The 112,453-nt window shown below is 74.8% G+C and carries 111 protein-coding genes, 1 tRNA gene and 2 pseudogenes (1 of these 114 cut by a window edge); 53 read left to right on the forward strand and 61 right to left on the reverse strand.

The genetic code is table 11. The annotated features are described in order from the left end of the window. The 5 genes from ACFPK1_RS07425 to ACFPK1_RS07445 form a co-directional block, all read right to left on the reverse strand. A partial coding sequence (locus tag ACFPK1_RS07425; RefSeq protein ID WP_378020284.1) for an AAA family ATPase occupies positions 1–1,841 on the reverse strand: 1,841 nt, incomplete at its 3' end. Then, complete coding sequence (locus ACFPK1_RS07430) at positions 1,838–3,010, reverse strand: metallophosphoesterase family protein (protein ID WP_378020285.1); 1,173 nt, start codon at positions 3,008–3,010, stop codon at positions 1,838–1,840. The genes ACFPK1_RS07430 and ACFPK1_RS07425, both read right to left, overlap by 4 nt. A gap of 103 nt (positions 3,011–3,113) precedes the next feature. Continuing rightward, positions 3,114–4,742 (reverse strand): alkaline phosphatase D family protein, encoded by a 1,629-nt coding sequence (locus ACFPK1_RS07435; protein WP_378020286.1) that lies wholly within the window; start codon positions 4,740–4,742, stop codon positions 3,114–3,116. A gap of 50 nt (positions 4,743–4,792) precedes the next feature. Further along, entirely contained in the window at positions 4,793–5,497 is a 705-nt protein-coding gene (locus tag ACFPK1_RS07440; protein ID WP_378020287.1) for a hypothetical protein, read from the reverse strand. A gap of 250 nt (positions 5,498–5,747) precedes the next feature. Beyond that, the gene (locus ACFPK1_RS07445) at positions 5,748–5,936 is read right to left on the reverse strand and encodes a hypothetical protein (protein WP_378020288.1); all 189 of its coding nucleotides are present in this window, start codon (positions 5,934–5,936) and stop codon (positions 5,748–5,750) included. 424 nt (positions 5,937–6,360) lie between these two features. On the opposite strand from ACFPK1_RS07445, the gene ACFPK1_RS07450 reads away from it, so the two are divergent. Further along, a tRNA-Ile gene (locus ACFPK1_RS07450) sits at positions 6,361–6,438 on the forward strand. Positions 6,439–6,591: 153 nt separating this feature from the next. Here the strand turns inward: ACFPK1_RS07450 and ACFPK1_RS07455 are convergent. Beyond that, positions 6,592–7,014, reverse strand: a complete 423-nt coding sequence (locus tag ACFPK1_RS07455) for an MmpS family transport accessory protein (RefSeq protein ID WP_378020289.1) — start codon at positions 7,012–7,014, stop codon at positions 6,592–6,594. A gap of 494 nt (positions 7,015–7,508) precedes the next feature. Next, a complete protein-coding gene (locus ACFPK1_RS07460; RefSeq protein WP_378020290.1) occupies positions 7,509–8,087 on the reverse strand; it encodes a CGNR zinc finger domain-containing protein in 579 nt (192 codons plus the stop codon). Positions 8,088–8,126: 39 nt separating this feature from the next. On the opposite strand from ACFPK1_RS07460, the gene ACFPK1_RS07465 reads away from it, so the two are divergent. Beyond that, positions 8,127–8,765, forward strand: a complete 639-nt coding sequence (locus tag ACFPK1_RS07465) for a haloacid dehalogenase type II (protein ID WP_378020291.1) — start codon at positions 8,127–8,129, stop codon at positions 8,763–8,765. Between the two features lie 7 nt (positions 8,766–8,772). Here the strand turns inward: ACFPK1_RS07465 and ACFPK1_RS07470 are convergent, their stop codons facing one another. The 4 genes from ACFPK1_RS07470 to ACFPK1_RS07485 form a co-directional block, all read right to left on the reverse strand. Next, on the reverse strand, positions 8,773–9,228 hold the full coding sequence (locus ACFPK1_RS07470) for a DUF7144 family membrane protein (RefSeq protein ID WP_378020292.1): 456 nt from the start codon (positions 9,226–9,228) through the stop codon (positions 8,773–8,775). 119 nt (positions 9,229–9,347) lie between these two features. Continuing rightward, positions 9,348–10,196, reverse strand: a complete 849-nt coding sequence (locus ACFPK1_RS07475; protein ID WP_378020293.1) for a M48 family metallopeptidase — start codon at positions 10,194–10,196, stop codon at positions 9,348–9,350. Further along, positions 10,193–10,456, reverse strand: a complete 264-nt coding sequence (locus ACFPK1_RS07480; RefSeq protein WP_378020294.1) for a DUF3040 domain-containing protein — start codon at positions 10,454–10,456, stop codon at positions 10,193–10,195. Before ACFPK1_RS07480 ends, ACFPK1_RS07475 begins: the two co-directional genes overlap by 4 nt. A 73-nt stretch (positions 10,457–10,529) precedes the next feature. Further along, complete coding sequence (locus ACFPK1_RS07485) at positions 10,530–11,363, reverse strand: DedA family protein (RefSeq protein ID WP_378020295.1); 834 nt, start codon at positions 11,361–11,363, stop codon at positions 10,530–10,532. A 293-nt stretch (positions 11,364–11,656) separates the two neighbouring features. Here ACFPK1_RS07485 and ACFPK1_RS07490 point away from each other — a divergent pair, with 293 nt between their 5' ends. The 3 genes from ACFPK1_RS07490 (at position 11,657) to ACFPK1_RS07500 (ending at position 13,978) form a co-directional block, all read left to right on the forward strand. Further along, on the forward strand, positions 11,657–12,676 hold the full coding sequence (locus tag ACFPK1_RS07490; protein ID WP_378020296.1) for a beta-ketoacyl-ACP synthase 3: 1,020 nt from the start codon (positions 11,657–11,659) through the stop codon (positions 12,674–12,676). Positions 12,677–12,707: 31 nt separating this feature from the next. Next, on the forward strand, positions 12,708–13,367 hold the full coding sequence (locus tag ACFPK1_RS07495; protein ID WP_378020297.1) for a SanA/YdcF family protein: 660 nt from the start codon (positions 12,708–12,710) through the stop codon (positions 13,365–13,367). 110 nt (positions 13,368–13,477) lie between these two features. Next, positions 13,478–13,978, forward strand: a complete 501-nt coding sequence (locus ACFPK1_RS07500) for a nuclear transport factor 2 family protein (protein WP_378020298.1) — start codon at positions 13,478–13,480, stop codon at positions 13,976–13,978. 3 nt (positions 13,979–13,981) lie between these two features. On the opposite strand, the gene ACFPK1_RS07505 is transcribed toward ACFPK1_RS07500, so the two are convergent. Together ACFPK1_RS07505 and ACFPK1_RS07510 are read right to left on the reverse strand one after the other, a co-directional pair. Continuing rightward, entirely contained in the window at positions 13,982–14,308 is a 327-nt protein-coding gene (locus ACFPK1_RS07505) for a branched-chain amino acid transporter permease (protein ID WP_378020299.1), read from the reverse strand. Then, entirely contained in the window at positions 14,295–14,990 is a 696-nt protein-coding gene (locus ACFPK1_RS07510) for an AzlC family ABC transporter permease (protein WP_378020300.1), read from the reverse strand. The genes ACFPK1_RS07505 and ACFPK1_RS07510 overlap by 14 nt, the downstream gene beginning before the upstream one ends. A 79-nt stretch (positions 14,991–15,069) precedes the next feature. Between ACFPK1_RS07510 and ACFPK1_RS07515 the strand changes: the two genes are divergently transcribed. Together ACFPK1_RS07515 and ACFPK1_RS07520 are read left to right on the forward strand one after the other, a co-directional pair. Further along, positions 15,070–15,501 carry an Lrp/AsnC family transcriptional regulator gene (locus ACFPK1_RS07515; protein WP_378020301.1) on the forward strand — a complete coding sequence of 144 codons (432 nt, stop codon included), beginning with the start codon at positions 15,070–15,072 and terminating at the stop codon, positions 15,499–15,501. Between the two features lie 11 nt (positions 15,502–15,512). Continuing rightward, positions 15,513–16,676 carry an acyl-CoA dehydrogenase family protein gene (locus ACFPK1_RS07520; RefSeq protein WP_378020302.1) on the forward strand — a complete coding sequence of 388 codons (1,164 nt, stop codon included), beginning with the start codon at positions 15,513–15,515 and terminating at the stop codon, positions 16,674–16,676. Here the strand turns inward: ACFPK1_RS07520 and ACFPK1_RS07525 are convergent, their stop codons facing one another. Both ACFPK1_RS07525 and ACFPK1_RS07530 read right to left on the reverse strand, forming a co-directional pair. After that, positions 16,677–17,990 (reverse strand): MFS transporter, encoded by a 1,314-nt coding sequence (locus tag ACFPK1_RS07525; protein WP_378020303.1) that lies wholly within the window; start codon positions 17,988–17,990, stop codon positions 16,677–16,679. 117 nt (positions 17,991–18,107) lie between these two features. After that, a complete protein-coding gene (locus ACFPK1_RS07530; protein ID WP_378020304.1) occupies positions 18,108–18,509 on the reverse strand; it encodes a hypothetical protein in 402 nt (133 codons plus the stop codon). A 65-nt stretch (positions 18,510–18,574) separates the two neighbouring features. Between ACFPK1_RS07530 and ACFPK1_RS07535 the strand changes: the two genes are divergently transcribed. Together ACFPK1_RS07535 and ACFPK1_RS07540 are read left to right on the forward strand one after the other, a co-directional pair. Continuing rightward, on the forward strand, positions 18,575–19,942 hold the full coding sequence (locus tag ACFPK1_RS07535) for an MFS transporter (RefSeq protein WP_378020305.1): 1,368 nt from the start codon (positions 18,575–18,577) through the stop codon (positions 19,940–19,942). 59 nt (positions 19,943–20,001) lie between these two features. Beyond that, the gene (locus ACFPK1_RS07540; protein WP_378020306.1) at positions 20,002–20,424 is read left to right on the forward strand and encodes a hypothetical protein; all 423 of its coding nucleotides are present in this window, start codon (positions 20,002–20,004) and stop codon (positions 20,422–20,424) included. Between the two features lie 28 nt (positions 20,425–20,452). Here the strand turns inward: ACFPK1_RS07540 and ACFPK1_RS07545 are convergent, their stop codons facing one another. The 6 genes from ACFPK1_RS07545 to ACFPK1_RS07570 form a co-directional block, all read right to left on the reverse strand. Continuing rightward, complete coding sequence (locus ACFPK1_RS07545) at positions 20,453–21,340, reverse strand: LLM class flavin-dependent oxidoreductase (RefSeq protein WP_378020307.1); 888 nt, start codon at positions 21,338–21,340, stop codon at positions 20,453–20,455. After that, positions 21,337–22,182, reverse strand: coding sequence for an HpcH/HpaI aldolase/citrate lyase family protein (locus ACFPK1_RS07550; RefSeq protein WP_378020308.1), 846 nt, complete (start codon positions 22,180–22,182; stop codon positions 21,337–21,339). The genes ACFPK1_RS07545 and ACFPK1_RS07550 overlap by 4 nt, the downstream gene beginning before the upstream one ends. Further along, positions 22,179–22,631, reverse strand: coding sequence for a MaoC family dehydratase (locus ACFPK1_RS07555; protein WP_378020309.1), 453 nt, complete (start codon positions 22,629–22,631; stop codon positions 22,179–22,181). The genes ACFPK1_RS07550 and ACFPK1_RS07555 overlap by 4 nt, the downstream gene beginning before the upstream one ends. A 7-nt stretch (positions 22,632–22,638) precedes the next feature. Continuing rightward, positions 22,639–24,567 carry an AMP-binding protein gene (locus ACFPK1_RS07560; protein ID WP_378020310.1) on the reverse strand — a complete coding sequence of 643 codons (1,929 nt, stop codon included), beginning with the start codon at positions 24,565–24,567 and terminating at the stop codon, positions 22,639–22,641. A 25-nt stretch (positions 24,568–24,592) separates the two neighbouring features. After that, positions 24,593–26,086 carry an acyl-CoA carboxylase subunit beta gene (locus ACFPK1_RS07565; protein ID WP_378020311.1) on the reverse strand — a complete coding sequence of 498 codons (1,494 nt, stop codon included), beginning with the start codon at positions 26,084–26,086 and terminating at the stop codon, positions 24,593–24,595. An 86-nt stretch (positions 26,087–26,172) separates the two neighbouring features. After that, positions 26,173–27,324, reverse strand: coding sequence for an acyl-CoA dehydrogenase family protein (locus tag ACFPK1_RS07570; protein ID WP_378020312.1), 1,152 nt, complete (start codon positions 27,322–27,324; stop codon positions 26,173–26,175). A gap of 103 nt (positions 27,325–27,427) precedes the next feature. Between ACFPK1_RS07570 and ACFPK1_RS07575 the strand changes: the two genes are divergently transcribed. Further along, the gene (locus ACFPK1_RS07575; protein ID WP_378020313.1) at positions 27,428–28,009 is read left to right on the forward strand and encodes a TetR/AcrR family transcriptional regulator; all 582 of its coding nucleotides are present in this window, start codon (positions 27,428–27,430) and stop codon (positions 28,007–28,009) included. 4 nt (positions 28,010–28,013) lie between these two features. Here ACFPK1_RS07575 and ACFPK1_RS07580 read toward each other — a convergent pair whose 3' ends face one another. Then, positions 28,014–28,883 carry an EthD domain-containing protein gene (locus tag ACFPK1_RS07580; RefSeq protein WP_378020314.1) on the reverse strand — a complete coding sequence of 290 codons (870 nt, stop codon included), beginning with the start codon at positions 28,881–28,883 and terminating at the stop codon, positions 28,014–28,016. Positions 28,884–28,964: 81 nt separating this feature from the next. Then, positions 28,965–29,774, reverse strand: a complete 810-nt coding sequence (locus ACFPK1_RS07585) for a crotonase/enoyl-CoA hydratase family protein (RefSeq protein ID WP_378020315.1) — start codon at positions 29,772–29,774, stop codon at positions 28,965–28,967. Positions 29,775–29,914: 140 nt separating this feature from the next. On the opposite strand from ACFPK1_RS07585, the gene ACFPK1_RS07590 reads away from it, so the two are divergent. The 5 genes from ACFPK1_RS07590 to ACFPK1_RS07610 are packed head-to-tail and all read left to right on the forward strand — an operon-like array spanning position 29,915 to position 35,226. Then, positions 29,915–31,168 carry an acyl-CoA dehydrogenase family protein gene (locus ACFPK1_RS07590; protein ID WP_378020316.1) on the forward strand — a complete coding sequence of 418 codons (1,254 nt, stop codon included), beginning with the start codon at positions 29,915–29,917 and terminating at the stop codon, positions 31,166–31,168. Next, positions 31,165–32,514 (forward strand): phosphotransferase family protein, encoded by a 1,350-nt coding sequence (locus tag ACFPK1_RS07595; protein ID WP_378020317.1) that lies wholly within the window; start codon positions 31,165–31,167, stop codon positions 32,512–32,514. Before ACFPK1_RS07590 ends, ACFPK1_RS07595 begins: the two co-directional genes overlap by 4 nt. Further along, complete coding sequence (locus ACFPK1_RS07600; protein WP_378020318.1) at positions 32,511–33,410, forward strand: SMP-30/gluconolactonase/LRE family protein; 900 nt, start codon at positions 32,511–32,513, stop codon at positions 33,408–33,410. Before ACFPK1_RS07595 ends, ACFPK1_RS07600 begins: the two co-directional genes overlap by 4 nt. Positions 33,411–33,421: 11 nt before the next feature. After that, a complete protein-coding gene (locus tag ACFPK1_RS07605; protein ID WP_378020319.1) occupies positions 33,422–34,708 on the forward strand; it encodes an acyl-CoA dehydrogenase family protein in 1,287 nt (428 codons plus the stop codon). 35 nt (positions 34,709–34,743) lie between these two features. Next, positions 34,744–35,226: a peroxiredoxin gene (locus ACFPK1_RS07610; protein WP_378020320.1), complete on the forward strand. Its 483-nt coding sequence runs from the start codon at positions 34,744–34,746 to the stop codon at positions 35,224–35,226. Here ACFPK1_RS07610 and ACFPK1_RS07615 read toward each other — a convergent pair. Further along, positions 35,223–35,816, reverse strand: coding sequence for a TetR/AcrR family transcriptional regulator (locus tag ACFPK1_RS07615; RefSeq protein WP_378020321.1), 594 nt, complete (start codon positions 35,814–35,816; stop codon positions 35,223–35,225). The two genes, ACFPK1_RS07610 and ACFPK1_RS07615, sit on opposite strands and share 4 nt — an antisense overlap. Before the next feature lie 79 nt (positions 35,817–35,895). Here ACFPK1_RS07615 and ACFPK1_RS07620 point away from each other — a divergent pair, with 79 nt between their 5' ends. The 3 genes from ACFPK1_RS07620 to ACFPK1_RS07630 all read left to right on the forward strand — a co-directional run bounded on the left by ACFPK1_RS07620 (position 35,896) and on the right by ACFPK1_RS07630 (position 39,417). Further along, a complete protein-coding gene (locus tag ACFPK1_RS07620) occupies positions 35,896–36,690 on the forward strand; it encodes an enoyl-CoA hydratase/isomerase family protein (RefSeq protein ID WP_378020322.1) in 795 nt (264 codons plus the stop codon). After that, on the forward strand, positions 36,687–37,451 hold the full coding sequence (locus tag ACFPK1_RS07625; protein ID WP_378020323.1) for an SDR family NAD(P)-dependent oxidoreductase: 765 nt from the start codon (positions 36,687–36,689) through the stop codon (positions 37,449–37,451). The genes ACFPK1_RS07620 and ACFPK1_RS07625 overlap by 4 nt, the downstream gene beginning before the upstream one ends. A gap of 148 nt (positions 37,452–37,599) precedes the next feature. Next, positions 37,600–39,417 carry an NAD(P)-binding domain-containing protein gene (locus tag ACFPK1_RS07630; RefSeq protein WP_378020324.1) on the forward strand — a complete coding sequence of 606 codons (1,818 nt, stop codon included), beginning with the start codon at positions 37,600–37,602 and terminating at the stop codon, positions 39,415–39,417. A gap of 52 nt (positions 39,418–39,469) precedes the next feature. Here ACFPK1_RS07630 and ACFPK1_RS07635 read toward each other — a convergent pair whose 3' ends face one another. Beyond that, the gene (locus ACFPK1_RS07635) at positions 39,470–41,170 is read right to left on the reverse strand and encodes an MFS transporter (RefSeq protein ID WP_378020325.1); all 1,701 of its coding nucleotides are present in this window, start codon (positions 41,168–41,170) and stop codon (positions 39,470–39,472) included. A gap of 163 nt (positions 41,171–41,333) precedes the next feature. Here ACFPK1_RS07635 and ACFPK1_RS07640 point away from each other — a divergent pair, with 163 nt between their 5' ends. Together ACFPK1_RS07640 and ACFPK1_RS07645 are read left to right on the forward strand one after the other, a co-directional pair. Further along, positions 41,334–42,302, forward strand: a complete 969-nt coding sequence (locus ACFPK1_RS07640; RefSeq protein ID WP_378020326.1) for an aldo/keto reductase — start codon at positions 41,334–41,336, stop codon at positions 42,300–42,302. A gap of 94 nt (positions 42,303–42,396) precedes the next feature. Further along, a pseudogene (locus ACFPK1_RS07645) lies at positions 42,397–42,492 on the forward strand (hypothetical protein); the annotation flags it as partial. 6 nt (positions 42,493–42,498) lie between these two features. On the opposite strand, the gene ACFPK1_RS07650 reads toward ACFPK1_RS07645, so the two are convergent. Continuing rightward, a complete protein-coding gene (locus ACFPK1_RS07650; protein WP_378020327.1) occupies positions 42,499–42,939 on the reverse strand; it encodes a GNAT family N-acetyltransferase in 441 nt (146 codons plus the stop codon). Between the two features lie 85 nt (positions 42,940–43,024). Between ACFPK1_RS07650 and boxC the strand changes: the two genes are divergently transcribed. From boxC to ACFPK1_RS07670, 4 genes are read left to right on the forward strand one after another with little or no spacing between them, the layout of a single operon-like run. Further along, complete coding sequence (boxC, locus tag ACFPK1_RS07655; RefSeq protein ID WP_378020328.1) at positions 43,025–44,746, forward strand: 2,3-epoxybenzoyl-CoA dihydrolase; 1,722 nt, start codon at positions 43,025–43,027, stop codon at positions 44,744–44,746. A gap of 7 nt (positions 44,747–44,753) precedes the next feature. Further along, the gene (boxB, locus tag ACFPK1_RS07660) at positions 44,754–46,181 is read left to right on the forward strand and encodes a benzoyl-CoA 2,3-epoxidase subunit BoxB (RefSeq protein WP_378020329.1); all 1,428 of its coding nucleotides are present in this window, start codon (positions 44,754–44,756) and stop codon (positions 46,179–46,181) included. A gap of 18 nt (positions 46,182–46,199) precedes the next feature. Next, positions 46,200–47,870, forward strand: a complete 1,671-nt coding sequence (locus ACFPK1_RS07665; protein WP_378020330.1) for a benzoate-CoA ligase family protein — start codon at positions 46,200–46,202, stop codon at positions 47,868–47,870. Beyond that, positions 47,870–48,046, forward strand: a complete 177-nt coding sequence (locus tag ACFPK1_RS07670; RefSeq protein WP_378020331.1) for a hypothetical protein — start codon at positions 47,870–47,872, stop codon at positions 48,044–48,046. Before ACFPK1_RS07665 ends, ACFPK1_RS07670 begins: the two co-directional genes overlap by 1 nt. 22 nt (positions 48,047–48,068) lie before the next feature. On the opposite strand, the gene ACFPK1_RS07675 is transcribed toward ACFPK1_RS07670, so the two are convergent. From ACFPK1_RS07675 to ACFPK1_RS07685, 3 genes are read right to left on the reverse strand one after another with little or no spacing between them, the layout of a single operon-like run. Beyond that, a complete protein-coding gene (locus ACFPK1_RS07675) occupies positions 48,069–48,851 on the reverse strand; it encodes an N-formylglutamate amidohydrolase (protein ID WP_378020332.1) in 783 nt (260 codons plus the stop codon). Positions 48,852–48,872: 21 nt separating this feature from the next. Continuing rightward, the gene (locus ACFPK1_RS07680) at positions 48,873–49,790 is read right to left on the reverse strand and encodes an SCO6745 family protein (RefSeq protein ID WP_378020333.1); all 918 of its coding nucleotides are present in this window, start codon (positions 49,788–49,790) and stop codon (positions 48,873–48,875) included. Positions 49,791–49,804: 14 nt separating this feature from the next. Then, positions 49,805–50,245, reverse strand: coding sequence for a hypothetical protein (locus tag ACFPK1_RS07685; RefSeq protein WP_378020334.1), 441 nt, complete (start codon positions 50,243–50,245; stop codon positions 49,805–49,807). A gap of 114 nt (positions 50,246–50,359) precedes the next feature. Between ACFPK1_RS07685 and ACFPK1_RS07690 the strand changes: the two genes are divergently transcribed. Then, the gene (locus ACFPK1_RS07690) at positions 50,360–53,164 is read left to right on the forward strand and encodes an ATP-binding protein (protein ID WP_378020335.1); all 2,805 of its coding nucleotides are present in this window, start codon (positions 50,360–50,362) and stop codon (positions 53,162–53,164) included. Here the strand turns inward: ACFPK1_RS07690 and ACFPK1_RS07695 are convergent. From ACFPK1_RS07695 to ACFPK1_RS07705, 3 genes are all read right to left on the reverse strand, one after another. Then, on the reverse strand, positions 53,127–53,399 hold the full coding sequence (locus tag ACFPK1_RS07695) for a hypothetical protein (protein WP_378020336.1): 273 nt from the start codon (positions 53,397–53,399) through the stop codon (positions 53,127–53,129). The genes ACFPK1_RS07690 and ACFPK1_RS07695 overlap by 38 nt on opposite strands. 87 nt (positions 53,400–53,486) lie before the next feature. Further along, the gene (locus ACFPK1_RS07700) at positions 53,487–54,503 is read right to left on the reverse strand and encodes a phosphotransferase family protein (RefSeq protein WP_378020337.1); all 1,017 of its coding nucleotides are present in this window, start codon (positions 54,501–54,503) and stop codon (positions 53,487–53,489) included. Then, positions 54,500–55,498, reverse strand: coding sequence for a zinc-dependent alcohol dehydrogenase family protein (locus ACFPK1_RS07705; RefSeq protein WP_378020338.1), 999 nt, complete (start codon positions 55,496–55,498; stop codon positions 54,500–54,502). The genes ACFPK1_RS07700 and ACFPK1_RS07705 overlap by 4 nt, the downstream gene beginning before the upstream one ends. Before the next feature lie 119 nt (positions 55,499–55,617). On the opposite strand from ACFPK1_RS07705, the gene ACFPK1_RS07710 reads away from it, so the two are divergent. The 3 genes from ACFPK1_RS07710 (at position 55,618) to ACFPK1_RS07720 (ending at position 58,190) form a co-directional block, all read left to right on the forward strand. Beyond that, the gene (locus ACFPK1_RS07710) at positions 55,618–56,301 is read left to right on the forward strand and encodes a TetR/AcrR family transcriptional regulator (protein WP_378020339.1); all 684 of its coding nucleotides are present in this window, start codon (positions 55,618–55,620) and stop codon (positions 56,299–56,301) included. After that, entirely contained in the window at positions 56,298–57,479 is a 1,182-nt protein-coding gene (locus tag ACFPK1_RS07715; RefSeq protein WP_378020340.1) for a cytochrome P450, read from the forward strand. The genes ACFPK1_RS07710 and ACFPK1_RS07715 overlap by 4 nt, the downstream gene beginning before the upstream one ends. A 66-nt stretch (positions 57,480–57,545) precedes the next feature. Beyond that, complete coding sequence (locus ACFPK1_RS07720; protein ID WP_378020341.1) at positions 57,546–58,190, forward strand: thermonuclease family protein; 645 nt, start codon at positions 57,546–57,548, stop codon at positions 58,188–58,190. A 177-nt stretch (positions 58,191–58,367) separates the two neighbouring features. On the opposite strand, the gene ACFPK1_RS07725 is transcribed toward ACFPK1_RS07720, so the two are convergent. Beyond that, positions 58,368–59,759, reverse strand: coding sequence for an FAD-binding oxidoreductase (locus ACFPK1_RS07725; protein ID WP_378020342.1), 1,392 nt, complete (start codon positions 59,757–59,759; stop codon positions 58,368–58,370). 106 nt (positions 59,760–59,865) lie between these two features. Between ACFPK1_RS07725 and ACFPK1_RS07730 the strand changes: the two genes are divergently transcribed. From ACFPK1_RS07730 to ACFPK1_RS07740, 3 genes are read left to right on the forward strand one after another with little or no spacing between them, the layout of a single operon-like run. Next, a complete protein-coding gene (locus tag ACFPK1_RS07730) occupies positions 59,866–60,438 on the forward strand; it encodes a superoxide dismutase (protein ID WP_378020343.1) in 573 nt (190 codons plus the stop codon). Between the two features lie 25 nt (positions 60,439–60,463). Further along, positions 60,464–60,829, forward strand: coding sequence for a hypothetical protein (locus ACFPK1_RS07735; protein ID WP_378020344.1), 366 nt, complete (start codon positions 60,464–60,466; stop codon positions 60,827–60,829). 17 nt (positions 60,830–60,846) lie between these two features. After that, complete coding sequence (locus ACFPK1_RS07740) at positions 60,847–61,860, forward strand: NAD(P)-dependent alcohol dehydrogenase (RefSeq protein ID WP_378020345.1); 1,014 nt, start codon at positions 60,847–60,849, stop codon at positions 61,858–61,860. Positions 61,861–61,931: 71 nt separating this feature from the next. On the opposite strand, the gene ACFPK1_RS07745 is transcribed toward ACFPK1_RS07740, so the two are convergent. Together ACFPK1_RS07745 and ACFPK1_RS07750 are read right to left on the reverse strand one after the other, a co-directional pair. Then, positions 61,932–62,612 carry a hypothetical protein gene (locus ACFPK1_RS07745; RefSeq protein WP_378020346.1) on the reverse strand — a complete coding sequence of 227 codons (681 nt, stop codon included), beginning with the start codon at positions 62,610–62,612 and terminating at the stop codon, positions 61,932–61,934. 174 nt (positions 62,613–62,786) lie between these two features. Beyond that, positions 62,787–64,214, reverse strand: a pseudogene (locus ACFPK1_RS07750) (dihydrolipoyl dehydrogenase family protein). 42 nt (positions 64,215–64,256) lie between these two features. On the opposite strand from ACFPK1_RS07750, the gene ACFPK1_RS07755 reads away from it, so the two are divergent. Continuing rightward, positions 64,257–65,186: an SDR family NAD(P)-dependent oxidoreductase gene (locus ACFPK1_RS07755; RefSeq protein WP_378020347.1), complete on the forward strand. Its 930-nt coding sequence runs from the start codon at positions 64,257–64,259 to the stop codon at positions 65,184–65,186. Positions 65,187–65,248: 62 nt separating this feature from the next. Here ACFPK1_RS07755 and ACFPK1_RS07760 read toward each other — a convergent pair whose 3' ends face one another. Next, positions 65,249–65,476, reverse strand: coding sequence for an acyl carrier protein (locus ACFPK1_RS07760; RefSeq protein WP_378020348.1), 228 nt, complete (start codon positions 65,474–65,476; stop codon positions 65,249–65,251). Between the two features lie 94 nt (positions 65,477–65,570). Continuing rightward, entirely contained in the window at positions 65,571–65,921 is a 351-nt protein-coding gene (locus tag ACFPK1_RS07765) for a YrhK family protein (protein WP_378020349.1), read from the reverse strand. 202 nt (positions 65,922–66,123) lie between these two features. Between ACFPK1_RS07765 and fdh the strand changes: the two genes are divergently transcribed. After that, the gene (gene fdh, locus ACFPK1_RS07770; RefSeq protein ID WP_378020640.1) at positions 66,124–69,387 is read left to right on the forward strand and encodes a formate dehydrogenase; all 3,264 of its coding nucleotides are present in this window, start codon (positions 66,124–66,126) and stop codon (positions 69,385–69,387) included. Here the strand turns inward: fdh and ACFPK1_RS07775 are convergent. Continuing rightward, positions 69,384–70,052 (reverse strand): OmpA family protein, encoded by a 669-nt coding sequence (locus ACFPK1_RS07775; RefSeq protein ID WP_378020350.1) that lies wholly within the window; start codon positions 70,050–70,052, stop codon positions 69,384–69,386. The genes fdh and ACFPK1_RS07775 overlap by 4 nt on opposite strands. Positions 70,053–70,230: 178 nt before the next feature. Between ACFPK1_RS07775 and ACFPK1_RS07780 the strand changes: the two genes are divergently transcribed. Then, a complete protein-coding gene (locus tag ACFPK1_RS07780; protein WP_378020351.1) occupies positions 70,231–71,244 on the forward strand; it encodes an ornithine cyclodeaminase in 1,014 nt (337 codons plus the stop codon). Positions 71,245–71,292: 48 nt separating this feature from the next. Here the strand turns inward: ACFPK1_RS07780 and ACFPK1_RS07785 are convergent, their stop codons facing one another. Continuing rightward, on the reverse strand, positions 71,293–71,727 hold the full coding sequence (locus ACFPK1_RS07785) for a GlcG/HbpS family heme-binding protein (RefSeq protein WP_378020352.1): 435 nt from the start codon (positions 71,725–71,727) through the stop codon (positions 71,293–71,295). Positions 71,728–71,919: 192 nt separating this feature from the next. Here ACFPK1_RS07785 and ACFPK1_RS07790 point away from each other — a divergent pair, with 192 nt between their 5' ends. From ACFPK1_RS07790 to ACFPK1_RS07800, 3 genes are read left to right on the forward strand one after another with little or no spacing between them, the layout of a single operon-like run. Next, the gene (locus tag ACFPK1_RS07790; protein WP_378020353.1) at positions 71,920–73,599 is read left to right on the forward strand and encodes a SpoIIE family protein phosphatase; all 1,680 of its coding nucleotides are present in this window, start codon (positions 71,920–71,922) and stop codon (positions 73,597–73,599) included. Between the two features lie 23 nt (positions 73,600–73,622). Further along, a complete protein-coding gene (locus ACFPK1_RS07795) occupies positions 73,623–74,690 on the forward strand; it encodes a cobalamin B12-binding domain-containing protein (RefSeq protein ID WP_378020354.1) in 1,068 nt (355 codons plus the stop codon). Between the two features lie 11 nt (positions 74,691–74,701). Beyond that, complete coding sequence (locus ACFPK1_RS07800) at positions 74,702–75,007, forward strand: STAS domain-containing protein (protein ID WP_378020355.1); 306 nt, start codon at positions 74,702–74,704, stop codon at positions 75,005–75,007. An 8-nt stretch (positions 75,008–75,015) separates the two neighbouring features. Here the strand turns inward: ACFPK1_RS07800 and ACFPK1_RS07805 are convergent, their stop codons facing one another. Beyond that, positions 75,016–75,732, reverse strand: coding sequence for a DUF998 domain-containing protein (locus tag ACFPK1_RS07805; protein ID WP_378020356.1), 717 nt, complete (start codon positions 75,730–75,732; stop codon positions 75,016–75,018). 89 nt (positions 75,733–75,821) lie between these two features. Between ACFPK1_RS07805 and ACFPK1_RS07810 the strand changes: the two genes are divergently transcribed. Continuing rightward, the gene (locus ACFPK1_RS07810) at positions 75,822–76,475 is read left to right on the forward strand and encodes a TetR/AcrR family transcriptional regulator (RefSeq protein ID WP_378020357.1); all 654 of its coding nucleotides are present in this window, start codon (positions 75,822–75,824) and stop codon (positions 76,473–76,475) included. A 43-nt stretch (positions 76,476–76,518) separates the two neighbouring features. Here ACFPK1_RS07810 and ACFPK1_RS07815 read toward each other — a convergent pair whose 3' ends face one another. From ACFPK1_RS07815 to ACFPK1_RS07830, 4 genes are read right to left on the reverse strand one after another with little or no spacing between them, the layout of a single operon-like run. After that, positions 76,519–77,574: an alpha/beta fold hydrolase gene (locus tag ACFPK1_RS07815; protein WP_378020358.1), complete on the reverse strand. Its 1,056-nt coding sequence runs from the start codon at positions 77,572–77,574 to the stop codon at positions 76,519–76,521. After that, complete coding sequence (locus ACFPK1_RS07820; RefSeq protein WP_378020359.1) at positions 77,574–79,193, reverse strand: acyl-CoA dehydrogenase family protein; 1,620 nt, start codon at positions 79,191–79,193, stop codon at positions 77,574–77,576. The genes ACFPK1_RS07815 and ACFPK1_RS07820 overlap by 1 nt, the downstream gene beginning before the upstream one ends. Then, positions 79,177–79,923: a Crp/Fnr family transcriptional regulator gene (locus tag ACFPK1_RS07825; protein ID WP_378020360.1), complete on the reverse strand. Its 747-nt coding sequence runs from the start codon at positions 79,921–79,923 to the stop codon at positions 79,177–79,179. The genes ACFPK1_RS07820 and ACFPK1_RS07825 overlap by 17 nt, the downstream gene beginning before the upstream one ends. Positions 79,924–79,938: 15 nt before the next feature. Beyond that, positions 79,939–81,447 (reverse strand): class I SAM-dependent methyltransferase, encoded by a 1,509-nt coding sequence (locus ACFPK1_RS07830; RefSeq protein ID WP_378020361.1) that lies wholly within the window; start codon positions 81,445–81,447, stop codon positions 79,939–79,941. Between the two features lie 200 nt (positions 81,448–81,647). On the opposite strand from ACFPK1_RS07830, the gene ACFPK1_RS07835 reads away from it, so the two are divergent. From ACFPK1_RS07835 to ACFPK1_RS07850, 4 genes are read left to right on the forward strand one after another with little or no spacing between them, the layout of a single operon-like run. Then, positions 81,648–82,610 carry a cyclase family protein gene (locus ACFPK1_RS07835; protein WP_378020362.1) on the forward strand — a complete coding sequence of 321 codons (963 nt, stop codon included), beginning with the start codon at positions 81,648–81,650 and terminating at the stop codon, positions 82,608–82,610. Further along, positions 82,610–84,271, forward strand: coding sequence for a class I adenylate-forming enzyme family protein (locus ACFPK1_RS07840; protein WP_378020363.1), 1,662 nt, complete (start codon positions 82,610–82,612; stop codon positions 84,269–84,271). The genes ACFPK1_RS07835 and ACFPK1_RS07840 overlap by 1 nt, the downstream gene beginning before the upstream one ends. Before the next feature lie 50 nt (positions 84,272–84,321). After that, positions 84,322–84,849: a DUF305 domain-containing protein gene (locus ACFPK1_RS07845; RefSeq protein ID WP_378020364.1), complete on the forward strand. Its 528-nt coding sequence runs from the start codon at positions 84,322–84,324 to the stop codon at positions 84,847–84,849. Between the two features lie 12 nt (positions 84,850–84,861). Further along, complete coding sequence (locus ACFPK1_RS07850; protein ID WP_378020365.1) at positions 84,862–85,383, forward strand: HAD family hydrolase; 522 nt, start codon at positions 84,862–84,864, stop codon at positions 85,381–85,383. 1 nt (position 85,384) lies between these two features. Here ACFPK1_RS07850 and ACFPK1_RS07855 read toward each other — a convergent pair whose 3' ends face one another. Next, positions 85,385–86,275 carry an isocitrate lyase/PEP mutase family protein gene (locus tag ACFPK1_RS07855; protein WP_378020366.1) on the reverse strand — a complete coding sequence of 297 codons (891 nt, stop codon included), beginning with the start codon at positions 86,273–86,275 and terminating at the stop codon, positions 85,385–85,387. A 99-nt stretch (positions 86,276–86,374) separates the two neighbouring features. On the opposite strand from ACFPK1_RS07855, the gene ACFPK1_RS07860 reads away from it, so the two are divergent. From ACFPK1_RS07860 to ACFPK1_RS07875, 4 genes are all read left to right on the forward strand, one after another. Continuing rightward, on the forward strand, positions 86,375–87,034 hold the full coding sequence (locus ACFPK1_RS07860; RefSeq protein WP_378020367.1) for a GntR family transcriptional regulator: 660 nt from the start codon (positions 86,375–86,377) through the stop codon (positions 87,032–87,034). Next, positions 87,031–87,642: an isochorismatase family protein gene (locus tag ACFPK1_RS07865; protein WP_378020368.1), complete on the forward strand. Its 612-nt coding sequence runs from the start codon at positions 87,031–87,033 to the stop codon at positions 87,640–87,642. Before ACFPK1_RS07860 ends, ACFPK1_RS07865 begins: the two co-directional genes overlap by 4 nt. 199 nt (positions 87,643–87,841) lie before the next feature. Then, positions 87,842–88,195 carry a hypothetical protein gene (locus ACFPK1_RS07870; protein ID WP_378020369.1) on the forward strand — a complete coding sequence of 118 codons (354 nt, stop codon included), beginning with the start codon at positions 87,842–87,844 and terminating at the stop codon, positions 88,193–88,195. 68 nt (positions 88,196–88,263) lie between these two features. Continuing rightward, positions 88,264–88,821: a TetR/AcrR family transcriptional regulator gene (locus tag ACFPK1_RS07875; protein WP_378020370.1), complete on the forward strand. Its 558-nt coding sequence runs from the start codon at positions 88,264–88,266 to the stop codon at positions 88,819–88,821. Positions 88,822–88,835: 14 nt separating this feature from the next. On the opposite strand, the gene ACFPK1_RS07880 is transcribed toward ACFPK1_RS07875, so the two are convergent. The 7 genes from ACFPK1_RS07880 to ACFPK1_RS07910 form a co-directional block, all read right to left on the reverse strand. Further along, positions 88,836–89,528 (reverse strand): glycoside hydrolase family 16 protein, encoded by a 693-nt coding sequence (locus tag ACFPK1_RS07880; RefSeq protein WP_378020371.1) that lies wholly within the window; start codon positions 89,526–89,528, stop codon positions 88,836–88,838. 4 nt (positions 89,529–89,532) lie between these two features. Then, positions 89,533–90,744 (reverse strand): sensor histidine kinase, encoded by a 1,212-nt coding sequence (locus ACFPK1_RS07885; RefSeq protein WP_378020372.1) that lies wholly within the window; start codon positions 90,742–90,744, stop codon positions 89,533–89,535. Next, positions 90,734–92,242 carry a glycosyltransferase family 2 protein gene (locus ACFPK1_RS07890; protein ID WP_378020373.1) on the reverse strand — a complete coding sequence of 503 codons (1,509 nt, stop codon included), beginning with the start codon at positions 92,240–92,242 and terminating at the stop codon, positions 90,734–90,736. The genes ACFPK1_RS07885 and ACFPK1_RS07890 overlap by 11 nt, the downstream gene beginning before the upstream one ends. Further along, on the reverse strand, positions 92,239–93,315 hold the full coding sequence (locus ACFPK1_RS07895; RefSeq protein WP_378020374.1) for a HEAT repeat domain-containing protein: 1,077 nt from the start codon (positions 93,313–93,315) through the stop codon (positions 92,239–92,241). The genes ACFPK1_RS07890 and ACFPK1_RS07895 overlap by 4 nt, the downstream gene beginning before the upstream one ends. 26 nt (positions 93,316–93,341) lie before the next feature. Continuing rightward, positions 93,342–93,716, reverse strand: coding sequence for a response regulator transcription factor (locus ACFPK1_RS07900; protein ID WP_378020375.1), 375 nt, complete (start codon positions 93,714–93,716; stop codon positions 93,342–93,344). A 70-nt stretch (positions 93,717–93,786) separates the two neighbouring features. After that, the gene (locus tag ACFPK1_RS07905; protein WP_378020376.1) at positions 93,787–94,266 is read right to left on the reverse strand and encodes a protein-tyrosine phosphatase family protein; all 480 of its coding nucleotides are present in this window, start codon (positions 94,264–94,266) and stop codon (positions 93,787–93,789) included. Positions 94,267–94,333: 67 nt separating this feature from the next. Then, on the reverse strand, positions 94,334–95,224 hold the full coding sequence (locus tag ACFPK1_RS07910; protein WP_378020377.1) for a LysR substrate-binding domain-containing protein: 891 nt from the start codon (positions 95,222–95,224) through the stop codon (positions 94,334–94,336). Here ACFPK1_RS07910 and ACFPK1_RS07915 point away from each other — a divergent pair. The 5 genes from ACFPK1_RS07915 (at position 95,223) to ACFPK1_RS07935 (ending at position 99,981) form a co-directional block, all read left to right on the forward strand. After that, complete coding sequence (locus tag ACFPK1_RS07915; protein ID WP_378020378.1) at positions 95,223–95,693, forward strand: Rieske (2Fe-2S) protein; 471 nt, start codon at positions 95,223–95,225, stop codon at positions 95,691–95,693. The genes ACFPK1_RS07910 and ACFPK1_RS07915 overlap by 2 nt on opposite strands. Beyond that, positions 95,680–95,964: a hypothetical protein gene (locus ACFPK1_RS07920; RefSeq protein ID WP_378020379.1), complete on the forward strand. Its 285-nt coding sequence runs from the start codon at positions 95,680–95,682 to the stop codon at positions 95,962–95,964. Before ACFPK1_RS07915 ends, ACFPK1_RS07920 begins: the two co-directional genes overlap by 14 nt. Continuing rightward, complete coding sequence (locus ACFPK1_RS07925; RefSeq protein WP_378020380.1) at positions 95,961–97,169, forward strand: amidohydrolase family protein; 1,209 nt, start codon at positions 95,961–95,963, stop codon at positions 97,167–97,169. The genes ACFPK1_RS07920 and ACFPK1_RS07925 overlap by 4 nt, the downstream gene beginning before the upstream one ends. A 224-nt stretch (positions 97,170–97,393) precedes the next feature. Further along, positions 97,394–98,248 carry a siderophore-interacting protein gene (locus ACFPK1_RS07930; protein ID WP_378020641.1) on the forward strand — a complete coding sequence of 285 codons (855 nt, stop codon included), beginning with the start codon at positions 97,394–97,396 and terminating at the stop codon, positions 98,246–98,248. A 77-nt stretch (positions 98,249–98,325) separates the two neighbouring features. Continuing rightward, positions 98,326–99,981, forward strand: a complete 1,656-nt coding sequence (locus tag ACFPK1_RS07935; RefSeq protein WP_378020381.1) for a serine/threonine-protein kinase — start codon at positions 98,326–98,328, stop codon at positions 99,979–99,981. Here ACFPK1_RS07935 and ACFPK1_RS07940 read toward each other — a convergent pair. Together ACFPK1_RS07940 and ACFPK1_RS07945 are read right to left on the reverse strand one after the other, a co-directional pair. Next, positions 99,978–101,882: an aldolase/citrate lyase family protein gene (locus tag ACFPK1_RS07940; protein ID WP_378020382.1), complete on the reverse strand. Its 1,905-nt coding sequence runs from the start codon at positions 101,880–101,882 to the stop codon at positions 99,978–99,980. The two genes, ACFPK1_RS07935 and ACFPK1_RS07940, sit on opposite strands and share 4 nt — an antisense overlap. A gap of 68 nt (positions 101,883–101,950) precedes the next feature. Further along, a complete protein-coding gene (locus ACFPK1_RS07945) occupies positions 101,951–103,078 on the reverse strand; it encodes a response regulator transcription factor (RefSeq protein WP_378020383.1) in 1,128 nt (375 codons plus the stop codon). Between the two features lie 113 nt (positions 103,079–103,191). Here ACFPK1_RS07945 and ACFPK1_RS07950 point away from each other — a divergent pair, with 113 nt between their 5' ends. After that, entirely contained in the window at positions 103,192–103,605 is a 414-nt protein-coding gene (locus ACFPK1_RS07950; protein WP_378020384.1) for a RidA family protein, read from the forward strand. A 28-nt stretch (positions 103,606–103,633) separates the two neighbouring features. Continuing rightward, positions 103,634–104,971, forward strand: a complete 1,338-nt coding sequence (locus ACFPK1_RS07955; protein WP_378020385.1) for an FAD-binding oxidoreductase — start codon at positions 103,634–103,636, stop codon at positions 104,969–104,971. 43 nt (positions 104,972–105,014) lie between these two features. On the opposite strand, the gene ACFPK1_RS07960 is transcribed toward ACFPK1_RS07955, so the two are convergent. The 7 genes from ACFPK1_RS07960 to ACFPK1_RS07990 all read right to left on the reverse strand — a co-directional run. After that, the gene (locus ACFPK1_RS07960) at positions 105,015–106,634 is read right to left on the reverse strand and encodes an IucA/IucC family protein (RefSeq protein WP_378020386.1); all 1,620 of its coding nucleotides are present in this window, start codon (positions 106,632–106,634) and stop codon (positions 105,015–105,017) included. Next, complete coding sequence (locus tag ACFPK1_RS07965) at positions 106,631–108,196, reverse strand: IucA/IucC family protein (RefSeq protein WP_378020387.1); 1,566 nt, start codon at positions 108,194–108,196, stop codon at positions 106,631–106,633. The genes ACFPK1_RS07960 and ACFPK1_RS07965 overlap by 4 nt, the downstream gene beginning before the upstream one ends. Before the next feature lie 38 nt (positions 108,197–108,234). Continuing rightward, entirely contained in the window at positions 108,235–109,275 is a 1,041-nt protein-coding gene (gene sbnA / locus ACFPK1_RS07970) for a 2,3-diaminopropionate biosynthesis protein SbnA (RefSeq protein WP_378020388.1), read from the reverse strand. A gap of 114 nt (positions 109,276–109,389) precedes the next feature. After that, complete coding sequence (locus tag ACFPK1_RS07975; protein ID WP_378020389.1) at positions 109,390–109,818, reverse strand: TIGR03618 family F420-dependent PPOX class oxidoreductase; 429 nt, start codon at positions 109,816–109,818, stop codon at positions 109,390–109,392. 68 nt (positions 109,819–109,886) lie between these two features. Beyond that, positions 109,887–111,110, reverse strand: a complete 1,224-nt coding sequence (locus ACFPK1_RS07980; protein WP_378020390.1) for an MFS transporter — start codon at positions 111,108–111,110, stop codon at positions 109,887–109,889. A gap of 29 nt (positions 111,111–111,139) precedes the next feature. Then, positions 111,140–112,330 (reverse strand): alkane 1-monooxygenase, encoded by a 1,191-nt coding sequence (locus ACFPK1_RS07985; protein WP_378020391.1) that lies wholly within the window; start codon positions 112,328–112,330, stop codon positions 111,140–111,142. A 79-nt stretch (positions 112,331–112,409) separates the two neighbouring features. Further along, positions 112,410–112,453, reverse strand: the 3' end of a protein-coding gene (locus ACFPK1_RS07990; protein ID WP_378020392.1) for a TetR/AcrR family transcriptional regulator. 550 nt of this gene lie beyond the right edge of the window; 44 of the gene's 594 nt are visible here — the last part of the coding sequence; its start codon lies off the right edge, out of view; it ends in the stop codon at positions 112,410–112,412.

Below are 112,453 nucleotides of genomic sequence, written 5' to 3' on the forward strand. Positions count from 1 at the left end.
GCGCGCTCGGCGAGCACCGCGGCCCGGGTGTCGGCGTCGCGCACCGCGTCCTCGGCGGCCCGGCACGCGGCGGCGGCCTCGTCGGCGCGGCGGGCGGCCCCGTCGGCGGCCTCGCGCGCGGTGTCGGCCGCGCGCCGCAGCGGAGCCACGTCGACCACGGGGCCGGCGGGCTCGCTGATCGAGAACAGGTCGGCGGGCCCGGTGTCGCCGAGCAGCTCGCGCACCGCGTCGTGGGCGGCGCGCAGGGCCGCGGCGTCGTCGGCGTCGGCCAGCTCGCGGGCCAGCGCGGCGCGGTCGTCGTCGGCCCGGCGCGCGGCGTCGTCGGCGCGCCGCCGGGCGGCGCGCGCCGCCTCCACGTCGGCGACGCCCAGCTCCTCGCAGCGTTCCGCGAGCTCGCGGGCCCGCTCGCGCACGGCGTCGTCGCGGCCGGCCTCGTCGAGCCCGGGGCGCACGCGGACGTCGAGCACGCCGGGCACCGACACCGCCCGCGACCCCGCCACCGGCAGGGCGCGGGTCTCGCCGGGCGCGAGCACCACGGCCTCGCCGTCGATCTCGACCGTGAGGGCCGCCGGCGCCGTCAGCTCCACCCGCGCCGCCGCGGCGTCGCGCGCGGCCTCGGCGCGCAGCAGGTCGCGGGCGAGGTCCTCGAGATCGGCGAGGTCGTCGGCGTCGACGGTGGCCGTGGCCAGCGCCCGCTGCGCCGTCGCCAGACCGGCCGAGGCCTCCTCGACCCGGCGCAGCCGCTCGGCGAGGTCGGCCAGCTCGGCACGGTCGCGCGCGGCGGACACGGCGCGGGCGGCGTCGTCGGCCCGGCGCCGCGCCGCGGTGGACTCCTCGCGGGCGGTGGCGTCGGCGGCCCGGCGGGCGTCGCGCTCGTCGCGCGCCGCGGCGTGCTCGCCCTCGTGGGCGGCGAGGGCCTCGGTCGCCCGGCCGGCCAGGTCGGCGTCGGCTCCGACCGCGGCGACCAGCGCGTCACGGGCGGCCCGGCGCTCCCGGGCGGTCTCCGCGCGCTCCCGGGCGAGCACGGCGCGCCCGCGCGCGGTCTCGACCTCGCGCAGCCGTGACTGCAGGCCCGCCCAGCGGTCCTCGAGCTCGGCCACCTCGGCGGCGTGCGCGCGCCGGCGGGTGCGGACCGCGGCGGCGTCGACGTCGAGGCGGTCGCGGGCGGCGACGTCGCGCTCGACCGCCTCCAGCGCGGCGCGGCACCGGTCCTCCTCGGCCTCGGCGGCGACCAGGCGCACCTCGGCGGCGCGCAGCTCGCCCGTGGCCCGGCCGCTCGGGGTGCGGTAGCGCCGCAGCTCCTCGACCGCCCGCTCGATCAGCCCGTCGTCGAGGCTCGGATCCGGCCGCGAGCCCCCGGAGGCCGCCCGGTCGAGCGCGCGCGTCAGGGCGTCCTGGCCGCCGAGGTCGGCCTGGCCGACGGCGGTGTGCTGCTCGACGCGCAGGCCGCGCCACAGCACGCGGTCCATGGTCTCGTCGAGGATCGCCGACACGCGGGCGTGCGCGTCGGCGCCCGTGAGCTGCTCGGGGGCGGGGGCGAGGACGTGCAGCTCGGTGCGCGGGCGGCGCAGCCAGCGCTTGCGGTAGACGAAGCGGTAGGGCCCGGTGGACACCTCCGCCTCCACCTCGGGCCCGGCGTCGACCCCGGCCGGCTGCGCGGCGCGGATCTCGGCGCGGCGCGAGGAGTCGGCGGCGTCGAAGAGCAGGTCGAGCGCGGCGACCGTGGAGGTCTTGCCGACCTCGTTGTCGCCCTGCAGCACGGTGACCCCGCGCTCGGCGAGGGTCACCTCGCGGTCGTGCACACCGCGGAAGTCGCGCAGCCGGATCCGGTGCAGCCTCATCGGTCGCTCGCCACCAGGCGGTGCAGCAGGCGCAGGGCGTCGCGCGCCTCGGCCTGGGTCTCTCCCGGCGCCTCGCCCGCGGCCGCGAACAGCTCCGACGCGGCGTCGGCGGCGAACCCGTGCAGGTCGAGGTCGGCGAGGTCGGCGTCGTCGGGGACGGTCGCGAGGTCGGAGTGCTGGGCGAGGACCTCCACCGCGGCGAAGGTGTGGTCGTGGGCGGCGAGCAGGTCGTCGAGCCGGCTGCGCTGGCGCAGCGACAGCGTCCCGACCAGCGCCAGGCGCACGGCGGCGCGCTCCTTGTCGGGGTGCGCGGCGAGCCAGGCGTCGAGCGCGTCGAGGTCGTCGTCGGTGTCGAGGCGCGCGTCGTGGCGCACGAAGCGCCAGCGCCCCACCCTCTCGGCGGCCACCTGCGCGGCCCGCTCGTCGAGGTCGACGACGAGGACGTTCCCCGGGTCGACCTCGTCGAAGTCGGTGACCTCCGGGGTGCCGGCGTGGCGGATGCGGTCGTCGACGGCGTCGACCCAGGTGGAGTGCCGGTCGCCCAGGGCCACGTAGTGCACGCGGCCGTCGGCCAGCGCGGCGAGCACGCCGTCGCGGCGGATGCGGGCGGGCTCGTCGTCGTCGGGGTCGAGCACGTCGAGCTCGCCGTGCCCGGCCAGCACGCGCAGCGTGCCGGGCGGGGCGGGCTCGAGGGCGGCGAGCTGCTCGCCGACGAGGTCGGTGAGCGGGTGCTTGGAGCGCCACGGGGCCGCGACGACCTCGACGCCGGGCGCCACCTCGTGCACCCCGGGGGTGTCGAGCACCGTGACGTGCGGCGGGCAGCGGCGCGCGAAGTCGGGACGGCGCAGCACGCAGGCGGCGTCGGCCGGGTCGTGGTTGCCGGGCAGCAGCAGGACGGGCGTGCGGAAGGAGGCGAGCGCCTCGCAGGCGCGGGCGACGACGTCGGGCCCCACGAGGTTGGACTCGAACACGTCGCCGCAGACCAGCACGAACGCCGCCCCGCGCTCGTCGGCGAGGCGCCCGAGCGCGGACACCGCGTCGAGCCGGGCCTGGGCGAAGCGGGCCTGGGCCTCGCCGGTCAGCCCGCCGGCGGCCTCCTTGGGCGGACGGGCGCCCAGGACCCGCCGCGTCATGCCGAGCTGCCAGTCGGCGGTGTGCACGAACCGCACGCGCGCCTCCCTCCACTGCTCGACCCCGGACCGTAGAACGACCTCGCCGCCCGCACGGGCAGCGACACGGGGTTCGACGCAGCGGACCCCCGATCGGTTCCCTCTACGTCAGGGGGAGTTGCGCGACCTCCTCGAGGCCCCCGCGGGCCCCGGACCGCTCGACCCGCAGGCGCGCGTCGCGGCCGGTGACCTCGAGCGTCGACACCGCGTTGCCGAACCACGGCCCGCCGATCGTCGACCAGTCCAGCGGCAGGTCACCGAGGCCCGCGGCGCGCGACACCCGGTTCAGCGCCCCGGTCAGGCGCCGCCACCACCCGAGCGCGAACACGTACTCCATGAACCACGGGACGCCGTTGCGCACCGGCGAGCAGGTCAGCTGGTAGACCCGCGAGCGGACGGGGGAGGGCCAGCGGGCCTCGGCGGCGTAGCTGTGGTGGACGTCGCCGGAGAGCACGCAGACCGTGGCGGGCGCCGACGGACCGGAGGCGACGCCGCGGATGAGGTCGGCGAGGCGGTCGAACGACGCGCGGAAGGCCGGCCAGTGCTCGAGGTCGACGGCCTGGCGGACGGTCTCGGCGAGCCTGCTGCCCCGCGCCGCGGCCCACTCGTCCAGCGACTGGACGTGGCTGACGGCCGGCGGCATGAGCCAGGGGATGGACGAGCCCAGCAGCAGGTGGTCGAGCGGCCCGTCGGCGGCGCTCTCCTCGATCCAGGCGAAGGAGTGGTCGTTGATCATCAGGCGGTCGTCGGCGTTCAGGACCCGCGCGCAGCGCGTGTCGACCATGAGCAGCCGCGTCCGCCCGAGGTCCCAGCGGTAGCTCCAGCGCACGCCGGTCGGCTGGCCGACCTCGGCGTCGGCCCGGGCGGCGAAGTCGGCGAGCAGCTCGTAGACGTCGCCGTCGGCCTCGCGGACCTTGCGGTAGAGCGGGTCGGCCCCGCGCGTCTCCGGGTCGAGATTGCCGAGGTGCTGGTAGACCCAGTACGACGCGAGCCCGGCCCGGATGCGCTGGGGCCACCAGGGCTTGGCCGCCATCTGGTCGCGCCAGACCTGCGAGGTGTTCCAGTCGTCCCGGACGTCGTGGTCGTCGAAGATCATCGCCGTCGGCACGGTCGAGAGCAGCCACCGCAGCTCGCGGTCGCTCCAGGACTCGCTGTAGAGGTGCGAGTACTCGCCGAAGTCCGCGATCTCGAGCCCCGGCCCCTCGGGGTCCTCGGGGTCGCGGTGGTCGCGGATCCACTGCTCGGTGCGCGGCGTGATCTCGTCGGCGTAGACCTGGTCGCCCAGCAGGCACAGCGCGTCGGGCAGCACGGTGGCCGGGTCCTCGGCGTCGGCGACCTCGTCCATCAGCCGGACGGCGAAGGCGTCCAGCGCGTCGATGCCGAGCGACGCCTCGAGCTCGGGGTCGTCGGTCGGGGGGTAGCGGCACGACCCGAACACGAAGCGCAGACGTCCCGTGCTGTCCTCGGCCCGTGTCCGCAGGTAGCTCGGCGGGGTCCCGGTGCCCTCGAGCGGCCAGACCAGCTCGCCGTCGAGGCGCACCTCGTAGGAACGACAGGTCCCCGGCTCGAGCCCGTCGACGACGACGAGCGCGTAGTGCTGGCCGCACACCTCGAAGGTCGGCGCGCTGGCGCCGAGCACCTCCACCGTGCACGACGCGCTCGTCTCGACCCAGATCGTCGCCGTGGTGGTGCCGACGTGGCGCAGCAGCGGCCCGAGCTCCAGGGAGGTCACGTGTCCTGCCTACCCCAACCGGGGCGGTGGGCCACGCGCCGGTACCCCCGTCAGTCCGAGCGGTGGGTCAACTGCTCCAAGCGGCTCTGCACCTGGTCGAGCCGCGCCTGCAGCAGGGCCACCTCGGCGCTCAGCAACGGCACCAGCGTGGCCTCGTCCAGCTCCGCACCGACGCCCGCGAGCGGGGCCAGGGCACCGTCGGGGGCGTCCTCGGCCCGCACCGGCACGTTGCCACACAGCACCCCGAACGCCTCGGGGGTGACGACGGGCCGCGGGCCGGCGCACAGCCCGCACACCGGGTGCAGGCGCCGCCAACCCACGACGCCCGGGCCGCCGTCGGCCAGCGCGGTGGCCGGACGCCCGCAGCCGCACCGCCCGAGGCGCACCGAGCGCACGGTCTGGCGGGCGTACCGCAGGCCGAGCTCGTAGCGGACGAACCGGCCCGACGCGGCGATCTCGAGCAGCACGCAGTGCTGGTACTGCGGGTCGCACGCGAGGTCGCGGGCGTCGGACAGGGCGTGGAAGCAGTAGAACCCGCAGTCGCACCACGCCGACGGGCACCGGTGGCGCGGGCTCTGGATGCACACCGCGTCGGCGACCGCCCCGTAGACCTGCGAGCGGCCGAGCGCGACGCCGTTGAACCCTCCGCGGCGCGAGTCCGCGGAGATCATCGGGTAGGCGATCTTGTACCCGGTGAGCGGCCCTTCCGGCCGCGGGCGCTGTCTACCGATCGACCAGCTGCTCGACCGGCTCACGGTGCTCCGTGGTGGTCTCCCGCTCGACCGTCTCCTCGCCCTGGGGCGTCTCGGGTGGCGCGGGCGGGTCCTCGGCGATACCGGCGGAGAGTCGACGTCCCAGGCGCATGGCGGCCTCCGAACTGAGCGGATGAGATCGGTGTGACGTACCTCCAGCGTCGTCCGCGAACCGCCCGATGTCCAGGCTCCCGATGCGCGAAGGGCCCGGGTCGTCGTCGACCCGGGCCCCTCGCGGAGGCGGCGGCGCCGCCTACTCGGCGGCGAGCCCCAGGTCGTCGACGACGGCGCCGACCTCGGCCTCGGTGGCCGCGACGTCCTTGTCCAGCTGGTGCGCGTACGGCGCGAGCTCGACCGCGCTGGCCGCCGGGGCGGCGAAGCCCGTGACGGCGGCGGGGACGGCGACGGCGGCGAAAGCGAGACGCATCGTGCTCTTCTTCATGGGGGTCCTTCCCGATCAGGACTGGGGAGCCGCCCGGGCCGTGATTGACCCGGACGGCCGAACCCTCGCGGCCCTTCGCCGCCCGATTCAAGTCGGAACGGCCGAATCCGGCACTCGGTAACGAGATCATCACGGCGGGACGTGGCGCTCGGTCGTGCGCGGGTGACGGACGCGCACGTCGAGGCCGCTTCCGGAGGCGCGCCGGCGGATCTCCGTGATGTCACGGCGCGGTCACGGGCCGTCACACGGACGTCATCATCGAGGCCGAGATCTTCTTTTCCGGAGCGGACGCTCCGCTCAGCGGAACATCCGCTCCACGCGTCCAGATCTTGCTCCGTCGCGGCGCGGGCGAGCCCCGGAGTCGACGCTCCCGTGTCGTACGCTGCGCCCGGTCGTGGACGCCCGCGGGAGTGCGCGGCACCGGGGGGCAGTAGCTCAGCTGGTCAGAGCAGCGGACTCATAATCCGTCAGGTCGTCGGTTCGAGCCCGACCTGCCCCACCATCGGCGCAGCTCGACGCGTCGGGGGCCCGCCAGTGGCGCGATCCCGAGTGTCCTGGCACCTGCCACCTCCTGTACGGAGTGAACCAGGGCGGTGCCGAACCCGACGGCCCGACGCTCCGCAGCGGAGCCGGGCCGTCGGGTTGGTCGAGAGGGCTACGAGCCGTTGCAGGTGACGACCGCGAACGCACCTTCCGACTCGCCCTCGCCGATCACCTCACCATCCTTGGTGATCTTGCACGTGATGGTGCCTCCGCCCTGGCCGTTCTGGGCCACCACCGAGTAGAAGCCGAAGAAGTCCTCGGCCGGGATCTCCTGTCGGAACGGAAGGCGGACGTTGGTCCGCTGAGACTGCCCACCGCTCCCGTTCGACGAGTACGTGACGTTGGTGGCCCTTCCGCTACCCGTCACCTCGTAGACCACCGTCCCACCGCCGGAGGACGCATCGGAGGACGGCGCTTCCGACGCATCCGAGGCCGCCGGTGCGGCGCTCGACGGTTGGCCCTGGCCAGCTGCCGGAGTCGTCGGCTGGCTGCTCCCGCCGCCCGACACGGCGATGATCACGAGGAGGAGCGCCACGGCGCCCACGATCCATGGCCACTTCTTGTGCTTCTTGCGCGCGGGAGGCTGAGGCGGCTGGTAGCCGCCCGCGAACTGGTACTGCGGGGGCGGGGCCTGGTTCGGGGGGCCGGACCCGTACTGGCCCGGTCCGGGCGGGGGGTGCTCCCCTTGCTGGCCGTACTGCCGTCCGACGCGCTGGTGGCGGCCCTGCTGCGGCGCCCGGCTCGACCCGTAGTAGGCCTGCTGTGTCGTCTCGTCGCTCGGATCCGGCTGACCGTGCCGACTCGACATAGTGCCCCCCTCGATGACTCGGCGGGGTCGCTACAGACATCCGCCTCCGCCAGGAGCAACGAGCAGGGTCACGAATCGGTAACGCCCTGAGGCCGACGGGTTACGCGCGGTCACCGGCGCCGCGGACGGTCCTCATCGACCGCCGGACCTCGGAGCCGGCGGGTTGGCGGCGTCCCGATGGTCTCCGGTGATCACACATCGGCGTCGCTGCCGGGGGCATGTCAGCCCCCGCCACGACGGCGGGCGCGGTAGGCCGCCGCCTTGACACGGTTGCCGCACTCCTCCATGCCGCACCAGGTCCGGCGCGCGCCGCGGGAGCGGTCGAGGTAGAGCCGGGTGCAGGCCTCGCGCCCGCACTCCTTGATCGGCGGCGCCGACGGGTCGGCCAGCAGCGTGATCAGGGCGCGCGCCACGTCGCCGAGGGCGGCGTCGGCGTCCCCGCGCCGCACCAGTCCGTGACGGGTCAGGGCGATCGCCATCGCCGGGCCGGCCGCCGCCGCGTTGACGATCGCCAAGCTGTCGCCGTCGAACGGGCGGCCCTCGAGCCGGTCCCACGCGAGGCGGTAGGCCGCCTCGCGCAGCGTTCGCGCCGTCGCCAGCTCGGCCGTGCCGACCTGCACCGACCCGGGCGCGACCCCTGCCACCACGAGCCACGACCGCAGCGCGTCCGGGTCGACGAGCAGGTCGACGGGCTCCGTGCGCCGCCACTGCACCGTCCCCGCGAGGTCCAGCGCGGGATGGCCGCTCACCAGCGCGAACTCCACGTCACCATCTTGACCGGTGACGCAGACGTCGTCCACCATCACCTCCTGAACCGGTGACGATCCTGGAGGCCCGCGATGACCGTCGACACCGTCGTCTTCGACGTCCTCGGCACGCTCGTGGACCAGGTGGGCGGGCTCCGGGAGGTCGTCGCCGGCCGGGTGCCCGACGTCGAGGTGGCCGTCGCGCGCTGGCAGGAGCACGTCGCCGCGGAGCACCGCCGCGTCGTCGCCGGCGAGCGCCCCTACGTCCCCGCCGACGTGCTCGACCGTGAGGCGGCCCGCGAGGTCCTGGGCGAGGATCCGCCCGCCGCCGCCGCCGTGACCGGACGCCTGCACGCCTGGCCGGACGCGGCGACGCTCCTCGACGAGCTCGCCGCCTCCCACGAGGTCGTCGCCCTCTCGAACGCCGATCACACGACCCTGCTGCGGCTCAGCGCCCACGCCGGCCTGCGCTGGCACGCCGCGATCTCCACCGAGGCCGTCCGCAGCTACAAGCCCGACCCGGCGGTCTACCGCCTCGCGATCGAGCGCGTGAGCCGCCCGCCCGGGCGCGTCCTCATGGTCGCCGCCCACGCCTGGGACCTGCGGGCGGCGCGGGCGGCGGGGATGCGCACCGCGTTCCTGGACCGTCCCGGCGCCGACGCGCCGGCGCCCGACGACCGCTTCGACCACCACCTCGCGGGCGCCGACGAGCTGGTGGCGCTGCTCGGGTGACCGTGGGTCAGCGCGCCCCGACGGCGACGTCGCCGGAGGTGACGATCAGCGCGTGGAGCACGAGCAGGCCGAAGCCGATCATGATGATCGACCAGATCGGCGCGGCGGGGAGCCAGGCCAGCTGCACGAGCATGCCGAGCCCGATCACGACCATCCCGGTCACGCGCGCCCCGTCCGACACCTCCCGGCGCAGCAGGCCGACACCGGCGACGACGATCAGCACTCCGAGCACGATGTGCACCCAGCCCCACACCGCGAGGTCCACGAGGAGGACCTGCCCGCGCGCGCCGGCGTAGGTGTCCGGGAGCAGCAGCGCGAGCACGCCCTCGACCACCTGGAAGGGGCCGACCAGGAGCATCAGCAGCCCGCCGAGGCGCACGAAGTTCATCGCGGTGCCCGTCTCCGGGTCGGGGGCGCGACCCCGGTGTCGCGCGACCGCGCCGGCGCCGTTCCGCTGCACCATGGCTGACCTCCGTGATCGCTCGGGTCCGACCCCACGATCCCCGGCGCAGCGCCCCGCGACCTCGCCCGCCGGAGATGAACCCGCCGGAGATGAACCCGCCGGAGATGAACCCCGGCCGATCAGCCCGCGGGACGGTCGCGCACGTCGAGCGGGACGGCGGCGGGACCGGGATGCAGCAGGCCCAGCGCGACGAGACGTTCGAGGCGCCGCACGGTGAACGGGTGCGAGCGGGGCAGCTGGGCGAGCCCGACCCAGAACCCGCGCAGCGCCCGGCCCTGGGCGAGGAGCTGGTCGACGTCGACCACCGTCTCGGTGTGGCGACCCGAGGTCAGCAGGACGAGCCCGGCCGCGCCGGTCGGGGCGAGGGCGGCGCCGTGCCGGTCGCACGAGTACTCCCGCAGCCGCGACAGGGTCGGGCCGAGGATCGGGATGCGCCCCGAGTAGGCCACCGCGATCTGGTAGCCGAGCGAGACGTGCCGGAGCCGGATGTGCCCCAGCTCGTGGCCCAGGACGAAGCGCAGACCGTCCCGGTTGTGGGCCTGCAGGTGCGCGAAGAGCTCGCTGTTGAGCACGACGTAGTCGTGGCCGGCCGCCTGCGCGGCGAAGGCGTTGAGCGTGCCGTTGCCGTTGGCCACGAACAGGTCGGGCCGCCGGGAGAGCCCCAGGGCGGCGGCGAACTGCTCGGCGGTGCGGTACAGCTCGGGGAACTGCTGCTCCGAGAGCTGCACCGCGGTGCCGCGCGTCGTGGCCCGCTGCACCTCGCGGATGACGATCAGCGCCGGCACGAGCAGCAGCAGCGCGACCAGCGCGGCCCGGATCGCGTCGGCCCCGACGGAGTCCTGCTGGGCCTCCGGCAGGAACGGCACGACCACCGCCGCGCGCAGGATCACCACGACGATGAGGACGTTCAGGATCGTCATGAAGACGAAGAACGGCAGCTCGGCGGGGTGGCGCAGTCCGCGCGTCATCGCCGGCCGTGACGTCGGCGCAGGGCCCGCCACGGCCACCAGGCGATCAGCGCGACGACGATCGCGTGGACCGGCAGCCCGAGCAGCAGGACCGTGACCGCCGCGACCACCAGGAACACGACGAGCGCCACCAGCACCGGCGTCGCGAGCCTCCCTCGCAGGCGCGCGCCCGGAGCCCGCAGCCGCCGCTGCAGCTCGGCGTCGGCGAGCAGCGCCCGTTCGATCTCCTCGAGCTCTCCACGTTCGCGATCGTCGAGCACGGCGGACACCTCCCCGGAGCGCGACCGAGCGTGCGCGGTCGGCGCACGGGCCGCCTCACCCGCGCGGCATGACTCAGGACCCGGAGGCGGCCTTCTTGGCTTTCTGCTCCTTCTGGGCCTTCATGCTCGCCCGGACCGACACCACGACGACGAGGCCCAGCGTGATCCACAGCGCGTACCTGTCGATCATGAGCACCACGTCGACCGCGTGCTGGCCGATGCCGTAGCCGAGCCCGGCCACGAGCCCGGCGATCAGTGCGGCGCCGATGGCGTCCAGGACCAGGAACGGGACCAGCCGCATGCGGCCCATCCCGGCCAGCGCGAACACCGCCGGCGCGGGGACGCCCGGCAGCGCCGAGAGGACGACGGCCAGGCCCAGCACCCAGCGCGGCGCGCCCCGGACCCACCCCACGAACCGCTGCGCGACGTCGCCGGGCGCCCACATCTCGACGATCTTCGCGCCCCAGCGCCGCCCGGCCAGCCAGAACAGCCAGTCGAACTTGATCATCCCGAAGACGCCCGCGGCGATCACGAGCCACAGCGGGCCCTGGCCGATCGCGGCGAACGCGGCCCCGGCCCCGACCGCCGAGAGGCTGCCGGTGACGGCGGCGAGGCCGATCGGGTGCGAGGCGAGCAGGAACGGCCGGAACGGCATGGACGCCAGGTTCAGCGCGATGATCGCCAGCGTCGCGACGACGATGAACTTGTCGCCCCGCGTCATCGGGCCGTCCCACGGCTTGACCTTGCGCCAGGCCTGCCTGGCCTCCTCGTGCTCCTCGGCCGTGAAGTCCTTGCTCCGCCAGCGGAAGCGCTTCCTCGGTGCGGGCGCGGGGGTCTCCCGTGGTGCCTGCTCGTCCGCCGGCTCGGTGACGTCGTCCCGGTCGGTCCCGGTGCCTGCGCCAGTCATCTCTCCTGCTCCACCCGTCGTCCGGCGACTGCTGCGATCGATGGGAGCAGTCGACACCGTGCCGCTGCGGCATGGTCAAGCCGTCCGCTCACCCGGTGACCACGGTCGCGCGCCGGCCGCGGCGGGGCGTCGGTCGGCGGGAGGATCCCGCGGGCCGGCCTCCGCCTCAGGGAGGAGGCCGGGGGTGCTGTGAGCGGAGCCACGTCCGTACCGATTGGTAGGACTTCCGAGTAACCGAGCGTCCGGGTCACCGTGGGAGGGACCCCCACGATGTCTCGGAGGAACACCCACCGATGATCTCCCGGAACACCGTGCGCGGTGCCCGCATGCTCGGGCTCGGCGCGTACCGGCCACGACGGGAGGTCGGCAACGCCGAGGTCTGCCGCCTGCTCGACGTGGACCCGGACTGGGTGCTCGCCCGCTCGGGCATCCGCACCCGCCGGTTCGCCGCGGAGGACGAGTCGCTGGTGGCGATGTCCACCGCCGCCGGGCGTGACGCCCTCGCCGCCGCGGACGTGGACGCGGGCGCCGTCGACGTGACGCTCGTGGCCACCATGTCCCACACGGCGACGTCGCCGCAGGTGGCGACCCAGGTCGCGCACGAGCTCGGGGCGGTGAACGGCCCCGCGATGGACATCGGCGCGGCGTGCGCCGGGTTCTGCTACTGCCTCGAGCTCGCCGCGTCGCTGATCGCGTCGGGCACCGCCGACCACGTCCTCGTCGTCGGCGCCGAGCGCATGAGCGACATCGTCGACCCGGCCGACCGCTCGACCGCCTTCATCTTCGGCGACGGTGCCGGGGCCGTGGTCGTGGGCCGCTCCGACGAGCCGGGCATCGGTCCCGTGGCGTGGGGCGCCGACGGGTCGCAGGCCGGCCTCATCGTCCAGCAGCCGACGTGGCGCGAGCGCGGGGCGGACGACGAGTTCCCCGGGCTGCGCATGCAGGGGCCGGCGGTGTTCAGGTGGGCGACCACCCGGATGGTCCCGCTCGCCCAGGAGGCGATGGAGCTCGCCGGGGTCAAGATCGAGCAGCTCGCCGCGTTCGTCCCGCACCAGGCCAACGCCCGGATCACCGACGCGCTGGCCCGCGCCCTGGCGCTGCCCGAGCACGTCACCGTCGCCGACAACGTCGTCGACACCGGCAACACCTCCGCCGCGTCGGTGCCGCTGGCCATGCACGGCCTGCTCGCCGCCGGCCGCGTCGAGCCGGGCGACGGTGCCCTGCTCATGGGGTTCGGGGCCGGGCTGACGTTCGCCGCGCAGGTCGTCCGGCTGCCCGCGGTGCTCGCGCCCCCGGCCGACGCCGTCGCGTAGGGGGAGTCCGGTCCGTCGGTAATGTCGGGTCGTGCGGCGGATCCTGGCGCTCGTCGTCGGCGTGTGTGTGGTGCTCGCGGTGGTCGTCGTGGTGGCGGCGAACGTGGTCGTGGTCGGCCGCACCGACCACCTGGTGACGCCGGCGGCCGCGGCGGTGCGCCCCGCGCAGGCGGCGATCGTGCCCGGCTCGCTGGTGCGCTCCGACGGCACGCTCGGCGCCGTGGTGCGCCAGCGCGTCGAGTCGGCCGTGGCGCTCTACCGGGGCGGGCAGGTGGAGAAGCTGCTGATGTCCGGCGACAACGCGCGCCCGGAGTACAACGAGCCGGACGCGATGCGCGACGCCGCGCTGGCCGCGGGCGTCGCCCCCGAGGACGTGTTCACCGACTACGCGGGCTTCGACACGTGGCACACGGTGCGCCGGGCCCGTGAGGTCTTCGCGGTGACGACGGCCGTGGTGGTCACGCAGGCGCCGGCCGCCGCGCGGGCGGTCGACCTCGCGCGCGCCGCCGGCCTCGACGCCCAGGGGCTCGTCGCCGGCGAGGGCGGCCGGGTCGGGCGCGAGGTGCTCGCCCGCGTGCGCGGGGTCGGGCAGGCGACGGTCCGCCCCGACGTCGTCGGCGGTCCCACGATCCCGATCACCGGTGACGGCCGGGCGTCCTGGGCCGCGCCACCGGCGCCCGGGCCTCGGTAGTCGCTGGTCCCGCTCACCGGGACCGGGGTGGGGGAGCGGCGCACGAACGGTGCCACCGTGGCGTGCCTCGGGACGTCGCCGACGGACGTCCTCGGCCGAAGGGAGACGCGATGGACCGACTCGAGGTGCAGCCGCCCGACCCGCGAGCTCTGGAGGTCGCGCAGGCCGCGTTCGCCGGCCTGCAGCGCGGCGCCGCGAGCGGCGAGTGGGGCGACTTCGTGGACCTCCTCGCCGACGACGTCCGGATCATGATCCCGGTGCCGTCGACGGAGCCGGGCGCGCCGGAGGGGGTGCTGCGCGGCAGGGCCACGGCCGAGGCGATGTTCGGCAGCCACCACGAGGAGCAGGTGCGCGGCGCACGCCTGGAGGGCCACCGGATCGCCGCGAACGGTCCGCTCGTCGTCGTCGAGGCGCGGGTGGAGGGGAACCTCGGCGGCGAGGACGTCGCGAACCACTTCGTGTTCGTCTTCGAGGTGCGCGGCGGGCTGATCGCCTCGATGTACGAGTACGCGGCCTGGACCGCGAAGAGCGCCGAGAGCGGCTGGGGCGATCCGGCGTTCGCTCGCGAGGCATTCGACGCGCCCGTGCTGCCGGGGCCGGTACCGGCGTAGGTGTCAGGGCACGACGGCGAGCGCCAGGGCGTACACGGCCGTGCCGGCGGCCATGCTGAGCAGGGCGTTGCGCCGCCACAGGTGCACGGCCGCCGTCGCCGCCACGGGCACGAGCTCGCGCAGCGCGAGCAGCGGGCGGTCGACGGGCAGGTCGCGCAGGAGGTAGACGACGAGCACGAGCATGACGCCGGCCGGGAGGTGGCGGCCCAGGTAGGCCATCAGCGGTGACCTGCGCAGCGTGCGCATCACCGCGAACGGCGCGGCCCGCAGCGCGACGGTGATGCCCGCGCCCACGGCGACGACGGCCACGAGGTAGCTAGTGCTGGGCACCTGCGGGCTCCCTCCGGTCCGACAGGCGGTGGCGGACGAGCAGCACGCCGACGAACAGCCCCAGGGCGACCAGCAGCATCTCGCCGGGCGCGACGAGCCGGGCGACGAGGGCGCACGCGACCGCGAGCAGCGGGCCGGTGGCCTCGCGCCCGGCGCGGACGGCCTCGGTGGCGAGCACGACGAACAGCGCCGTGAACACGAACTCCAGCGCGGGGACCTGCAGCGAGAACCGGTCGCCGGCCAGCGCCCCGGTGAGCCCGCCCGCGACCCAGGACACGTGCATGATCACCTGGCCGGCGACGATGCGGCGGCCGGTGAGGCCGTCCGAGGGGCGGGAGGTGGCGAGCGCGTAGGCCTCGTCGATGAGCGCGAACACCGCGTACCCCCGCGCGAACCGCCCGCGGACCCGGTGCAGCGGGAACGACAGCCCGTAGAACGCGTGCCGGCCGTTGACCAGCAGGGTGGTGACGGCGACGGTGGCCAGCGGGGTGCCGACGACCGCCACCAGCAGGAACTCCGCGGAGCCGGCGAAGACGATGCCGCTGAAGGCGGGCGCCCACCACCACGCCAGCCCCGACCCCACCACCAGCAGCCCGAAGCTGGTGCCGAGCAGGAACATCCCGGCGGCGACGGGACCGACGTCGCGGGCGGCGTGGCGGAGGTCGGCGCGGTCGTCGAGCACAGCGCAACCGTAGGCGGGCGAGCCCGCCACGCGATGGCGAATCGTCGCTACCGAGCGCCGAGTGGCGCATCATGAGTGCGTGGACAGCATCGACCGCGCAATCCTCGGCGTGCTGCGGGTCGACGCCCGCATCGCCAACGTCGACCTCGCCGAGCGGGTCGGGCTCACACCGGCGCCCTGCCTGCGCCGCGTCCGCCGCCTCGAGGACGAGGGCGTGATCACCGGCTACCGCGCGACGATCGACCCGGCGGTCGAGGGGCGCGCCTTCGAGGTGCTCGTCAACGTCGACCTCGTCAGCAAGCACCGTGACGTCTTCCTCGCCTTCGAGGAGCAGGTCTCGGCGTTCGAGGAGGTCGTCGAGCTGCGCCGCATGTTCGGGCTGCCCGACTACTTCATGCGGGTGGCGACACGCGATCTCGAGGCGTACGAGTCCTTCATGACGGAGCGGCTCGGCCGGGCGACCGGCCTGGCGAAGATCGACTCGCACCTGACGATGAAGACGATCAAGTGAGGAGCGGCCCCATGGCCACGCTGGACACCGAGGAACAGGCCGTCGTCGACACCGTCCGCGAGTTCGTCGACAAGGAGGTCAAGCCGCGGGTCAACGAGCTCGAGCACGCCGACACCTACCCCGAGGCGTTCATCGAGCAGATGAAGCAGATGGGGATCTACGGGCTGGCGATCCCCGAGCCGTGGGGCGAGGCGCCCGTGTCGATGCCCTGCTACGCGCTGGTCACCGCCGAGCTCGCGCGGGGGTGGATGAGCCTGGCCGGCGCGATGGGCGGGCACACGGTGGTCGCGAAGCTGCTCGTGGAGTTCGGCACCCGCGCCCAGCAGGACCGCTACCTGCCCCGCATGGCCACCGGCGAGCTGCGCGCCACCATGGCGCTCACCGAGCCCGGCGGCGGCTCCGACCTGCAGGCGATGACCACGGTGGCGCGTGGCTCCGACGACGGCGGCTACGTGGTCAACGGCGCCAAGACGTGGATCTCCAACGCGCGCCGGTCGGGGCTGATCGCGCTGCTGTGCAAGACCGACCCGAGTGCCGAGCCCAAGCACCGGGGGGTGTCGATCCTGCTGGTCGAGCACGGCCCGGGCCTGGAGGTCTCGAAGGACCTGTCGAAGCTGGGCTACAAGGGGGTGGAGACCTGCGAGCTGACCTTCACCGACATGGCGGTGCCCGCCGACGCGCTGCTCGGCGGGCAGGAGGGCCGCGGGTTCGCGCAGATGATGAAGGGGCTGGAGACCGGGCGCATCCAGGTCGCCGCCCGAGCGCTCGGGGTGGCGACCGCGGCGTTCGAGGACGCGCTGCGCTACGCCCAGGAGCGCGAGGCGTTCGGCAAGCCGATCTGGCAGCACCAGTCGGTCGGCAACCATCTCGCCGACATGGCCACCAAGACCACCGCCGCCCGCCAGCTGATCCTGCACGCCGCCGAGAAGTACGACGCCGGGGCGCGGGCCGACATGGAGGCCGGCATGGCCAAGCTGTTCGCCTCCGAGATCGCCATGGAGGTCGCGCTGGACGCGGTGCGGGTGCACGGCGGCTACGGCTACTCCACCGAGTACGACGTGGAGCGCTACTTCCGCGACGCCCCCCTGATGATCGTCGGCGAGGGCACCAACGAGATCCAGCGCAACGTCATCGCCTCCCAGCTGGTCAAGCGCGGCGGGCTCGACCGCTGGTGATCACGTCTGCGCCGCGACCCGCGGGGGCTCGCTCGACCCGTCGAGCCCGCGGGTCAGCGTCTCGGTCATGCCCCAGCTGCTGGCCAGCGAGATCAGCGCCAGCAGGACGGTGAACCCGGCGACGGCCATGAGGCTGCCCGTCCAGAGCACGAGCAGTCCGCAGATCGCGGGCGCGACCCCGCCGACGATCGACGCGAGCTGGTAGGAGAGCGAGGCGCCGCTGTAGCGCAGGTGGGTCGGGAAGAGCTCGGAGAAGTAGGCCGACTGGGGCCCGTACACCGCGCTGCGGCAGGCCTGCACGACGAGCCCGCCGAGGATGAAGAGCCCGACGACGCCGGTCTGCACCAGCAGGAAGTACGGCACCGAGAACAGCGCCAGCAGGCCCATCCCGGCGAGGAACAGCGGGCGGCGGCCGACCTTGTCCGACAGCAGGCCGAGCAGCAGGATCATCGGGATGTCCGAGGCCGAGAGCAGCGTGTTCGCCCCGAGGATCGTGGAGCGCTCGTAGTCGAGCTGGGTGGTCGCGTAGGACACGAGCCAGACCGAGCTGATGTAGAAGGTCGCGTTGGTGGCGACGAACGACCCTGCGGCCAGGAAGATCAGCTTCGGGTGCTCGCGGAGCACCTGCAGCACGGGCATCCGGCTCGCCTCGCGCTTCTCCTGGTCGCGCTGGAACACCGGGCTCTCGGCGACGGTCAAACGGATCCACATCCCGACGGCGATGAGCACCGCGCTCGCGAGGAACGGGATGCGCCAGCCCCAGGACATGAAGGCCGCCTCGGACACGGTCAGGTCGAGCACGAGGAACGACCCGGTGCCCAGGACCAGCCCGAGCGGGACGCCGACCTGGGGCCAGCTGCCGTAGAAGCCACGGCGGCCGTCGGGCGCGTTCTCGACGGCCATGAGCGCGGCGCCGCCCCACTCGCCGCCGACGCCGAAGCCCTGCGCGAAGCGCAGGAACACCAGCAGGACCGGCGCGAGGACACCGATCGTGGCGTAGCCCGGCAGCAGGCCGATCCCGACGGTCGCCGCCCCCATGAGCAGCAGCGAGTACACCAGCATCGGCTTGCGGCCGACCCGGTCGCCGAAGTGCGCGAACACCGCGCCGCCGATCGGGCGGGCGATGAAGCCGGTGGCGAACGTGCCCAGCGCGGCGATGGTGCCGACGGCCGGGTCGACCGACGGGAAGAAGACCTTGTTGAAGACCAGCGCCGCGGCGGTCCCGTAGATGAAGAAGTCGAACCACTCGATCGTCGTCCCCACCAGGCTCGCGGCGGCGACGCGACGGGGGACGCGCAGGGACGCGCTGGCCATGGCGGGCTCCTCTTCGTCGAGGCGGTCGACGATGGCGTCGTCGGGTGACCGTCATGAGACGGTGGGTGACCGACCAGGGTCAAGGGCTCGTCAAGGAACCGTCGAAGGAGTGGGCCGTCAGCACCACACCGACGGTGCGTCACCGGGCGGAGCGCACACCCAGCGGCGGGCCGCGTCGGCGGCGTCGGCGGCGCCGGCGTTGAACGCGATGGCGGCCTGCGGGGCGTGCCGGCGGACGAGGTTCACGACGCGCTCGAAGAACGCGAGGCGCGGCTCGTCGGTCCGCAGGCCGCCGCCGATCACCACGCAGGCGTACGGCTCCCGACGCAGGGCCTCGACGACCCGGCGTTCCTGCTCGGCGTCGTCCGCGTCGTAGGGGAGCAGCTCGTGGTGCTCGGTGAGGCCGAGCTCGGCGAACCGCCGCCTGCCCTCCTCGATCTTCGCGACCACCGGCTCGGGGTCGTACCCCGCCACCGTCCGCGGATCGAGCCCGAGGACGAGCACCTGCGTCGAGGCCACGAGTGCCGATGCTGCCACCCCCACGACCGGGTTTGACGCGATCGCCCCGCCGCCGAGCCCGCACCATGCCCCGCAGCGCGGCCGCGCGGGCCGTGGCCACGATGTCCACGGCCTCGTTCGTGACGGTCGCGGCGGCCCTCGCGGCGTTGAACCTCCTCGTCGTGTTCGACGGCCTCGTCGTCACCGTCGCCCTCCCGGCCCTCCAGCAGGCGCTCGGGACGCCGGGGTCGGCGGCGTCGTGGGTGATCACCGCCTTTGCGGTGCCCCTGGGCGGGACGCTGCTGCTCGGCGGGCGCCTCGGCGACCGCGTCGGGCCCCGGCCGTGCTTCGCCGACGGGATGGCGCTGTTCGCGCTCGGCCTGCTCGTCTCGGGGCTGGCGGGCGGATTCCCGGTGCTGGTCGCGGGTCGGGTGCTGCAGGGCCTGGGCGCGGGGCTGGCGCTGCCGAACACGTTCTCGCTGGCCAGCGCGATCCCGGTCCCCGGTCGGCGCGGCGCCGTGTTCGCCGCGAGCGCGGTGGCGGGCAGCAGCGGCAGCGCCGTCGCCGCGGTGATCGGCGGGTTGCTCGTCGACGGTCTGGGCTGGCGGTCGGTCTTCCTGGTCGCCGTGCCGGTCGCGCTCGCCACCGCGGGAGTGCTGTGGGTGATGCTGCCCGGCGAGGTCCGCGACCCCGGGGTGACGCTGCCGTGGACCTCGAGCGCCTGGTTCGTCCTCGCCGCGGCGTCGGTGGTGCTCGCGATCAGCGACGCCGGCTCGTGGTCCGCGGCCGGGGTCGCCGTGGTGGCCCTGGCCGGGTTCGTCGTCACCGAACGGCGCCGGGCGCAGCCGCTGATCCCGCGCGCGGTGCTGGCCCGGCGCAGCCTGCGCGGCGCGCTGCTCGGCATGCCCGGGCAGGTCGCCGCCTACAACGGGATCGTCTACGTGGGTCTGCTGTGGTTCCAGGTCGCCCGTGGCCTGTCGCCCTGGCAGGCGGGGCTGGCGTTCGCGCCCGTCGGGCTGGGGGCGATCGTGGGCAGCCGGCTCGCGATGGTGGTCCTGGCCCGCCACGGCTGGCGGAGCGGGGCCGTGGTCGGGCTGCTCGTCGCGGCGGCGGCACTCGGGGTGCTCGGCCTGGCGCCGGACGCGCCCTACCCGGCGGTGGTGCTGCCCGTGCTCACCGTCCTCGGCACCGCGCTCGCGGTGTCGGTGGTGACCCTCAACGTCGCCGCGGGTCTCGACAGCACCGACGGCGAGCGCGGCGCGGCCTACGGGGTCTTCGAGACCACGACCCACGTGTCGAGCGCACTCGCCGTCGCCGCGCTCGCCGTCGTGCTCGGCGCGGCGGCGACGTCCGCCGACTTCGCGCGGGCCTTCCTCGCCCAGAGCGCCGCGGCCGCCGTGTGCGGGGTCGCGGTGCTCGTCTTCGCGATCGTCGTGCCCCGCCGACGACACTGACGGCTCTCCCAGGAGATCGAACTGGAGAGCACGTCCGCGACGGTGCACGCTCGTCGGCCATGGCGGCGGGGGCGGACCGGTGGCGGCGCCAGGCGTTGCGGGCCGCCGCGGTGGCGCTGGCCGTCGACGGGATCGGGTTCGGTGTCGTCGTCCCGCCGGCCGTCCTGGCTGTCGCGCAGGGGCGCGGGGTGCCGGTCGTGCTCGGCTTCCCCGCCTACGGCGGCGGGCCGTTCGAGGGCTACGGCCTCCCGACGACGGTCCCGCTGCTCACGGCGTTCGGGGTGGTCTGCGCGCTGCAGGTGGCCGCGGCCGTGCTGCTGTGGCGACGGCGACCGGCCGGCGCGGTGCTCGCGCTCGTGTCGGTCGCCCTGGGCGGGGTGTTCTGGTGGGGGTTCGCGCTCCCGGTCGGGCCGGTGCTCGGGCTCCTGGCCGTGGTCCTGGTCCTCGCCGGGTGGCCGGCGCTCGCTCAGGGCCCGAGGTGAGCGCGCGGGAATCTTCGGTCCAGCGGTGTCAGCGCAGGCGGGGGAGCACGTCCCCGGCGAGGAGATCGAGCATGCGCTCGCGGTCGTCGGCGGCGACCGCCGGGGCGACGACGACCGACTCCGCGCCCGCGTCGCGGTACTCGGCGAGCCGCGCGGCGACCTGCTCCGGCGTGCCGTGCGGGACGCAGGCGTCGACGATGCGCTCCATGTCCTGGCCGTAGGTCGCGGCGAGCGCGTCGAGGGCGCGGCGCCGGGCGGCGGCGGGGTCGGTGTCGACGCAGCTCCAGGCGAAGTAGGCGCCGTTGACCCCGGCGGGGTCGCGGCCGTGGCGCTCGGCCTCCTCGCGGGCGGTGCGCAGGCCGCGGGCGACGCGGTCGGGGCTGCCGAGGTAGGGCATCCAGATGTCGCCGGCCCGCCCCGCCCGGCGCATCGAGGCCTCCGAGCGCCCGCCGACCCACACGGGCGGACGTGGCCGCTGCACGGGGAGCGGGTCGAGCGTCGCCGGGGTGCCCTCGACGTCGATCGGCTCGCCCGCGAACAGGCGCCCGAGCACGTCGAGCCCCTCGTCGGTGCGGCGCCCGCGCTCGCGCACCGGGACCCCGCAGGCCGCGAACTCCACGGGGTTCTCGCCGCCCACGCCGATCCCGAGCTCGAAGCGCCCGCCGGAGACGCGGTCGAGGGTCGTCGCCATCTTCGCGGCCAGCGGCGCCGGGTAGAGCGGCAGCAGCGTCACCGCGCTGAGCAGCCGCACCCGGCGCGTCACCGACGCCGCCGCGGCCAGGGTGACGAACGCGTTGGCGGTCGGGCTGCCGAAGAGCACGTGCTCGCCGGCGGCGACGATGTCGAAGCCCTGCTCCTCGGCCCGCGCGGCGTCGCCCGGCTCCATGGTGGGCGGCATCATCAGGCCGACCCTCACGCCTCCAGCCCCCTCGATGGGTCGAGCTCCGCTCCGCTTCGTCTCCCGGCCCGGGAGAGCACCGCCGCCGCCATCCGCAGGTGCACGTCGTCGACCATCTCGCCGTCGACGACCCCGACCCCGCTCTTCCCGGCCTCGATCACGAGCCGGGCGTGGGCGATCTCGTCGTCGGTCGGTGTGAACGCCTCGTGGGCGAGCGCGACCTGGGAGGGGTGGATGCAGATCTTGCCGTCGTAGCCGAGGTCGCGGCCGGCGGCGGCGTCGGCGCGGAACGCCTCGGCGTCGTGCGCGGCGACGACGGCCTGGTCGAGCAGCCCGACCCCGCCCAGTGCGCCCGCGAGCACCACCTCGCTGCGGGCGTGCAGCACCTCGAGCGAGCCCGCGGTGCGCCGCCCGCCGACCGAGGCGATGTAGTCCTCGGCGCCGAAGTAGGCGGCGAGCAGCTCGCCGCCGGCGAGGATCTCGCGGCACCGGGCGATGCCGCGCGCGCTCTCCAGCCCGCCGATCACGGGGAGGTCGAGGCGGGCGCGCAGGTCGGCGACCTGCTCGGGGGACTCGAGCTTGGGCAGCACGACGCCGTGCGCCGCGGACCCCGCGACCGCGGCGACGTCGTCGGCGTACCAGGGCGTCGTCGGGCCGTTGACGCGCACGAGCACGAGGGTGTCGCCGTCGGCCAGCTCGCCGACCGCCGTCACCGTCGCCTCGCGGGCGGCCTCCTTGTCGGCCGCGGCGACGGCGTCCTCGAGGTCGACGGCCACCGCGTCGGGCGACCAGCGCGGCACCTTGGCGACCATGTCGGGCCGCGTGCCGGGCACGAACAGCAGGCTCCGCGGCACCCTCACGCCGGCCGCCGGTGCATCAGGCCCGTGCGCCGGCAGGAGCACACCAGCTCGTCGCGCTGGTTGAGCGCCCGGTGGGCGAACACCACGATCCCGGCGTCCGGCCGCTTCCGCGACTCCCGCGCCGACACGACCTCCGTCTCCACCCGCACGGTGTCACCGTGGAACACCGGCGCCGGGAACGCCACCTCGTCGAGCCCGAGCTGCGCGACGATCGTGCCCAGCGTCAGCTCCGGCACCGACAGCCCGACCACCAGGGCCAGGGTGAACATGCTGTTGACCAGCGGCCGCCCGAACTCCGTGGTCGCCGCGTACGCGTGGTCGAGGTGCAGCGGCGCCGGGTTCATGGTCATCGTGGTGAACAGGACGTTGTCGGTCTCGGTGACCGTGCGCCGGGTGGCGTGCTCGACGACGAGGCCCTCGGTGAGGTCCTCGAACCAGAGTCCACTCATGTGCTGATCATGCCTTCACCGCCGCCGCCAGCGTGTCCAGACTGCCCGGGTCCTCCAGCGCGCTGGTGTCGCTGCGCGCCTCGCCGTGCAGGAGCACCTCGCGCATGAGCCGCCGCATGATCTTGCCGGTGCGGGTCTTGGGCATGGCCGCGGTGACGACGACGCGGTCCGGCCGGGCGATCCCGCCGATCGTGTCGCCGACCAGCGTGCGCACCTCGTCGGGCACCTCGTCGGCGCTCCCGTCGGTCACGGTCACGAAGGCGACCGGCACGGTGCCCTTGGTCGCGTCGGGGATCCCGACGACCGCGGCCTCGACCACGCGCGGGTGCGTGGTCACCACGGCCTCGATCTCCATCGTCGACAGCCGGTGCGCGGCGACGTTGATGACGTCGTCGGCGCGCCCGAGCACCCAGAGGTGCCCGTCGGTGTCGACCACCGCCTCGTCGTTGGTGGCGTAGCGGCCGGGGAAGCGACCGAAGTAGGTGGAGAGGTAGCGCTCGTGGTCGTCCCACACGGTGCGCGCGAGGGTCGGGAACGGGCGGGTCATGACGAGGTTGCCCTTGACGCCCGCCGGCACCTCGTGGCCCTCCTCGTCGACGACGGCGAAGGCGTGGCCGGGCACGGGCGTGCCCGCCGACCCGGCCTTGAGGTCGTCGACGCCGGTCACGGGGTAGGTCCACGTCGACCCGGTCTCGGTCTGCCCGTAGGCGTTGACGATCGGGACGCCGTAGGTCTCGGTCGCCCAGGTGAAGGTCTCGCCGTCGAGGGGCTCGCCCTGCACGGTGATCAGCGCGAGGCGCTCCAGCGGGTGGGAGGCGGCGAGGTCGTCACCGAACTTGCGCAGCATCCGCAGCACCGTCGGCGCGCACAGCACCTGGGTGACGCCGTGGCGGGTGCAGATGTCGTAGAACCGCGACGGGCCCGGGGTGTCCAGCGCGCCCTCGTAGCAGGCGATCGTCGAGCCGTGCGCCAGCCCGCCGATCACGGCCTGGATCGGGAAGGTCAGCCAGCCGACGTCGGCGGCCACCCAGTAGACGTCGCCCTCGACGGGCCCGGCCTGCCAGTGCACGTTCGCCCACGTCCCCAGCAGGAAGCCGCCGACCGAGTGCACGACGCCCTTGGGGCGGGACTCGGTGCCGCTGGTGAAGATCAGGAACGCGGGCTCGTTGGGGTCGAGGGCGACGGTCGCCGCGCCCTCGGGGTGGTCGGCGAGCAGCGCGGCGTAGGACACCTCGCCCGGCGCGAGCTCGACCCCGCGCCGCGTGCGGTCGACGACCACGACACTCTCGACGGTCGGCGCGTCCGGGAGCGCGGCGCGCAGGGTCTCGAGCAGCTCGACGGGCTTGCCGCGCCGGTAGATCGCGTCGGCGACGACCACGGCCGTCGCCCGGGCCGCCGCGAGCCGGGAGGCGACCGCGTCACGGCCGAACCCCGAGAACAGCACGGTGTAGATCGCGCCGATCTTGTTGCAGGCGTGGATCGCGGTGAACGCCTCCACGAGGTTGGGCATGTACACCGCGACGACGTCGCCGTGGGCGATCCCGAGGGAGCGCAGCCCGCCGGCGAGCCGGTTGACCTCGTCGGAGAGCTCCGCGTAGGTCAGCGTGCGCGTGTCGCCGGGCTCGCCCTCCCACACGACGGCCGGCTGGTCGGCGCTCGCCGGGTTCTCGGCCCAGCGGTCGACGCAGTTGTCGGCGACGTTGATGCGCCCGCCCTCGAAGTACCGGAAGTCGCCGAGCTCGCCCGCGCGCACGCTCGTCCACTTGGTGATCCACCGGTGCTTCTCGGCGACCCAGACCCAGTAGTCGTCGGGGTCGCGGTCGTGGAGCGCGCGGGCCTCGGCGAGCTCGGCGGCCCGCTCGGGGGAGCGCCACCGGTCGTCGAGCGGCTGCAGCGGCGCGGAGATCAGCGTGGCCAGGGTGTCGCGATCGTCCATGATCGTCTCTCCTGCGAAGGGGGATTCAGACGGGGCTGACGGGGTGGTGACGGCGCCCGCGGGAGCGGGTCCAGCCGTCGGCGTGCCGCAGGCGCGTGACCAGCTCGCCGCGCAGCTCCGCGCCGGGCACGACGGCGTCGACGACGAGCTCGTCGCCCATGCGCAGCAGGTTGACCTCCGCGCGGTGCTCCTCGACGCGGGCGGCGACGAAGGCGTCGCGCTCGTCCGCGTCCTCGATCTCCGCGATCTTGCCGGCGTAGACCGCGTTGACCGACGCCTCGGGACCCATCGCCCCGATGAACGCGCTGGGCAGGGCGAGGGTCGCGCGCGGCTCGAACCCGGGCGCGCACATCGCGTAGAACCCCGCGGCGTAGGCCTTGCGCAGCACGACCGTGAACTTCGGGACCTCGGCCGACGACATCGCCGTGATCATCTTGGCGCCGTGGCGGATGATGCCCTGGCGCTCGACCGCGACGCCGACCATGAAGCCGGGCACGTCCTGGAGGAACAGCAACGGCACGTTGAACGCGTCGCAGAGGCTGATGAACCGGGCGGCCTTGTCGGCGGAGTCGACGTGGATCGCCCCGCTGCGCACGCGCGGCTGGTTGGCGACCAACCCCACGACGCGCCCCTCGAGCCGGGCGAACCCGACAACGATCTCGGGGGCCCAGTCGGGCTTGACCTCGAAGAACGAGCCGCCGTCGACGAGCCGGTCGATCACCGTCGTGACGTCGTAGCCGACGGTGGGGTCCTCGGGGACGAGGCCGTCCCAGCCGGTGGCCTCGGGCTCGCGCGGTGCCGCGGCCGGCGGCGGGCCCTCGAAGCTGTCGGGGAGGTAGGAGAACAGCAGCCGGGCGGCCGCGATCGCCTGCCAGTCCTCGTCGAACACGGCGTCGCCGCACCCGGAGACCTCGGCGTGCATCCGCGCGCCGCCCATGTCCTCGGCGGTGGTGCGCTCGCCGGTCACCTTCTCGGCCACCCGGGGCGACGCGAGGTACATCGAGGCCTGCCCGTCGACCATGCCGACCCAGTCGGTGAACGCGGGCATGTACGCCCCGCCGGCGGCCGAGGGGCCGTGCAGGCAGCAGATCTGGGGGACGCGCCCGGACAGCGCGACCTGCAGGTGGAAGATCCTCGAGGCGCCCCGGCGGCCGGGGAAGAAGCCCATCTGCTCGGTGAGCCGCCCGCCCGCGGAGTCGACGAGGTAGAAGACGGGCAGCAGGTCGCGGTCGGCGCGCTCGAGGATGCGGATCTGCTTCTCGCACGTCCGCTCGCCCCACGAGCCGGCCTTGACCCCGAAGTCGTGGGCGATCACCGCGACCGGGCGCCCCTCGACGGTGCCGACGCCGGTGACGACGCCGTCGGCGGGCATGCCGGGGGTGCTCGCCGAGGCCAACACGCCGTCCTCCACGAAGCTGCCGGGGTCGAGCAGGACGTCGAGCCGGTCGCGCACCGGGAGCTTGGCCGGCCAGCGCCCGGTGTCCCCGCCCCGGCGGGCCCGGTCCGCGGCCGCGAGCACGTCCTCGCCCGAGGGAGGTGCCGGCGCCCCGGGGGGACAGGACGCCGGCACCTCCCACGCGGGAGGCGTGCCGTTGGCCGTCCCCGTCACGGCACGAGCCGTTTCGCGAGGATCTCGAGCTGGATCTCGTCGGTGCCGCCGCCGATGCGCAGGATGCGCACGTCGCGGTGGTGGCGCGCCACCGGGGTCTCCTCGAGGTAGCCGGCGCCGCCGAAGAGCTGCACGGCCTCGTCGACGATCCACGCCGCCGCCCTGGCCGCGAAGTACTTGGCCGCGGCGACGGAGCGGTCGGCCTCGGGGTGGCCGCGGTCGAGGCGGTCGGCAGCCTTGTAGGTCATGACCCGGGCGGCCTCGAGCTCGATCTCCATCGCGGCGAGGCGGTGGCGGATCGCCTGGCGCCCGGTCAGCGGCTCGCCCGCCACCTCGCGCCCGCGCACGTACTCGGTGACCGTGTCGAGCGCCTCGGCGGCGTGACCGATGCCCATGGCCGCGAGCGCGACCCGCTCCAGCTGGAACGCCGACATGATCTGGTGGAAGCCGCGGCCCTCGACGCCGAGCACGGCGTCCTCGCCGAGCGCCACGCCGTCGAGCACGACCTCGCGGGTGTCCGACGAGTGCCAGCCCATCTTCGCCAGCGGGGCGCCCATCGACAGCCCGGGCGTCCCGGCGGGCACCACGAAGGTCGTGATGCCGCGGTGGCCGCCCCCGGGGTCGGTCTTGGCGCCGACCACCAGCACGTCGGCCAGGCCGGCGTTGGTGATGTACATCTTCCGGCCGTCGAGCACCCAGCCCTCGTCGGTGCGGCGGGCCCGCGTGGTGATGCCCGCGACGTCGGACCCGGCGCCGGGCTCGGTGACGGCGATGGCGGCGATCGCCTCGCCGGCGGCGAGAGCGGCGACCCAGCGGTCGCGCTGCTCGGGGGTGCCGTGGCGGACGATGTGCGGAGCGGCCATGTAGGCGCTGACGAGCGCGCTGACCGCGATGCCGCCGCAGGCCCGGGAGAGCTCCTCGGACAGCACGGCGACCGCCGTCGCCTCGCCGCCCCCGCCCGCGGACCCGCCGAACTCCTCGGGGGTCAGCAGGCCGAGCAGGCCCGCGTCGCCGAGCTCCTTCCACAGGCGCTCGGGCGGGCGTCCCTCGCGCTCGGCCTCCGCGACGACGGGGCGGACGCGCTGGTCGGTGAACGCCCGGCACGTCGCCCGGAAGTCCTCGTGCACCTCGTCGAGGTCGTGGGACACGCTGCTCCTTGATTCGACCGACCGGTCGGGCGAAAGTACCCCACATCACACACGGTCGGTCAAGGCGTGCGAGGGGAACCGGGGTGGCGATGGGGACGCAGGAATGAGTCGGGCCGACGAGCAGCGCGAGCGCATCCTCGCGGGCGCGGTGGCCGTCTTCAGCCGCCGCGGCTACCGCGCGGCGTCGATGAACGAGGTCGCCGACCAGGTCGGGCTGCGCAAACCGACCCTCTACCACTACGTGCGGACCAAGCAGGACCTCCTCGTCGCGGTGTACGAGGAGGTCCTCGACGAGAGCCTGCGCAGCGCCCGCGCGATCGTCGCCGAGGCGCCGTCGTCGCGGGAGGCGGTGCGCCGGCTGATCGTCGAGCGCGTCCGCTACACGTGCGAGCACCGCGACCTGCTGACGATCTGCTTCCACGAGGAGTCGGCGCTGCCCGCCGAGCTCGCCGAGCCGATCCTGGAGCGCCGCCGCGAGTTCGAGCGCGTCGTGCGCGACGCCGTGGAGGCGCACCTGCGCGAGACCGGGCGGACCCTGCCGATGTCGGTCGGCACCTACGTCAGCACGTGCCTCGGCGCGGCGAACTGGACCTACAAGTGGTTCGACCGCTCAGGTCCGCGGACGGCGACCGAGCTCGGGGACGACGTCGCGACGGTCCTGCTGGGGATCCTCGACGGGGCCTGAGCGCTCACGCCGGCAGGAGCGCCGCGTCCTGCACGAAGATCCGCGAGACGGCCGGGTCGACCTGGTTCTCCGCGTGCAGCCGGGTGATCAGGTCGGCGACGGTGACGCCGCGCAGCCCGGCGAGGGTGATCCGCCCGTCGTACCGGCTGGTGATGCAGCGCTCGACCCGCGGCGCGTGCACCGCGGCGCAGTGCGCGCGCACCCCGTCGGCGAGGCCCGCGACGAGCTCGGCGAGCCCGTCCTCGCCGTCGAGGACCACCTCCACGCAGGCCTGGTACTGGCGGTCGAGCGGCTTCGACATCACGGTGCCGGGGTGGTCGAGGGCCACCTCGATCTCCTCGAGCAGGTGCCGGCGCACCTTGCGGGCGTGGCCGGCGAGCGCCGGGGCGAACGCGTCGGCCACCCAGGACCGGAAGGTCGCGACGTCGACGTCCGGGCGGCGGCGCAGGAACAGCAGGTGGCGCAGCAGCCCGTCGGTGCCGTCGGGGGCGGGCGCGGTCGTGTCGACGAGCGTCGCCGAGGCCGCCCCGAGGCTGGGGTAGGCGAGCATCTCGCTGAGGAAGTTGATCCCGTCGACCATCTGGAAGTGCGACGCGGCCTGGAACGCCGCCAGGTCCTCCATGCGCGCGAACGTCGCCTCGGGCACGCCGTGGAACTCGTCGGCCTCCGCCGGCGCGCCCGACACCCCGTCCACGCCGGGCCAGCGGGAGCCCGCGAACGACACGAGGTGCAGGAACACGCTGCGCAGGCCCGGGTAGCGGGCGGGGAGCGTGACGTGGACGTCCAGCCAGTACTGGCGGAACTCCGCGACCGTCATCCCCTCCTTCTTGCGCAGGGGCATGACGAGGGTCAGGGCATCGGGCTGGTTCGTCATCAGGACGCTCCACGGTGAGGGTGCTCACAGCGTGGCCAGCCTCGGGGCGTCCGGTCAGCGACGGGTCCCGCTGACCGGGACTCAGGTGTCGCGGAACTCCGGGGCGCGCTTCTCGAAGCCCGCGGTGACGGCCTCGACCTGGTTCGCGCTGCCGATGAGCGCGCCGATCTCGGTCTGCTCGGCGGCGAAGCCGGTGGCGAGGTCGACCCGCCCCGCGGCGTCGAGCAGGCGCTTCGCCGCGCGGACGGCGTGCGGGCTGCGGCCGGCGATCTCGCGGGCGAGGGCGAGCGCCGCGTCGCGCGGCGTGGGGTCGGTGCGCGTGCAGAGCCCCAGCGCGGCGGCCTCGGTGCCGCTGACGACGCGCGCGGTCAGGGTCAGCTCCTTGGCGACGTCGCGGCCGACGAGTTCGGGGAGCACCTGGGTGCCGGTCATGTCGGGGATCAGGCCCCACTTGACCTCCATGACCGAGAGCTTCGCGTCCGGGGCGACGATCCGGATGTCGGCGCCGAGCGCGATCTGCAGCCCGCCGCCCAGCGCGTTGCCCTGGATCGCGGCGATCACCGGCACCTCGAGCTCCGCCCACACCCATGCCGCCCGCTGACCGGTGGCGCGCGCCGGGCCGTCGGAGGGCGGGAGCTGCGCCGACGCCGAGAGCCGCTCGCCGTTCGCCATCGCGCGGAAGGAGCCGAAGTCCAGGCCGGCGCAGAAGTCGGGACCGTCGCCCGAGAGCACCACGACCCGCACCGACGGATCGCCGCGCAGCGCCTCCCCGGCGCCGACGATGCCCTCGAACATGGCCGGGTCCAGGGCGTTGCGCTTCTCGGGGCGCGACAGCCGCACGTCGGCGACCCCGTCGACGACCTCGACCCGCACGCGCTGCTCGTCGCTCATGCGCGCCAGTTTCGCAGCGAACGGGCGGCTCGCTGCTCCTACGCGTCCGAAGTCCCCGTTGATCACGGGCGCGACGCCCTTCCGTCCCCGAACCCGGCGCTGGCATGCTCCCTGAACGGTCGTTCAGGAAGGAGGTCGGTGTGGACTTCGCACTCCCGGCGGAGCTGACCCGGCGGCTCGCGGCGCTCGACGCGTTCATCGACGCCGAGATCCGCCCGCTCGAGGAGCAGGACGACAACCAGCGCTTCTTCGACCACCGCCGCGAGTACGCCCGCACCGACTTCGAGCACGGCGGCGTCCCGCGCGCCGACTGGGAGGAGCTGCTCGGCGAGATGTTCCGCCGCGCCGACGCCGCGGGCTGGCTGCGCTACGCGCTCCCGGCCGACGTGGGCGGGTCCGACGGCACGAACCTCGACATGGCCGTGATCCGCGAGCACCTCGCGCACCGCGGGCTCGGCCTGCACAACGACCTGCAGAACGAGTCGTCGGTGGTCGGCAACTTCCCGTTCGCGCACATGCTGCTCGAGTTCGGCAGCCCGGCGCAGCGCGAGGAGTTCCTCGAGCCGATGCTCACCCGCACCGCGCGGCTGGGCTTCGGCCTCTCCGAGCCCGACCACGGCAGCGACGCCACCTGGATGGAGACCCGCGCGGTCCGCGACGGCGGCGACTGGGTGATCAACGGCGCCAAGCGCTGGAACTCCGGGATGCACTCGGCGACCCACGACGTCGTCTTCGCGCGCACGTCCGGCGAGGACGGCGCCGCCCGCGGCATCACCGCCTTCTTCGTCCCCACCGACACGCCCGGCTTCTCGGTCGACTTCCACTGGTGGACGCTCAACATGCCCACCGACCACGCCGAGGTCAGCCTGCGCGACGTCCGGGTGCCCGACGAGGCGATCTTCGGTTCCGAAGGTGAAGGCTTGAGCGTCGCCCAGACGTTCGTCCACGAGAACCGCATCCGCCAGGCCGCCTCCGGCGTCGGCGCCGGCCAGTACTGCATCGACCGCAGCGTCGAGTTCGCCCGCGAGCGGCACACCTTCGGCGCCCCGCTGGCGACGCGCCAGGCGATCCAGTGGCCGCTGGTCGAGCTGGCGACCGAGGCCGAGATGCTGCGCGGCCTGGTCCGCAAGACCGCCTGGGAGCTCGACCGCCGCCCGCACGCCGAGATCAGCGACCGCGTGTCCATGTGCAACTACCGCGCCAACCGGTTCGTCTGCGACGCCGCCGACCGCGCCATGCAGGTGCACGGCGGGCTCGGCTACTCGCGGCACACCCCGTTCGAGCACATCTACCGCCACCACCGCCGCTACCGCATCACCGAGGGCGCCGAGGAGATCCAGATGCGCAAGGTCGCGGGGTACCTCTTCGGCTTCGCGGGCCCGACCAAGCGGTGACCGCCGACGACCTGCGCGGCCGTCTGGCGCGCCGCCTCACCGGGATCGCCGGCCGTGACGTCGCGGTGGAGGGCCTGCGCCGCCTCACCGCCGGCGCCAGCCGCGAGACGTGGTCGTTCACCGCGGCCGACGCCGACGCCCGCCGCGACCTCGTGCTGCGCCGCGACCCGCCGGGCGCCGACCGTCCCGACGGCATGGCCCTCGAGGCGGCGGCGATCGCGGCCGCCGCGGCGGCCGGCGTGGCGGTCCCGCCGCTGGTCGACAGCGGCAGCGACCCGGCCACGGTGGGCTCGCCCTACCTCGTCACCGCACACGTCGCCGGCGAGACGCTGGGCCCGCGCATCCTGCGCGAGGAGCGGTACGCGCAGGCCCGCGCCGGGCTCGCCGCGGAGCTGGGCCGCACGCTGGCCCGCATCCACGCCGTCCCGCTCGACGCCGTGCCGGGCCTCCCGCACGCCGACCCGGTCGAGGACCTGCGCACGACGTGCGACGCCCTCGGCGAGCCGCTGCCGACCGTGGAGATCGCGCTGCGGTGGCTCGACCGGCACCGTCCCGCCCCGGTGCCCGACGCGCTGGTCCACGGCGACTTCCGGCTCGGCAACCTCATCGTCGACGAGACCGGGCTGGCCGCGGTGCTCGACTGGGAGCTGGTGCACCGGGGCGACCCGCGCGAGGACCTCGGCTGGCTCTGCGTGAAGTGCTGGCGGTTCGGCTCGCCGCTGCCCGTCGCCGGCGTCGGCACGGTCGACGAGCTGCTCGACGGGTACGCCGAGGTCGCCGGCGAGCGACCCGACCCCGACGCCGTGCGCTGGTGGCAGGTGCACCGCACGACGTGGTGGGCGCTGGCCTGCCGGGAGATGGCCGGGCGGCACCTGTCCGGCGTCACCCCGTCGGTCGAGCTCGCCGCCATCGGACGCCGCGTCGCCGAGAACGAGCACGACCTGCTGCTCCTGCTGGGCGTCCCGGCCGAGGCGGCCCCCGCCGCCGAGGCCCCGCGCTCCGACCTCCACGGGCGCCCGAGCGCGGCCGACCTCGTCGACGCCGTGACCGCGTTCCTGCGCGAGGACGTCGTGGCCGCCGACGACGAGCGCCTGGCCTACCTCGCCCGCGTCGCGGCGAACGTCCTGGGCGGCGTGGGGCGCGAGCTGCGGCTGGGCCCGGAGCACGAGCGCCGCCACCGCGAGCGCCTCGCCGCGCTGGGCCACGCCGACCAGGCCGGGCTCGCCGCCGCCATCCGCGCCGGCGAGATCGACGACACCGACCCCGCGCTGCTCGCCGCCGTGCGGGCGGCGGTCACCGACAAGCTCGCCGTCGCCAACCCCCGCTACCTGGAGCAGCCGTCGTGAGCGCCGTGCGCACCGTGACCACCGGCCTGGCGTTCCCGGAGGGCCCGATCGCCCTGGCGAACGGCGACGTCCTCCTCGTGGAGATCCGCCGCGGAACGCTGACGCGCGTCGCGCCCGACGGGACGACCGGCGTCGTCGCCGAGCTCGGCGGCGGCCCGAACGGGGCGGCGATCGGCCCGGACGGCGCGGTCTACGTCTGCAACAACGGCGGCTTCACCTGGCACGACCGCGACGGGATCACCGCCCCGGGCCACCAGCCCGCCGACTACCGCGGGGGCAGCATCCAGCGGGTCGGGCCGGACGGGACCGTGACGGACCTCTACACCGCCTGCGCCGGCCGGCCGCTGCGCGGCCCCAACGACATCGTCTTCGACGCCGACGGCGGGTTCTGGTTCACCGACATCGGCAAGAGCCGCGAGCGCGACCGCGACACCGGCGCGCTGTACCACGCGCGCCCGGACGGGTCGTCGATCACCGAGGTCGTCCACCCGCTGACCCAGCCCAACGGGGTCGGCCTCTCGCCCGACGGGTCCCGCCTGTACGTCGCGGAGACCGTCACGGGCCGGGTGTGGAGCTGGCCCGTCCTCGGGCCCGGCCGCCTCGGCCCCGCCGCGCTGCTGCACGGCCTCGGCGGCTACCAGATGCTCGACTCGCTGGCGGTCGACGGCGACGGCAACGTCTGCGTGGCCACCCTGGTGACCGGGGCGATCAGCGTGATCGCGCCCGACGGCACGCTGCGGCGCCAGGTCCCGGTGCCCGAGCACGACCCGTACGTCACCAACATCTGCTTCGCCGGGTCCGGGAGCCGCACGGCCTGGGTCACCTCCTCCGGACGCGGCATCCTCTACTCGCTGGAGTGGGACACCGCGGGGCTCGACCTGGCGTTCACGGCATGAAGGGGTAGCGCATGGCCTGGGATTTCTCGACCGAGCCGGAGTTCGAGGAGCAGCTCGCGTGGATGCGGACCTTCGTCCGCGAGGAGATCGAGCCGCTCGAGACCCTCGATCTCGACGGGGCGACGCTGAAGCGGGCGACGGCGCCGCTGCAGGAGGAGGTCAAGGCGCGGGGACTGTGGGCCGCGCACCTGCCCCCGGAGCTGGGCGGGGGCGGGTTCGGCCAGGTCAAGCTGGGGCTGATGCACGAGATCCTCGGGCGCTGCGCCTACGCGCCGTCGGTGTTCGGCAACAACGCCCCCGACTCGGGCAACGCCGAGCTGCTCGCGCTGGGCGCGGACGACGACCAGAAGAAGCGCTGGATGGAGCCGCTGCTCGACGGGACGCTGCGCAGCGCGTTCTCGATGACCGAGCCGAACGCCGGCGCCGACCCGACGCTGCTGACCACCCGCGCCGAGCGCGTCGGCGACGAGTACGTGGTCAACGGGCACAAGTGGTTCACCTCGAACGGCTCGGTGGCCGACTTCCTCATCCTCATGGCGGTCACCGACCCGGACGCGGCGCCGCGGCGGCGGGCGTCGATGTTCGTCGTCCCGGCCGACACCCCCGGCGTGGAGGTGCTGCGCGACATCCCCACGATGGAGCACCCCGAGGAGCGCACCGGGCAGCCGGGCGGGCACGCCGAGGTGATCTACCGCGACGTGCGGGTGCCCGTCGAGAACCTCATCGGCGCCGAGGGCGACGGCTTCCTGCTGGCCCAGAAGCGGCTCGGCCCCGGGCGCATCCACCACTGCATGCGCTGGCTGGGCCAGTCGCAGCGCGCCTTCGACATGCTCTGCGAGCGGGCGGTCTCGCGGTACACGCACGGCTCGGTGCTCTCCGAGAAGCAGATGGTCCAGGACTGGATCGCGACCTCGACCGCCGAGATGACCGCGGCGCGGCTGATGACGCTGCAGGCGGCCTGGCGGATGGACCAGGGCGGCACGGAGGCGGCGCTCACCGACATCGCGATGATCAAGTTCTACGGCGCGACGGTGCTCTACAACGTGATCGACCGGGCGATCCAGGTGCACGGCTCGCTCGGCTTCACCACCGACCTGCCGCTCGAGGGCATGTACCGCCACGCCCGCGCCGCGCGCATCTACGACGGTCCCGACGAGGTCCACAAGGTCACCGTCGCCCGCCGCGTCCTGCGCGGGTACGAACCCCGCGACGTGCCGACCGAGCACGTCCCGACGCGCCGGGAGGAGGCGCGCCGGAAGTTCGCGCACCTGCTGGACGCGGCCGCCGTGGGGGGCTAGTAGTTGTCGACAACCGATCGAAGGAGAACCCGGCGATGATCGCTGTGGGAGAGAAGATCCCCGACGTGCCGCTGACGACGGTCGACGCGGAGGGGAACACCGAGTCCGTGCGCTCCGGCGAGCTCTTCGGGACGGGGCGGACCGTGCTGTTCGGCGTGCCCGCCGCCTTCAGCCCGACCTGCAGCGACAGCCACCTCCCGGGCTTCGTGGCCCGGGCCGGCGACATCTCGGCCAAGGGCGTCGACCGGATCGTGTGCGTCTCGGTCAACGACCCGTTCGTCATGGGCGCCTGGGCCAAGGACCAGCAGGTCCACGGTGTCGTGATGCTCGCCGACGGGTCGGCCCTGTTCGCCAAGGCGATGGGTACCGACATGGACGGCACGGACTTCGGGCTCGGGATCCGGTCGCAGCGCTACGCGGCGGTCATCGAGGACGGCACGCTGACCTGGATCGACGTCGAGGACGCGCCGCCGAACCACGAGAAGTCGACCGCCGAGGTGGTGCTGACCAAGCTCTAACGACAGTCGACGACCCGCAGGGCGATCGCCGTGTACCGGTCCACGAGATCGGGCACGGCGAGCCCGCGGTCGGCGTCGTACCACTGGGCGATCGCGTTGCAGGAGGCCACGACCGCGCGGCGGGCGTCGCCCGGGTGCTCGCACCCGAAGGCCCCGCGCGCGACGCCGTCCTCGATGAGGTCGGCCCACAGCCGGGTCGCGGCCGCCCGCAGGCCGTCGAGGCGCTCGCGGTCGGCGGGGTCGAGGTTGCGCCACTCGGACGCGGCGATCGTGCTCTCGACCTGCCGGCTGACCCGGTACTCGACGGTCGCGCGCACCAGCGCCCCGAGCCGGGCGGCGGGGTCGTCGCCGGCGTGGCGCAACGCCTCGTCGCAGCGCCGGAAGTACTCCTCGGTGCTCTCCTCGATGAGCGCCGTGAGCAGCTCCTGCTTGCTGGAGTGCCAGTGGTAGAGCGCCGAGAGCGACAGGCCGGCGCGCGCGGCGATGTCGCGGATCGAGCTCCCGTGATAGCCGCGCTCGGCGAAGCTCTCGCGCGCGGCCCGGGTGATCGCCTCCCGGCCGCTCCCGCGCGGCACGGCCGGGGTGCTCATCGCGACAGCGTAGTGGCCGGGTGAACGATCGATCGATAGGTTCCGGGCGTATCTGCTGTCCGGGGACGGAGCCGCATCCATGGACCCCACCGGTCCCGCCGAGGTCCTGCTCGCCCACCGCGACGCGGGCGTGCTGACCCTGACCCTGAACCGGCCGCAGCGTCGCAACGCGCTCGACATGGCCTCCTGGCAGGCGCTGCACGCGCAGCTGTCCGCGGCCCGCGACGACGACGCCGTGCGGGCGGTGGTGATCACCGGGGCCGGCGGGGCGTTCTGCGCCGGTGCCGACCTCTCCGGCCCCCGTGAGGGCCACCCGCTGGACCGGATGCGGTTCATCAACGAGATCGCCCTGCTGCTGCACGAGCTGCCCAAGCCGACGGTCGCGCAGGTCGACGGCGTCGCGGTCGGGGCGGGCTGGAACCTCGCGCTGGGCTGCGACCTCGTCGTCGCCACCCCGACCTCGCGCTTCTCGCAGATCTTCGCCAAGCGCGGGCTGTCGCTGGACTTCGGCGGGTCGTGGCTGCTGCCGCGTCTGGTCGGGATGCAGCAGGCCAAGCGGCTGGCGCTGCTCGCCGAGATGATCGACGCCGAGGAGGCGCTGCGGCTGGGCCTGGTGACGTGGCTCGTCGCCCCCGAGGAGATCGGGGCGTTCGTCGCCGACCTGACCGCCCGGCTCGTCGCGAACGCACCCGTCGCCGTCGCGCAGTCCAAGGCGCTGCTGCACGAGAACGCCGACCGGACGCTGCGCGACGCCCTCGCGTCCGAGGCCCGCACCCAGGCCGTCAACTTCGCCACCGCCGACGCGCCCGAGGCGTTCGCGGCCTTCCGCGACAAGCGGGAGCCGACGTTCACCGGGCAGTGGGCCGTGACGTGAGCCTCTTCGACCTCACCGGCCACGTCGCCCTGGTCACCGGCGGCAACTCGGGCATCGGCCTGGGCATGGCGCGCGGGCTCGCCCGGTCCGGCGCGGACGTCGCGATCTGGGGGACGAACGAGGAGCGCAACGCGGCCGCGGTCTCCGAACTCACCGAGCACGGCACACGGGTGCGGGCGTGGCGCTGCGACGTCGGCGACGAGGCGGCGGTCGACGCGGCGTTCGCCGGGGTGCTCGAGCACTTCGGCCGGGTCGACTCGTGCTTCGCCAACGCCGGCGTGGGCGGGTCGGGGGCACGGTTCGTCGACACGACGCTCGAGGACTGGCACCGGGTCACCCGGATCAACCTCGACGGCGCGTTCCTGACGCTGCGCGCCGCCGCGCGGCACATGGTCGAGCGCGGGGGAGGCGGGGTGCTCGTCGGCACCTCGAGCGTGTCCACCGTCCACGGCGCCCCGCGCAACCAGGCCTACGCGGCCAGCAAGGCCGGCCTGACCGCGATCATCAAGGGCTGCGCGGTGGAGCTCGCGCGGTACGGGATCAACGCGCACTCGCTGGTGGTCGGCTGGACCGAGACCCCGCTCGCGTCCCGCACGCTGCACGACGAGCGCTTCGAGAAGGCCGTGATGCCGCGGATGCCGCAGCGCCGCTGGGGCGAGCCCGACGACTTCGCCCGCCTCGCGGTGTACCTGGCGGGCGGCGCCGGGGGCTTCCAGACCGGCGACGAGATCGTGGTCGACGGCGCCTACTCGATCTTCTGAGGCGCCCGGGGCCGCACGCAACCTGCGTGCAACCCCTGCCCTCGGCGTCCGTGATCGGCTTCACTGTCTCCCACGCCACACGACCGTGGGCGGAAGCGGGCGACACCCACGGTCGGCACGGGACCTCGCCCGGCGAAGAGAGGCAGCAGTGACGCAGACGGCGGAGAGCGGGCGCACCGAGACCGACCGGCGGGTGAGCAGCTGGCTCACCGAGTTCGCCGACGCGCTCTCGGCCGGGGACGGTGACCGCACGGCGGCGCTGTTCGCGGACGAGTCCTACTGGCGCGACCTGGTGTCGTTCACCTGGAACCTGGTGACCGTGGAGGGCCCGGCCGGGGTCGCCGACCTGGTGGGGTCGGAGGCCGCGCGGCAGGCATCGCCGGTGAGCTTCTCGGTGGACGGGACGCCGACCGAGGCCGACGGCATCACCGAGGCGTGGCTCAAGTTCGAGACCGCGATCGGGCGGGGCAGCGGGCACCTGCGGCTGAACGCCGAGGGCAAGGCGTGGACGTTGCTGACCACGCTCGACGAGCTCAAGGGCCACGAGGAGCCGCGCGGCGAGCGTCGCCCGTTCGGCACCGAGCACGGCGCGAACCCGGACCGCGTGACCTGGCGCGAGCAGCGCGAGGCCGAGGCGGCGGAGCTGGGCTACACCCGCCAGCCCGAGGTCGTGATCATCGGTGGTGGGCAGGGCGGCATCGCGCTGGGCGCGCGGCTGCGGCAGCTGGGCGTCGACGCGATCATCGTCGAGTCCAACGAGCGCCCCGGCGACTCCTGGCGCAAGCGCTACAAGAGCCTCGCGCTGCACGACCCGGTCTGGTACGACCACCTGCCCTACCTGAAGTTCCCGGACAACTGGCCGGTGTTCGCGCCGAAGGACAAGATCGGCGACTGGCTGGAGATGTACACGAAGGTCATGGAGCTGAACTACTGGGGCTCCACGACCGCGAAGAGCGCGACGTTCGACGAGTCGTCGGGCGAGTGGTCGGTGGTGGTCGACCGGGCCGGCGAGGAGGTCACGCTGCGCCCGAAGCAGCTGGTGTTCGCGCTCGGGGTCTCGGGCAAGCCGAACATCCCCGACATCCCGGGCCGCGAGAAGTTCCAGGGCGAGGTGCAGCACTCGAGCCAGCACCCCGGCCCGGACGCCTACAAGGGCAAGAAGGTCGTGGTCATCGGGTCGAACAACTCGGCGTTCGACATCTGCGGGGCCCTGTGGGAGGTCGGCGCGGACGTCACGATGGTGCAGCGCAGCTCCACGCACATCATCAAGTCCGACACGCTCATGGAGTACGGGCTCGGTGACCTGTACTCCGAGCGCGCGGTGGCGGCGGGCGTCGACACCTACACCGCGGACATGATCTTTGCGTCGCTGCCGTACCGGATCATGCACACCTTCCAGAAGCCGACCTACGACAAGGCCCGCGAGGTGGACGCCGACTTCTACCGGCGCCTCGAGGAGGCCGGGTTCGACCTGGACTTCGGCGACGACGACTCGGGCCTGTTCATGAAGTACCTGCGCCGGGGCTCGGGCTACTACATCGACGTGGGCGCCGCCGAGCTCGTCGCCGACGGCAAGGTCAAGCTGGTCCGGGGCCAGATCACCGAGCTGACCGAGAAGGAGGTCGTGCTCGACGACGGCACCCGCCTCGAGGCCGACCTGGTCGTGCTGGCCACCGGCTACGGCTCGATGAACCAGCGCGCCGCCGACATCATCGGCCAGGAGATGGCCGACCGGGTCGGCAAAGTGTGGGGCCTGGGCTCGGACACCACCAAGGACCCCGGTCCCTGGGAGGGCGAGCAGCGCAACATGTGGAAGCCGACCCAGCAGGACAACCTGTTCTTCCACGGCGGCAACCTGCACCAGTCGCGCTTCTACTCGCTCTACCTCGCCCTGCAGCTCAAGGCCCGCTCGGTCGGCATCCCGACCCCGGTCCACCGCCGCCAGGAGGTGCACCACACGGCGTGATGTGCGCTCCGCGCAGGTGAGCACTGTGGAGTACCGGAGCACTCCACAGTGCTCACCTGCCGACAGGCACCTCGGCGCGGGTGGTGCGCCCGTCGGCGAGCACGATCCGCTGCGCGCTGGGGGCGAGCCCGGGCGCGCCGGTGACCAGGAGGTGGTCGCCGGGGCCGGTGGCGCGCAGGTCGAACTCGCCCGCCGCGTCGCTGACCGCCCGCCCCGGCTCGCGGCCGGTGGGGTCGACGAGCGTGAGGGTCGCGCCGGCGACCCCGGTGCCCCCGGCGTCGCGGACGGCGCCGGTGAGGCCCGTGCTGTCGATCGGGGCGGTCTCCGCCTGGTGCTGCGGACGACCGCCGCGCACCAGCAGCCCGCAGACCACCGCACCGACGGCGAAGAGGACCGCCGCCGCGGTGAACGCCGCCGAGTAGCCGCTGACCGTCGCGGCCCCCGGATCGCCGGGGGTGGTGACCAGCGCCGCCGCGGTCGCGGTGCCCGCGATGCTCGAGAGCAGCGCGGTGCCCACCGAACCCCCGACCTGCTGCATCGTGTTCACCGTCGCCGACGCCACCCCGGCGTCGGCAGGCTGCACGCCCAGCGTCGCGGTGTTGATGCCCGTCGACATCGCGGTGCCCATGCCCAGGCCCATGAGGACCAGGCCGGGCAGGACGCCGACGGCGTAGGTGCTGTCGACGGTGAGCTGCGAGAACCACAGCATCGCCCCCGTGCCGAGCACCAGGCCGGTGATCACCAGGGGCTTCGGCCCGAAGCGGGGGAGCAGCGCGTTGGGCACCGTCGTCGACGCCGTGACGATCGAGGCCACCATCGGCAGGAACGCCACGCCGGTGAGGACGGGGGAGAAGCCGAGGGTGCGCTGCAGGTAGAACGTCAGGAAGAGCGACACCCCGAACATCCCCGACGCGAGCACCAGCACGGTGAGGTAGGCGCCGCCGCGGGTGCGGTCGAGGACCACCCGCAGGGGCAGCAGCGGCGCGGCGACCCGGCGCTGGATCAGGACGAAGACGCCGAGGAGCGCCACGCCGGCAGCCAGGAAGGCCCACACGACCGGCGAGCCCCAGCCGTCGGTCTCCGCGCTGGCCAGGCCGAAGACCAGGCCGAACAGGCCGGCGGACGCGGCGAGCGTCCCGCCGACGTCGAGCCGGGGACGGCCCTGGCGCTGCAGGCTCGGCAGGAGGACCATCCCGCCGACGAGCGCGACGGCCGCGAAGACCGCGTTGACGTACATGCACCAGCGCCAGTCGACGTACTCGGTGAGCACGCCGCCGAGGAGCAGCCCGATCGCCGCGCCGGCGCCGACGATGGCGCTGAAGATGCCGAACGCCCGGGCGCGCTCGCGCCCGGACGGGAACGTGGTCGTCAGCAGCGAGAGCGCGGCCGGGGCGAGGAGGGCGCCGAAGACGCCCTGCGCCGCGCGGGCGGCCACCAGCATGACGAGGTCGGTGGCGGCGCCGCCGATCATGGACGCGACGGCGAAGCCGACGAGGCCGGTGACGAAGGCGCGCTTGCGGCCGAAGAGGTCGGACATGCGGCCGCCGAGCAGCAGGAGGCTGCCGAACGCCAGCGCGTAGGCGGTGATCACCCACTGGCGCTGGGCGTCGTCGAAGCCGAGGTCGACCTGCGCCGAGGGGAGCGCGATGTTCACGATCGTGTTGTCGAGCACGACCATGAGCTGCGCCACAGCGATCACCGCGAGGATCGCCCAGCGGCGGCCGCCGGGCGCGACGGGAGCGGTGCTGGTCACGATGGGCACACCCCTTCTGTCGGGATTGAGGGGAAACGTCGGCCGTCGAGCCCTCCTCGGCGCGGCCTTCTCGCGACGCTATGACCTCGAGCGCGGTCGACGTCCAGTCGATTCCCCGGCGGGATCGGGGATCGGCGGACGGTGGGTGGGGCACGCTGACGGCATGGAGTACACGAAGCTCGGGATGACGGGACTCGACGTCTCACGGATCTGCCTGGGCGCCATGAGCTACGGCGAGGCGAACGACCGTTGGCCGTGGGCGCTGCCCGCCGACCAGGCGGAGCCCTTCTTCCGCCAGGCCCTCGACGCAGGGATCAACTTCTTCGACACCGCCGACGTCTACTCCGCCGGCACGTCCGAGGAGATCACCGGACACTGGCTGAACAAGATGGCCGATCGCGACGAGATCGTCGTCGCCACCAAGATCTTCAACCGGATGCGGAAGGGGCCCAACGGGGCCGGCCTCTCGCGCAAGGCGATCATGACCGGCATCGACGCCTCGCTGCGCCGGCTCGGCATGGACTACGTGGACCTCTACCAGATCCACCGCTGGGACTACGAGACGCCGATCGAGGAGACGCTCGAGGCGCTGCACGACGTGGTCAAGGCGGGCAAGGCCCGCTATATCGGGGCGTCGTCGATGTGGGCGTGGCAGTTCTCGAAGGCGCTGCACCTGCAGGACGTCAACGGGTGGAGCCGGTTCATCACGATGCAGGACCACTACAACCTGCTCTACCGCGAGGAGGAGCGGGAGATGCTCCCGCTGTGCGCCGACGAGGGGGTCGGCGCGATCCCGTGGAGCCCGCTGGCCCGCGGCCGCCTCACCCGCGACTGGGACGAGTCGACCACCCGCGGCGACACCGACGAGTTCGGCAAGACGCTCTACCGCGACACCGACCGGCACATCGTCGAGAAGGTCGCCGAGGTCGCCGAGAAGCGCGGCGTCTCGCGGGCCCAGGTCGCGCTCGCGTGGGTGCTGGCCAACCCCGTCGTCGACTCGCCGATCGTCGGCGCGACGAAGGAGCACCACCTCGCCGACGCGATCGCGGCCGTCGACCTGCACCTCGACGACGACGAGATCGCCGGCCTCGAGGAGCGCTACGAGCCCCGCGGGGTGGCCGGGCACCGCTGAGGTCGGCGAGGTCCGGTTACTGGCTGGTATCCCTCGCCTGGCGAGGGATACCAGCCAGTAGGGCCGCGGTGGGTCTCAGGGTGCCGCCGGAGCGACGGTGAAGGTCGAGCCCGGCGACCCGGGCTGGGGCTACAGCAGCACCCTCGCCGACCCCGACGGGCACCTCTGGATGGTCCAGATCGAGGCGTAGGGGCGATCAGGCCCCGCCCGGCGCCGCCCCCGAGGCCACCTTCTTGCGCAGCTCGCCCACCTCGGTCGCCGTGAACCCGCGCGAGGTCAGCCAGGACCGCACGGACTCGCCGTACGGGTGGCGCGTCGGGACGACGTTGTAGACGTAGTTGAGCTGGCGCGCCGCGGCCTCGCGCTCCAGGTTCTCCAGCACGAACACCCCGACGCCCGATCCCCGGGCGGCGGGCGCGGCGATGATCAGGATCTCCGCGTCGCCCCACGTGTCGTCGAGCCGGCCGTAGCCGATCGGCGAGCCGCCGCCGTCCTCGACGCGCCACCACGCGTCGCCCAGCGGCCGCCCCACCTCGGGGTGGCCGAGGCCGAACAGCGTCGGCGGCAGGTCGCCCAGCGCCGCGGCCTTGTCCTGGTCCCAGCGCGGGTCCTGCTCGGCGATCCACTGCCACGTCATCGTGTCCTCCAAAGTTCTACAGCTCTATGCACCAGCGTCGGATTCTCGTAGAGTGTTGCCCGCACGACAAGGAGGGACCACCACCGTGACCGTTCTCGAGGATGCGCCCACCGCCGGGCAAGCCCCGGCGCCGGAAACCGTTCCACAGGTCGACTTCGACACCGACCCCGCGCAGTACCGCCACTGGCGGTTCGAGGTCGACGGGGAGACGGCCTGGGTCTACCTCGACGTCGCCGAGGACGGCGGGCTCGTCCCCGGGTACGAGCTCAAGCTCAACTCGTACGACCTGGGCGTCGACATCGAGCTCTACGACCTCACCCAGCGCCTGCGCTTCGAGCACCCCGAGGTGCGCAGCGTGGTGCTGACCAGTGGCAAGGAGTCCAACTTCTGCGCCGGAGCGAACATCCGGATGCTGGCCCAGTCCAGCCACCCGTGGAAGGTGAACTTCTGCAAGTTCACCAACGAGACGCGCAACGGCATCGAGGACATGACGGCCCACTCGGGCCAGACCTGGGTGGCGGCGCTCAACGGGACCGCCGCGGGCGGCGGCTACGAGATGGCTCTGGCCTGCGAGAAGATCCTGCTGGTCAACGACCGCTCCAGCGCGGTGGCGCTGCCCGAGGTCCCGCTGCTCGGCGTCCTGCCCGGCACCGGCGGGCTGACCCGCGTCACCGACAAGCGCCACGTCCGCAAGGACCGCGCCGACATCTTCGCCACCAAGTCCGAGGGCTTCCAGGGTCCGAAGGCCGTCGAGTGGAAGCTCGTCGACGAGACGGTCTCGCGCAAGCAGTGGGACGAGACGGTCCGGGCGCGCGCCGCCGAGGCCGCGCAGGGCTCGCACCGCCCCGCGGACGCGCAGGGCGTCGCCCTCCCGCCCCTGCGCCGCGAGATCACCGACGATGCCATCACGTACCCCAACGTCCGCTGCGAGCTCGACCGCGACGCGCGGACCGCGACGATCACGGTGCTCGGCCCGGAGCCCGGCACCGTGCCCGAGTCGCTCGACCGCATCCACGCCCTCGGCGCCGACTTCTGGCCGCTGGCGATGACCCGCGAGCTCGACGACCTCATCCTGCGGCTGCGCACCAACGAGCTCGAGATCGGCACGTGGCTGGTCCGCACCCAGGGGTCGATCGAGGGTGCGCTGGCCTTCGAGCGCGTGATCGCCGAGCACTCGGGCTCGGACTGGCTGGTCAACGAGATCCGCCACTACTTCAAGCGCACCCTCAAGCGCCTGGACGTCACGAGCCGCACGCTCATCGCCCTCATCGAGCCGGGCAGCTGCTTCGCCGGCGCGCTGTTCGAGCTGGCCCTGGCCTGCGACCGCCAGTACATGCTCGAGGGCATCTTCGAGGACGCCGACGAGGAGCAGGAGCCGGCGCAGATCGTGCTCACCGAGTCGAACTTCGGCGCGTTCCCCATGGGCAACGGGCTGACCCGGCTGCAGTCCCGCTTCTACGGCGACGACGACACCGTCACCGAGCTGCACGGGCGCACCCACGAGCGGATGACCGGCGCGCAGGCCGAGGAGGCCGGGCTGGTCACCGACGCGCCGGACGACATCGACTGGGAGGACGAGATCCGCATCCTCCTGGAGGAGCGCGCCTCCCTGAGCCCGGACGCGCTGACCGGCATGGAGGCGAACCACCGGTTCGTCGGCCCGGAGACCATGGAGACGCGGATCTTCGGGCGCCTGACCGCCTGGCAGAACTGGATCTTCATCCGCCCGAACGCCTCGGGGGCCGAGGGCGCGCTGCGCCGCTACGGCACCGGACGCAAGGCCGACTTCGACCAGAAGCGAGTGTGACGACGCCATGACCTCCGCCCGCCCCAAGATCGACTTCGACGCGAAGATCCCGAACAACGTCGACCTCGCGTCCGACCGCAAGCTCCAGCGCGCCCTCGAGCGCTGGCAGCCCAACTTCCTGGACTGGTGGGGCGACATGGGCCCCGCCGTCGACACCAAGGACGTCTACCTGCGCACGGCCGTCGACGTCGGCCGCGAGGGCTGGGCGCACTTCGACCACGTCCCGATGAACGAGTACCGCTGGGGCGTCTTCCTCTCCGAGCACGACCCGGACCGCAAGATCGCGTTCGGCGAGCACAAGGGCGAGCCGGTGTGGCAGGAGGTGCCCGGCGAGTACCGCGCCGACCTGCAGCGCCTCATCGTCATCCAGGGCGACACCGAGCCGGCGTCGGTCGAGCAGCAGCGCTTCCTGGGCGCCACGGCACCGTCGCTCTACGACATGCGCAACCTGTTCCAGGTCAACGTCGAGGAGGGCCGTCACCTCTGGGCGATGGTCTACCTGCTGCACGCCTACTTCGGGCGCGCGGGCCGCGAGGAGGCCGACCAGCTGCTGGCGCGCAACTCCGGCTCGGACGACTCGCCGCGCATCCTCGGGGCCTTCAACGAGGAGACCCCCGACTGGCTGTCGTTCTTCATGTTCACGTACTTCACCGACCGCGACGGCAAGTACCAGCTCGGGACGCTGAAGGAGTCGGGCTTCGACCCGCTGTCGCGGACCTGCGAGTTCATGCTCAAGGAGGAGGCCCACCACATGTTCGTGGGCACCACCGGCATCGACCGCGTCGTCACCCGTACCGCGCAGCTGATGAACGAGCACGACTCCGACGAGGTCGCCGGGGCCGGCGGGATCCCGCTGGACATGATCCAGAAGTACATCAACTTCCACTACACGGTCTCGCTGGACCTCTTCGGCAACGAGTCGTCCACCAACGCCGCCAACTACTTCACCGCCGGCCTCAAGGGCCGCTGGCAGGAGGAGCGGCGCAAGGACGACCACGTGCTCGCCGACGACGCGGGCGCGGTGGACGCCGTGCGCGACGGGCGCATCACGTCCACCGAGGTGCCGGCGCTGCTCGCGCTCAACCAGGACCTGCGCAGCGAGTACATCGGCGACTGCTCCAACGGGCTCAAGCGCTGGAACCGCATCCTCGAGAAGCACGGCATCGACGCGCGCCTCTCGCTGCCCCACGTCGGGTTCAACCGGCACGTGGGCGCGTTCGCGGGCCAGCACATCACCCCCGAGGGGAAGATGGTCTCCGCGGAGGAGTGGAAGGCGCAGGAGTCGCGCTGGCTGCCCACGGAGGTCGACAAGACCCACGTGCGCGGGCTCATGCACCCCGTCCTCGAGCCCGGGAAGATCGCCAGCTGGGTCGCCCCGCCGACCAACGGCATCAACGACAAGCCCGTCGACTTCGAGTACGTGCACTTCAACTGACGCCTCTTCCGTCCGGCCGTGGTGCGCGCCACGATCGGGCGAGCCGACCACCACCACGAGGACGGGCAGCGCATGGCGGAGTCGTTCAATGCCGCGGACTATCTCGTCGGACGCCGGCTGGCGGCGGGCGACGGCGACCGGGAGGCGGTGCGGGCCCCGTCCCGTTCGCTGACCTACGCGGAGCTCGACGCGGAGGTCGCGCGGGTCGCGGCGGGACTGGCGGCGCTGGGCGTGCAGCCCGAGCAGCGGGTCGTGCTGTGCATGGTCGACGAGATCGAGCTGTTCGCCGGCATCCTCGCCACGATGCGGCTCGGCGCGATCGCCGTGCCGGTCTCGACGATGCTGCGCGGGCAGGAGCTCGCGGTGCTGGTCGCCGACTCGCGCAGCCGCCTGCTGCTGTGCTCGGAGACGTTCGCCGACACCGCCCGCGCCGCGGTGCTCGCGGCGCGGGAGCGTGGCGGCGACGTCGCCGAGGTCGTCATCACCGGTGACGACGCGTCCGGCTTCGGTGCCGAGGTGGTCGCGCGGACGTGGGCCGAGATGCTCGCGGCCGGTGACGCGCTCGGGGCGGCACCCGCCTACGACACCTGGGACGAGTCGCAGGCCCTGTGGCTCTACACGTCGGGGACGACGGGCAAGCCCAAGGCGGCGATGCACCGGCACGCCGACATCCGCTTCGTGTGCGAGACCTACGGCCAGCAGGTGCTCGGCATCGAGCGCGACGACCTGTGCCTGTCTGTGGCCAAGCTCTTCTTCGCCTACGGCATCGGCAACTCGATGTTCTTCCCGCTGTCGGTGGGCGCCGCGGCGGTGCTCGAGCCGTCGCGGCCGACGCCGGCGCTGCTCGGGGAGCTCGCCGCCCGCCACCGCGTGACGATGTTCTTCGGGACCCCCAGCTCGTACGGCCCCCTGCTGGCCGCGGCCGAGTCGGGGCAGGTCGACCCGGCGTCGTTCGCGACCGTGCGCCGCGGCGCGTCGGCGGGCGAGGCGCTGCCGGCCCGGATGGTCCACGGGATGCGCGACGTCTACGGCGTCGAGGTGCTCGACGGCATCGGGTCCACCGAGGCGCTGCACATCTACCTGTCGAACAAGCCCGGCGAGGTCGTGCCGGGCACGTCGGGCGTCCCGGTGCCCGGCTACGACGTGGAGATCCGCGGCACCGACGGCCGCCCCGTGCCCGACGGCGAGACCGGCACGCTCTACGTGCGCGGCGACTCGATCTGCACCGGCTACTGGTGCCGCACGGCGACCAACCGCCTCGTGTTCGAGGGGGAGTGGCTGCGCACCGGCGACACCTACGTCCGCAACGCCGACGGCACCTACACCTGCCTGGGCCGCACGGACGACGTCCTCAAGGTCGGCGGCATCTGGGTGACGCCGGCCGAGGTCGAGGAGCGGCTCGTCGCGCACCCGTCGGTCGCCGAGGTCGTGGTGGTCGCGGTGCCCGACGACGACGGGCTCGACGTGCCCGTCGCGTGCGTCGTGCCGCGCGAGGGCCACACGGTCGACCCCGAGTCGCTGGTGGCGTGGTGCCGCGAGGGCCTGGCGTCGTTCAAGCGCCCGCGGCACGTGATCGCCATCGAGGAGGTGCCGCGCACGGCGACGGGCAAGGTGCAGCGCTTCCGGCTGCGCGAGCTCGCCGCCGGGATCGTCGCCGCCGGCTCCCCGACCCTGCAGGGCGCGCACTGATGGCGGGCGAGCGCAGCGACCGGACCGACCCGCTGGCGACCGCGGACCAGCCGCCGACCGAGGGCGAGCCGCCCTACGAGCCGCATGTCGAGCAGGGCGGCGATGTCCCCGGCGCCGTGCTCGGCTCGGAGCACGAGGAACCGATCGACGGTCCGGAGCCCGAGCCGGAGGGGTGAGCCCACGGCCGCTGTGCACTGCTCAGAAGGGCGCGTGCCGCCGCACGAAGTTGACGATCCCGTCGGCCAGATCCTCGATGAGGAAGTCGCGCCGCTCGCCATCGTCGCGAACGGGGCGCGCGACCTCGACCTGGACCGCGGCGAGACGTTGGCCGTAGTGGCGGACGGTGAAGCCGCCGTTGACCGCCGACGTCTCCGTATCGGCGGGCTTCGCCGGTGAGACCCGGAAGCCGTCGAAGCTCGCGCCGCTCGATGTCTGATGGCGGGCCCACGTCAGCAATCCGTGGAGTCCGTGCTGGTGGAACAGCGCGGTCCGGTCGAACCACGACGGGAGGGTCGCGCCGTTGGCGGTGCCGAGGTAGACGTCGGCCGGGTCCTCGGCGATGACCCCGGTGCCGTGGATGTCGAACATGAAGCCGCGGCCGTCGTTCTGCTCGAGGATCTGGTCGATGTACTCGTCGACGCGCCGGTGGTACTCGTCGTAGTACTTCTCGGCGTCGTCGTCCACGAACGCGCATCGCCGTGCTCGGTTCGCGTCGACGACTCCCCGGCTGAACTCGGCGATCACCACGTAGGGGGACAGCCCGGTGCGTTCGAGGATCCGTCTCGCGACGGCCTCGGTGATCTCGCGCGTCCGCACATCACGGGAGGTGTTGACGTCGCAGTCGTCGGGGCTCGTCTCGGCGGTTCGCTGGTCGACGCCGGGCGGGGTGGACCCCCCGTCGTGAGGAGACGTCAGGATCACCGGCAGGGTCCCGCGGTGGCGGAGCACCAGGTTGCGCCGGGCGAAGGTCATGAGCTGCATCGATGTCTCCGTCGGATCTCGTCAGCCGGCCAGCCGCTTGGCCGGGTCGGGCGGCGCGGCGTCGAGCTCGACCAGCGCGTCGGACCACTCGCCGAGCTGTTTGGTGACCGCCGGCAGCTCGTCGCCGATCGCGTCCACCACGGCCTGCTGCATCGCGTCCGTCCGCCCCTCGAGGTCGGCGCGGTGCCGCAGGCCGGCGTCGCTGAACCCGTCGCCGTCAAGGAGCCCCCGCTCCCGCAGCCCGGCCACCGCCGCGTCGATCTGCTCCGGGCTCCAGCCGCGCGACGGCGTGTAGGCGCCCAGCGGGTAGCCGCACCAGAGCTCGGTCAGCACGTTCATCTGCACCGGGTCGAGCCCGTCGACCGCGCACACCGCGAGGTGCGAGTCGCCCCGGTGCTCCCGCAGCACGTGGCAGGCGTGCACGAGGCCGGCGAGCGGGTCGGACGGCCAGGGCTCGGCCGTCAGCCCGGTGAACAGGGGCCGCGCGGTGCCGTCGGCCGCGTCGATGCCCCGGCGCAGGGCGCGGACCACGCCCGCGGCCTCCGCGTCGATGTCGCCGAGCAGGCGGCGCAGGGTCGCGCCCGGCGCGTCGATGCGGACCCGGACGACGTCGGCGAGCGACGCCGCGGCGACCCCGGCCTCGTACTGCGGGCCGACCAGGCCCGGCGCGAACACGCCGAGCGCCCGCACGGCGACCGCGGTCGGCGGCGTCCCCAGCGGCGCCGTGCGCTCGCGGACGTAGGCGGCGAAGTAGTCGTCGAGCCCGACGGCCGCGTAGCCCTCGGCCGCCTCGGGCGACCAGATCGACAGGCAGGCGACCGCCTCGATCGCGTCCCGCAGGGCCCGCGCCGGCGACGGGTCGCGGCGCGCGGGCGGGTCGGCCGGGCGAGGCCGGTCGGGCGGCGCGAAGAACAGGCCGCGCATCGTCGTGTAGTCCACTCGGTGCTCCTCGGTCAGTGGTCGGAGAGGGCGTGCCAGACGAGGGCGGCGGAGGCCGGGTCGGGCGCGGTGAGCACGCCCTGCACCCGGGCGACCTGGGCCACGAGCTCCTCCGGCTCGCACCCGTGCACCGCGGCCTCGCGCTCCAGCACGGTCGCGAGCACGTCGCGGGCACCGCCCGCCCGCCGGCGGCACAGCGAGCGCCCGAGCGTGCGTGCCGCCCAGCCGAGGAGGTCCAGGGCCTCCCAGTCGGCCGGCACCGGCCCCCGTGTGGCCGCCGTCCACGAGCGCAGCGTCATGCCGTGCGTGAGCGGCACGGGCAGCGGGACCCCGCCCTCGACCTCCTCCTCGCGCAGGGCGAGCAGCAGGCCCGACACCTGGCCCAGCGCGGTCGTCCACTCACGCTGCGTACCGACCGCCGCCGTTCCGGTATCCGGTACCTCCGTGTCGCCCATCTGCCGACCCCCCCAGGTCTTGTCCGGTACGTCCGGTCAGCACGACGCTAGGGAGAGGGCCGCCCCCGCAGCGTCGGGGACGACCCCCGAGGAACCCCCCGAGGAGAGGCGGCGATGACGGCGGTCCTGGAGCGCGAGGACGAGCTGGCGGCGGCCGGCGAGCTGGTGGACCGCGTGCTCCGGGGCGAGGGCGGACTGCTGCTCGTCGAGGGCGACGCGGGGATCGGCAAGACCACGCTCGTGCGCGCCGCCCGGGACCTCGCCCACGGTCGCGGCCTCCCCGTGGCCGCCGGTCGCGGTGCCGAGCTGGAGCGCGACCTCGCCTTCGGCGTCGCCCGCGAGCTGCTCGTCCCGGTGGTGGGGCCGACGGGGTCCGGGGCGGCCGCTGCCGTGCTGTCGCCGAGTGCGCCGCCGACGGCCGGCGCCGACCTGTTCGCCGTGCTCCACGCCCTCTACTGGGCGGTGGTCGACCGCGCCGCGCAGGGCCCGCTGCTGCTGATCGTCGACGACGTCCACTGGTGCGACGTGCCGTCGATGCGGTTCCTCGCCTACCTCGCCCGACGCCTCGAGGGGCTGCCCGTCGCGCTGCTCGTCGCGGGGCGCCCGCTCACCCTCGACCCCGCCCGCAGCGAGGTGCTCGACGCCGTGGCCCGGGAACCCGGCGTCCGGGTCCTGCGGCCGGCTCCGCTGTCCCCGGCCGGGACGCGCACCCTCATCACCGACGTCCTCGGGACGCCCGAGGGCGGGTTCGAGGACGCGTGCCGCCGCGCGACCGGCGGCAACCCCTTCCTGCTGGGGGAGCTGCTCGTCGACCTCCGCCGCGACGGCACGACACCGCGCGACACCGAGGTCGACCGCGTCACCGCGGCGGTCCCGCGGGAGGTGGAGCGGTCGGTGCGCGCCCGCCTGGCGGCGCTGGGGCCGGCGGCGGCGTCCCTGGCCCGTGCCGCGGCGGTGCTCGGCGACGGTGTCGACGCGCGCCGCGCCGCCGAGCTCGCCGGCACCCCGTCCGAGGACGCGGGCGCGGTCGTCGACGCCCTCGTCGAGGCGCGCGTCCTGGCGCCGCGCCGCGGGGCCGCGGGGCTGGCGTTCCTGCACCCGCTCGTGCGCTCGGCGGTGGAGGCGGGCGTCGGGCCCTCCGAGTGGGCCGAGGCCCACCGGCGCGCGGTCCAGGTCCTCACCGCGGCGGGGGTCGACGGCGACGGTCTCGTGCGGCACCTCCTCGCCGCCCGCCCGACCGGGGACCCCGCCGTGGTCGCCGCGCTGCGCGCCGCCGCCGGACGGGCCACGGCGCGCGGCGTGCCCGAGAGCGCGGCGGTGCTCCTGCGCCGGGCGCTGGACGAGCCACCCGCGGGCCCCGGCCGGTCGGCGCTGCTGCTCGAGCTCGGGTCCGCGGAGATGCGCGGCGGGGACCCGGCCGCGCTCGACCACCTCCTGGCGGCCGCGGACGAGGCCACCGACGTGGACGCGCGCGCGGTGGCCACGCTCGTCCTCGCCCGCGTCCTGCTGCACGCGGGGCGGGGCGTCGAGGCGGTGCGCCGGCTGGGCGCCGCGCTCGACGAGCTCGCGGCGGGGGAGCGCGCCCTCGAGCTGGAGGCCGAGCTGGTCACCGTCGCGACCCAGGACCCCGCCACGCGGCCGGTGGCGGAGGCGCGCCTCGCGCGGCGGACCCGTGATCCGGAGCCCGCCACCCGGGGCGGCTGTGTGCTGCTCGCCGCCCTGGCGGTCCAGGAGGTCATCGTCGAGGGGTCGAGCGCGCGTGCGCTGGCCCTCGCCGAGGCGGCCCTGACCGGCGGGCACCTGGTGCGGGAGCCCGTGATGGCCCGCCTGCCCGCGGTCGGGATCACGCTGACGACGGCGGGGCGCCCCGCGCGGGCGGTGGCGATGTGGGACGAGGTGATCGCCGTGCTCCGCCGGGGCGGCGACGTACGCGGCGTCGCGCTGGCGTCGGCGTTCCGGGGGTACGCGTGCACCTACACCGGTGACCTGGCCGCCGCGCTCGCCGACACGCGCCTCGCGGTCGAGCTGATGGAGCGCGACCCCTCGCAGGTGCTCGCCCGGGGGTTCGCCGTCTCCTGGCTGGTCGAGGCGCTCCTCGACACGGGCGAGCTCGACACCGCCGACGAGCTGATGGCGGCGCACGCGGGGCTGGTCGGCGGGCCCGCCTCGTCGGCCTCGTACGCCCTGCGCGCCCGTGCCCGCCTGCGCCTCGCCCAGGAACGCCCCGACGAGGCCGAGCGCGACCTGCGCGAGTGCGAGCGGCTCCAGGCGGCCACCGGTGCTCGCGGTGGTGCGGTGTCCCGGTGGCGTCCGCCCCTCGCGCTGGCCCTCTACGCCCAGGACCGGGCGCCGGCGGCGCGCGCGCTGGCCGCCGAGGCGGTCGCGGCGGCCGAGGCGTGGGGTGCGCCGCTCCCGCTGGCCGAGGCGTTGCGCGTCGCCGGAGAGGTGGCCCCGCGCGGCGAGGGGCTCGCCCTGCTGCGCCGGGCCGTGGACGTCGCGGCGGACGCGCCGCTGGAGCGGGCCCGGGACCTGCTCGCGCTCGGGCGGGCGCTGCACCGCGCGGGGAGCCGCACCGAGGCGCGGGACGTGCTGCGCCGGGCTCTGGACACCGCGTCCGAGCGCGGCGCGACCGCCATCGCGCGGGCGGCGCAGGACGAGCTCGTCGCCACCGGCGCGCGGCCCCGGCGGACCCGGACGTCGGGGGCGGAGGCGCTCACGCCGACCGAGCGCCGGGTGGCGAGCGCTGCCGCGGCCGGGGCGACGAACCGGGCGGTCGCGCAGGCGCTGTTCGTCTCGGAGAAGACGGTCGAGACGCACCTGGGGAGCGTCTACCGCAAGCTCGGCATCACGGCGCGCTCGCAGCTGGGCGACGCGCTGGGGGTCAGCGCGCCGTCGCCAGCTGCGGGTACCAGGCGCTGATCTCGAGGTCGAGGTCCGCGAGGTCGGGGTGGGCGAAGAGCGCGGCGTCGTCGGGGCTCAGGCGCTGCGGGCGTCGTCCGCCGGTGGGGCATCCGTCCTCGTGGCGCAGGGGGTAGAGCTTCCACACGCGCACGGACTCGCAGTAGTGGCACTCGCCGGTGATCATGGGGACCTCGGGCAGGTCGGCGCTGGGGGAGCGGTCCCCGCACGCCGACGCCGGCGCGGGACCCGCCACCAGTGTGGTGCCCGAACGTGCCCCCGCGATCCCGCTCCGTGACCGCCCCCACGGTGTGACGCGCACCCGGCCCCGAGATCGCCCGGGTCAGCGCTCCAGGTCCGCCAGCGCCGTCTCGGCCTGCAGGATGATCGCCTCCGGGCCGGTGACCTCGTCCGGGTCGGCGTCGGCGCCCATGTCGCCCGCGCGGTAGCGGGTCCACACGCCGGCGTGGATGCACGCCGCGCGCCAGCGGGCGAACGCCAGGTAGTAGGCGATGTCGACGTCGCCGGTGCCCGTCGCCTTCGTGTACCGCGCGATGAGCTCCTCGCGCGTCGGGTAGCCCCCCGCCGGCGTGGGGCTGGACAGTGCCTCGGGCACCGTGTCGCCCGGCTGGCTCCACGACACGAGCAGGTGCCCGAGGTCGCAGAGCGGGTCGCCGATGGTCGCGAGCTCCCAGTCGAAGACGGCCACCGCATGCCCGTCGGCGTCGTAGGAGATGTTCCCGGGCCGGAAGTCGCCGTGCACGATCCCGACCTCGCCCTCGGGGATCCGCGCGGCGAGGGCGTCGTGGGTGGCGTCGATGGCCGACAGGTCCTCCATCGCCGACGAGTGCGCCTGCCGGTGCCAGCGCTTGAGCTGGCGGGCCACGAAGTTGCCGGGGCGCGACAGGTCGTCGAGCCCGACCGCGGACGGCTCGACGTGGTGCAGCGCGGCGAGCACGTCGATCGTCGAGGTGCCGACGTTCGTGCGTGCTGCCTCGGGCACCTGCTCGCCGGACTCGCGGTCGTTGAGGACCTTCCCGGGCGCGAAGTCCATGACGTAGAGGTCGGCGCCCCACACGTCGTGGTCGTCGCAGAACGCGCGCGGCGTGGGGACCGGCACCTCGGTGGGGTTGAGCGCCGAGAGGAACCGCCACTCGCGGCCCATGTCGTGGGCGGTCTCGAGGACACCGCCCAGCGGCGGGCGGCGCAGCGCCCACGCGTGCCCGCCCTCGTCGGTGACCCGGAACGTCAGGTTGGAGCGCCCGCCCGCGATGCGCGTGAAGTCCAGGGCGCCCTCGACCTCGTCGACATTCGCCCGGAACCACCGGATGACGGCCTCGGGGATCTCCTCGCCGCTCACCGCGCACCCCCCGGGAGCAGGACGATCTTGCCGACCTGGGTGTTCGACTCGAGGTGACGGTGGGCGTCGACCACCTGGTCGAGGCCCTCGAACACCCGGTCCACCTGCGGGGTGAAGGCGCCGTCGCGCAGGCCCGCGCCCACGAAGGCGCCCGCGCGGCGCAGCCGCTGTGCGTCGTGTGTCATCGCGAACAACGTATAGGCCCGCATCCACAGATCGGGCAACGTCTCGGCCGGGAACGGCGTCGGCTGCCCCGAGAGCAGCCCGTGGATGGTCAGGATGCCTCCCGGCGCGGTGGCGCGGGCCAGGTCGGCGACGCCGGGCCCGGCGACGGCGTCGAAGACGTGCTCGCAGCCGCGCCCGTCGGTGATCTCCAGGACGCGCTCGACGAGGTCCTCCTCGCCGGTCGCGACGACGTGCGCGGCGCCCGCCTGCTCCAGCGCCGCGGCCTTGCTGCTCGACCGGCTGGTGGCGATCGGGACCGCGCCGACGCGCCGGGCGACGGCGAGCGAGGCCAGCCCGACGCTCGAGGTCGCCGCCGTGACGAGGACGTGGTCGCCGGCGCGCAGCCCGCCGGTCTCGACGAGCCCGCCGTAGGCGACGAGGAACGGCATCCACACCGCGGCGCCGTCCACCCAGCTCGTCGCGTCGGGCAGCGGCACGACCGCCCGGGCCGGGACGACGGCCCGATCGGCGTAGACGCCGTAGTCGTTCATCGAGAACGCCGGGACGACGCTGACGCGGTCGCCGACCGACCACTGCGTGACGCCCTCGCCGAGCGCGGCGACGGTGCCCGAGCACTCGTAGCCGAGCCGCGCCGGGAGCCGGGTCTCCTCGATGTAGGTGCCGCGGCGGAACATCGACTCCGCCCGGTTGAGCCCGATGGCCGCGACGTCCACCGCCACCTCGCCGGGCCCGGGCACCGGGTCGGGCTCGTCGGCGAGCTGCAGCACGTCGGGCTCGCCGAGCTCGGAGAACCGCACCGTCCTCGTCATGGGCGCAGAGCCTGCCCTCTCGACGATCACGGCGCGAGGGCTGTCGCCGCGCCGTCCGCGGGTCTAGCGTGACCCGTGACCGGAAGAGGAATCCGGTCACAGGTCGAGGGAGGACGTCGGTGGGCCGGGTGGCGCAGATGCTGGACGCGGCGGGGGACCTCCTGCTCGCCCACTCCTACCGGCGCGTCACCGTCGACGACGTCGCCCGCCGGGCCGGCGTCGGCAAGGGCACCGTGTACCTGCACTTCGCGAGCAAGCTCGAGCTCTTCGCCGGGGTGCTGGTGCGCGACTCGCTCGGGGTCACCGAGGACCTGCTCGCCGCCCTGCGGGCCGACCCCGCGCAGGCCGCGCTCGACGCGACGATGCGCACGTCGTTCCTCGCGGTGCAGCGCCGGCCGCTGACCCGGGCGCTCTTCGCTGGCGACGTCGAGCTGCTCGGCGCGATCGCGACCGACAGCAAGACCGGCCTCGAGATCGTCACCGACAAGACCGAGTTCGCCCGCGAGCACTTCGCGCTGCTCCACCGGCACGGCCTGCTCGCCGACGACCCGGCGACGACGCCCGACCTGCCGTACCGGCTGAGCGCCGCCTGCATCGGCTTCTTCCTCGACCACCTCGTCCCGGCCGGCGCCGGGATGGACGTGACGGCCCGGGCCGACGCCCTCGCCGCCGTCGTCCGGGCGGGCTTCACCCCGCCCGGCGCGCCCGACCCGGCCGCCCTCGCGGCGGCGGCCACCGAGCTCGCCGCGCTCTGCGAGCGCACCCTCCACCACCTCACCGCGGCCCTCCCGGAGGAGCCATGACGACCACCCTCGACCGCGACCTCCCGCCCGACATCGCCGACCTGCCCGCCGTCCTCGACTGGCTCGCCCGCCTGCGCACCGACGCGCCGGTGTGGCGCGACCGCTTCGGCATGCACCACGTGACCCGCGCCGCCGACGTCGAGCTCGTGCTGCGCGACACCGCCACGTTCAGCTCCGACTTCTCGGCGGTGATTCCGCAGGCCCAGCAGATGAGCAAGGGCATGCTCACCCGGCTCGACCCGCCGGAGCACGGGGCGCTGCGCCACCTCGTCAGCCGGTCGTTCACCCCGAAGCGGGTCGCCGGGCTCGAGCCGCGCATCCGGGAGCTGACCCGCGCGATGCTGCCCGACCCGCCGGCGGCGTTCGACCTCGTGGACACGCTCGCGTTCCCGCTGCCCGTCACCGTCATCGCCGAGATGCTCGGGCTGCCCGCCGCCGACCGCGGGCGCTTCCGGGCGTGGGCCGACGGCCTGTTCTCGATGCAGGTCGACGACCCGAAGGAGGCGGTCGACGACCCGGCGATCCGCGACGCGATCGGGGAGATCACCGGCTACCTCGGCGGCTGGTGCCGCGCCCGGCGCGCCGAGCCGGCCGACGACCTCATCTCGGCGCTGGTCACCACCGAGGTCGACGGGCGGGTGCTCGACGACGAGGAGGCCGCCAACTTCTCGATGCTGCTGCTGTTCGCCGGGCACATCACGACGACGCTGCTGCTGGGCAACGCGGTGCGGGTGCTCGACGCCCACCCCGGCGCGTGGGAGGCGCTGCGCGCCGACCCGGCGACGATCCCGGCGACCGTCGAGGAGGTGCTGCGGCTGCGCCCGCCGTTCCCGATGACCGCCCGCGCCACCACGCGCGACGTCGAGATCGCGGGCGTCACCGTGCCGGCGCGCTCGATCGTCATGCCCTGGCTGCTCTCGGCCACCCACGACCCCGACGCGCACCCCGACCCCGAGCGCTTCGACCCCACGCGCCCCGGCATCGGCGGCGGCGCCCAGACGGCGTTCGGCCACGGCATCCACTTCTGCCTCGGCGCCCCGCTGGCCCGCCTCGAGGCGCGCGTGGCACTCGAGGAGATGACCGCTCGCTACGCTGGGCTGTCCGTGGGCGAGGGGGAGCAACGGCCGTACACGGGTCGTGTGCTCGGCACCCGCCGTCTCCCGGTCGTCGCGACCTGATCGGGTGACCGCCGGTCCTGGTGACCGAGCGTCGACTACACATCACGATCAGTCACGATGTGGGGTGTGTCCCGCGTCGCGCTCGCCCGCCTCGTCCTCGGTGTCGCCGTCGCCGTCGCCGCGGCGGGCGCCGCGCTGACGATCGCGACGGGGAACGCTCCCACCACCGCTCCCGCGCCGGTCACGGCCCCCGACCCGGCCGCGGCGCTGGCCGGCCTGGACGCGCCGCCCGAGGGGGAGCGGGTCGTCGTCGAACGGGTTGTCGACGCGGTCACCCTCGACGTCCGCCTGCCCGACGGCGGCCCGATCGTGCGCGTGCGCGCGCTCGGCGTGCAGCCCCCCGGCGCCTGCTACGGCGAGCAGGCGACGTCCTTCGCCTCGCGCGTGCTCGACCGCCGCGCCGTGCGCCTCGTCGGCGCCACCGGCCCGGCCACCGACCGCTTCGACCGCCGCCTCGCCACGGTCACCCTCGACGGCGGTGCCGACTACGGCGTCCTCGCGGCGGAGGCCGGCATCGCCCGCGCCTACCCCGCCGACGCCGCCCCGGCCGCCATGCCCCCGATCCGCGCCGCCCAGGACCGTGCCCGGCTCGCCGAGCGCGGCGTCTGGGGCGCGCCGTGCCGGGGCGCCGAGACGCCGGACGCGCCGGCGAGCACCAGCACGACCACCAGCACGACCACCACGACGACCCCGACCGCCGGCAGCTCGTAGCGAGTCCCGGTGCCAGCAATGCGGCGTTGCTGGCGTCTCACGCCGGGATCGCCACATCGTCGTCGGCACGACACGCCGCGGGCCGCGCGCAGCGACCCCGGGGCCGGCGGGCGAGGGCGTCCCTCGCTGCCTGCCAGGCGCCCAGGGAGTCCCTCGCTCCCGACGGGGGAGCCGAGCTCAGACCACCTTGCCCGGGTTGAGGATCCCGTGCGGGTCGAGCGCCGCTTTGACCGCCCGCTGCATCGCCAGCACCTCGGGCGCCTGCTCGCGCTCGAGACCGTGGCGCTTGAGCAGCCCGACGCCGTGCTCGCCGGTGACCGTGCCGCCGAGCGCCAGGGCGTCGGTGAGGATCTCCTCGAACGCCTCCTGCGCGCGGCGCCGGGCCGGCTCGTCGCCGATCGGCGTGATCAGCAGCGGGTGCAGGTTGCCGTCCCCGGCGTGGGCGATGTTGGCGATCGTCGTCCCGTGGCGCCGGCCGATCTCCTGGATGCGCCCGAGCATCTCGGGCACCGCGGCCCGCGGCACGCACACGTCCTCGGTGAGCACCGGCCCGAGCCGCTCCAGCGCCGGGTAGGCCAGGCGGCGCGCGGCGAACAGCGCCTCGGCCTCCTCGGCGTCGGCGGCCTGCGCGGCGAAGCTCGCCCCCGCCGCCTCGAAGTGGCGCAGCATCTCGGCCGCCTCGGCGTCCCCGGCCGCCCCCGGCGCGTCGGAGCGCCCGAGCAGCACGACGTCGGCCTCCGCGGCGAGCCCCATGTTCTTCCAGGCGTCGACGGCCTCGAGGCACGTGCGGTCGACGAGCTCGAGCGCGGAGGGCGTGAGCCCGGCGGCCGTGATCGCGGCGACGGCGCGCCCCGCGTCGACGACGGAGTCGAAATACCCGGCCACCGTGTGCTCGGGCGCGCGGGCGGGCCGCAGCTTCACGGTCACCTCGGTGATCACGCCGAGCGTGCCCTCGGAGCCGACCATCAGCCCCGCCAGGTCGAGCCCGGCGACGCCCTTGGCGGTGCGCCGGCCGAGCCGCACCAGCTCGCCGAGCCCGTTGACGACCTGCATCCCGAGCACGTAGTCGCGGGTGACGCCGTACTTGACGCAGCACACCCCGCCGGCGTTGGTGGCGACGTTGCCGCCGATCGTCGACCAGGGCGAGCTCGCGGGGTCCGGCGGGTACCACAGGCCCTGCTCGGCACAGACCGCGCGCAGGTCGTCGTTGACCACCCCGGGCTGCACCACCGCGAGCCGCTCGGCGCCGTCGATCTCGAGCACCTCGGTCATGTGCTCGGTGGACAGGACGACGCTGCCCGGGGTCGCGTTCGCCCCGCCCGACAGGCCGGTGCCCGCCCCGCGCGGCACGACGGGGGTCCGGTGCTCGAGGCAGGCGCGCACCACGCCCTGGACCTCCGCCGCCGTGCGGGGGCGCACCACGGCCAGCGGCAGGGCGTGCGGCGCCCACTCGGCGTCGTCGTGGGCGTAGCTCGCCAGCACGTCCGGGTCGTCGATCACCCGCCCGGCGGGCAGGGCCGCGACCAGCTCGGTCACGACGGCGGTGGACGGTGCGGCGGCGGTGCTCATCGGTGCGCATCCCCCTCGGCTCGGCCGGTCCACGGTAACCCGAACGGGACGACACGCCGCGTCGTCGATCGACGACCGAACGTCCCCGGACTGCCAGGATTCGCCCGTGCCGCGCCCGTTCGTCCGTCTCGCGCTCCTCCTCGGCGGGGCCGCCCTCGCGGCCTCCTGCGCCGGTCCGCCCGCGGCCGCCGCCAGTCCGCTGGTCACCCAGGGCGTGCTCGCCCCGTCCGGCCCGGCGGTGACCTACGACCCGGCGGCCGCGCCCGAGGGCGCCCGGCTCGCGCTCGAGGTGACGGCCCACCGCGGCGCGACCACGGCGACGTTCCGCGTCGAGGGCATGGTCCCCGACCGCGGCTACGCCGTGCACGCGCACGTCCGCCCGTGCGGCGCGACCGGCGCCGACGCCGGCCCCCACTACCAGGACCGCATCGACCCGGCGGCGACGCCGGAGAAGCCCTCGTCCGACCCGGCCTACGCCAACCCGCGCAACGAGATCTGGCTCGACCTGCGCACCGACGCCATAGGCGCGGGGACGGCGACGACGACCGTGCCGTTCGGGTTCACCGACCGGGCGCCGGCGTCGGTGGTCGTGCACGAGAAGGAGATGACGGCGACGGCCCACGGCCAGGCGGGCACCGCCGGCGGGCGTCTCGCCTGTCTCACCTCGGTGTGGCGGTGATCGGCGCGGGATAGCGTCGGGGGCGATGAGCACCGCGGGGAAAGGACCCACCCTCACCGTCTGCCGCGACTGCTGCTGCGGCACCACCCGCAAGCACCCCGGCGTCGACCACGCCGCCCAGCTCGCTCGCTTCCGGGCGGCGGCGCCGGTGCGCGTCAGCGACTGCCTCGACGCGTGCGCCTACTCGAACGTCGTGGTCGTCTCGCCCTCGAGGGCCGGGCGGGCCGCCGGGGCGCGGCCGGTGTGGCTGTTCGGGGTGCTCGACGCCGACACCGAGGACGAGCTGACCGCCTGGATCGCGGCAGGCGGCCCCGGGATCGCCGACCCGCCGGGGATGCTCGACCTGCGCATCTTCACCCCGGCGCGGAGGATCCGGTCGGCAGTGACGTAGCGCGGAGGGAGGGCGCCGTGAGCGCCGAACAGCGGGTGGCCGTGCTCCGGGAGCCCGAGCACATGACCGTCGAGACGCGGCCGGTGCCGACGCCCGGACCCGGCGACGTGCAGGTCGCGGTGCGGGCGGTCAGCGTCTGCGGCTCCGACGTGCACTACTACGACCACGGGCGCATCGGCGGCTTCGTCATGCACGGCCCGCTGGTGCTCGGGCACGAGACGTCCGGGGTGGTCAGCGCGGTCGGCGAGGGCGTCGAGACCCCGGCGGTGGGTACGCGCGTCGCGGTCGAGCCGCAGCGCAACTGCGGGCGCTGCGACCAGTGCGTGCAGGGCCGCTACCACCTGTGCCCGTGGATCTCGTTCTTCGCGACGCCGCCGGTGGACGGGTCGTTCGCGCAGTACGTGACGGTGCCCGCCGGGCGCGCCCACCCCGTGCCGGACGCGCTCTCCGACGACGCCGCGGCGATGATCGAGCCGCTCGCGGTGGCGGTGCACGCGGCGGGCAAGGCCGACATCGGCCCGGGCACGCGCGTGTTCGTCAGCGGCGGCGGGCCGGTCGGGCTGCTGTGCCTGCAGGTCGCCCGGGCCCGGGGCGCGGCGCGGGTGACGCTGTCGGACCCGGTGGCCCGGCGCCGCGAGGTGGCGCTGCGCTTCGGGGCGGACGCGGTCGTGGACCCGGGGGCCGGCGACACGGAGATCGAGCCGGCCGACGTCGTCCTCGAGTGCACCGGCGTCCAGGCCGCGGTCGACCTGGCGATCGCCGCCACGGCGCCCGCCGCGACGGTCGTCCTCGTCGGCACCGGGGCGCAGGTGACGCTGCCGCTCGACGTCGTCCAGGGCCGCGAGCTCGTGGTGAAGGGGACGTTCCGCTACGCGCACGTCTACCCGGCCGCGATCGCGATGGCGGCGTCCGGGGCGGTGCGGCTCGACGAGATGGTCACCTCGCACCACGACCTCGACGGCGCGGTCGACGCGCTGCTCGCCGCGCGCCGCGACCCGGACGCCATCAAGGCGGTCGTGCGACCGGGCTGAGACACGCACCGCGGACACGCCATCGGCCGGCACCGCAGGAGCGGTACCGGCCGGTGGGGGCGCGGGGGAGGTCAGGCCGCGATGTTGCTGACGACCTCGCCGGCGCGGCGGGCGAAGCCGCGGAGCTGGTCGCCCGGGCGCTGCTGCTCGCTGGCCTGCGCCGAGAGCACGACGAGCGCACCGGTCAGCGCCGGGACCGCGTACTGGAGGGCGTGGAGCTGGCGGTTGGCGCGGGCCGCGTCCACCGGCAGCTGCTCGGCCGCGGCGCTGACGGTCTGCCCGACGCGCTTGTCGGCCTCGCGGACGGACTCGCCGAGGCTGCTGTCGCCACCCTGCTTGGCGGTGCCCGACGGCACCGGCGAGGTGGTCGACGACGAGACGCCGCCCGCCTGGTGGACCACCGCGTCCTCGACCTTCTTGCCGACGAGGCGGGTGTAGGCCGAGGCGGCGATCGCGGCGGCGGTCAGCGCGAGCTTGGCGTTGACGGTGCCGGCGTGGCCCTTCTGGGCCACGGCGCGCTTGCGGTTCTCGGCGAGCAGCCCGGCGCCACCGACGACGTGGGCGCCGATCGCGAGGGCGTTGACCGGGCTCCACTTGGCCCAGCCGATGCTCGACACGCGGTCGGCGGTGCGACGGTCACCGGCTTCCTCGGCCGCGGCGTTGAGGCCCGCGAGACCGAACAGGGAGCCGCCGAACCAGGCGGCGAGACCGACGTCGTGCATGGCGTGGAGAACGGTGTTGCGCGTGCTCAAAGGAGCTCCTCTGCTCGTGGGGGCTGTCTCACGCGGACGCGTCAGCGCGCCGCGGGGCGACCACGGCGGGCGTGAGGGGGAGGCGGGGCGGCCCCGCCGGGGAACTGGGCTGATCTGCTCAACCCGATACAGGGGCATAACCGCCGGGGGCCGCGCCCAACCGCGCGACGGGCATCACAGGCCGTACGACTCGAGGAGCCGCAGCCACACCTCGCTCATCGTCGGGAACGACGGGACGGCGTGCCACAGCCGCTCGAGGGTCACCTCGCCGACGACCATCACCGTCGCCGCGTGCAGCATGTCGGTGACGTCCTGGCCGACCAGCGTCGCGCCGACGACCACCCGCCGCTCCCGGTCGACGACGATCGTCGCGAGCCCCGAGTAGCCGTCGGCCTGCAGCGCCCCGCCGGCGGTGGCGCCGATGTCGTAGCTGACGACGTCGACGGTCAGGCCGGCGTCGCGCGCGGCCGCCTCGGTGAGCCCCACCGACGCGACCTGGGGGTCGGTGAACACGACCTGGGTGACCGCGGTGCGCTCGGCGGTGGTGGCGGTCTTCGCGTAGGGCCGGTCGAGCTCCTCGGTCTCGCCCTTGGAGCGCGCGACGAGGACGTCGGCGCAGGCCCGGGCCTGGTACTTGCCCATGTGCGTGAGCTTCGCGCGGTCGGTGCAGTCGCCGACGGCGTGCAGCCACTCGCCCTCGACGCCGGTGACCAGGGTGGTGTCGTCGACGGCGAGCACGTCGCCGTCGCCGAGCCCGACCGTCTCCAGCCCGAGGCCCGTGGTGCCCGGTCGCCGTCCGGCCGCGACCACGAACTCGTCGGCCTCGACGGCGGTGCCGTCGTCGAGGTCGGCGTGCACGGTCGACCCGTCGCGGCGCACGGCGCGCACCGAGGTGCCGAGCCGCACGTCGACGTGGTCGTCGCGCAGCGCGGCGAGGACCCGCTCGCCGGCGGCCGGCTCCATCGTGGGCAGCAGGCGCTCGCCGTGCTGCACGAGCGTCACCGCGGAGCCGAGGCGCTGCCACGCGGTCGCGAGCTCGCAGCCGACGGCGCCGCCGCCGAGGACGATCATCGAGCCCGGGACCCGCGGCGCGGAGGTCGCCTCGCGGTTGGTCCAGGCGCCGACGTCGCCGATGCCCTCCACCGGCGGCAGCGTCGGCGCGCTCCCGGTAGCCACGACGACCGCGCGGGTAGCCGCGAGCGCAGTGGTCGTGCCGTCGGTGTGGTCCACCTCCACGCGCCGTTCGCCGACGAGGCGTCCCCGGCCCCGCACCAGCAGGGCGCCGGTGCTGCCGATCCAGTCCGCCTGGGAGGAGTCGTCGAAGTGCTCGGTGAACGCATCACGGCGGTCGAGGACCGCGCCCGCGTCGACCGGTCCGTCGAGGGTCTACGCGACCCCCGGCATCCGCTCGGCCGCGGCCCGGACCTCGACCGGACGCAGCAGGGCCTTGCTGGGCATGCACGCCCAGTAGGAGCACTCGCCCCCGGCACGTTCCGCCTCGACGATGGCCACGGACAGCCCGGCGCGCGCGACGCGGTCGGCGACGTTCTCGCCGGCCGGTCCGGCACCGAGCACGATGACGTCGGTCTCCTGGGTAGTCACGGGCCGGGGGCTGCCACGGGCCCCGGCGACCGGAAACGTCCGGTGGCCCTCGTCCTGGGCGCGAGCCGGGGTCTCGGCTTCCTCGTCGCGCGGGAGCTCGGACGCCGCGGGCATGACCTCGCGGTCGTCGCGCGCTCGCCCGAGGGGCTCGAGGCGGCCCGCGGCGACCTGGAGGCGACCGGCGCGCGGGTGGTGACGCTGCCCGCGGACCTCGCGTCCCGGCCCGCCGCGGAGTCGGTGGTCGAGGCCGCGGACCGCTCGTTCGGCCGGCTCGACGTCGTGGTGGCCAACGCCGGGATCATCCAGGTCGCCCCGCTGCGGGCGCTGGACGCGCAGGATCTCGCCGACGCGCACGACGCGATCTTCTGGAGCGCGGTCTACCCGGTGCTGGCGGCGATACCGGTGCTGCGCCGCGGCGGGGGCGGGCACGTCGTGGTGATCACGTCGATCGGCGGCAAGGTCCCGACCCCGCGCCTGCTGCCCTACACCGCGGCGAAGTTCGCGACGGTCGGCTTCGCCGAGGCGCTGCGCACGGAGGCCGGGCGCGACGGGGTGACGGTGACGACGGTGGTGCCCGGGCTGATGCGCACCGGGTCGACGCGCAACGCGCTCGTCGGCGGCGACCGGGAGGCCGAGCTGCGGTGGTTCACCGCGCTGGCGTCCCTGCCGCTGCTGTCGATGGACGCCGGCGCCGCCGCCCGCCGGATCGTCGCGGGCGGGCTGGCCGGGCGCCCGGAGGTCGTGCTGACCCCGGCGGCGAAGGTCGGGCTGCGCGTGCACGGGCTCGCACCGGGGCTCACGCAGCGGGCGCTGACCCTGCTCGACCGGCTGCTCCCGGCGCCGGGCGACGACCCGCCGCAGCCCGGGCACACGCTGCCCGAGCAGCCGTGGTGGCAGCGCCTGCTCACCACGCTCGACCGCCGCGCGGCCGTCCGCCACCACGAGCTGGACGACGAGACGCCGCGCCGCTGAGCCGGCCGGGGGATGTGAGCGGAGTTCGGTGCTCTAGCACCGAACTCCGCTCACGTGGTGCGTCAGCTGCCGGACTTCGAGGTGAGCTGGGCCAGGTACTCGTGGCACCGGTGGGCGCGCTCCGAGTCCTGGCTCATCACGGTGCGGAAGAAGTCGGCGACCTCGTCCAGGCCGGCGTTCTCGGCGTCGCGGACGTACTGGCCGTAGTCGTGTCCGGCCTTGAGGGCGTGGTACTGCACGGAGACGAGGTCGAAGGTGACGTCGTCGAATCCGGTCTCTCCGGTGGCCATGGCTGCCTCCATGGATGGTCCTGCGTGTCCTCCGGGCTGCTCGCTCAACTCGGACACCGTGGCCTACCCGATGTGACCCGGGTCGCACCGGTCGTCAGAAGTCCCGTGCCACCTCGTGCGGCATGCCCTTGGTCAGGCTGCGGAGCTGGATGCGGCGGAAGAAGCGGATGAGCGGCCGGAAGCCCAGCTGCACACTGCCGATGACGAACAACGTCACCCCGACGTTGAACAGCTCGTGCCAGTAGAAGGCGATGCTGCCGATGGTGAAGAACAGGAAGATCCCGATGTCGTTGATGATGCTGAGCAGCTCGTAGCGCTGGCGCATCACGATCTCCTGGTTGCCCAGCGAAATGGTGATGGCGTCGCCCTCGTGCCCGGCGTCGGGGTCCTGCTGGTCCTCCTCGCTCCGGGTGTCCTCGGCCTCGTTGCTCGTGTCCTGACTCATCGATCCTCCTCGGGGTCGGGGCGATCGCCTGTCGGCATGACGTACGAGGTGGGTGAATCGGTGCCCGGACAAACCTCGATCTCACGCCGGCCGCGTTTGCGGGGGCCCCGGGTCGGTGACACCGTTCTCCTCGACCGGTTCACCTCGGGAGCCGGGCGCCCCACCACCACCCGGAATCCCGCCGGAGGCGCCCCCCGTGAGCCTGCCCCGTCGTGCCGCGGACCTCGTCCGCGCCTGGCCGCTGTTCCGCCAGCTCACCGGCCCCGACCCCCTGGGTCGCGGCGCCGCCGTCGAGTCGAACGACTCGCACGAGTTCCGCGCCCGGACCGCGGACGCCGACACGGTGACGAAGTCGGTCTGCCCGTTCTGCGCGGTCGGTTGCGGTCAGAAGATCTACAGCCGTGAGGGCCGGGTGACCCACATCGAGGGCGACCCCGACTCGCCGATCAGCCGCGGCCGGCTCTGCCCCCGCGGGTCGTCGAGCCTGTCGCTGGTCACGTCGCCCTCGCGCCTGACGCGCGTGCGCTACCGGCGCCCGCACGGCACCGAGTGGGAGGACCTCGAGCTCGGCACGGCGATGGACATGATCGCCGACCGGATCGTCGAGTCCCGCGCGCGGACCTGGGAGGACACCGACGACGAGGGGCGGGTGCTGCGGCGCACGCTGGGCTTCGCGCACCTCGGCGGGGCGACGCTGGACAACGAGGAGAACTACCTCCTCAAGAAGCTCTACACCGCGCTCGGCGCCGTCCAGGTGGAGAACCAGGCGCGCATTTGACACAGCTCCACCGTCCCCGGTCTGGGGACCAGCTTCGGGCGCGGCGGCGCCACCAACACCCAGCAGGACATCGCGCAGGCCGACTGCGTGGTCCTCGAGGGCTCGAACATGGCCGAGGCGCACCCGGTCGGCTTCCAGTGGGTCATGGAGGCGAAGGCCCGCGGCGCGCAGATCATCCACGTCGACCCGCGGTTCACCCGCACCAGCGCCGTCGCCGACGCGCACGTCCCGATCCGTCCCGGGACGGACATCGCCTTCCTCGGCGGACTGGTCAACTACGTGCTGGAGAACGAGCGCGACTTCCGCGAGTACGTCGTCGCCTACACCAACGCCCCGATGCTGGTCCGCGAGGACTTCGTCGACGCGGGTGACGACGACGGCCTGTTCTCCGGCTGGGACCCGGAGACGTGCTCCTACGACACCTCCACCTGGCAGTACGAGGGCACCGAGGTGGCGGCCGCGTCGGGCGACCGGGACGCCTGGGACGCGGACACCCACCAGCCCGAGGCGCGCCGCGAGTCGAACCGCATCACCCACCTGCTCGGCCAGTCCGAGGGGGCGGGCTCGGGCGGGGCGAACTTCGCCGGCGAGCCGGTGCGCGACGAGACGCTGCAGCACCCGCGCTGCGTCTACCAGGTGCTGCGCCGCCACTTCGCCCGCTACACCCCGGAGATGGTGTCGCGGGTCTGCGGGATGTCGCCCGACCAGTTCCGCATGGTCGCCGAGGCGATCTGCGCGAACTCCGGGCGCGAGCGCACCACGATGTGGGTCTACTCGGTGGGCTGGACCCAGCACACCGTCGGCGTCCAGTACATCCGCTGCGCCTCGATCCTGCAGGGACTGCTGGGCAACATCGGCCGTCCCGGCGGCGGGATCATGGCGCTGCGCGGGCACGCCACCATCCAGGGCTCCACGGACATCCCGACGCTCTACGACCTGCTGCCGGGCTACATCCCGATGCCGCACGCCCACAAGAAGATGACGCTGGCCGACTTCGTCGAGGCCGACTCCGCGTCCAAGGGCTTCTGGGGCAACATGCCCGCCTACATGGTCAGCCTGCTCAAGGCCTGGTTCGGCGACGCGGCCACCGCCGAGAACGACTGGTGCTTCGGCCTGATGCCGCGCATCACCGGCGACCACAGCACGTTCACGACCGTGCTGAACATGATCGACCGGAAGTGCGAGGGCTACCTCGTCCTCGGGGAGAACCCCGCGGTGGGCACGACCAACTCCAAGCAGCAGCGCCTCGGGCTCGCCGCGCTGCAGTGGCTCGTCGTGCGTGACCTGCAGGAGATCGAGACCGCGACGTTCTGGCGCGACGGCCCGGAGATCGAGACCGGGGAGATGCGCACCGAGGACATCGGCACCGAGGTCTTCCTGCTGCCCGCGGCCACGCATGTCGAGAAGGCCGGGTCGTTCACCAACACCCAGCGGCTGCTGCAGTGGCGCCACCAGGCGGTCGAGCCGCCCGGTGACGCGCGCAGCGACCTGTGGTTCGTCCACGAGCTGGGCAAGCGCATCCGGGCCCGGCTCGCGGGCTCCGGCCTCGAGCGCGACGCGGCGGTGCACGCCCTGACCTGGGACTACCCGACCGAGGGCGTCCACGGCGACCCGGACGCCCACGAGGTCCTCAAGGAGATCAGCGGCGTCGACGCCGACGGGAAGCCGGTGTCGGGCTACACGGCGCTGCGCGACGACGGCTCGACGTCCTGCGGCTGCTGGATCTACTCCGGGGTCTACGCCGACGGGGTCAACCAGGCCGCGCGGCGCGTCCCCGCCGGCGGCGAGAGCCCGGCGGCGCTGGAGTGGGGCTGGGCGTGGCCGATGAACCGGCGCGTGCTCTACAACCGGGCCTCCGCCGACCCCGAGGGCCGGCCGTGGAGCGAGCGCAAGGCCTACGTGTGGTGGGACGAGGAGTCGCAGCGCTGGACCGGCCACGACGTGCCCGACTTCGAGGCCGACAAGCCGCCGTCGTACCGGCCGCCGGAGGGGGCGGTCGCGCAGGACGCCATCGGCGGCGACGAGCCGTTCATCATGCAGGCCGACGGGCGGGTGTGGCTCTACGCGCCGACGGGGCTCGCCGACGGGCCGATGCCCGTGCACTACGAGCCCGAGGAGGCGCCGAGCCGCAACGCGCTGCACCCGCTGACGCGCGCCAACCCGGCGCGGGAGAGGTTCGTCCGCGACGACAACCCCTACAACCCGTCGGACCACCAGCCGGGTTCCGAGGTGTTCCCGTACGCGTTCACGACGTTCCGCATCGCCGAGCACCACACGGCGGGCGGGATGAGCCGGTGGACGCCCTACCTCGCCGAGCTCGCGCCGGAGATGTTCGTGGAGGTCTCGCCGGCGCTGGCCGCGGAGCGGGGCCTCGAGCACACGGGCTGGGCGACGATCGTGACCTCGCGCTCGGCGATCGAGGCGCGGGTCGTCGTCACCGAGCGGATGAAGCCGCTGCGGATCGCCGGCGAGACCGTGCACCAGGTGGGCCTGCCGTGGCACTGGGGCTCGAACGGGCTGGTCACCGGGGACGCCGCCAACGAGATCATCGGCATCTCGCTGGACCCGAACGTCCACATCATGGACACCAAGACCGGGACCTGCGACGTCGTCGCCGGGCGCCGGCCGCGGGGCCCGGAGCTGCTGACGTTCGTGGACGGCTACCGGCGCCGGGCGGGCCTGGTCTAGCCGACGCGGATCTCGACCCGCCGGCTCGCGTCGAGCGACGCGAGCGGGCGGGCGGGCCCGACGCCGACGGCGGTGAGGCTGCCGGCGGGCACCCCGGCCGCCTGCAGCCGGCGCACGACCTCCTCGGCGCGCTGCTGCGAGAGCACCTGGGCGCTGCCGGTGTCCTCGCCGGCGGGGGCGGTGTGGCCCTCGACGGTGACCGGCGGGCCGGGGGCGGCGCGCAGCGCGGCGGCGACGCGTGACACGGCGGCGGCCGACTCCGGGGTGAGCGTCGCGCTGTCGGCGGGGAAGCGCAGCGGGGCCGCGACGAGCACCTCGTCGACGGTGCCCTGCAGGACCGCGGTGTCGGGGCCGGTGCGCCCGGCCGGGCGGGGCGAGGCGCCGGACGGGTCCGCGCCGGACGGGTCCGCGCCGACGGGGGCGGCCGACGCCGCGGGGGCCGGCGGGGTCGGTGCGCCGCCCGGCGTGCCGCCCTGCGTGAGCGCGACCGCCACGACCGCGCCGCCCAGGAGCAGGACCGCGAGGGCGACGAGCAGGACCGGGGTGCGGCGGCGCCGACCGGACGCGGCGTGGGTGCCACCGCCCGCCGGGCCCCGGCCACCCCACCAGTGCGCCCCGCCGGGCACGCCGGTGACACGTCCGCGATGGTGTCCACCGCCTGTCACGCGCCACCTCCTCCCGGTCGTGACGCACTGTGCCCGTTCTGTGCCGCGACGCGCCCGGGATCGGGAAGAAAGCGCCCGGACGGCCGCGGGCACGTTGCGTCGTCCGGCCCATGTGAGCGAAGTTCGGGGCGATAGCACCGAACTTCGCTCACGAGGGTGGGTGGAAGGATCGCCCGCCGTGACGACCCCGAGTGCCGAGCCGGCACTGCGTGTACTGCGCCGGGAGGACGTGCTGGCCGCGGCCGCCGACGTCGACCCCGTGGCGACCGTGCGGGCCACGCTGCTCGCCCACGCGCGCGGCGCGACGACCCTGCCCGACGAGGCCTACCTGCCCTGGCACACGGCGTCCGGGGCCTTCGCGCGCAGCCTCGCGCTGCCCGGGGCGGTGTGGGGCGACCGGCCGGCGGTCGGCCTCAAGGTCATCAACTCGAGCCTCGACAACCCCGGCCGCGGCCTGCCGCGCGCGCAGGGCTGGACGTTCCTGTTCGACCCCGACACCGCGCGTCCTGTCGCCATGCTCGAGGCCGCCTGGATCTCGGCGACCCGGACCGCGGCCTACACCGTGCTGTCGGCGCGCCTGCTCGCCGCGCCGGGGCTCGACCGGATCGCGGTGCTCGGGTGCGGGGCCCTCGCGGCGTCGCACCTGGACCTGCTGGGCGCCGAGTACCCCGACGCCTCGGTCGTCCTCCACGACCTCGACCCCGCCCGCGCCCGCGCGCTGGCCGCCCTGCGCCGCGCCGACGTCGCCGACGACCCGCGCACCGCCGTCGACGGGGCCGGCCTGGTCGTCTGCACCACCACGACCACCACCGGCTACCTCGCGCTCGACTGGCTCGCCCCCGGCGCGCTGGTGGCGCACGTGTCGCTCGACGACGTGCTGCCCGAGGTCGTGGCGGGCACGGACCTGGTGGTCGTCGACGACTGGGACCTGGTCGCCGCCGACGACCGGCGCCTGCTGGGGCGGATGCTGCGCGAGGGCACGCTCGCGGCGCCGGGGGAGCGCCGGCCCGGGGCGCGCACGGTCGACGCGACGATGGCCGAGGTCGTGGCGGGGACGCACCCGGGGCGGGCGCGGGACACCGACGTCGTCCTGTCCAACCCCTTCGGTATGGGCGTGCTCGACGTGGCCCTGGCCGCCGACGTCCACGACGCCGCCCTCGCCCGCGACCTCGGCACGGTCATCGACCCCTGAGCACGTGAGCGAACTTCTGGGCTATAGCCCCGAAGTTCGCTCACATGGCTACTCCCCGCCCGTCCGCGGGGTGAGGCCGGCGGCGCGGATGCCGGCGACGACGGCCTCCTCGTCGGCCAGCGACGCGTCACCGCTGGCACCGGCCGCGCCGAGCAGCGTCCCCGCGTCGTCGTGGATGAACACCCCGCCGGGCACCGAGAACACCTTGCCGCCGGCCAGCGCCGAGACCGAGGTGAAGAACTCCGGCGAATCGGCGGCCCGCGCCGCGATGGCCCGGCTGTCCATCCCGAGGGCGAGCATGCCGTGCGCCTTGGCCGTGGCGACGTCGGGGCGCAGGAACCCCGACCCGTCCTCGCGGCCCAGCGCCACGAGCGCACCGCCGGGGTCGAGCACCGCGACGGTCAGCGGCTTGAACCCCTGCGCGCGGGCGTGCGCGAGGGCGGCGGACACGATGCTCTGGGCCTGCTCGAGGGTGATGCTCATGGCGGCCCGGTACCCGCTCGGGGGCGCCGCGTCACCCCCGCCCCGGGTCGGTGACGGCCACCGGCGACCCCGGCTCACCCACCGCTCGTCCGCGATCACCGACGGCTCACCGTGCGGGCGTGCCACGTCGACCTGGTGATGACGATGGTCGACTAGGGTGGTCGCCGACCGTCACGACGGGAGGGGACGGCCATGGAGGGACGCCACGGCGCCCCGACGCGTGACGCGACGCGTGTCCCCGGGACCTCGTCGGCGCCGGCCCCGGTCACACCCCCGCCCCCGGACGAGCCCGCGCTGCTCGAGGGGTTCGAGGAGGGCGTGGTCGTCTGCGACGGCGCCGGCGTCGTCCGCGCCGCCAACCCCGCCGCCCGCAGCCTGCTGCCCGGCCTGCGCGTCGGCGAGGTCGTCGACGTCGCGCGCTGCGACGTCCTCGCCCGCGCCGTGCGCGACGGTGCCCCGGACGGGTTCGAGGCGGTCGTCGTGCACCCCGCCGGCGAGCGCCACGTGCGCGGCCGCCGCGGACCCGGCCTCGGGACGACCCCGCCGCCGGCGCCCCGGGAGGGCGACACCACCTGGTACCTGCGCGACGTCACCGGCGAGCAGGCCCGCACCGACACCCTGCTCGCCGCCCAGGAGCGCGCCGCCTTCCTCGCCGAGGCCGGGCGCGCTCTGCACGGCGTCCTGCACCTCGACCGCACCGCGCGGCGCGTCGTCGCCCTCGCCGTGCCCCGCCTGGCCGCCGGCGCGACGCTCGTCGTGCGCCACGACGACACCGTCACCTGGGCCTGCGCGGAGCTCGGCGGCGGCCGCCCCCGGCTGGGTCGCCTCGCCGCCGCGGACCTCGCCCGCGTCCCCGCGCTCACCGCGGCCCTCGGCGGCGGCGACGCCGCGGGCCCGTGGCTCGCCGAGGAGCTCGCCCGCGTCACCGGCCTGGAGGCCGGCCCCGGTCCCCTGCGCGCCTGCCCGGTGCCGATCACCGGGGTCGTCGAGGCCGTCGTCGTGCTCGCCGACCCGCGCGCGGGCGACGAGGACTACCCGCTCGCCGCCGTCGAGGAGGACCTGCTCACCTCCTACGTCGCGCGCGCCGGCACCGCCCTGGCCGCGGCCGCCCTCCACGAGGAGCAGGCCCACCTCGGCGCCGTCCTGCAGGAGAGCCTCGCCGCGCCGCGCCTGCCGGTCACCCCGGGCGTCGTCTGGGGCGCCGCCTACCGCCCGGCCCGCGAGACCATGCGCGTCGGCGGCGACTTCTACGAGGTGGTCGGCGCCCCGCAGGAGGGCGGCCGTTCCGCGTTCCTGCTCGGCGACGTCTGCGGCAAGGGCATCGAGGCCGCCGTGCTCTCCGGGCGCGTGCGCCAGTCGTGGCACGCCCTGCGCCTGCTCGAGGACCGGCCGGGCCGGCTGCTGCCGCTGCTCAACACCGCGCTGCTCGACGCCGTCGCCACCCGGGACGAGAGCCCGCGGTTCGCGACGATGGTGCTCGGCGACGCCCGCCCGGCCGGCGACGGCGCGGTCGAGCTGCGCCTGGCCACGGGCGGGCACCCGCCGCCGCTGATCCTGCGCACCACGGGCGAGGTCGAGCCCGTCGCGATGTCGGGGATGCTCGTCGGCGGGATCCGCGAGGCCCGCTTCGGCGAGGCCGAGGTGCGCCTGGGCCCCGGCGACACCTGCCTGCTCTACAGCGACGGCGTGGTCGAGGCCCGCGGCCCCGGCGACTTCTTCGGCGAGGAGCGGCTCGCCGCGGTCCTGCCGCGCTGCGCCGGCGCCCCGGCCGCCGTGCTCTGCGAGCAGCTCGAACAGACCGTCGTCTCCTGGCTCGACGGGCACGACCACGACGACGTCGCGATGCTGGCGATCCAGGCGCCGCCGGTGTGACCGGACACGAGGAGCATCGAGGCGTGACCACCGCGTCCCCGACCACCGACGCGACCGCCCTGCGCGCCGCCTATCTCGACCGGCTCGCCGCGAGCGACGAGCCCGGCGCGGTCGCGGTCGCCCTCGACGCCCTCGAGGCCGGCGTCGACCCCGAGGTCGTGTTGCTCGACGTCGTCGCCGGCGCCCAGCGCGAGGTCGGCGACCGCTGGGCGGCGGGGGAGTGGACCGTCGTGCAGGAGCACGTCGCCACCCACATCAGCGAGCGCGTGGTCGCCGCCGTCGCCGTGCGCGCGCCGGCCCCGGCGCCCACCGGCGTCGGCACGGTCGCGGTCGCGTGCCTCGACGGGGAGTGGCACGGGCTGCCCGCGCGCCTGCTCGCCGAGGTCCTCGCCCGGCACGGCTGGGCGGTCGAGTTCCTCGGCGCCTCGGTGCCCGCCGCGCAGCTCGCCTCCCACGTCCACCGCGTCGGCCCCGACGTCGTCGCGATCTCCAGCTCGCTGCCCTCCCGGCTGCCCGCGGCCCGGCGCATGGTCGAGGCGTGCCGAGCGACGGGCACCCCGGTGCTCGCGGGCGGGCCGGCCTTCGGCACCGACGGCCGCTGGGCGCGCGCGGTCGGCGCCGACGGCTGGGCGCCCGACGCCCGCGCCGCCGCCGCCGTGCTCGCCGCCGCCCCGGACGGGCCGTGGTTCGCCGACGAGCCCGACAGCCCCGGCGGCTCCGACGCCGCCACCTCCGGGACGCCCGCCGACCGCGGCGGCCGCGAGGAGCAGGCGGTGCTGCACGCCCGCCGCGGCGAGCTCGTGGCGCTGGCCGCCACGGCCGTGCGCCCGGACGCCGGGGAGGTGTCCGAGGAGCTCGCCGACGACCTGGGTCACCTCGTCGACTTCCTCGCCGCCGCGGTGTTCGTGGACGACCCGTCGCTGTTCGACGGCTTCGTGCAGTGGGTCGGCACCGTGACCATCCCCGCCGGCCTGCGCACCACCGAGGTCGCGCCGGCCCTCGACGCGCTCGCCACGGCGCTGGCGGACTCGCCGCGCACCGCACGCTTCCTCCGCGATGCCCACGGGGGCCTGCCCGCCCCGGTGGGGTGAGAGGTGTCCCCATGCCCGAGCTGATCATCCGCACCGAGCGCACCGACGGAAACGCCGTGGTGATCGTCGGCGGGGACCTCGACTACGACAGCCACGGCCGTCTCGACGACGCCGTCGGCGCGGCCCTCGACGACCCACCGGCCGGGCTGGTCGTCGACCTCGCCGCCGTCACCTACTGCGACTCGTGCGGCCTGCGCGTGCTGCTCGGTGCCCACCGCCGCGCGACCGAGGCCGGGGCGACGTTCCTGCTGCGCGGCGCGCAGGGCCAGCCCGCCCGCGCCCTGCGGCTGACCGGGCTCGACCAGGTCTTCGGCTAGGTGCGCGGCTAGGTGGGCTGCGCGGGCGTCAGCAGCGGGGTGCGGCGGTAGAGGTCGACCGACACCGTCGCGAGCCACACCCACACGAGCAGCAAGGCCGCCCAGAAACCGAGCACGACCGCGGGGCTCGACGACCCCGACGCGATGCCCGCGAACGCCACGAGGAACAGCACGCCGGTGACGCGCGAGAACCACGCCGGCCCCGGGCGCTGCGCCCGCGCGAGCACCAGGGCGCCCGCGACGAGGCAGAGGAAGCCGAGCCCGCCGAACACGAGGTGCCCGATGCCGCCGACGGTGACCGCGACCGGCGGGCCGTCGGGCGTGCCGGGCGGGTAGCCGTTCATCGGGTCGGCGACGAAGACCCCGGCGCCGACCATGCCCACCCCGAACGCCGCGACCAGGCGCGGCCCCCAGGTCGTCCCGGGGCCGCCGCCGAGCGTGCGCAGGGCGCGCGCCATCCCGACGGCCGCCGCGACCACCATCAGGCCGGTGACCACCAGGTTCGCGATCTGGATCCAGCCCCACGGCCCGGCCGCCAGCAGGCTCAGGTCGTGGCGGGTGAGGTCGAAGCCGTCGCGGGTGAGGGCCTGCGCCAGCCCCACGACGACGTAGAAGGGCCCGGCGAGCACGCCGTAGCCGAGCAGCGAGCGGGTGATCGCCGCGTGGCGGTCGGCGTCGCCGCGCCCGACCAGCGGGCTGCCGGAGGGACCGGTGGGGCGGGCCATGGTCACGTCCTCACTGGACTGATCGGTACCGAAGCTGGTACCGCACGGTACTGCTCCTGGTACCGTACCGTCCAGCTCAGGAGGTGGGCGTGGACGACGGGTTGATCGTGCGGGTCGGTGGCGGACCGGCGTCGGGTGCCGGCGAGCCCGCGGGCAAGCGCGCGGCGATCGTGCGGGCCGCCACGGAGCTCTTCCTGCGCCACGGCTACCAGGGCACGCGCACCGAGCAGATCGCCGCCGCCGCCGCGGTGTCGAAGCAGACCGTGTACCACCAGTTCGGCGACAAGGAGCGCCTGTTCCGCGAGATCGTCCTGGGCACCACGGCCACCGCGGAGGCGTTCACCGCCGACCTGGTCGAGGCCTTCGCCGGCGTCACGACAGCGGGGCAGGTGGAGCCCGCCCTGCGCGCGGTCGCGCGGCGCTACCTCGCGGCGGTGCTGAACCCGCAGGTCCTGGCCCTGCGCCGCCTGGTGATCGGCGAGGCCGCACGCTTCCCCGACCTCGCGGCCACCTACCACCGCGAGGTCCCCGCCCGGGTGCTCGCGGCGCTGGCCGGGCAGTTCGGCGAGGTCCTGGGTCTCGACGACCCCGCGCAGGCGGCCGCCGACTTCGCGTTCCTCGTGCTCGGCCGGTCGCTGGACGAGGGCATGTTCCACCTCGAGGTCCCGGACGTCGACGTCGACGCCACCGCCGACCACGCCGTCGACGTCTTCCTCGCGGCCCATGCGCTGCCGCGCACGTGAGTGATCCGGGTCGCCAGGGCAACCCAGATCACTCACGTGCGCGTCAGCGCATCGTCGACTCCAGGAACGCGAAGAAGGTCGCCGACCAGCGCTCGGCGGCGTCGACGTGCGGCCCGTGGCCGGAACCGGTGAAGATCTCGATCTCGGCGCGCCCGCCCGCCGCGCGGTAGGCCTCGAGGACGTCGCGGATCTGGGCGACCATCGGCTGCGGCGGGAACACGTCCGGGCCCGGCCAGCCCGGCACGGTCCCGGCCGCCCCGAGCGTGCCGAGCTCCAGGGCCGAGCCGTCGGCCACGACGAGGTCGTCGGCGCCGTGGGTCCACAGCACCGGGGGCAACGGGTTCAGCGTCGGCAGCCACGACCAGTCGCAGTACTTCGGTGACAGCGCGTTGAGCAGCCCGCGCGTGCCCGGCGCCGCGCCCGGCCAGTGCTCCGAGGCCTGCGCGTCCCCGGGGTAGCCGTCATCGGAGATGGTCGTCAGCAGGATCTCGTCGACGAGGATGTCCTCGCGGTCGGGCGGCTCGCGGTGACCCGCCGCCCAGTACGTCGCGTTCATGACGTTGCGCGGCGAGAGCGGGCTGTCGGCGCTGCGGTCGCGCTCGCGCAGCCGCTGCACGAACTCGGGGTTGGCCACCCCGGCGCCCGATCCCGCGACGTCGGGCCAGCACGGCGAGCCGTCGCGGAACACGCCGCCGAAGCCGTACGGCGACACCGGGTCGAGGAACGTCAGCGAGGCGACGGTCCGGGCGCGCGCGGCGAGGGCGATCGCCGCGCCCGCCGTCGACCAGCCGACGAGGTGCGCGGGCCGGTCGACGCCAAGCGCGTCGAGGAAGCCGACGAGGTCGTCGGCCCAGTCGCCGAGCCCCCGGGTGGCGTCGATCGGTGCCGGCTCGGAGCGCCCGAAGCCGCGCATGTCGGGGGCGAGCAGGCGCCAGCGTTCGGGCGCGCCGGGCATGAGGTGCTCGAAGAAGCGGCCGGTGGAGAGGTTGCCGTGCACGAACACCACGGGTTCGCCGTCGGACGGGCCGGACTCGAGGTAGTGGGTGCGGATGCGCCCGTCGACCTCGCCCGCGCGCACGCCGGGCAGCAGGTGGTCCATCAGATCCCCTCCGGGAGTCGCGCCAGCACCGCGTCGGTGTCCAGCCCGCGCGGGAGCGTCCCGAACGCGTAGCCGCCCTCGCCGGTGACCCGCGAGGCCACGTAGGCGTCCGCGACGGCCGCCGGGGCGTGGCGCACGAGCAGCGCGCCCGAGAGCAGCACCGCCATCCGCTCGGCGAGGCGGCGGGCGCCGCGCTCGTCGGCGTGCGCGAGCTCGGCCTCGACCTCCTTGCGGCCCGCGTCGATGCGGTCGTCGACGCCGGAGACCTCCGCGCGCCACGCCTCCAGCGACGCCGGCTCGCGGGCGAGCACCCGCAGCAGGTCCAGGGCGTTGACGTTGCCCGAGCCCTCCCAGATCGAGTTCAGCGGCGACTCGCGGAACAGCCGCGGCATCCCCGACTCCTCGACGTAGCCGTTGCCGCCCAGGCACTCGAGGGCCTCGCCGACCACCGCGGTCTGGCGCTTGCAGATCCAGTACTTCCCCAGCGTGACGCCGATGCGCCGGAGCGCCGCCTCGTGCTCGTCGCGCCCCGCCCGGTCCTGCGCGCCCGCCAGCCGCATCGCGAGCGTCACCGCCGCCTCGGACTCGCAGGCCAGGTCGGCCAGCACCTCGCGCATCAGCGGCTGCTCGATCAGCGGGCGGCCGAACGCCGAGCGGTACCGGGCGTGGTGCGCCGCCCGCGACACCGCCGCGCGCATGCCCGCCGCCGAGCCCAGCGTGTTGTCGAGCCGCGTGCAGGCGACCATCTCGATGATCGTGCGGACCCCGCGGCCCTCGTCGCCGACGCGCCACGCGACCGTCTCGTCGAACTCCGGCTCCGAGGAGGCGTTGGAGCGGTTGCCCAGCTTGTCCTTGAGGCGCTGGATGCGGAACGTGTTGCGGGTGCCGTCGGGCAGCACGCGCGGCACGAGGAAGCAGGTCAGGCCACCCGGCGCCTGCGCGAGCACCAGGAACAGGTCGCACATCGGCGCGCTGGTGAACCACTTGTGGCCGGTGAGCCGGTAGGTCTCGCCGTCGGCGCGGGCGACGGTGGTGTTGCTGCGGACGTCCGAGCCGCCCTGCTTCTCGGTCATCCCCATGCCGGCGAGCAGGCCCTGCTTGGTCGACGGGACGCGCAGGCCGGGGTCGTACACGCGGCTGGTCAGGCCGGGGCCGTAGGTCGCGAGCAGCTCCGGGGCCGCGCGCAGGGCCGGCAGGACGGCGTAGGTCATCGAGACCGGACAGCCGTGGCCCGCCTCGAGCTGCGACCACGTCAGGAACCCCGCGGCGCGCGCGACGTGGGCGCCGGGCCGGTCGTCGGACTGCTCGGCCCAGGGCGCGCCCGCGAAGCCGCGTCCCACGGCCTCGGTCAGCAGCGCGTGGTAGCCGGGGTCGTAGTCGACCTCGTCGACGCGGTGCCCGACGCGGTCGTGGGTGCGCAGCCGGGGCTCGTGGCGGTGCGCGGCGTCCGCCCACTCCTGCGCGAGTGCCGACCCGGCCAGCCGCCCGACCGCGCCGAGCTCGTCCCGGTACCACCCGGCGCCCTCGCGCTCGAGCGCCTCGAGCAGCGGGGGGTCGGCGGCCACGTCGTGGCCGACGAGTTCGGGGACCTGGTTGGTGACCTCATGCGTCGCGGGCACCCGCGGATCCGACCACGCCGCGCGCCCGTGATCCAGGCCCGGGCGCGGGCCCGCCCCGCGCGAGCGCGACGAGGCCGGGGTGATCGCGGATCTGGTAGACCCCGCGGCCCACCGTCGAGATCATCCCGCGCTGCACGAGCGTCGCGAGCGCCTGGTTCACCGACTGGCGCGCGGCCCCCAGCCGGCTCGCCAGCTCCGCCTGCCGCAGGGTGACCACGACGAGGTCGGAGCCGTGCTGGCGGCTGGCCAGCAGGAACTTCGCGACCCGGCGCACCACGGGCAGCGACCCGAGGTCGGTCATCTGCTCGGTGAACGACTGCAGGCGCTCGGCGATGTGGCGCGCGATCGCGATCCCGAGCTCGCGGTCGGCGTCGAGCATCGAGGGCAGCAGCGACGCCGGCACGCGCAGCACCCGGGTGTCGTCGAGCAGCCCGCGCATGGTGGCGAAGTACGGGATGTCGGCGACCACGTTCTCCATGCACAGGCTCTCGTGGCGGCGGTCGGTGACGAAGTAGAGCATCGACTCGGGCCCGTCCGGGTCGCCCCGCCACGCGCCGACCCGCCCGCGCAGCAGCACGAAGAACGCGTCCGCCGCCCCGCCCGAGCGGTACAGCACGGTGTCGCGCGCGAGCGTGACGACGGTGCAGGCCTGGGCCGCCCGCGCGACGATCCCGGGCGGCAGGCGGCGGAACCACTCGATCTCCGCGAGCTCCTGGACCGTCGGCCGCATGGCCGAACCGTAGCGTCAGTTCCGATCAGCGGTCAGCCGTGGACCGGACGCCGTCCCGCGCAGACGGCGCAGGGCGCCCCGGCGCAGACCCTCGCCGACCGACCGCACGGCGGGCGGCGTCCCGGGCCGGCGGGCGTAGCGCGGGGGCATGCCGAGCACCACCCAGCGCCGCAGCAGCAGCGGGGTCTGCGCGATCGGGCGCCCCGCGGCGAGGTCCTCGAACGCGTCGGGGTCGAGGTGCTCGCCGGCCGAGGTGTAGGAGCGCATCTGCGCGTTCTCGAAGGCGTACCAGGTCGACGGGTAGCGGAAGACCAGGTGCACGCCCTCGTCGTCGTGCTCCACGTCGAAGATCGGGTTGATGCCCAGCGAACCGGCGCCGTGCGGGGTGCACGGCAGCCTGTCCGTGTCGTCGAACAGCGTCTCGTCGCGCGAGCTGATGAGCGCGAGCCACTTGTGCTCGGCCAGCTCGCCGGGGTCGCGCGCGTCGCGCAGGCGCAGCCCGCGCCCGGCGCGGTAGGCGTCGATCAGCTCGTCCTCGCTGGTCAGCCGCACCGGCGCGCCGTCCACGAGCGCGGCGTAGCCCTCGGGCGTGCGCTCGCGGTCGCCGTCGTGGGGCTCGAGGCGCCGGTTGCCGATCCGGTCCAGCAGGATCGTGTCGTCCACCGCGACCCGGCGCATCTCGTTGGCGGCGCCCTGCTGGTCGTCGAAGAGGTGGAAGGCGTCGGAGCACAGCGAGGCCGCGAACGCGTCGTCGGCGAACGGCAGGGCCTCGACGCGGTCGGCGCACACGAACTCCTGGTCGGGGGCGATGTAGCGGCGCGCGACCCAGAGCTGGAAGAAGTTGCGGTCCACCCCGACCGAGCGCAGCGGCTCGTCGCGGGCCCCGAGGTGGTACATCAGGTGGCCGAAGCCGCACGCGAGGTCGAGCACCGCGCCCCGGCCGACCGGGAGATGCCGGGCGAGCTCGATCGACGCGACGTAGCGCGGCTGCCCGTAGCGGGCGAAGAAGTACGGGAAGATGTCCGCCGCGATCTGCTCGGACGAGCGCGCGTAGCAGAGCTCCATCCAGTCCTGGGCGGTCAGCGCCTCGTGGTCGGCGAGCATCGCGGTGACCTCACCGCGCCGGGCCGCGAGCGCGAGCGAGGGCCACGGGCCGCGCGTGAAGGGCAGGCGCAACCGGCGGCGCCCGCCGAGCCCGAAAGGCACCGCCGGCGGGAAGGTCAGCAGGGCGATCAGCGCGTCGAGCCCCCGGTCGGCCTCGAGCAGCGCGACGAGCGCGTCGTGGTCGGGGCCGGCCACCTCGGTGCGCCCCGTGACGTGGTCCTGCACGTCGACCCGCCCGCGGCGGACGATCGGGATGGAGTCGAGCACCGGGTGTGCCGCGCAGGAGCAGCGCAGGACGCCGAAGGTCCCGCCGGCCATCGGCTGGGTCGGGGTCGGCGCGAGGACCGGTGCCTCCCGGCAGTCGGGGCAGCGGAGCACACCGCGGTCGGGGTCGGCGGGGAGCAGCAGGGAATCGGGCATCGGGCTCACTCGGGTCGAAGGCGACTAATTGCGCACAATCTGTTCACCGAGCGTAAGCGTCGGACGGTGTCCTCCGACGCACTCCCGTCCGTGTCTTCACCCGCCCGGCGCAGCGGTTCCACTCCGCCGGAGCACCCCTTGTCGGTCGCCGGGCGAGGGGGCACCGTGGGCCACCTCACGGTGATCTCGAGGAGGAGCTCATGGCCGACGTCCCGTCCATGCGGGAACTGCTGGGCGACCATCCCCCGCAGAACTGGGGGAAGTGGGGGGACGACGACGAGGTCGGCTCCCTGAACTACCTCGACGCCGCCCAGGTCCTGCGCGGGGTGGCGAGCGTGAAGAGCGGGCAGGTCGTCACGCTCCAGTGCCCGATGGGCCACCCCCACGGCGACCCGGTGTTCCCGGGCCGGGAGGGGATCAAGCGCGAGATGGTCTGGGACCACGACGTCTTCGAGTCCGGACAGGGCCCGAGCTTCCCGGGCGGCATCCGCGCCACCGACGACAAGGCCGAGATCTTCCTGCAGGGCTCCTCGCAGTACGACGCGCTCGGGCACGCCTGGTACGACGACACGCTCTGGAACGGGCGCCACGCGGACACCACCAACGGCGGCGGCATGAGCTGGGCGTCGATCCTGCCGATCGCGGAGCGGGGCATCGTCGGGCGCGGCGTGCTCGTCGACATGGCCCGCCACCGCGGCAAGGACTGGCTGGACAAGGGCGAGACCTTCACCCACACCGACCTCGAGGACGCCGCGGCGGCGCAGGGCGTCACCATCGAGGACCGCGACATCCTGCTGGTCCGCACCGGGTTCCTCAAGTACTTCTACGCCACGCCCGCGGACGAGTTCTACGAGGGCTTCATCGAGCCCGGGCTGACCTACTCCCGCGAGCTCGTGGAGTGGTTCCAGAACAAGGAGATCCCCAACCTCGTCACCGACACGATCGCGAACGAGGTCACCGCCGACCCGGAGAGCGGCGTGCTCCTGCCCCTGCACGCCTCGCTGCTGCGCAACCTCGGCATCAGCCTCGCCGAGATCATCTGGCTGGACGACCTCGCCGACGCGTGCGCCGCCGACGGGCGCTGGGACTTCCTCTACACCGCCGCGCCGCTGAAGATCCACGAGGCGACGGGCTCGCCGGTGAACCCCGTGGTGATCCGCTGATGGGGACGTACGACGAGCGTCCCTGGCTGGCGCGCTACCGCAGCGACTACCCCGCCGACATCGAGCCCGAGTACCCGAGCGCGCTGGCGATGTTCTCGGCCGCCCTCGAGCGGTCGCCGGACACCGAGATCGTGCGCTACTTCGACGGCACGATCACCCTGCGCGAGCTCGACCGGCTCTCCGACCGGTTCGCGGTCGCGCTCGCCGACCGCGGCTTCGACAAGGGCCACCGCCTCGCGACCTACCTGCAGAACATCCCGCAGGTGCTGATCGCCGTCATCGGGACGTGGAAGGCCGGCGGCATCGTCGTGTCGATCAACCCGATGAGCCGGACCCGCGAGCTGACGACCCTGCTCCTGGACTGCGAGGCGACCGCGCTGCTCGCCGAGGAGGACCTCTTCGGGCAGGTCGCCGCCGAGGTCGTCCCGACGATCCCGTCGCTGCGCATCGCGTGGACGACCTCGCCGCTGGAGTACCAGACCCGCCACGACGAGCGCCTGTTCAAGGGACTGGAGCGCACGCGCCACGAGGGCACCGAGGACCTGTCCGAGGTGCTGGAGTCGGTGGGCGACCGGAAGCCCGAGCCGGTCGAGCTGGGGCCCGACGACGTCGCCTTCCTCGGCTACACCTCGGGGACCACCGGCCCGCCGAAGGGCGCGATGAACACCCACCGCAACGTGGTGTTCAACGCGCAGACCTACCGGGACTGGATCCAGCTGGGGCCGCAGGACTCGGTCCTCGGCGTGGCCCCGCTGTTCCACATCACCGGCGTCATCGGGCACATGGCGATCGCCCTGCTCGTCCCGATCCCGCTGGTGCTCGCCTACCGCTTCGAGCCCCAGGTGGTGCTCGACGCGATCCGCGAGCACCGCCCGACGTTCTCGATCGGCTCGATCACCGTGTTCATCGCGCTGATGAACGCCGAGGGCGCCCAGCGCGACGACCTCGCGTCGATGACCCGGCTCTACTCGGGCGGGGCGCCGATCCCGCCGTCGACGATCAAGGCGTTCTCCGACCAGTTCGGGCTCTACATCCACAACTTCTACGGGCTCACCGAGACCAGCTCGCCCTCGCACGGCGTGCCCCGCGAGGCCGACGCGCCGGTGGACACCGCGTCGGGCGCGCTCTCGGTCGGGGTGCCGATCTTCTCGACCGTCGTGCGGATCGTGCGCGACGACGGCACCGACGCCGACGTCGGCGAGGTGGGTGAGATCGTCACCCGCGGGCCGCAGGTGGTGCCCGGCTACTGGAACAAGCCCGAGGAGACGCAGAACGCCCTGCGCGCCCCGGACGGGTCCGTCGAGCTCAAGACCGGCGACGTCGGCTACATGGACGACCAGGGCTGGTTCTACGTCGTCGACCGCAAGAAGGACCAGATCAACGCCGGCGGGTACAAGGTCTGGCCGCGCGAGGTCGAGGACGTGCTCTACGAGCACCCCGCGGTCCGCGAGGCGGCGGTGGTCGGCGTCCCCGACGAGTACCGCGGCGAGACGGTCAAGGCGTTCGTGTCCGTGCGCCCGGGCCAGCAGGTCGAGCCCGACGAGCTCATCGCGTTCTGCAAGGAACGGATGTCGGCGTACAAGTACCCGCGCCAGGTCGAGCTGATGGACGAGATCCCCAAGACGGTCACGGGGAAGCTCCTCCGGCGGGCCCTGCGGTAGCCCCGCGCCCGCACGGCGGCGACACGCGGCGTCGGCGACGATCGTCGTCGATGATCCGTGTGCTCGCCGCCGTGCTGCTGGCCGCCGCCGTGGCGGGGTGCTCCGGCGCGCCGCCCGCCCCCGCCCCCGCTCCCGATCCCGCCGCGGTCGACGCCGCGTTCCTGTCCTCGATGATCCCGCACCACGAGCAGGCGCTCGAGCTCACGGCGATGGTCGGCGGGCGGGGCGCGTCGCCGGGTCTGGCGGCGGTCGCGCTGCGCATCGACCGCGAGCAGGTCGAGGAGATCGGCCAGATGCAGGGGCTGGCGCGGGCGCGGTCCCTGCCGGTCGGGGCCCACGACGGGATGCACGGGGCCATGCCCGGCATGGCCGACCCCGCGACCCTGGCGACGCTGCCGACCCTGCACGGCCCGGCGTTCGAGCGGCGGTGGCTCGAGACGATGATCCGCCACCACGAGGGGGCGGTGACGATGGCGCGCGGGTACGCCGGCACCGACGAGACCCTGCGCCGCTTCGCGCAGACGACCGTCGCGTCGCAGTCGGTCGAGATCACCACGATGGAGCAGCTGCTCCACTAGCATCGCCGGGTCATGACGCTGCCGTCGCGGCCCGCGGTGCCGCTGCTGTTCGTCGAGGTCGAGGGCGTGCTGCGCAAGACGCCCGACGACCTCGGGCGCCCGTGGCGCGGTCCGTTCGACATCGAGGTGTTCCCGGACGCCGTCGAGCGCCTGCGCCTGTGGAAGGGCGCCGGCGGCCGGATCATCGGCTTCAGCCAGCAGGGCGGCGTCGCGCTGGGGGAGACCGACGAGCAGACCGCGGTCCGCACGTTGTGGACGGTCCGCGAGCGCGCGGCCAACCTGCTCGACCACGTCGTGCACTGCCCGCACCACCCCGACGCGACCATGCCCGACCACGCCCGCTGCTGGTGCCGCCTGCCCAAGCCCGGGATGCTCATCGCCGGCCAGCACGAGGTGTCGCTGCGCCAGCAGGAGCAGTACCCGCTGTGGATGGCCCTGCTCGTCGCGCGCTCGCCCGAGGCCCACGAGGCGGCCGAGGCGCTGGGCCTCGACCACCTTGACGGAGACCGCTGGCGCCGCGACGGGGGCCGGTAGCTCAGGTCGTGAAGCGCTGCTCCAGGTCGCGGATCTCCTCGAGGCCCTCGCGGGCGGCGAAGGCGTCCAGCCCGCCGATCTCGTCGAGCACCGCGGCCGGGGTGCCGTCCTCGCGCAGGCGGGCGAGCACCGCGCGCATCGCGGTGTCGGCGGCCAGCAGCGTCGAGACCGGGAAGAGCACGAGCGAGAACCCGAGCTCGGCGAGGCGCTCGTGGGACAGCGGGGGCGTGCGCCCGCCCTCGGCCCAGTTGAACAGCAGGCGGTGGCCCTTGAGCGCGGTCGCGACCGTCTCGATGGCCTCCTCGGAGGTCGGCGCCTCGACGAACAGGATGTCGGCGCCGGCGTCGGCGAACCGCTTGGCCCGCTCGATCGCGGCGTCGAGGCCCTCGACCGCGGCGACGTCGGTGCGGGCGATGAGCACCATGTCGGGGTCGTTGCGGGCCTGGACGGCCGCGCGGATCTTGGCCTCCATGTCCTCGACCGGGACGACGACCTTGCCCGCGAGGTGCCCGCAGCGCTTGGGCATCACCTGGTCCTCGATGTGGAGCCCGGCCACCCCGGCCTGCTCGTACTCGCGGATTGTGCGGATCACGTTGATCGGGTTGCCGTAGCCGGTGTCGGCGTCGGCGATGAGCGGGATGTCGATCGCGGCGGCCATCCGGCGCGCGTTGTCGACCATCTCGGCCTGGCCGAGCAGCCCGATGTCGGGGCGGCCGAGCAGCGAGGCGGTGGTGCCGAAGCCGGTCATGTAGGCGACGTCGAACCCGGCCTGCTCCACCAGTCGCGCGGAGTGGGCGTCGAACGCCCCGGGCGCGAGCACCGGGCGCCCGGCGTCGAGCAGCTCGCGCAGGCGGACGCGGCGGTTGCCGGGACGGCTCAGCAGATCTCCCACGGCACGGCTCCTTGTGCACAACGGCGGACGGCTGTGGGCGATCGTGCCTTGTCGGGCTCCGCGGCGCACCCTACGTTGCGTACAACACCGGGAGGCGTGGTGACGAGAGCGGAGCAGCGCGGGGGCCGTGCCTCGGAGCGCGCCCTCGCCGACCTGCGCGAGGCCATCCTCGCCGGGGACCTGGCCGCGGGCGCGCACCTCGGCGAGGTCGAGATCGCCGAGCGCCTCGGCCTCTCGCGGACCCCCGTGCGCGAGGCCCTCACGCGCCTCGCCGCCGAGGGGCTCGTCGAGCTCGAGGCCCACCGCGGCGCGCGCGTCACGCGGTTCTCGCGCGAGGACCTCGACGGCATCTTCGACGTGCGCCTCGCCCTCGAGCCGCGGGCGACCGCGCGCGCCGCCGCCCACGCCACGCCGGCCGACCTGGACGACCTCGACGCGCTCGCCGCGGCCATGCTCGCGATCGGCGCCCCCGGCCCGGAGCAGGACCTCGACGCGCTGGTCGACCTCAACCGCGACTTCCACGCCCGCCTGCTCGCGCTCGCCCGCGCGCCCGCACTCGCGGCGGCGCTGGCGAACGTCGTGCACACGCCGGTCGTGACCCGGACCTTCCGCACCTACGACCCGTACTCGCTGGCGCGCAGCCTCGCCCACCACGCGGAGATCGTGGCGGCCCTGCGCGCGGGCGACGGCGACTGGGCGGGTGCGGTGATGCGCTGCCACCTCGGCAACGCGCGCGCGGTGATGGTGGAGGAGAGATGAGCAATCCGCACGGGGCCCCGTTCGCGGGACGCGTGGGGTGGGGTGGGCGGCCCGCGCTGGTCGTCGTCGACCTCGTCCGCGCCTACGTCGAGCCCGACGGCCCGTTCTGGCTGGGCTCGGCCGACGTGCTCGGGCCGGCGGACCAGCTGGTCGCGGCGGCCCGGTCGGCCGATGTGCCGGTGCTCTGGACCGTCGTCCGGTTCGCCCCCGACATGGGCGACGCGGGGTTCTTCGCGGCGAAGGTGCCCTCGCTGGCGTGCTTCGCCGAGGGCGCGCCGGGCGGGTGGGGCGAGCTGGCGCTGGCCCCGCGCGACGGCGAGCCGGTCGTCGCCAAGCAGCACGCGTCGTCGTTCGCGGGCACGTCGCTCGCCGGGACCCTGCGCGCCCGCGGCGTCGACACGGTCGTCGTCGCCGGGGTGTCGACGTCGGGGTGCGTGCGGGCCACCGCCACCGACGCCTCGGCGGCCGGGTTCCGCCCGATCGTCGTGCGGGACGCCTGCGCCGACCGCACCGCCGCGCTGCACGAGCAGAACCTCGCCGACCTCGACGCCAAGTACGCCGACGTCGTCGACCTCCCCGCGGCCGTGGCCCACCTCGGCGGTCCCTGACCCGGCACCCGAGGTCACGTCCAGGTCACGATCGTCTGCGCCTCCTGCCCCTCCATCCCGCGGCGCCCGGTTGGACCGGTTCGTCGGCTCGACGGGAGGGGGCCGAGAGGTGTATTCCGGGCACCGACGACCCGATCCGCGCCGCACCCCGCGGCGGCCGGGCCGCCTCCGTCGCCGAGCTGCGAGGAGCGTGATCGCCGTGAGCGAGCGTCCGTTGTCCGACCGCCGTCGCCATGAGCACGCCGCCCTGGACTGGGAGGTCCGGGGGTGGGCCGACCCGCCCGGCCACCGCCCCGACGTCGACGGGTGGCGCAGCGTCGGCTGGAGCGAGAACCACGACGACGCGGTGCTGCTGGCCCACGCCCTCACCGCCGCCGGGACCTACGAGTACGCCGAGGTCTGGGGCCCGTGCGAGGAGGCGACGCCGGGGCGCGCGCGGGTCTGCGAGCGCTTCCCGGAGCCCGACGCCGAGGAGCGCCGGGCGCTGTGGCTGCGGGCGGCCGCCGAGCACTACACCGACGGTATCGACCTGCCGCACCGCACCACGGTCTGAGCGGGCCGTCGCTGCGCGCTCGCCGGGAACATAGGAGCTGCTACGTTCGCCGGCGAGGGGGTGGTGACGTGACGGTGACCAGCCGCGAGGGCTTCTTCGACGCCGCGATGACCCTGCTCGCCCGGCAGGGTCGCTCCGGGCTGCGTCTGGCCGCGCTGTGCCGGGCCGTCGGCGTGACGAGCGGGTCCTTCTACCACCACTTCGGCGGCTGGGACGGCTTCGTCGACGCGCTGCTCGAGCACTGGGAGACCGTCGACACGCGCCGCCTCGCCGAGATCGCGGGCCGCGAGCCCGACCCCGAGGGCCGCCTCGACGTGCTGAAACACCTCGCGCTGACCTTTCCGCACGAGGCCGAGACCGCGATCCGTTCCTGGGCGCACGGCGACGCGCGCGTGGCCGTCGTGCAGGAGCGGGTCGACGAGCAGCGACGGCGCGTCGTCCTCGACGCCCTCGTCGCCGCGGGTACCGACGAGCAGCGCGCCGGCCGCCTGGCCGACCTGGCCCTCGCCGTCCTGATCGGGTCCCAGCAGCGCCTGGGGCCCACCGACGTGGGAGAGCTCCTGGCCCTGTTCGAGGAGCTGGACGCGCTCGGGCCCCGCACCACGCCGGTCCACGACCACCCCTGACCGGGCGACGCCCGTCAGTCGGGCAGGACCTCGACGCGCTCGACGACGGTGGCCTGCGGTGTCCGGGGTGGGCTGCCGCCCAGCCAGCGCGGGAACCAGGCGTTGAGGTACAGGTGCAGCGGCTCCCGCGGGACGCCGTCGGACCAGGTCACGAGCGCGCGGCCGTCCACCCGGAACGCGACCACCCCGGCGCGTCGGGTGATCTCGTAGTCGTGCGCCCCTGCCGTGGGATCGAAGCCCAGGTCCCGGTCCACGCTGTGGGTCTGGTCACCGCCGGCCCAGGTCGTGAACTTCACCCTCCCGGCCGGGTCGCCGAACAGCTCGACGTCGATCTCGTGGGCACCGTCCGGCGCCGCGTAGAGGAAGAACCCGGTCAGGGAGTCGGGTGCGTCGGGGGCGCGCAGGCGGGCGCGGAACGTGCCGTCGCCGAGCAGTGCCCGCGTGCGCAGCTCGGCGCCGTCCGTGCTGCCCGGGGACAGCCGGAGGCTCAGCGCCCCGCCCGCCACCCCGACCCGGGCCGGGTCGAGCCGGCTGCGACCCAGGTCGTGCGCGGTGCGCTCCCACCGGGCCTCGTCGAGCCCGTCGATCCCGTCGAACTCGTCGACGAACCCCGGGACGCCGGATGCGTGGATCACCGCCCCACCGTCGCACGCCGTGGCCGGCGTGAGCAGGACCAGGGCGCCGAGCAGGAGGACGAGGGGGCGCACGGGGTCAGGCGGCCGGCAGCGTGAACCAGACGGCGATGCCGCCGTCGACGCCGTCGCCGATCCCGATCGTGCCGCCGTGCGCGGCCACGATGCGCCGGCAGGTCGCCAGCCCGATGCCGGAGCCGCCGGGGACGGTGCCGTGGTCGTGGACCTGGCGCAGCAGCGTGAACGCCTCCTCCCGCTGGGCCGTCGGGATGCCGCGGCCGTTGTCCGCGATCTCGATCAGCCACCGCTCGTCGCGGGCCTGCGCGCGCAGGCGCAGGAGGAGGCGCCGGTCGGGCCGGGCGAAGCGCAGGGCGTTGGTGACGACGTTCTGGAGCACCGCGCGCAGCTGGACCGCGTCGCCGCGCACGACGGGCAGCGGGTCGCCGCGCACGTCGAACCCGTCGAGCGCGCCGGTGGGCGCGAGGTCGTCGAGCACGTCGTCCAGGAGCACCGCCAGGTCGACGCGCTCCGGCCGGAGGCCCCCGCCGACCCGCGCGTAGGCGAGCAGGTCGTCGACGAGGTCGCGCATCCGCGCCGCCCCCGCCAGGGCCCGCTCGACGTGCCCGTGTGCGGTGCCGTCGGCGGCGACCGCGGGCCGGTCGGCGAGCAGTTCGAGGAACCCGGTGACCCCGGCGAGCGGGTTGCGCAGGTCGTGGCTCACCTGGCCGGCGAAGGCGGCGAGGTCGCTGTTCGAGCGCGCGAGCTCGGCCCGGGCCTCCTCGAGCTCGCGCACGGTGGTGGCGAGCTCGCGGCCTGCTCGGCGCAGTTCCAGCGCCGCGACCGCCTGCCCGGCGAGCAGGTCGAGCCCGCGCCGCTGGGCGGGGGCGAGGTCGCGCCGGACGCCGTCGAACACGCAAAGGGTGCCGAGCACCGCGCCCGACGCGGTCCGCAGCTGGCCGGCGGCGTAGAAGCGGACGTCGGCCAGCCGCCCCGTGACGAACGGGTTGTCGGCGAAGCGCGGGTCCTCGCGGGCGTCGGGCACCACCACGGGCTCCGACGTTGTGATCGACACCGAGCACATCGAGTCCTCGCGGGCACAGACGGCGGGGGCGATGCCGACCGCGGCCACCTGGTGCTGGAAGTGCTCGCTGATGAGGTTGACCACCGCGTAGGGCACGTCGCAGACGTGGCGGGCGAGCTCGGCGACCGACCGCAGCTCGGGCTCGTCGACGACGCCGTCGACGTCGTAGGGCGCGAGCAGCGCGTCGCGGTCGCGGACGTCAGCGGGCATCGGGCACCACCTCCGACGGGCCGAGGACGGGCCCGGCGGCGGGGACCGGGCCGGCGGTCGACGGGGCCGGCTGGTCCGCGGCCGCGAAGCCCACCCGGGTCATCTGGCCCCACACCGCGCGGCGGCGCAGTACCGCCTCGACGAGACCGCGCAGTCGCCACCACGCCGTCGCCTGCCGGTACCCGACGTTCTCGACCACGGCGGCCCCGATCGCCACCGCGAGGTCACGCCACCCCCGGTACCGGTGGAAGGAGAACTCCTCGACGACGAGGGCGACGAGCGTCAGCGCGAGACCGTAGCCCAGCGCGACGAGGAGGAACAGCACCGCGAAGGTGCCGTCGACGGCGCCCAGGAGCAGACCGGCGGCGAGCGCGACGAGTCCGATCAGCTCGACGACCGGCGCGAGGAGCTCGAACACGACGTAGAACGGGAGCGCGAGCAGACCGACCGCGCCGTACCGCGGGTGGCCGATCATCCCGCGGTGCCGCCACAGGGTCTCGACGAGACCGCGGGACCAGCGCCGTCGCTGGCGGCCGAGCACGGTCGCGGTCTCCGGGACCTCGGTCCACGCGACCGGCTCGGGCAGGAACACCATCCGGTACCGGCGACGCTGCCCGCGCAGGTGCCGGTGCAGGCGGACGACCAGCTCGGCGTCCTCGCCGATCGTGTCCATGTCCAGACCGCCCACCTCGACGAGCGCGTCTCGGCGGAACAGCCCGAACGCCCCGGAGATCACGACCAGGGCGCCGAGGGCGGACCACCCGGACCGGCCCAGCAGGAACGCGCGCAGGTACTCCACCACCTGGATCCGGGCGAGCCACCGCCGCGGCATCCTCAGCTCGGTGACCCGGCCGGCGGTCACCGGGCTGTCGTTGACCGCCCGGACGACGCCGCCGGCGGCGACGACCCGCTCGGGATCGTCCGCGAAGGGCTTCGCGATGGCGAGCAGCGCGTCGGGGTCGAGCACGCAGTCGGCGTCGACCAGGCAGACCAGGGGGTACCGGGCGGCGTTGATGCCGGCGTTGTTCGCCGACGCCTTGCCGCCGTTCTCCTTGCGCACCACCACGAGCGGCGACGCGGCCGCCGGGGCGTGGACGGAGAGGACGGTACCGCGGACCGGGACCTCGTCGGGGACCACGCGGGGCACCTCGACGAGGTCGAACCGGCGGACCAGCACGTCGAACGTGCTGTCGGTGGAGCCGTCGACCACGACGACGACCTCGAAGCGGGGGTGGCGCAGCGAGAGCATCGCCCGGACGCTCTCGACGATCGTCGCCTCCTCGTTGTACGCCGGCATGACCACCGAGACCCCGAGTGTCTGCGGGTCGGCGTACGCGGCGTCCAGATCGGCCCACCGCCGCCGGCGCAGGTGACGGCGGAACTCGCCGACGGCCAGCCCGATGAGCGCGAGATAGCTCGTGTTGAGCGCGAGGAAGTACGCCAGCACGCCCCAATTGGCCAGCACGACCAGGACGGAGACGACGTCGAGGACGGTCATCGCGCTCCCGTCGTGTGGCCGGGCCCCGCGGCGGCGAGGGCCTCCCGGGCGTGCTCGGCGGCGGCGGCCGGGCGCCGGCCGGCGAGCTCGAGGAGGACACGCTCGCCGTCGGGCCCGGCGGCGAGGAGGGCGGCCGCGGCGGTGTGCGCGACCCAGTGGTCGGGGTCGGCGACGAGACGGGCGAGGACCGGGACGGCCGTCCGGGCCCCGAGGGCGCCGAGCGCCTGCGCCGCGGTGGCCCGCAGCGGGGCCGGCTCCGACCCGGCGGTGGCGGCGAGGAGGGGCTCGAGCGCGACCGGGCTGCCGAGACGCCCGAGGGCCCGCGCGGCGCGCAGCCGCACCTCGGCCACCGGGTCCTCGACCAGCGCAGTGACGAGGCGCGGCGCGGCGCCGACGGCGCCGACCAGGCCCAATGCCTCGACCGCGCGGGCCCGCACCCGTGGGTCGAGATCGTCGGCGGCGCGGAGCAGCGCGCCGTGGCTCGCGATGCCGGTGCGGGCCACGGCGGACAGGGCCTCCTGGTGCGGCAGCCGCGCGTCGGGCGCCGCCAGCGCCCGGACGAGCGGAGCCGCGGCCGACGGGTCGGCCAGGTGGCCCAGGGCCCGGGCCGCGACGGCGCGCACCTCGGGATCGCGGTCGGCGAGCAGTGCGACCAGCCGGGGCAGGGCGTCCGCGCCGCCGAGGACGCCCAGCAGGTGGGCGGAGCGGGCACGCTCACCCGGGCGGGCGCGGTGCGTGCCCCGCCGCGCCCGCTCCCGAGCCCCGCGGCGCTCGAGCACCGAGACCAGGGCGCCACGGGCCTCCCCGCGCAGCTTGCCCACCAGGCTCACGACGAGCGGCTCCACCGCGGCCCAGGTCCGGGCGGGCAGGGCGGCCAGCTGGTCGAGCACGGCCTGCGTCGCAGGATCGTCCGGCTCGGCGGCCGCCACCTGCACGAGCAACGGACGCACGGGCGCGACCCGTGCCGCCCGGCGTGCCGCCGCCCGGCGCTGCCACCACCGCCCGGTGAGCAGGGCGGCGACGAGGACGATCAGCACCCCCGCCAGGACGATCACCGCGACCACGAGGACCACCCGGTCGACGGTCGGCCCCGACGAGGTCACCGCCCGCCACGACCCAGGACGGCCCGGACCCGGCTGGCGAGCTCCCGTGGGCTGAACGGCTTGGTCAGGTAGTCGTCGGCGCCCCAGGCGAAGCCGCCCTCGACGTCGCCCTCCTGCGCCCGCGCGGTCAGCAGGATCACCGGCATCCGCGCCGTGGCCGCATCGGCACGCAGTTCACGGCAGACGTCCAGGCCGGTCATCCGGGGCATCATCACGTCGAGCACGGCGAGGTCCGGCCGGGAGCTGCGGGCGAGCCTCAGCGCGGCCTCGCCGTCCTCGGCGACGAGCACGTCGTAGCCCGACTGCTGCAGCTTGAAGACGACGACGTCACGGACGTCCGGGTCGTCGTCGGCCACCAGCACCGTCGTCATGGGCGCCCCCTCGGTCGTGGCGACCCAGAATACGACTATACGGAGTAGGATGCTCGACCGAACGGTCGTATCAATCGGCGGAGCGAGGCTCCCAGCGCGGATCGTGCAGGAGATCCACGAAGTTCGGGTTGTTGAGCGCCCCGGTCCGCGCGCGGCGCACGAGGGCGATGGCGTCGTCCGGGTCGTGCCCGCCGCGGATCAGCGCCGCCGCCGACAGCAGCCCCGAGCGGTTGATGCCCGCCGCGCAGTGGATCAGGACCCGCTTGCCGTCGTTGCGCATGTCGTCGACGAGGTCGGCGAGCCCGCGCAGCGTCGTGAAGTCGGGCGCCGGGCCGTCCTCGATGATCCAGTGCAGGTAGAACTCGACGTCCTCGAGAGGCGGCGCGGCGCCGTGCAGGTCGAACACCGCATCCCAGTGCTCACCGGGCTCCGGGCTCCCCGACTGCCAGATCCCCGGCACGATCTCGTGCGGCGGCCAGGGCGGCGGCTCCTCCTCGAGGTCGTCGCGCAGGTGCGCCGCGACGTAGTCGTCCTCCCGCAGATCCTCCACCGGTGGCCCCTCCCGCCTCGATCCGTCTGTCGTCCATCCTGGCGATCCCCGGGCGGCCGCGCAGGACTCAGGCCCGCACGGCCGCGGCGAACGCCCGCGCGGTCGCGGTCGGCGCCACCTGCGCCGACCACGCCAGGACGATCGGCAGCGGCGCGGGCTCCTCGGCGATCGCCACCGCGACCACCTCCTCGCGCCGCCCCGCCTCCGGGTCGGCCTGCGCGAGCACGGTGAAACCCAGTCCCTGCCCGACGAGCGCCCGGGCGGTCTCGGCGTTCGCCGTCCGGTAGCGCACGCGGGGCGAGAGGCCGGCGGCGAGGCAGACGCCGAGCGCGTGCTCCGAGCTCGGCGGCAGGTCCAGCAGCACCATCGGCTCCCCGGCCAGGTCCGCCAGCGCGACCGCCGCCGTGCCGCGCAGCAGCCGGTGCCCGCGGGGGAGCACGAGGTGGGGCGTGTTCGCCGAGACCGGGATGAGCTCCAGGGCCGGGTCGAGGCGGTGGTCGTAGAGCACCGCGACGTCCAGCTCGCCCTCGAGCAGGCCCCGGACGAGCAGGTCCTGCGAGCCCTCGACGAACTCGACGCGCGCGCGGGGATGGTGGGCGACGAAGCGCCCGATCGCCGCGGGCAGCAGGCCGGGCGCGAGCGTCGTGTAGCAGCCGACGCGGACGGTGCCGGCGACCTCGCCGGGGTCGCCGGCCGCGGCGTCGGCCAGCTCGCCGGCCTCGCGCAGCAGCCGGCGCGCCCGGCGCAGCGTCTCCTGGCCCGCCGGGGTCAGCCGGATGCCGTGCGCGCGGCGGCGCACGGTGAGCTGCGCGCCGAGCGAGCGCTCGAGCTCGTCGAGGGCCAGCGAGAGCGCGGACGCCGAGACGTGCAGGGTCGCCGACGCGCCCGCCAGCGTCCCCGCCTCGGCCACCGCGACGAAGTAGGTGAGCTGCCGGAGCGAATACGCAGGATTGCTCATGTATCAGCCCACATACCTGAACTTTACAAGGGTTGTGGCCTGGCGCACCGTGGTCGCCATGACCACCACGCTCGACGGCTCGGCCCCGCCGACCCGCACCTACGACGTCGGCGCGAGCGACGAGGTCGCCGAGCGCGGCCGCCTCGTCGTCACCCTCGGCGAGGGGGTCGACGCCGTCACCGTCGGCGTCTTCCGCTTCCGCGGGCGGCTCCACGCCTACGAGAACCGCTGTGCGCACCAGGGCGGGCCGGCCTGCCAGGGCCGGATCGTCGCGCGGGTGCGCGAGCGCCTCGACGACGCGCAGCGCAGCCTCGGCCTCGCCTTCGAGGACGACTCGATGCACATCGTCTGTCCCTGGCACGGCTTCGAGTACGACGTCACCACCGGACGTCACCCCGGGCGTCCCGACTACGCGCTGCGCCCGGTGACGGTCGGCGAGGAGGGCGGGCGGATCCGTGTCACGGTCTGAGCGCATCGCCGCGCTGGTCGACGAGCTGACCACCGAGGTCGACGCCGGGCTCGGTGACGGCGCGATCGCGACGCTCGACCCCGACGTCGCCCGCCGCCTCGTCGCGGTCGCCGCGCGCCTCTACACCGTCGCCGCCGAGGAGGACGCCCACCCGCTCGCGGGCACCGACGTCACCCCCACCGAGTCGGTCGTGCTCGCGACCGCCGCCCTCAAGGCGCACGACCTCAACCCGTTCGACCTCGCTCTCTGGTTCTCGAGGAGCTCGTCATGACCATCGACGACGGGGTGCGTCGCCTGCCCACGCAGGAGATCACCACCCACACCGACAGCCGCGAGATCCTCGCGAACGCCCGCCGCGACACCGAGCGCTACGGCCTCGACGAGTACTTCATCGTCGACGTCGACTCCCACCACGTCGAGCTCGACTCGTGGCCGGAGATCCTCGAGTACCTGGACTCGCCGGTGCTCAAGGACACCGCGCACCAGATGATGCGCAACTGGCCGCAGGCCTCCCACCTGGCGCTGCACAACCACCCGCCCGGCCTGACCATGCAGGACGTCTCCGGCCGCATCCCGCACCAGGCCTCGCTGGGCGAGGAGACCCCCGGCGCCGCGTCGGGCGCCGAGCGCGACGTGACGCTGGTGCGCCGGGCGATGGACGCGATGAGCATCGACCTGCAGGTCGTCTTCCCCCAGCCGATGCTCGAGACCGGCCTGCACCCGCAGCCGCAGGTCGCGAGCGCGCTGCTGCAGGCCTACAACCGCTGGTTCACCAGCCAGATCCTCCCGCGCGAGCCGCGGGTGAAGACGATGCTCGGCCTGCCGTTCGAGGACCCCGACGCGTGCCTGGCCACCGTCGAGGAGTTCGCCGACCACCCCGGCGTCATCGGGTTCCTCGTGACCAGCCAGCGCCACGCCGGCGTGCACCGCAACGCCTACATGCCGCTCTACCGGATGCTCGAGGAGCGCGGGCTGCCGATCGGCTTCCACGCCGGGCCCAACCAGGCCGACTCGATGACGTCGACGATGAACCGCTTCCTCTCGGCGCACGCCATGAGCTTCGTGACCTGCAACATGACCCACATGACCAACTGGGTCATCAACGGGATCCCCGAGCGGTTCCCCGGGCTCAAGACGATCTGGATCGAGAGCGGGCTGGCCTGGGTGCCGTTCATGATGCAGCGGCTCGACCACGAGTACTACATGCGCCAGTCCGACGCCCCGCTGCTGACGAAGCCGCCGTCGCACTACATGCGCGAGATGTACTACACGTCGCAGCCGATGGAGTGGACCGACGACGCACTGCTCGAGGCGACGCTGCGGGCGATCGACGCCCCGAACTCGCTGATGTACTCGTCGGACTGGCCGCACTGGGACTTCGACGTGCCCGGGCGGATCGCCTCCCTGCCGTTCCTCGACGACCACGCCAAGCGCAACATCCTCGGCGAGACCGCCCGGAAGGTCTTCGGGCTCTAGGTCGGCGTGGGTTCGTCAGCCTGGCGGCCACGCTGACGTCCAACGTCAGGAAAGCCGCCACGATCACGTGCCCGGTTCGGGTGTGTCCGCCGGCGCCCGTCGGCGTGTCGGCGTGTTCCGCGTCCCGCTCGGCGCCCCGGACGATTTCCGGGGTGGCTCGATCCAGGATGGTGAGGCTAGCCTTCCTCGCATTCGGGCGATCGGGAGGTGAGCGCGTGGCGAGGATGGCGGTGCTGCCGGGCCTGCGCGTGACCGGGTCGTCGCAGCTCACGCCCCGGATGCGGCGGATCACCCTCGGTGGGGAGGCGCTGCACTCGGTCGAGCCGGTTGCGCCGGGCGCCCACGTCCGCCTGCTCTTCGGCGACCCCGGGGCCGAGGTCACCCTCCCGGTCGCCGGGCCGTCGGGCCTCGTGTGGCCCGCGCACGCCCCGCGGCCCTACGCGCGCAGCATGACGGTGCGCCGGCTCGACGCCGCGCGCGGCGAGATGACCATCGACATCGCGCTGCACGGCGACTCGGCGGCCGGCCGGTGGGCCTGCGCCGCCCGCCCCGGGGACCCGGTGGGCGTGGTCGGCCCCGGCGGCGGCTGGACCCCGCCCGCCGACGCCCGGTCGGTCCTGCTCGCCGGCGACGAGGCCGCGCTGCCGGCGATCGCCGCGCTGCACGAGGCGCTGCCCCCCGAGCTGGAGGTCCGCACGGTCGTCGAGGTCGCCGAGCCCGACGACGAGCTGGCGCTCGCGCGCCCCGTCACCTGGGTCCACCGGGCGCTGGCCGGCACGCTCGAGGACGCCGTCCGCGGGTGCGCGGTCACCGCCGGGGTCGCCGCGTGGGTCGCGGGGGAGGGGCACGCGGTCAAGGCGATCCGGGAGCACCTGCGCCTCGATCGCGGGCTGGCCCGCAGCCACTGCCACGCGATCCGCTACTGGACGCGCGGGCGGTCGCACGAGGACTCCGACGCCACGTTCGGCGCCGCCCGCGCCGAGGCCGCCCGCCGGGGCATCGACCTCGTCACCACCCAGGACGTGCACGAGATGAGCTACGAGCTCATGACCGGCGGTTTCCGGCTCCCGGCAGGCTGAGCCCGGCCTTCCCACATGATCGCCGCCCGTCTCGGGCAGACTCCCGGCACCGACCGGTTCGAGGCGAGGGGTGGCGGGTGGCCGACGAGGGCGAGCTGATCGCCGAGCGCTACCGCGTCCGCACGCGCGTCGGGCAGGGCGCGATGGGCGTCGTGTGGCGGGCGGAGGACGAGCGGCTGCAGCGCGAGGTCGCGCTCAAGCAGGTCTCGCTGCCGGCGGGTGCCGACGACGCGGCGCGCGAGCAGGCGCACCGCCGGGTGTTCCGCGAGGGCCGGATGATCGCCCGGCTGCACCACCCGCACGCGATCGCGGTGTACGACGTCGTCGAGCACGACGGCCGGCCGTGGCTCGTCATGGAGTACCTCGCCTCGCGCAGCCTCGCCGAGGTCCTCGTCGCCCACGGGCCGCTCGTCGGTGACCGCGTGGCCCGGCTCGGGCGCCAGGTCGCCGACGCGCTCGCCGCGGCCCACGAGGCCGGGATCGTGCACCGCGACGTCAAGCCCGGCAACGTCCTGCTCGCCGACGACGGGCTCGTCAAGGTCACCGACTTCGGCATCGCCCGCGCCGTCGACGACGTCACCCTCACCTCGACCGGGATGATGGCCGGCACCCCCGCCTACCTCGCGCCCGAGGTCGCCCGCGGCGGCACCGCCGACTTCCGCTCCGACGTGTACTCGCTGGGCTCCACGCTCTACACCGCCCTCGAGGGCACCCCGCCCTTCGGCACCGGCGACAACCCGCTCGCCGTGCTGCACCGTGTCGCGTCCGGCGAGTACGCCCCGCCGCAGCACCGGGGCGCGATCACCGCGCTCGTCGAGGCGCTGCTGCGCCCCGAGCCCGAGCGCCGTCCGACGATGGACCAGGCCCGCGACGAGCTCGCCCGCCTCGTGGCCGCGGACGCCGGCACCGAGGAGGGGCCGGTGACGCCGTTCCTCACGCGCCCGGAGCCGGCGCCGCCCGCCCCCGAGCCGGCACCGCCCGCCCCGGAGCCCCCGCGGGCCGCGGCGATGGTGGCGGCACCGTCGCGGCCGCCGGCGGGCGCCGGACCCGGCCCCGGCGCGCCCGCCGCGCCGCCGCCCGCGCCCGACACCCGGCCGGCGACCACCGCGCCCGTCCCGGAGCCCGCCCCGGTGTCCCCGGTGTCCCCGGTGTCCCCGGCGACGTCGGAGGGTGACGAGGGCGGGCGGCGGCGCCGGTGGCCGTGGGTCGTCGCGGTGGCGGCGGTCGTCGTGATGGTCGGTGTCGTCGTGGTGGCGGCGCTGCTCGGGACCACCGGCGACCGGCCCGGCGCCTCGGTGCCGGGCAGCACCGCGGCGCCGGAGGCCGGAGGCGAGGCCGCGCCGGAGACGTCGGGCGCGGGCACCGGCGGCGCAGCCACCGAGGGCGGGGCCGGGGGCGGTTCGGGGCTCGCCGGCAGCCCCGAGGACCAGGCCCGCCAGCAGGCGGTGATCGACTACTACGGCCTCATCCCGGACCGGCTCGACGAGGGCTGGCAACGGCTCACGCCGTCGTTCCAGCAGGGCACTGCGGGCGGGTTCGACGGCTACCGCGGCTTCTGGGGCACGATCTCGCAGGTCACCGTGCGCGCGGTGTCGCCCGCGGGCGGCAACGAGGTCGACGCGACCGTGACCTACCGGTACGCCGACGGGCGCGAGGTCGACGAGCGCACGGTGTTCCGGCTGGTCCAGGAGGACGGCATCTGGAAGATCGACGGGCAGCGCCAGGCGAGCTAGGGGGCGAGGAAGACGCGCTCGGGGTGCGGGTGGCGCAGGAAGTCGTGGTGGGAGATGTCCCAGCCGTAGGCGCCGGCCGCCTCGAACACGACGACGTCGCCGGCCCGCAGACGCTCGACGGGCGCGCGGGCCAGCGTGTCCTTGGGCGTGCAGAGCTCGCCGCACACCGTGACCTCCTCGCCGGCGACCTCGGGGCGCGGGCGGCCCGGCGGCCACGCCTCGACGGGCACGACGCGGAACGGGTGGCTGTGTGCCCAGGACGAGGGCAGGCGGAAGTGGTGGGTGCCGCCGCGCAGCAGGGCGTAGGCGTGCCCGTGGGTGTGCTTCACGTCGAGGACCTCGGCGGCGTAGACCCCGCACCGGGCGACGAGGAAGCGCCCGCACTCGAAGTCGATCTCGCGCCAGCGGGCGGGGAAGGTCTCCAGGAGCTCGGCGAGGCCGCGGCAGAAGGCGGGCCAGTCGAAGGGCCGGTCGAGCGCCGCGTAGTCGACGCCGATGCCCCCGCCGACGTTCACGACCTCCGCGCGCACTCCGTAGCGCTCCTCCCAGCCCAGGACGGCGTCGCGGTAGTGGGCGAGCATCGCGAGGTGGGTGGCGGGGTCGAGGTTGTTCGACAGCGAGTGCAGGTGGAAGCCGGCCAGGCGCAGGCCGGGGAGGTCGGCGACGGCGCCGACGGCGGCGGGCAGGGCGGCCTCGTCGATCCCGAACTGGGTGGGACGCCCGGCCATGGCGATCGTCGCCGCGGGGAACGGGCCGGCGAGGTTGACGCGCAGGAGGACGTCGGCGGTGGTCCCGGCGGCGGTCGCGGCGTCGGAGAGCCGGTGCAGCCCGAGCACGCTCTCGACGTGGAACCTCGTGACCCCCGCCGCGACGCCCTCGGCGAGCTCCTGGTCGGTCGGCACCGGGCCGCCCATCAGCACGGACGCGTCGGGGGCGGCGTCGCCGACCACCCGCAGCTCGCCTCCGGACGCGACCTCGAAGCCGGCGACGATCCCGTCGAGCGCGGCGACGACCCGCTCGTCGGAGTTGGCCTTCACCGCGTAGAACATGCGGCACCGGTCGGGCAGGGCGTCCACGACCGCCCGCGCGTGGTCCCGCAGCGCGCGCAGGTCGTAGGAGAACAGGCACACGGGCTCCGGGGCCTCGACGGCGGCGGCGATCACCTCGTCATGTGAGCGAAATTCCCGGCTATAGCCGGGAATCTCGCTCACATGGGTGCGGAAGGCCCGCACGGCCAGGGAGCGCTCCTCGCCGAGGACGACGTCGGTGACGCCGCGGGCCTGCCAGCGGGCGTGGTCGGCGGGGACGCGGGGGATGGCGCAGAACCTGACACCGGCCTTCTCGCAGGCCGCGTGCACCGTGTCGACGGCCGCCCGGACGCGCGGGTGCCGCGTGCGCCACGGCACGCCGAGCGACTGGGACAGGTCGGCGGCGCCCTCGAGCACCATGTCCAGACCGGGCGTCGTGACGATCTCGTCGATGACCTCGAGCGCCTCGGCGTCCTCGATCATGGCGACGATCGTGGGCCTGGCCGTCGTCACGTGGGTGACGAGGTCGGTGCGGCCGTAGCCGACCATGCGCCCGGAGTTCAGCGACCGCATGCCGTCGGGGGCGTAGCGCGCGGCGCGGACGACGGCCTCGACGTCGGCGCGGCTGCGCACGTGCGGGATGACGATCCCCGTCGCGCCGGCGTCGAGCACGCGCAGCACGAAGCCCGGGTCGTGCTCGGGCACCCGCACCCACGGCGCCACCCCGGACACCTCGGCGGCGCGGATCATCTCCTGGAGCGTGTCCGGGGAGACGAGCGCGTGCTCGGCGTCGAGGATCGCCACGTCGTACCCGGCGGCACCGACCATCTCGACCAGCGCGGGCGACGGCGTCGCCACGAAGAGCCCCTTCACGTGGCGCCAGTGTGCCCTGCGCTACGTGAGCACTTTCCGGGCCTATAGCCCCGGAAAGTGCTCACGTACTAGGAGGCGAACCACCCCGACGGGGCCAGCGCACCGCCCTCGACGAGGTGCGGGGCGTAGTGGTCGTTGTAGATCTGCGCGATGAGCTCGCGGCGGCTGCGCACGCCGACCTTCGCGAAGATCTTCTTGAGATGGTCCTGCACCGTGTACGCCGAGAGGTGCAGGCGGGCCGCGACGTCCGCGGTGTCGACGCCCGCGAGCACCAGGGCGACGACGTCGCGCTCGCGGCCGGTCAGCCCGTACGAGGCGACGATCAGCGGGATCACCTCGGGCGGCCGGGCGTCCTCGAGGGTGACGACCACGTCGGTGCCCGAACCGTCCCGGCTCAGCAGCGGCGACGCGTGCGCGACGAGCCAGCGTCCCGTCCGCGAGCGGAGCCGGGCCCGGGGCACGGCGGCGGTCGGGTCGGAGGCGCGACGGCGGGCCGCGCCGACGATCGCACACACCACCTGGGGCAGCGGGGAGTCGCCGAGCGGCCCGCCGCCGAGGTCGGCGATGCGCGCCTCGGCACCGACGTTGGCCTGCACCACCTCGTCGTCCGCGCCCACCACGAGCACCGCGGGGCAGCCGGCCTCGCCCGCCGCGGCGAGGTCGACCGCGCCCACCACGAGCCCGCTGCGCAGCCCGCGCGCGAACCCCGGCGCCACCGAGCTCACGAACTCCTGCTCGGCGAGCGTGAACGTCCGCCCGCCCTGGTGGAACAGGGCGATCCCGCCCCACGTCGCCCCGTCCGCGGCGAGGCCGGCGCGCAGCTCGTCGGAGTAGTCCCAGATCGGGGAGAACATCTCGGCGAAGCGTCGCGAGCGGGTGGGGTCGCCGCCGGTCTCCGCGGCCAGCGTGGCCACCGCGCCCGGGCGGCGGGACACCGCGCGGAAGTCGTAGACGTCGTCGACCTCGTACTCGTGGTAGGACCACTGCAGGTCGTGCTCGTCGTCGACGTCGCCCCACTTCACGGTGGCCGTGACGAGCTCGGTCGCCGGGTCGACGGTCGCGAGGCACGCCGCGGAGAACGGCAGGGCCTTGCGGAGGGTCTCGATCGCCGCGGCCCCGAACGTCGGCCAGTCGAGGCCCGCGCTCGCGAGCCCGTCGATCTGCGTGCGCACGCGTTCGGCGCTCACCGCGGTCATGTCACGCACTGTAGCCTGTGTTGCGACGATCGGGGCATCCCAGATTCCTGGGGTGGGCAGACACCAGCGCGCTGGGATGGGCCGGCGCCGATCACCGGCGCACGCTTCCCGGCATGACGGTCCCGCAGCTCAGCGCGCCACTCCGGATCAACCCGACGTCCTGGGACGCGGCCCTCCACGCCGACCGGGCCCAGCTCCGCCCGGCGCCCGCCCGGCTACTGACCGTGGCTGGTCAGGGCTCCCTGGATGTCGACGGGCAGCTCCTGCACGAGGGCGACATGTCCGCGCAGATGTCGCTCGCCATGGCCCACGTGGAGGACCTGCTGGCCCGCGGCGGCATGGACCTGCGCGACGTCACCCGCCTCGTCGTCCACGTGACCGACATGGACGCCGCCCTCGCCGCGTACGGCGCCGTCACCGAGCGGCTCGACGCCGCCGGCGCCACCCCGCCCACCACCCTCCTGGCGGTCGCCCGCCTCCCCGTCCCCGGCATGGCCGTCGAGATCGACGCCACCGCCGGCCGCTGACCCCGTCCACACCCCGAGAGGAACCATCGTGACCACGTCGATCACCGCCCCCGCCCTGCTCCCGGCCGACCCGGCCTACGCCGCCGCCGTCGCGCCCTTCGTGACCACCGTGACGCCACGCCCCGACATGGTCGTGGAGGCCCGCAGTCCCGCCGACGTGGTGGCCGCGGTCAGATGGGCGGGCGAGGAGGGCCGCGCGGTGACCGTCCAGGCCACCGGGCACCAGCTGGTGACCGACCTCGCCGGCTCGGTCCTGATCTCCACCCGCCACCTCGACGACGTGCGCGTCGACCCGGCCACCCGCACCGCGGTGGTCGGCGGCGGCGCGCAGTGGAAGCAGGTCATCGCCGCGGCCGTCCCGCACGGACTCGCCCCGGTCGGCGGCTCCTCGTCGGGCGTCGGCGCCGCCGGCTTCTGCCTCGGCGGCGGGCACGGGCCCCTGTCCCGGGCGCTCGGCACCGGCGCGGACAACGTGCGCCGCATCCGCATCGTCACCGCCGACGGCATCGAGCGCGATGTCGACGCCACCCGCGAGCCGGACCTGTTCGACGCCCTGTGCGGCGGCAAGGCCGGCTTCGGCGTCGTCACCGAGATCGAGGTCGCGCTGCACCCGATCACGCGCCTCTACGGCGGCGGGATCTTCTTCCCCGGTGAGGCGTCGCCGCAGGTCCTGCACACCTGGCGCGAGTGGATCGCGACCCTGCCCGAGGACGCGTCGACCTCCGTCGCGCTGCTGCGCCTGCCCCCGGACCCCTCGCTGCCCCCGCCGCTGCAGGGCGCCTTCGTGGCGCACCTGCGCTTCGCCCACCTCGGCACGGCCGAGGAGGGCGCCGCGCTGCTCGCGCCGATGCGGGCGGTGGCCACGCCGATCGCCGACATGGTCGACGAGATGCCGTTCGCCGCCATCGACGCGGTCCACGCCGACCCGACCGAGCCGATGCCGGTCTGGGACGACTCGGCGACGCTGGCGACGCTGCCGGCCGAGGCGGTCGACGCGCTGCTGACCGTGGCCGGGCCGGGCGTGGAGACCCCGCTGATCATCGCCGAGCTCCGCCAGCTCGGCGGCGCGATCGCCCGTCGCCCCGACCGGGCCCACGACGCCGTGGCGGGCCGCGACGCCGGGTTCAGCCTCTACGCCCTGGCGCCGATGTTCCCGCCGGTGGCGGCGATCGCCCCGGCGGCGACGAAGGCGGTCGTCGACGCGATGCGGCCCTGGACGGTCGGCGGGCTGCCGAACTTCCAGGGCCTGGGCTCGCGCGGGCGCCTCGGGCCGCTGTGGGACGACGCGACGGCGGCCTTCCTGACCCGGGTCCGCGAGGAGTACGACCCGGCCGGCATGTTCCGGACCGTGGGGCTGATGGCCTGACGGCCACGTGAGTGGAATGGGTCGCCAGGGCGACCCATCCCACTCACGAGCGAAGCATGGGATTCGGCAGGGCGTGCACGCGCAGCTCGGTGTCGGGCCAGAGGCGGCGGGTCGCGAGCTTCTCGATCTCGACCGTCGGCGCGAAGACGTCGAACACCGCGAGGCGCTCCCGGAACCCCGGGTGGCGTGCGGCGTGGTCACGGACCGCCCGCGCCGCGACCGCCCAGAACTCCTCCTCGGCGAACCCGTACTCGCCCGCCAGCAGGTAGGCGATCTCGGCGAGGTTCACGAAGCACAGGCAGTCGAGCAGGAACCCGGTGACGAGGGCCGGGTCGGACGTCTCCAGGAACGAGTTGGCGTTCGGGTGGTCGGCCGGCGGGGCCTCGAGCGCCGGCCCGGGCGCCGCCAGCAGGTCGCGGGAGAAGCGCACCCCGTCGTGGAAGTCCTTGAGCGCCACGCGCGTCGGCAGCCCGCCGGAGTGCACGAGCAGCATGTTCTGCGCGTGCGCCTCGAGCGCCACGCCGTGCACGACGAGCAGGTGCACCAGGGGCAGCACCGTGGCGGTCACGAGCCGCTCGGTCCACGCCCGCGCCCCCTGCGCCCGGATCCACGGGTCGATCAGCGGCACCCCGGCGGGCGAGCGCGACGTCAGCCCCGGGAACGGCACCGCCCGCTCGGCGGGGTGCAGGCGCCCGTGGAGGCTCTCCCGCCAGATCGCGCCCAGCCCCGGCTCGACGGTGACGCCGAGGATCTCGCGCAGCACGACGACCCGCGCCTTCTCGTCCAGCACCGGATCGCCGGCGACGATCCCCGCCAGCCAGTCCGAGATCGGCGCGGCGTTGCGGACGGTGTGCGGGGCGAGGCCCCGGGACGTCGACGTGTTGGTGATCGCCAGGGGCAGCTTCACCGACGGCGCCGCGGGGACGTCGGTCCGCGCCAGCGTCCGGATCGACGCCTGCGGGCGGTGGGGCGCGCCGGGCCCCACCACCCGCAGCGCCCCGGACGCCAGGGCGTCGGCGTGCGTCACCGCCACGTGGTGGTCCCATTGCCACGGGTGCACGGGGACGCCGACCCGCCCGGCCGGCGCGCTCCACACCGACGCCGGGTCGAGCCCCGCGGACGCCACGACCGACACCAGCGCGGGGTCGGCGTCGAGCAGCACCGGGTGCACGGTCGGGGCGAACTCCGGGGTGTAGGCGTGGAGGTCCTCGACCCCGAACCCGATCCGCGACTTGTACGCCGGGTGGTAGCGGTGCCCGTCGGCGGTCAGGGCCTCGAGCACGTCGTGCCCGGCGTCCGGGTCCAGCGGCCCGTCCGGGCGCGCCCGCACCGCCAGCGCGTCACCGAGCACGGTCGCCGCGAGCTCGCGGCCCAGCCGCGCCCGGCACGCCGGGTCGGCGCGGATCGGCGCCCCGGCCAGGAACTCGCCCGGCGTCACGGCCGCGCCGTCGCGCGTCACCGGCCCCGTCAGCCGCACCCGCCCGAACGACGGCGTGCGGACGAACGTCAGCGCGAACGGTCCCGCGCGCGTCCCGGGCCCGCCGTCCCCGTCGACGTCCACCGCGTCCTCGAGCACCAGCGACTCGACGAGCTGGGTCAGGACCCGCGCGCGTACGGGGCCGGCCGCGGCCAGGGCCGCGGCGACGTCGACCGGCGAGGTCACCGCACCGCCCGCAGCGGGTTCGGCACGCGCACGACGCCCGCGGGCATGCTCGTGCCCCGCGACGGGCCGCGCTCGAGCAGCGGGCGCAGCACCGAGCGGTAGGGCCAGGTGTCGGCGTCGAGCAGCTCGGCGTGCAGCGTGCTGCGCACCACCGGGGTGCGCGTCGCGCCGACCGCGTCCTCGACGGCCCGGCGGATCACCGCCCACCAGTGCGTCTCCGGCCGCCCCGTCGCGCGCACCTGCGCGTCGACGACCCCGCCCAGCCCCACCTCGAGGGCCAGCGTCGCGAAGAACCCGATCAGCGCGCCCGGGGTGTCGAGGCGCAGCGACTGCGTGCCGCCGGGCGCGAGCCGGTAGGCGGGGTCGGGCACCGAGAGCCAGCGGGGGTGCACGCGCACGGCGTCGTGGTCGCGCAGCACGATGCGCGCCACCCGGTCACCGTCCAGGTCCAGCAGCACGTTCTGCCCGTGCATCTCGGGCAGGGCGCCGTGGCGCAGGAACCCGATCCCCACCTCGACGACGGCCTCGGTCACCGACGCGAAGAGCGCCGCGGAGGCGCCCTCGAACGCCAGCGCCGCCAGCGGCACCCGGCGCGTCCCGGCCGGCGGGGGCAGGCGGCGCAGCGCGGCCGCGAGGTGCCCGGGACGGTCGTGGAACTCGTCGCTGCCGTCGGGCCTCGCGAACCCCGACCACGACGTCTCGTCGGCGACGTCCACGCGCGCAGCCAGCCCGGGGTCGACGGCGAGCACGCGGCGCAGGACCTGCTCGCCGCGCTGCCCGTGGTCGAGCGAGCGGGCCCCGAGCAGCCGCGCCGACCCGAGCGTCGTCACCCCCAGCGGCAGCTTGAGGTGCCGCTGCCCGCCGAGGTCGAGGGTGCGCAGCGACGCCGTCGCGACGCCCGTCCCGACGCCACGCGCCAGCGGCACGACGACGCCGTCGGCGAGCTCGCGGGCGAACGCGACGGGCAGCACGTGCTCACGGTCGAACGGGTGCACGGGCAGCGCGACGTAGCCGTCCGGGGCCTCCGGGGCGTCCCCGAGATCGAGGGCGGAACGACCGTGCCGCACGTGGTCGCGCCGCACCGCCACCCAGTCCAGCGGCACCGGCCGGCCCGGGCCCCAGCGGTCGAGGTCGGCGCGCGTCCAGCCGCCGACGGCGTGCGCGGTGGGGTGGAACGGGCGCCCGCGGGCGGCGGCGCGCTCCTCGCCGGAGGGCCCGGGGTCGGTCACGGTGTGCTCGACGGCGGTCGTGAGGTCGCGGGCGACGACGTCGAGGCACGGCGCGTCCGGGGCGAGCAGCGCCACGACCTCGGCGGGGTCGGTGACCTCGCGCAACGGCATCCCCACGAGCACCGGACCGTCGACGTACCGCGTGCGCTGCACGACCCCGCCCGGGCGCGCGCGCCAGGCGATGCAGCCCCCGTCGGCGAGGCGGTGACGCAGCCAGGTGCCGGGGCGCCCCTCGGGGCCGGGACCGAGCGAGGCGCCCGCCAGGCCGGCGACGTCCTCGGCGACGGCGGCGTCGAGCAGGTCGCGCAGGACCAGCGTGCGGGCGTCGGTCATCGGGCCGCGCTCATCGGACGGTGCTCATCGCGCGGCGCTCATCGGGTGGTGCTCATCGGGCGTCGACGCACCGGGCGGGCGGCCACGCGCCGGGCCCGCGCCCGGTCGAGCCAGGCGTCGTCCCACACGCGGTCGAGGTAGCGGTCACCGCGGTCGGGGAAGATCGCGACGATCCGCGCCGGCGGCGTCACGTCCCGCACGACCCGGCGCACCGCGGTGACCACGGCGCCGGTCGACCCGCCGGCGAAGATCGCCTCGCTGGCGAGCAGCTCGCGGCACGCCTCGGCGGCGGTCGCGTCGTCCACCGCCTCGACGCGGTCGATCTCGTCGGGGGAGTGCAGCTCGGGGACCCGGCTCGATCCGAGCCCCGGCAGCTCCCGCCGCCCGCCCGGGCCGCCGAAGATCACCGAGCCGACGGCGTCGGCGGCGACGACCTCGAGGGGGTCGCACACCTCGCGCAGCCGCCGCGCGCAGCCGAGCAGGCTGCCGGTGGTGGACACCGCGCCGACCAGGTGCGTCGGCGGGACGAGCAGTGCGTCGGCGATCTCGGAGCCGGTGCCGTGGTAGTGCGCCAGCCAGTTGCGGTCGTTGGCGTACTGGTTGATCCACACGGTGTCGGGCGTCGTCGCGAGGATCTCGTGCACGCGGGCGAGGCGCGTGTGCAGGTAGCCGCCGGCCTCGTCGGGCTCGTCGACGGACTCCACGTCGGCCCCCAGCCCGCGCATGATGGCGACGTTGGCCGGGCTCGCGTGCGGGTCGACGACGCAGGTGAAGGCCAGCCCGTGCAGGCGGGCGACCATGGCGACGGCGACACCGAAGTTGCCCGAGCTCGACTCCACCAGGCGGCTGCCCGGCGGGATCGACCCGTCGGCGAGCCCGGTGTCGACGATGTAGCGGGCCGAGCGGTCCTTCATGCTCCCGCCCGGGTTCATCAGCTCGAGCTTGGCGAGCACCTGCACCCCGGGCTGGGGGAACATCCGGCCGAGCGCCACCAGCGGTGTCGTACCGACCGTGTCCAGGACCGATGCGTGGACGGGTTCCAGACCCGTCCGGGACCCACGGGCGAGGGTCACTCCCACCTCCGTCGCGACGCGGCTGGGCCGGGGTGGGGACCGCTGTGGCGGTCCCGCCCCGACCCAGGCAACCCTAACCACGCGACGGCGCGTGCCGATCGGGTGACCGGAGGAACCCGATCAGCCCGCGTTGTCCGGGACGTCCGAGGCCTTGACCTGGCCCCAGCCGTGCCAGCGGTCCACCTCGATCCACGCCGCGACGCGCGCGCGGTCACGGATGGGGTAGGGGTCGCCGGTGTAGTGCTTCGAGGCGCGGTCGATGATCGCGAGGTCGGTGTCGTCGGCCCACTCGACGACGCGGCCCTGGATGCTGACGTGGGTGTACCAGTCGTCCTCGGCGAGGATCGTGATCGAGGCGCGCGGGTCGTTGCGCAGGTACTCGACGCGCTTGCGCTGCGCGTCCATGTTCACCAGCACCCGACCGTCGTCCCAGAGGTACCAGGTCGCGACGGAGACGGGCTGGCCGTCGCCGCGCACCGAGGTGATGACGCTGGGGTTGGGGCGGGCCAGCAGCTGCTGGACCTCGTCGGGCAGCGGGGGCTTCGGCATGCGGGGTCCTCTCGTGGGGTGGTCGTGCGCGGGGGAGGGTGCTCGCTGCGCGCCCGTTCCACACCGGCTCAGGCCTCGACGCGCTCCCGGGCGGCGCTGCGCCGCGAGCGGACGACGAGCGCCCGGGCCACGACCGCGGTCAGGCCCAGCACGACGACGACCAGCCCGTAGACCTCGGCCACCGGCCGCAGGCCGACCTGGACGGTCGCGACGCCCGCGATCACCGCGGGGACGCTGAAGGCCAGGTAGGCGATCGTGTAGGCGACGGCCATGAGCTCGCCGCGGGTCTCGGGTGCCGCGATGCGGGCGAGCGTGCCGAAGCAGGCGAGCGACGCGGACCCGAACCCGAGGCCGGCGACGACGGTGCCCGCCGCGGTCCCCACCGGCGAGCCCAGCGCCAGGGCGGCGAGCGTGATCAGGGTGCCGGCGGCGAGCAGCCCGCCCGCCGGTGCGAGCAGCGACTCGGGGGAGCGGCGGAACGCGACCACCGCGGTCACGGCGCCGACGCCGCAGAGCAGGGTGACGACGATGCCGCCGACGAGGTGGCTGCGCATGCCCAGCAGCTCGGCGGCCACCGACGGGCCCAGCGACAGGTAGAGCCCGCCGAGCGCCCAGCTCGCGGCGAGCGTGGGGGTGATCGCGAGGACGTCGGTGCGCAGGCCGGCGGGGATGCGCACGCGCGGGCGCAGCGAGGCCAGCGCGCCGGCGCGGCGGGACGCGGTCTCGGGCAGGACGGCGAGCACCACCGCGACCACGGCGAACCCGGCGAGCAGGACGATCCAGACCAGGCGAGTGGGGGCCGGCGCGTACTCGACGAGCAGCCCGCAGCCCAGCGCGCCGAGCGCGAGGCCGATCAACGGCGTCGCGGCGTTGGCGAGACCCGCGCGCCGCGGGTGCAGGTCGACCAGCGTCGCGGCCATCGCGGTGATCGCCGCCCCGGTCGCGGCGCCCTGCACCGCGCGCGCCACGAGCAGCATCGTCGTGTTCGTCGCGACGAGGAACAGCACCACCGCCGCCGTCTGCACCACGAGGGCGACGGCGAGCACCGGGCGGCGCCCGACGTGGTCGGAGAGCCCGCCGACCACCAGCAGCGAGGCCAGCAGGAACAGCACGTAGACCGCGAAGATCACCGTCAGCGTCGCCGCCGAGAAGCCCCATTGCGCCTGGTAGACGACGTAGAGCGGCGAGGGGACGCTCGAGGCGGCCAGGAAGAGCACGACGACCCCGGCCACCGCGGCGAACAGCCGGCCGCGGCGGACGGGGTCGAGGGCGTCAGCGGGTGCGGTGCTCACTCACGACGTCAACACGCGCGTCGCCGGTTCTATGTCCGTGCGCTGCCCGCGGCGTAGCGGGTGAGGTACCGCTCACGCTTGCGGGGGTGGATGTTGGCGAGGGTGACGTCGCCGTCGTAGTGGGCGAGCACCTTGCGGTCCATCATCGCGCGCCACACCGGCGGGAAGAGCGCCACGACGATCATCGAGCCGTAGCCGCTGGGCAGCTGCGGCGACTCCTCGAAGTGCCGCAGCGTCTGGTAGCGGCGCAGCGGGTTGGCGTGGTGGTCCGAGTGGCGCTGCAGCTGGTAGAGCAGCAGGTTCGACACGGTGTGGTCGGCGTTCCAGCTGTGCCGCGGGTCGGTGCGCACGTAGCGGCCGTCGTCGCGCTTCGCGCGCTTGAGCCCGTAGTGCTCCAGGTAGTTGACGACCTCGAGCAGTGTGAACCCGACGACCGCCTGCAGCACCAGCCAGGGCAGGATCACCGGCCCGAACGCGACGGTCAGGCCGACGAACAGCACGACGGTCATCGCCCAGGCCACGAGGAGCTCGTGGTCGAACGGGGTGTGGCGGCCCTTCGAGCGGCGCTTGGACTCCAGGTGCCACGACGAGCGCAGGCTGCCCCACACGGTGCGCGGCAGGAACATCCAGAAGCCCTCGCCCAGCCGCGAGCTCGCCGGGTCCTCCGGCGTGGCGACCCGGACGTGGTGGCCGCGGTTGTGCTCGACGTAGAAGTGGCCGTACGCGGAGCTGGCCAGCGCGATCTTCGAGAGCCAGCGCTCGACGTCCTCGCGCTTGTGGCCCAGCTCGTGGGCGGTGTTGATGGCGACGCCCGAGACGACGCCCATCGTCAGCGCGAGGCCGAGGTCGGCGTGCCAGGGGAGGTCCCACGTGGCCCAGACCCAGCAGCAGAACACGAGGCTCGCGTACTGCACGGGCAGGAACAGGTAGGTGACCCAGCGGTAGTAGCGGTCGGCCTCGAGGCGCTCGCGCTCGGACTCCGGCGGGTTGTCGTCGGTGGCCCCGAAGATCAGGTCCAGGGCCGGGAGCAGGACGAACAGGATCATCGGGCCGACCCACCACCAGCCGGCCCACCCGGTGGCGGACACGAGCCCGGCGCCCAGGAAGGGCATCGCGGGCATCACGGTGGCCAGGGGCCAGAGGTAGCGCTTGCGGTCACGCCACGGGCGCTGGGGTGCACCTTCGGCGCGTTCTTCGCTGGTGACTTCTGTGGTGCTCATGGGCCTGTCTCCCTCGACGCGACGGCTCGCGACCGAGTGTGCGATGTGACCCGCTCAGAAACAAGACCCAAATTTTGTCTCAGTTTGGCGTTCGGAGTAGTGCGGTCACGAGGTGGGAGACGC

This window comes from Actinomycetospora rhizophila, assembly GCF_042657905.1.
Taxonomy (GTDB): Bacteria; Actinomycetota; Actinomycetes; order Mycobacteriales; family Pseudonocardiaceae; genus Actinomycetospora; species Actinomycetospora rhizophila.

Coding starts and splice junctions, on each gene's coding strand:
- ACFPK1_RS07445 (WP_378020288.1), bottom strand. CDS start 5,936: ATGAAGAAGAGCACGATGCGTCTCGCTTTCGCCGCCGTCGCCGTCCCC.
- ACFPK1_RS07465 (WP_378020291.1), top strand. CDS start 8,127: ATGACCGTCGACACCGTCGTCTTCGACGTCCTCGGCACGCTCGTGGAC.
- ACFPK1_RS07470 (WP_378020292.1), bottom strand. CDS start 9,228: ATGGTGCAGCGGAACGGCGCCGGCGCGGTCGCGCGACACCGGGGTCGC.
- ACFPK1_RS07475 (WP_378020293.1), bottom strand. CDS start 10,196: ATGACGCGCGGACTGCGCCACCCCGCCGAGCTGCCGTTCTTCGTCTTC.
- ACFPK1_RS07485 (WP_378020295.1), bottom strand. CDS start 11,363: ATGACTGGCGCAGGCACCGGGACCGACCGGGACGACGTCACCGAGCCG.
- ACFPK1_RS07490 (WP_378020296.1), top strand. CDS start 11,657: ATGATCTCCCGGAACACCGTGCGCGGTGCCCGCATGCTCGGGCTCGGC.
- ACFPK1_RS07500 (WP_378020298.1), top strand. CDS start 13,478: ATGGACCGACTCGAGGTGCAGCCGCCCGACCCGCGAGCTCTGGAGGTC.
- ACFPK1_RS07520 (WP_378020302.1), top strand. CDS start 15,513: ATGGCCACGCTGGACACCGAGGAACAGGCCGTCGTCGACACCGTCCGC.
- ACFPK1_RS07525 (WP_378020303.1), bottom strand. CDS start 17,990: ATGGCCAGCGCGTCCCTGCGCGTCCCCCGTCGCGTCGCCGCCGCGAGC.
- ACFPK1_RS07535 (WP_378020305.1), top strand. CDS start 18,575: ATGCCCCGCAGCGCGGCCGCGCGGGCCGTGGCCACGATGTCCACGGCC.
- ACFPK1_RS07540 (WP_378020306.1), top strand. CDS start 20,002: ATGGCGGCGGGGGCGGACCGGTGGCGGCGCCAGGCGTTGCGGGCCGCC.
- ACFPK1_RS07555 (WP_378020309.1), bottom strand. CDS start 22,631: ATGAGTGGACTCTGGTTCGAGGACCTCACCGAGGGCCTCGTCGTCGAG.
- ACFPK1_RS07560 (WP_378020310.1), bottom strand. CDS start 24,567: ATGGACGATCGCGACACCCTGGCCACGCTGATCTCCGCGCCGCTGCAG.
- ACFPK1_RS07575 (WP_378020313.1), top strand. CDS start 27,428: ATGAGTCGGGCCGACGAGCAGCGCGAGCGCATCCTCGCGGGCGCGGTG.
- ACFPK1_RS07580 (WP_378020314.1), bottom strand. CDS start 28,883: ATGACGAACCAGCCCGATGCCCTGACCCTCGTCATGCCCCTGCGCAAG.
- ACFPK1_RS07585 (WP_378020315.1), bottom strand. CDS start 29,774: ATGAGCGACGAGCAGCGCGTGCGGGTCGAGGTCGTCGACGGGGTCGCC.
- ACFPK1_RS07605 (WP_378020319.1), top strand. CDS start 33,422: ATGGCCTGGGATTTCTCGACCGAGCCGGAGTTCGAGGAGCAGCTCGCG.
- ACFPK1_RS07610 (WP_378020320.1), top strand. CDS start 34,744: ATGATCGCTGTGGGAGAGAAGATCCCCGACGTGCCGCTGACGACGGTC.
- ACFPK1_RS07615 (WP_378020321.1), bottom strand. CDS start 35,816: ATGAGCACCCCGGCCGTGCCGCGCGGGAGCGGCCGGGAGGCGATCACC.
- ACFPK1_RS07620 (WP_378020322.1), top strand. CDS start 35,896: ATGGACCCCACCGGTCCCGCCGAGGTCCTGCTCGCCCACCGCGACGCG.
- ACFPK1_RS07640 (WP_378020326.1), top strand. CDS start 41,334: ATGGAGTACACGAAGCTCGGGATGACGGGACTCGACGTCTCACGGATC.
- ACFPK1_RS07650 (WP_378020327.1), bottom strand. CDS start 42,939: ATGACGTGGCAGTGGATCGCCGAGCAGGACCCGCGCTGGGACCAGGAC.
- boxB (WP_378020329.1), top strand. CDS start 44,754: ATGACCTCCGCCCGCCCCAAGATCGACTTCGACGCGAAGATCCCGAAC.
- ACFPK1_RS07670 (WP_378020331.1), top strand. CDS start 47,870: ATGGCGGGCGAGCGCAGCGACCGGACCGACCCGCTGGCGACCGCGGAC.
- ACFPK1_RS07675 (WP_378020332.1), bottom strand. CDS start 48,851: ATGCAGCTCATGACCTTCGCCCGGCGCAACCTGGTGCTCCGCCACCGC.
- ACFPK1_RS07685 (WP_378020334.1), bottom strand. CDS start 50,245: ATGGGCGACACGGAGGTACCGGATACCGGAACGGCGGCGGTCGGTACG.
- ACFPK1_RS07690 (WP_378020335.1), top strand. CDS start 50,360: ATGACGGCGGTCCTGGAGCGCGAGGACGAGCTGGCGGCGGCCGGCGAG.
- ACFPK1_RS07705 (WP_378020338.1), bottom strand. CDS start 55,498: ATGACGAGGACGGTGCGGTTCTCCGAGCTCGGCGAGCCCGACGTGCTG.
- ACFPK1_RS07715 (WP_378020340.1), top strand. CDS start 56,298: ATGACGACCACCCTCGACCGCGACCTCCCGCCCGACATCGCCGACCTG.
- ACFPK1_RS07725 (WP_378020342.1), bottom strand. CDS start 59,759: ATGAGCACCGCCGCCGCACCGTCCACCGCCGTCGTGACCGAGCTGGTC.
- ACFPK1_RS07735 (WP_378020344.1), top strand. CDS start 60,464: ATGAGCACCGCGGGGAAAGGACCCACCCTCACCGTCTGCCGCGACTGC.
- ACFPK1_RS07760 (WP_378020348.1), bottom strand. CDS start 65,476: ATGGCCACCGGAGAGACCGGATTCGACGACGTCACCTTCGACCTCGTC.
- ACFPK1_RS07765 (WP_378020349.1), bottom strand. CDS start 65,921: ATGAGTCAGGACACGAGCAACGAGGCCGAGGACACCCGGAGCGAGGAG.
- ACFPK1_RS07785 (WP_378020352.1), bottom strand. CDS start 71,727: ATGAGCATCACCCTCGAGCAGGCCCAGAGCATCGTGTCCGCCGCCCTC.
- ACFPK1_RS07790 (WP_378020353.1), top strand. CDS start 71,920: ATGGAGGGACGCCACGGCGCCCCGACGCGTGACGCGACGCGTGTCCCC.
- ACFPK1_RS07800 (WP_378020355.1), top strand. CDS start 74,702: ATGCCCGAGCTGATCATCCGCACCGAGCGCACCGACGGAAACGCCGTG.
- ACFPK1_RS07805 (WP_378020356.1), bottom strand. CDS start 75,732: ATGGCCCGCCCCACCGGTCCCTCCGGCAGCCCGCTGGTCGGGCGCGGC.
- ACFPK1_RS07815 (WP_378020358.1), bottom strand. CDS start 77,574: ATGGACCACCTGCTGCCCGGCGTGCGCGCGGGCGAGGTCGACGGGCGC.
- ACFPK1_RS07825 (WP_378020360.1), bottom strand. CDS start 79,923: ATGCGGCCGACGGTCCAGGAGCTCGCGGAGATCGAGTGGTTCCGCCGC.
- ACFPK1_RS07830 (WP_378020361.1), bottom strand. CDS start 81,447: ATGCCCGATTCCCTGCTGCTCCCCGCCGACCCCGACCGCGGTGTGCTC.
- ACFPK1_RS07835 (WP_378020362.1), top strand. CDS start 81,648: ATGGCCGACGTCCCGTCCATGCGGGAACTGCTGGGCGACCATCCCCCG.
- ACFPK1_RS07840 (WP_378020363.1), top strand. CDS start 82,610: ATGGGGACGTACGACGAGCGTCCCTGGCTGGCGCGCTACCGCAGCGAC.
- ACFPK1_RS07845 (WP_378020364.1), top strand. CDS start 84,322: ATGATCCGTGTGCTCGCCGCCGTGCTGCTGGCCGCCGCCGTGGCGGGG.
- ACFPK1_RS07850 (WP_378020365.1), top strand. CDS start 84,862: ATGACGCTGCCGTCGCGGCCCGCGGTGCCGCTGCTGTTCGTCGAGGTC.
- ACFPK1_RS07865 (WP_378020368.1), top strand. CDS start 87,031: ATGAGCAATCCGCACGGGGCCCCGTTCGCGGGACGCGTGGGGTGGGGT.
- ACFPK1_RS07885 (WP_378020372.1), bottom strand. CDS start 90,744: ATGCCCGCTGACGTCCGCGACCGCGACGCGCTGCTCGCGCCCTACGAC.
- ACFPK1_RS07890 (WP_378020373.1), bottom strand. CDS start 92,242: ATGACCGTCCTCGACGTCGTCTCCGTCCTGGTCGTGCTGGCCAATTGG.
- ACFPK1_RS07900 (WP_378020375.1), bottom strand. CDS start 93,716: ATGACGACGGTGCTGGTGGCCGACGACGACCCGGACGTCCGTGACGTC.
- ACFPK1_RS07915 (WP_378020378.1), top strand. CDS start 95,223: ATGTATCAGCCCACATACCTGAACTTTACAAGGGTTGTGGCCTGGCGC.
- ACFPK1_RS07910 (WP_378020377.1), bottom strand. CDS start 95,224: ATGAGCAATCCTGCGTATTCGCTCCGGCAGCTCACCTACTTCGTCGCG.
- ACFPK1_RS07925 (WP_378020380.1), top strand. CDS start 95,961: ATGACCATCGACGACGGGGTGCGTCGCCTGCCCACGCAGGAGATCACC.
- ACFPK1_RS07930 (WP_378020641.1), top strand. CDS start 97,394: ATGGCGGTGCTGCCGGGCCTGCGCGTGACCGGGTCGTCGCAGCTCACG.
- ACFPK1_RS07945 (WP_378020383.1), bottom strand. CDS start 103,078: ATGACCGCGGTGAGCGCCGAACGCGTGCGCACGCAGATCGACGGGCTC.
- ACFPK1_RS07950 (WP_378020384.1), top strand. CDS start 103,192: ATGACGGTCCCGCAGCTCAGCGCGCCACTCCGGATCAACCCGACGTCC.
- ACFPK1_RS07965 (WP_378020387.1), bottom strand. CDS start 108,196: ATGACCGACGCCCGCACGCTGGTCCTGCGCGACCTGCTCGACGCCGCC.
- ACFPK1_RS07975 (WP_378020389.1), bottom strand. CDS start 109,818: ATGCCGAAGCCCCCGCTGCCCGACGAGGTCCAGCAGCTGCTGGCCCGC.
- ACFPK1_RS07985 (WP_378020391.1), bottom strand. CDS start 112,330: ATGAGCACCACAGAAGTCACCAGCGAAGAACGCGCCGAAGGTGCACCC.